Consider the following 82,330-nt stretch of genomic DNA (forward strand, 5'->3'; position numbering starts at 1 on the left):
TGACCGCCAGCTTGTCATACTGGCTCTCGACCGAGACGATCAGCTGGGGCAGCAGGTTGACCGGCAGGTTATCTACGCAGTAGTAGCCCAGATCTTCCAGCACCCGCAGGGCTACCGTCTTGCCGGAGCCCGAACGTCCACTCACCACGATTAACTGCATCTTGTTCCCTCACGCCAAAACGGGTATGTCATCAGGGCCTGCACATCAGGCCGAAGTCATGATCTGATAGAGCTCTTCGTCACTGGTAGCCTGACGCAACTGGCGGCAGACCGCCTTGTCGCCCAGCTTGGAAGCCATCAGAGAGAGGGTCTTGAGATGCTGTTTGCACTCGCTCTCCGGTACCAGCAGGGCAAAGAGCAGGTCAACCGGTTGATTGTCGATGGAGTCGAAAGGGATGGGTTCGGCAAAGGTCATCAGGATCGCGGTTGGCGGAAACTCATCGTCAATTCGACCGTGGGGGATCGCAATACCGGCACCGATCCCGGTACTGCCCATTTTTTCGCGGGCCAGCAAGCATTCAAACAGCGCCTGGCGGGAGGTACCGAGGCGTTCGGCGGCCAGCTCGCTGATGATTTCAAGGGCGCGTTTCTTGCTGGTACATGGGACTGCACCCTTGGTGCAGTCCCGACTCAGTATGTGTTCAAGTTGCATAGTTATTTTTTATTTAACTTATCTTTGTGCTTGATGATCTGCCTGTCCAGCTTGTCGAGCAAGGTATCAATCGCGGCATACATATCGGCATGCTCGGAGTTAGCGAATACCTCGCCACCGCTGACGTGCAGTTTGGCTTCGGCAATCTGGTTCAGTTTCTCTACGCTAAGCACCACATGCACGTTGTTGATGTGGTCAAAATGACGCTCGAGTTTGGCAAATTTGTTATTCACATAATCACGCAGAGCTTCGGTGATCTCGACATGGTGTCCGGTCAGGTTAATTTGCATAACATCATCCTTTTGTTTTGCCTAAACCAGGCGTTTGCGCTGATTGGAAGGTGGGATAAACAAGGATTCGCGATACTTAGCGATCGTGCGTCTAGCCACCATAATACCCTGTTCGGCCAGCAAATCCGCGATCTTGCTATCACTTAACGGCTTGGCAGGATTCTCTGCCGTCACCAGCTTTTTGATGAGCGCGCGAATTGCGGTCGATGAGCACTCTCCTCCTCCTTCGGTGTTCACATGGCTGGAGAAAAAAAACTTCAATTCGAAGATACCGCGGGGGGTATGCATGTACTTCTGGGTCGTCACCCGGGAGATGGTCGACTCATGCATCTCCACCGCTTCGGCAATGTCGTTGAGCACCATTGGCTTCATCGCCTCTTCACCATACTCGAAAAAGCCCTGCTGCTGCTCGACAATACAGCTGGCTACTTTCAGCAGGGTATCGTTGCGGCTCTCAAGGCTCTTGATGAACCACTTGGCCTCCTGCAGGTGGGAGCGGATGAATTGGGTATCCGTGCTGCTGCGGGCGTTGCGGGCCATGGCGGCATAGGTCTCGTTGACCCGGATGCGCGGGGCGGAATCGGGGTTGAGCTCCACCACCCAGCGGTTCTGGCGCTTTACCACCGAAACATCGGGGATCACATACTGGGAGTCGCTCTGGATAATGCCATTGCCGGGGCGCGGCTCCAGCAGCTGGATCAGATCCAGCACCTCCTTGAGGTCGCTCTCCTTGAGGCGGGTTTTGCGGGCCAGAGCGCGATAATCGCGGTTGCCGAGCAGATCCATGTGCTCGAGGATCACCTCTTTGGCTTCGTTGAGCCAGGGTGTTTCAGGGGCATACTGCTCCAGCTGGATAAGCATACACTCCTGCACCGAGCGAGCGGCGATACCGACCGGATCGAAGTGCTGCACCCGCTTGAGGACAGCCTCCACTTCATCGAGTTCGACCTCCAACTCGTCACTGCTGACGGCGGTCTGGATATCCTCCAGTGCAACAGTCAGATACCCGGATTCGTCGATGGCATCGATGATGGCAAGCGCGATGGCGGCATCGACGTCGCTAAACGGAGTGAGCCGCATCTGCCACAGCAGATAGTCCTGCAGGTTTTCGGTGGTCTCACCCTGATAGACGCTGTCTTCACCGTCGTGGATCGGGCCTGCACTCTGGGCGGTACCGGCGGAGTAAACCTCATCCCAAGTGGTATCTACCGGCAACTCGTCCGGCATCTGTTCCTGAGCCATGGCATCGCTGGAGTCGAGCTGGCTGGCATCGACAGTCTCTTGCGGGGCAGTCTCCTGCACTTCGCTCTCTTCCTGCTCCAGCAGAGGATTGCTTTCGAGCGCTTGCTGAATTTCCTGCTGGAGTTCCAGAGAGGAGAGCTGGAGCAGACGAATCGCTTGTTGTAATTGCGGCGTCATGGTCAGGGACTGACCGAGACGCAACTGTAATGTCGGCTTCATCTACGTCGGGATATCCTTATGTTCAGCGAGGCACTGTCACAGAGAATGAAGGCTGCCCCCTTACTATAGACTGAATTGATCGCCCAAATAGACGCGCTTGACCTGTTCGTCGGCGAGGATATCGGCCGGGGCACCCTCGGCAATCATCTGGCCGTGGCTGACGATATAGGCCTTCTCGCATACGTCCAGAGTCTCTCTGACGTTGTGGTCGGTAATCAAGACGCCGAGCCCCCTATCTTTCAGGTGCTGGATGATCTTCTTGATGTCTATCACAGAAATCGGGTCAACCCCTGCGAAGGGTTCATCCAGCAGGATAAAGCGCGGTTCTGCTGCCAGCGCCCGGGCAATCTCGACCCGCCGCCGCTCACCACCGGAGAGGCTCTGCCCCAGGTTGTCGCGGATATGGGTGATATTGAACTCTTCCAGCAGTTGCTGAACCTTGTCCTCCCGCTCTTCGCGACTCAACTCCTTGCGCGTCTGCATCACCCCCATCAGGTTTTCATACACCGTGAGGCGGCGGAAAATTGAGGCTTCCTGCGGCAGGTAACCTATGCCGTTGCGGGCACGCACATGCATGGGCTGCAGGCTGATGTCCTGATCGTCGATGGTGATGAGACCGGCATCGCGCTGCACCAGCCCGACAATCATGTAAAACGACGTGGTCTTGCCGGCGCCGTTGGGACCGAGTAAGCCGACGATCTGGCCGGTTCCCACCTCAAGGCTCACATCGCTAACCACCATGCGACGTTTGTAACTCTTCTGCAGGCCGACTGCTTTCAATACTGCCATAGCTTATTTTCCCTGCTTCTTCTGGTCGGCGGGCTTGTCGAAATTCTCGACCTGATCCGGCAGGAAGACCGTCTTGACCCGCTGGTTCGGGGTCTTGCTCTCGGCAATCATCTTCTGTTTGACGATGTCGTAACGGATCAGGTCACCGTTGACCTGACTATCTTCCTGCTTGAGCTGACCGTTGCCGGTGATAGTCACCAAGCGCTTCTTCAGCTCATAACGAATGCTGTCACCATGGGCGTTAACCGGCTTGCCGTTATCCAGGATCTGGAAGAAGGTGGCGGGTTTACCATAGGCAGTCATCACCTCGGCACCTTTCTCGCCGGAACGGGTTACCACAACCTTGTCAGCCTTGATCCTGATGGTGCCCTGATTGATGGTCACATCCTGCTCGAAGGTGATGCGGTTGTCCTGCATCTCGGCCACCTGCTTGATGGCGTCGACATAGACCTTCTCGGTGAAGTCGGACTCCTTGGCGTTGACTGTGCCGCAGAGCATCAGGGCGGCGAGAGCCAGATTAACGTTTTTCATTGAAATAGATGGCATGACCTTGATCCAGTAGCTCAAAATATTTGCGGTCCAGATGGCCCTTGAGGCCAACCCCTTCGGTCTGGAAATCCTGACCCAAAATGTTCACTTGCCGATTGCTGCGTACGTCCTGTGTCACCAGATCCAGCTCCATATAGGGCGTATCCAGCTTGGAGATAAAGGAGTCCGGCAGCAACCCGTCCAGATGCACCTTGTCCCGCAGGATCACGTTGTCATCGGTATTGAGTACGCCGGTCTCGGCCGTCACCTTCCACTCGGCCTGTCCCTGCTCGTCAAACATGTAGACCACCGGTTTTTCGAAGGTCGCCTGCTCGAGGATCTGGAAATACTCAGCATATTCGGATTCCAGCCGCTCGGTACGCTTGCCGTTGACATCGAACCGGGTGGTCACCAGATCTCTGGCGACAAAATCCGGCTGATAGTGCTCGGTTTTTACCTTGGCCTCGGGCACCAGCTCCACCTTGCCAAGCTGCCAGGCCACCAGAGCGACCAGAAACAGCAGGCCAAACAACAGGGTTTGTCTGCTCATGCCGATACCTCGGGCTGATAATCGTCATGACCCTGCGCCTGCAGGATGAGATCGCACACTTCGCGTACCGCCCCCATACCACCGCCAAGCCGGGTCACCATATCGGCACGGCTCAATACCAGCGGATGGGCATCGGCAACGGCAATGCCGAGACCACAGGCCTCCATCACCGGCAGGTCGATGGTGTCATCTCCCATATAGGCTGCCTGTTCCGGTGTTAGTCCCAGCTTGGTCAGCAGGGCTTCAAAATGAGGCAACTTCTTGTCTGCCCCCTGCACCACATGAGCCACACCCAGGCTCTTCATCCGATCGCTGACGATACGGGAGTTGCGCCCGGTAATGATGGCGATCTCGATCCCGGCATTGAGCAGTGCCCGCATGCCGGCGCCGTCGCGGGTACAGAAGGTTTTCAGCTCTTCGCCGTTGTTTCCCATGTAGATGAGGCCATTGGAGAGCACCCCGTCCACATCGCACACCAGCAGGCGAATCTGCGCCGCCTTGTCGAACTGGCTGCGCGTCACCGGACCATAGAGGGTCGGTACGTTTTGCATCAAATAACTCCGGCTTTCAGCAGGTCATGCATGTTGAAGGCTCCCAGCGGGCGCTTGTCGCCATCCACAACCAGTAATCCGTTGATTTTTCTCGTTTCCATCAGCTTGACGGCTTCTGCCGCCATCATCTCCGGCCCTACGGTAACACAGTTGGCCGTCATGACGCGGCTGATGGGGGTGCGATGAATATCGACCTGCTGGTCGAGAATGCGGCGCAGGTCACCATCAGTGAAGAGTCCCGCCAGCAGCCCGCGCTGGTCGACCACTGCGGTCATACCGAGCCCTTTGCGGCTAACTTCCAGCAGCGCTTCGCTGATGGTGGCATCGATCCCCACTCGGGGCAACAGCTCGCCACTGTGCATCAGATCGCCCACTCGCAACAGCAACCGCTTGCCGAGCGAACCACCCGGGTGAGAGAGGGCGAAATCATCGGCGGTAAAGCCGCGCGCTTCCAGCAGGGCGACTGCCAGCGCATCGCCCATCACCAGCGTTGCCGTGGTGCTGGAGGTTGGTGCCAACCCGAGCGGACACGCCTCTTTCTCCACCTTGATGCACAGATGCACGTTGGCCTCTTTGGCCATGGTGGAGGCCGGGTTGCCGGTCATACAGATGAGCGGGATACCACGACGCTTGAGCACCGGCAGCAGGGCCAGGATCTCGTCGCTCTCACCGGAATTGGAGATGGCGATGATGAGATCCCCTGCCGAAATCATCCCCAGATCGCCGTGGCTGGCCTCACCCGGATGAAGGAAAAAGGCTGGCGTACCGGTACTGGCCAGGGTGGCGGCAATCTTGCTGCCGATATGGCCCGACTTGCCCATTCCGGTGACCACTATCTTGCCACCACAACGGAGCACCATCTCGCACGCCTTGTCGAAGGCGTCATTCAGATACTGATAGAGTCCATCAATCGCTTGCTTTTCTGTGTCCAGCACCGCACGGGCACTGCGACGGAAATCGAACAGTTCAGACACTTTCTCGGGGGTTGCAGACATAAAGAGACAGCTCCGGGGCGAATTTAGCTGCGGGATTATAAAAAAGTCTGCTCTGATAAGCGAATCGGATGGCAAATCCCGTAACACATGACGCAGTTTGTTACATAAAACTGTCGCGCAAACCGCGCTGAAGGCTGCTCAATAGTTGTTCCTTGCTGTTGCTTAGACCTAGACTAGCCCATAAAATTCGCACCTCATTTACACCGAATGGACAATTGTTTGAACAATGACCTGATCACCATCTCCGATCTGACCTTCAGTCACGGAGATAGGCTGCTATATGACGGGATAAACCTGACCATTCCCCGTGGCAAGGTCACCGCCGTCATGGGCCCGAGCGGCATCGGCAAAACGACCCTGCTGCGGCTGATCGGTGGCCAGCTCAAACCCGAGTCCGGTCATATCCTGTTTGACGGGGAAGATATCCCCGCCCTCTCCCGCTCGCGCCTCTACGAGGTGCGCAAGCGGATGAGCATGCTGTTCCAGAGCGGCGCCCTCTTTACCGGCATGACGGTCTACGACAACGTGGCCTTCCCGTTGCGGGAGCACTCCGGTCTGCCGGAAGAGCTGATCCACACCATTGTCATGATGAAGCTGCAGGCTGTAGGTCTGCGCGGCGCGGCAAAATTGATGCCTTCCGAGCTCTCCGGCGGTATGGCCCGCCGGGCGGCACTGGCTCGCGCCATCGCGCTGGATCCGGATCTCATCATGTATGACGAGCCGTTTGTCGGCCAGGATCCCATCACCATGGCGGTGCTGGTCAAGCTGATAAAGGATTTGAACGATGCCCTTGGTATCACCTCCGTCATCGTCACCCACGACGTGAAAGAGGTGCTGAGCATCGCCGATTACGCCTACATCATCGCTAACCGCAAGGTGGTGGCGCACGGTACGCCGGAACAGCTGCGCGAGGAGCACAATCCCGAAGTCGAGCAGTTCCTTAAAGGATTGCCCGATGGTCCTGTTCCGTTTCACTTTCCGGCAGGCGACCTGCTACAGGATCTCTGATGTTGATAAGTCAAATAAGCAAGCTGGGGCGGGTCGGCATTCGCGCCATCACCTCTCTGGGTCGGGCAGCCATCATGCTGTTCCATGCGCTGGCGGGCAAACCCGAACCACGCAAGCACTTCCCGTTGCTGGTGCAGCAGCTCTATGTAGTCGGGGTGCAGTCCGTCGCCATCATTCTGGTGTCAGGGCTCTTCATCGGCATGGTGCTGTCGCTGCAGGGCTACAACGTATTGAAGGATTTTGGTGCCGAGCAGAGTCTGGGCCCGCTGGTCTCCCTCTCCCTGTTGCGGGAATTGGGCCCGGTCGTGACGGCGCTGCTGTTTGCCGGTCGCGCCGGTTCGGCTCTCACTGCCGAGATCGGCCTGATGAAGGCGACCGAGCAGCTTTCAAGCCTCGAAATGATGGCAGTCGATCCGCTGCGCCGCGTGGTGGCTCCCCGCTTCTGGGCCGGGGTCATCAGCATGCCGCTGCTGGCCTTCATGTTCAGCCTGATCGGTATCTTTGGCGGCAAGCTGGTCGGGGTTGACTGGCTTGGCGTCGACGAAGGGGGCTTCTGGTCTGCCATGCAGGCCTCGGTCGACTGGCATGAAGATATCATGCAGGGTGCCATCAAGAGCCTGATCTTCGCTCTGGTGGTCACCTGGATAGCCCTCTTCAATGGCTATGATGCCAAGCCGACCTCGGCCGGGATCAGTCAGGCCACGACTCGTACCGTGGTTCACTCGTCCCTCGCCGTACTCGGCCTGGATTTTATTCTCACTGCAGTCATGTTTGGATAAGGTAAAGATGAAGTTCAGCAAAGTAGAATTCCTGGTTGGCACCTTCATGCTGGCCGGCATCGGTGCCATTCTGGCGTTGGCACTGCAAGTGGCCGGTTTGAGCTTCAAACCGGAAGGAGAAACCTATACCCTGCGCGCGCATTTCGATAATATCGGCGGCCTGAAAGTCCGTTCGCCGGTCAAGGTCGGCGGCGTGGTGGTTGGCCGGGTCAGCGACATCGTGCTCGACCCGAAAACCCAGGTTCCCGAGGTCACCCTGCAGATGGAAAAGAGTGCCGGCGAGTTCTCCGAGACCAGCACCCTCTCCATCCTCACTTCCGGTCTGCTCGGCGAGCAGTACATCGGTCTGGCCCCCGGCTTTACCGATGAGGAGATGGGGACCAGCATGCTCAAGGATGGCGACCTGATTGAAGACACCAAATCCGCCATCGTGCTGGAAGATCTGATTGGCAAGTTCCTCTATAGCAGCCAGTCCTCCGACAGCAAGTCAGACAGCAAGAAGGAGTAACCATGTTCAAGAAAATTGCCCTGCTGCTGGGTCTGATGACCAGCATGTTCTTTTCCCTGTCCGCTCAGGCGGTTGATGCCACCGATCCCTACGCGCTGGTGGATCAGGCGGCCAAACAGACCTTTGCCCGCCTGAAAGCCGATCAGGCTGAGGTCAAAAGCAATCCGGACCACCTGCGGGTGATCATCCGCGAAGAGCTGCTGCCCTATGTGGACAACCGCTTCGCCGCCTACAAGGTGCTGGGCAACCAGATCAAGGAGACCACCCCGGCCCAGCGTGACGCCTTCGTCGCCGCCTTTACCGAGTACATGGTGAGCTCCTACGCCGACGCGCTGGCCCACTTCGACAAGCAGACCGTCAAGGTCGAGCCGGGCAAGGCGCCGGGTACCAGCAACATCACCGCCGTCAATGTCAGCGTGAAAGAGGCTGGCAAGCCGGATATCTTCCTCGAGTTCAAGCTGCGCAAGAACAACAAGACCGGCGAGTGGAAAGCCTTCGACATGGTGGCCGAGGGGATCAGCCTGCTCTCCGCCAAGCAGAGCGAGCTGGGCGGCCTCATCCGCCAGAATGGCATCGACGCCGTGATCAAGCAGCTAAACGAGCACAATGCCAAACCGCTGGTACTCAAGAAATGATCCTGAGCGGTGATCTGCAAGCGCCACAGGTCAAGGACCTGTGGCAACGCCGCGACGAGTGGTGGCAGGATGACCGGCTCGAGCTGGGGGGGGTTACCACCCTCGACTCCGCCGGGCTGGCACTGCTGGTCAAATGGGCTAAAGCCGCTTTCGCACGAGGCGCCACACCGCAACTGGTGGGCGCCTCCAGTGATTTCTATACCCTGGCCAACCTCTACGGGGTGGCCGGTTTGTTTCAGTCAACTCCGCTCACAACTGAGGACGCATAATGCAAGTCTCTGAAATTGAAGCGATACTCCTCGAGGCTCTGCCATTGTCCGAAGTCCATGTCAAAGGGGACGGTAGTCACTATCAGGTGATCGCCGTTGGTGACATGTTTGACGGCATGAGCCGGGTCAAGAAACAGCAGGCCATCTATGCCCCGCTGATGGACAAGATCGCCAGCAACGCCATTCACGCCCTCTCCATCAAGGCGTTCACCGACGCCGAGTGGAAACGCGAACGTAAATTCCTAATGCCCTCCTGATTTGGTAACCAAGTAGAAAATGGACAAATTCAAAATCGATGGTCGTTGTACTCTCAACGGCGAAGTGACCATCTCCGGTGCTAAAAACGCCGCGCTGCCGATCCTGTTCGCAACCCTGCTCTGTGATGAAGAGGTTCACCTCTCCAACGTACCGCGCCTGAAAGACGTGGGCACCACCATCAAGCTGCTGGAGATGCTGGGTGCCACCACCAAGGTTAACGGCAATGTGACCGTGCTGACCGGTGCCGTGAACAACCACGTTGCCCCCTACGAGCTGGTGAAGACCATGCGCGCCTCAATTCTGGCGCTGGGCCCGCTGGCCGCGCGTTTCGGTGCTGCCGACGTCTCCCTGCCCGGCGGCTGCGCCATCGGTGCCCGTCCGGTCAACCTGCACGTCCACGGTCTGGAACTGATGGGCGCCAAGATCACCATCGAGGATGGCTACATCAAGGCCCGCGTTGACGGTCGCCTGAAGGGTGCCCACATCCTGATGGATATGGTCTCCGTCACCGGTACCGAAAACCTGATGATGGCCGCCACCCTGGCAGAAGGCCGTACCGTGATCGAAAACGCCGCGCGCGAGCCGGAAGTGGTCGATCTGGCCCACTTCCTCAACGCGCTGGGCGCCAAGATCCAGGGCGCAGGCACCGATACCCTGACCATCGACGGCGTCAAGCGTCTGCACGGCGGCAGCTACAGCGTCCAGCCTGACCGTATCGAAACCGGTACCTTCCTGGTGGGCGCAGCGGTTACCGGCGGCAAGATCACCTGTCGCAACACCGACCCGACCCTGCTGGAAGCGGTTCTGGTCAAGCTGGAAGAGGCTGGCGCCCTGATTGAGAAGGGTGAAGACTGGATCACCCTCGACATGACTGGCCGCACCCTCAAGCCGGTCACCATCAAGACTGCCCCCTACCCGGCATTCCCGACCGACATGCAAGCCCAGTTCACCGTGCTGAATGCGGTGGCCCAAGGCACCGGCATGATCACCGAGACCATCTTCGAGAACCGCTTCATGCACGTTCCCGAGCTGGTACGGATGGGCGCCGACATCGAGTTGCAGGGCAACGTGGCCATCTGCCGCGACACCGCTCAGCTCAAGGGTGCCCAGGTGATGGCAACCGATCTGCGCGCCTCTGCCAGCCTGGTTCTGGCCGGCTTCGTGGCTGAAGGTTCCACCATCGTCGACCGCATCTACCACATCGACCGTGGCTACGAGAACATCGAGCAGAAGCTGCAAGGTCTGGGTGGTCGCATCGAGCGCATCAAGGGCTGATTACCGTCCCTGAGCACTGGCTAACAAAAAGGCCCCTCGCATTGCGAGGGGCCTTTTTCATTGTTTCAGCTCGGCAGAAATCGGGGATCAGTGACCCGCCAGCTTCATCCTCTCCACCAGCACCGAGCCGGTCTTGAGGCTGGAGCGCTCATCTTCATCGCTACCCACAGCCACTATGTGACTGAACATATCTGCCAGATTGCCGGCAATGGTGATCTCCTCGACCGGATAGACGATCTCGCCATTCTCAACCCAGAAACCGGCGGCACCGCGGGAGTAGTCGCCATTGACGATGTTGACCCCCTGCCCCATCAGCTCGGTCACCAGCAAGCCGGTGCCCATCTCCTTGAGCATGCCATTGAAGTCCTGACCTGTGCTGGAGACCTGCCAGTTATGGATGCCACCGGCGTGGCCGGTACTGGTCAGCCCCAGTTTGCGGGCGGAGTAGGAGGTGAGCAGCCAGCTCATCAGCTCGCCGTTGCGCACTATGTCCATGTCGCGAGTGCGCACCCCTTCGCCATCAAACGGGGTACTGGCCAGGCCGCCCAGCAGGTGGGGGAACTCCTGGATAGTCAGCCACTCGGGCAGGATCTGCTTGCCCAGCTTGTCCAGCAGGAAACTCGACTTGCGATAGAGGTTGCCCCCACTGATTGCCATCACCAGATGACCCCACAGACCGGAGGCGGTATCGGGATGGAACATGACCGGAGCCTGGCAGGTCGCAATCTTGCGGGCGCCAAGGCGGGAGAGGGTACGCTCCACCGCCTCGTCGGCGATACGCTGCGGGCTCCAGAGCCCGTCGAGGGTTCGGCTGGAGGAGTAGCCATAATCGCGCTGCATGTCGCCATCCTGCTCGCCGATCAGCACGCAGCTCAGGGAGTTGCGCGAGGCTGCATAGCCTTTGACGAAACCGTGGCTGTTGCCATAGACCTTGATGCCTAGGTGGCTGGAGAAACCGGCCCCGTCGGAGTGCTTGATGCGGGCATCGCGACCCAGCGCCAAGCGCTCGCACTCGGTAGCCAGCTCGATACCGTATTGGGGATCCAGCGCCACCGGGTGGCACAGCTGCAGATCGGGCGCATCCCAGGCCAACAGTTCGGCATCTGCCAGACCGGCACAGGCATCGGGTGATGTATGGCGGGCAATCTCCATCGCCGCTTCAACGGCGGCACGGATGGCGGGACGGCTCAGGTCTGTGGTGGAAGAGGAGCCTTTGCAGCCATCGCGATAGACGGCGATACCGAGCGCGCCGTCCTTGTTGAATTCAATGCTTTCCAGTTCACAACCGCGGGTGTTGACCGACAGTCCGGTCTGCTTGCTGATGGAGACTTCGGCCAGCGAAGCGCCCAGTCCTTTGGCAATATCCAGAGCCTCGGCAACCACGGCCTCGAGATGGGCTTGATCCTGGCGGATTTGGTCTTGCTGATCCATAACTCACATCTGTATGAAGGAAGGAAAGGGGCTAAGCATATCAGACCCCTGCGCCCAGCGGGAGAAGCTGGTAACATATCCACCAAACGTGAATGACAGGAATCAAGAGACCGATGAGTCACCATCAAGACGACAACGAGTGGGAAGATTGGGGCCCCAGCAAGAGCCAGCTCAAGCGCGATGCCGAAGCCCTGCAGAAGATGGGGGAAGAGATTGTCTCCCTCAGCCACAGCGAGCTGGAGAAGATCCCGCTGGATGAAGAGCTGGCAGAAGCGGTCGAGCTGGGCCGCAAGCTCAAGCCGAAGAAGGATGAGTCCTTCCGCCGTCACCTGCAGTTCATCGGCCGCCTGATGCGCAGCCGGGATGTAGAGCCGATCGCCGAAGCGCTCTCCATCATCAAGAACCGCCACTCCACCGTGAATGCCCGCCTGCACCGGCTGGAGCAGTGGCGCGAGCGCCTGATCACCGAAGGTGACAGCGCCCTCAACGAGCTGATGTCCCAGTTCCACGAGCTGGATCGCCAGAAACTGCGCCAGCTGATCCGTTCCGCCAACAAGGAGCGGGAGCTGAACAAGCCGCCGGTCGCCTACCGCGAAATGTACCAGTATCTGCGCGGCGAGATCGAAGACCTGCTGTGATCCCCGAAAAACGCCTCCCCTTGCGGAGGCGTTTTTTTATGCACGCCCCGCTACTCCCGCCCACATCACAACACACACCTCGTTTAATATATCCACCACAATGCAGCAGTTTTATGCAAAGCGATGGCTTGGAATGGCCAAAAATAGGCTACTTGGCGAAGATGCAAGTCACAACCATTAACATTTTTGCATCATTTTGTTTGACATATTGAACGGCCTTGGCAGACTGGAAGCAGGATCCAGGCTGTCGTTGCCGAGGCTGACCGACGATTCTGCCCCCGGGCCGACACGGGATCCCTTGACCATGCTTTGAGGCATGCCCTTGTCCGGTTTATGTGCAAGGGTCTGCCCAAGGCGCAGGATGCGAATTCAACGCCAAGGATAACTCAGGTGCCCTATGCCAACGCCTTCACTCCCTCCCAACCGTAAACCCGTCGTATTGATGACCATGGGCGCCCAGCCCCGCAACGGCCACGCCTATCAGGTGATGACCCACAAATACATCACGCCGCTGGTCGAACTCAGCCACTGTGTCCCACTGCTGGTGCCCACCTGCTGCGGCACCGCCGATCTGGAGCAGTATCTGGATCTGGCCGATGGCGTCTACCTGAGCGGGGCAGGTTCCAACATAGACCCCACCCTCTATGGCCAGGAGAACCTCACTCCGGAAAAACAGCAGGACAGGGATCGCGATCTGTTCGATCTGCCGCTCATCAAGGGGGCGCTGGAGCGCGGACTGCCGATCCTCGGCATCTGCCGCGGCATGCAGGAGATCAACGTGGCGCTGGGTGGAGATATCCACCAGAAGGTCTATAGCGAGCCGGGATACGACGATCATCGGGAAGATTCGGACGATCCGGTAGACGAGCAGTATGGAGAGAGCCACCAGATCAATCTGGTCTCTGGCAGCTGGTTTGCCGACCTGATGGGCGAAGAGAGCATTGCGGTCAACTCGTTGCACGGACAGGGGATCAAGACACTGGGCAGCGGGCTGGAACCGCTGGCCCATGCCGAGGATGGTCTGATCGAGGCTATCCACGCCCCTGTCATCTCCCCCTTCCTGCTGGCTGTGCAGTGGCATCCGGAGTGGAAAGCGAGGGAAAATCCCTACTCCATCAAGATCTTCGAGGCTTTTGGCGATGCCTGCCGCAAGCGCCAGGCGGTCACCAGCAAGACGTAATCACTCGCCAAACCCGCGCGCCTTGAGCTTGGGCATCCCCCCTCGTTCGAGGCGCAGGCCACGACAGGCATCCAGCCCTTTCAGGCCGCGCTGGATATGGTCCGGCGACTGGCCGAATACCATGCCATTGCTGCGATAGAGATTGCTGTCATCCAGCTCGAATTTCTCCCCTCCAATCAACAGCTGCTCACGACCATTCACCTTGTCGCCACGCTTGATGGGTACCGTCATGTCGCTCAGCACCTCGCCAGTCGCACATCCCTCGCGCCAGCGCGCCTCGCTGGAGAAGGGGGTAATAGCAATCTCGCGCCAGGATCCATCCCTGAACTCAACCCGATAGCGATCCACCAGCAGGTCACAGCCTGCCAACGGCAAGAGCGCCATCAAGCAGATGATTTTCTTTGAAAATTGCACTGGAAGACCTCCCTGAAGCAATTGAGTGCAGCATAAATAAAATGGCGCATCGGCGCACCATTTCTCCGCCATGGAACAGCTATGCTGGAGGTAAACAATGCCAAGGGGCTGCTATGTTTGGCGATAATCTCACTGCGCTACCGACCCTGCTCTGGATCGGTGAACACCCGTTTTGGACCCTGCTCACCCTGTCGCTCATGCTGGTGCACTTCTGGCGCCGCCCCGGCGAACGACGGGAGCTGCTCTCCGAGCTTGGTTTCGTGATGATGAGCATTGTGGTCATCGTCCTGATCCAGCTGGAAGGAGGCTGGTTCAAGCTGCCGCTCCCCCACCATCTGCTGGTTGAAATCTCCACCCTGCTGGCAGGGCTGGTGATGGTGAAGATATGGGGGATCCTGCTGTTCGAATTCCTGCTGCCGCTCTGTCACGTGAAGATCCCGCGGATCATCGCCGACATCGTCATCACCATCGGCTACATCGGCTGGGGGCTGTTTCGCCTCTACGCTTCCGGCATGGCGCTGGGAGAGATAGTCACCACCTCGGCGGTGATCACCGCCGTCATCGCCTTTGCCATGCAGGACACCCTTGGCAACCTGCTGGCTGGGGTCTCGATCCAGCTCGACAGCTCCATCTCCATCGGTGACTGGCTGCAGGTGGACACCACCCAGGGGCGCGTCGTCGAGATCAATTGGCGCGCCACCACCATCGAGACCCGCAACTGGGAGACAGTGGTCATCCCCAACAGTCACCTGCTCAAGCAGCGTTTCACTGTGCTCGGCCGTCGCCGTGGCGAACCGCTCCAGTGGCGACGCTGGGTCTGGTTCGATCTGACGCTGGATACCCTGCCGACCCAGATCATCGCCCTTATCGAGAAGTCCCTGCGGGAGACCAAGCTGCCCTGCGTCGCCAAGCATCCCCAACCGGACTGCCTGCTGATGAACGTCGAAGGGGGGATCGCCCGCTATGCGGTGCGCTACTGGCTGACCGACCTGGCCCGCGATGATCCCACCGACTCCATGGTACGCAGCCTCATCGATGCAGCCTTGCGTCGCAATGACAGGCGCCTCACTCCGCCGATCTTCAACGTCTTTATGGCCAAGGAGAAGCAACATCTGGATGCGCGCCACAAACGCCATACCGCCGAGCGTACCGATACGTTGCGCAAGCTGCCGCTGTTTGCCATGTTGCAGGAGAACGAGCTGCTTCAGCTGGCCGATCAGGTGAAATTCGCCCCCTTCGTCAGCGGTGACGTCATGCTGGAGCAGGGAGAGGTGTCAAGCTGGCTCTTCGTGCTGGTCAAGGGTGAGGCCGAGATGCTGGTCAATGCGGAGGGAAAAGAGTTGAAACTCGGCACGCTCGGGGCGGGTGACTTCTTTGGCGAGCTGAGCCTGCTCACCGGCGAGCCCAGCACCTTTACGGTACGGGCGCTCGCCACGGTGGAGACCTATCGCATCAATCAGGCGATGTTCCAGGCGCTGGTTGCTCAACGCGAATCGCTGGTCGAGCCCCTTTATCGGGTGCTGAGCGATCGTCAGCAGGAGCAGCAGGCGCTGCTGGATCGCGAGGCAGAGTCCATGAAGCATCCACCGCAACAGCTGGATCTCCTCGACAAGCTGATGAAGCTGTTTGGCGGCAGATAAGGCAACCTCTGGCGGAGTTGTGACGACAGCTCCGCCATACTACTCCCCCTCATTCCCTCACCAGCCCGGCAACCTTCACAACAGCAGCTCGGCCAGCTCTCCCAGCGCGCTCAGCTCTACATCCGGCAGTTGCTGCAACTGCTGCCATGGCTGCTGCCGCTCGTTGAGCCAGGCGGCGCGAAAACCGTGCAGGCGAGCCCCAAGTACATCGGTCTCGGGATGATCCCCCACATGGAGGATCCGCTCCACAGGCAGCTTGAGGGCGCTGCGGGTCTGCTCAAACATATCCGGTGCCGGCTTCATTCTGGCATTTATCCCCGCCTTGCAGACCAGAGTGAAATAGGGCTCAAGCCCTGCCTGAGCCAGATCCAGATTGCCATTGGTGATGACCACCAGCGGATAGCGTGCCGCCAGCCGGGCCAGCAGCTCATGAGTCGCATCGCTCACCTCGATTTTCGAGCGCTCGGCCAGAAAGGCGGCAAATACCTCTTCGGCGGCGCGTCCAGCCTGCGCCGCCGGCATCCCCCCCTCCATCATGGCGGTACAGATGGTCTGCTGGCGCGCCAGACTGACATCGTGGCGCAGCTCGGGCCGAGCCAGCAGCACCGCGCGTTTGAGCTCCAGCCAACGCGGCTTGTCGAGCATGGCGGTGGCCAGATATTCGCTGCGCAGGTAGCTCAGCATCCACTGCTCGGCCCGCTCGATGGCAGGGCCGTTGTCATAGAGGGTATCGTCGAGATCAAACGAGATGGCGGCAACCGGCTGCCAGCGGCGATAGAAGTGCATGGACTCTCCTCTGCAACGGGGGCGCACAGCCCGTTATTCATCTTCCTGCGATTCGGGATCCCGCTTGGCCCTCGGGTGAGCGCTGTCGTAGACCTTGGCCAGATGCTGGAAGTCGAGGTGGGTGTAGATCTGGGTAGTTGAGAGATCAGCGTGACCCAGCAGCTCCTGCACCGCCCGCAGATCGCCGGAGGACTCCAGCATGTGGGTGGCAAAGCTGTGGCGCAGCTTGTGGGGATGGACATGGGCATTAAGCGCCTGCTTGTTGCCCCAGCCATCGAGGCGGGCCTGTACCGAGCGGGCCGACAGCCGCTGCTGGCGGCTGGATACAAACAGCGCCTCACTCTCGGTGCCCGCCAGCAGGGGTCGCACCTTGAGCCACTTGTGCAGCCACTCCACCGCCATCCGGCCGATAGGCAGCACCCGCTCGCGGGAGCCTTTACCGGTCACCCTGAGCTGACGGTCGTCGAGTTTCACATCCACCAGATTGAGCCCGACCAGCTCGGCGAGGCGCAAGCCGGAGGAGTACATCAGCTCCATGATGGCGCGATCCCGTACCGCCAGCGGATCCTGCTCGTCGGTAATGTTGAGCAGCTGGTGCATCTCGTCCACATCGAGGTTTTTCGGCAGTGGCCGACCCTGCTTGGGGGTCACAATGCCGCGGGCCGGATTGGCCACCAGCCGCCCCTGCCGCACCTGCCAGTCACAGAAGCTGCGCAGAGCGGAGACCTTGGTGGCAAGCGAACGGGGCGCCAGCCCCTCTTTGTGCATCCGGGTCACCAGAGTCCGAACCTGACTCGCCTCAAGACGGCTCCACGTTTCGAGCCCCAGCTTCACCAGCGCGGCGGTCATCGCCTCCAGATGGGCCTGATAGTTGCTGCGGGTGTGAGGGCTGAGCTGGCGCTCGACCCTCAGATATTCGATGAATGCCGCCAGATCGTCAGCCAATCCGGACGGCAGTGGTTCGGCAACAGTAGGCGCCTTGGCGGGCGCCCTAGCCATGCGCCAGCTCTGGCAGCCGCAGTTGCAGCAGTCGGCCCAGCTGGCCCAGCAACAGGGTGTCGTTGTGCGGAGTGAAGTGGCTGGGATCCGAGCTGGCAAAGGCCAACACACCGAGATCGCCGAGCCGCATCAGAGCGACCGAGTTGACCAGCACGTCGTGACCAAACAGCGCCTGCTTCTCGCTCTGGTTCAGACGGCCGAAGTAGTAATCCTGCCCCGGCAAACGTTGACCCAGCAGCTGTTCCAGCTGTTTGCCCTCGGCCAGAAAGCGCGCCTCAGGGCCGCTTAACTGAAACTTTTTCGGGTTGAGCCAGAGCCGCAGACCGGTCAGCCGCAGCCGCTGGACGAAGGCCTTGCCCATCACGGCACTCACCTCGAACAGGGTCTGGCAGCCATAGAGCTCGCCATAGAGATCGGCATAGACCCGGAAGATCCGCTCGTTCTCGCTGGCGATCCCCATCAGTTCGGTGATCTCCTGCTCCAGCTGTTCGATCCGCTCGCGCTGGCGATCCAGCTGGCGTTCGACCAGCGAGACCGAGCCTTTGCGCTCGTGGGGAATGCGGATCCTGTCCAGCACGGCACCGTGGCGCTGGAAAAACTCGGGGTAACGGGCCAGGTACTCCAGCACGGCGGCTTCGTCCACCAGTTGCTCCTGCCGTTTGAGTTCACTCATAACTTGGTTGATCCATCAGAGAAAGGGGACTGGCCCCGACATCATGGGCAGCGGGAGTATGGCTCCTGCCGCCTGAACCGCTATCAATCGGAATAACTGCTTTATACGTCGATCTGGCCATCAAAGACATGTTCGGCCGGCCCGGTCATATAGACCGGCTGGCCCGGCCCTTTCCAGGCGATGGTCAGTTTGCCGCCCGGCAGGCTGACAGTGACCCGCTCCTTGAGCTTGCCTTGGCTCATGCCGATGACTGCGGCCGCACAGGCGCCGGTACCGCAGGCGAGGGTCTCCCCCACCCCGCGTTCGAACACCCGCAGCTTGATCTCGGTGGCGTTGACCATCTCCATGAAGCCGACGTTGACCCGCTCGGGAAAACGCTCGTGACGCTCCATGATAGGCCCCAGTGTCGCCACCGGCGCATCGGCCACCGACGGCACCTCGATGACGCAGTGGGGGTTGCCCATGGAGACGGCGCCGCACATCACGGTATGTTCCTGCGCCCGCAGCAGATAGGTTTTCTCTGCCTTCTGGGCCCGGAACGGGATCTTGCCCGGCTCGAACTGGGGCACTCCCATGTTGACCGTGACCTGATTCTCCCCCTCCAGCTGCAACACGATGCGACCGCGCGCCGTGCTGACCGCGATGCGATCGCGGTTGATCAACCCCTTGAGACGCACGAAGCGGGCGAAACAGCGGGCGCCATTGCCGCACTGCTCCACCTCGCTGCCATCGGCATTGAAGATACGGTAGTGAAAATCGAGCTCGGGGTCATAGGGGGGCTCCACCAGCAGCAGCTGGTCAAAACCGACCCCGAAGTGGCGATCCGCCAGCTTCTTGATGACGTCGTTGCTGAAAAAGATCTTCTGGGTGACACCGTCCACCACCATGAAGTCGTTTCCCAGCCCGTGCATCTTGGAAAAATCTATCAACATCGTGCGTTCCTGTTTTTGGGCGCGCGCTCAAGGCACTTTTTAAAGGCAGCTTAAGGCAGCAAGTGCTCACCGCGCCAGAGATCGGTCAACTGCTCGCGCTCTCTGATGAGGAACGATTGCGTACCGTCCACCAGCACTTCGGCGGCACGAGGACGGGTGTTGTAGTTGGATGACATGGTAAAGCCGTAGGCACCGGCCGAGCGCACCGCCAGCAGCGAACCCTCGGCGATGGCCAAGGTGCGCTCCTTGCCAAGGAAGTCACCGGTCTCGCACACCGGCCCCACCACGTCATAGAGCGCAGGGGGATGGCCGGCACGACTATCCACCTCGATGATGTTCATCCAGGCGCCATAGAGCGAGGGACGCAGCATGTCGTTCATGCCGGCATCAATCAGCGCGAAGTTGCGGGTCTCGCCCGGTTTCAGATACTCAACCCGGGTCAGCAATACGCCGGCATTGGCGACGATGGCGCGGCCCGGCTCGAACAGCAGGGTCAGCTCCCGCCCTGCCAGCTTCTGCTTGAGCGCTTCGGCATACTCGGTCGGGTGCGGTGGCTGCTCGGAACCGTAGTTGACTCCAAGGCCGCCACCCACATCCAGATGGTGGATATGAATACCTTCCGCCGCCAGACCGTCGATGAGCCGCAGCAGCTTGTCCGCTGCTTCCATAAAGGGATTCAATTCAGTGAGTTGCGAGCCGATATGGCAATCCACCCCGACGATCTCGATATGTTCCATCGCCGCCGCCTTGCGATAGATGGCAGGGGCGAGCTCGATGGGGATGCCGAACTTGTTCTGCTTGAGGCCGGTCGAGATATAGGGGTGGGTACCGGCATCGATATCCGGATTGACCCGCACCGATACTGGCGCCTTTTTGCCCATGCTGCCCGCCACCCGGTTGAGGCGCTCCAGCTCCGCTTCCGACTCCAGATTGAAGCAGAGGATCTCTTTTTCCAGCGCGAGGCGCATTTCGGCCTCGCTCTTGGCCACCCCGGAGAAGACTACTTTGCGCGGATCGCCGCCCGCCGCCAGCACCCGTGACAACTCGCCACCGGAGACGATGTCAAACCCTGACCCCAGTCGAGCCAGCAGGTTGAGCAACGCCAGGTTGGAGTTGGCCTTGACTGCATAGCAGATCAGGTGGGGAATATCGCCCGCGGCCTTGTCAAAAGCGTGCCAGTGACGTTCAAGGGTGGCGCGGGAGTAGACATAAAGCGGGGTACCGTACTGCTCGGCAAGCTGTTGCAGCGAGGTTTGCTCGGCCTGAAGCTGGCCATCGGCATCGTAGTTAAAGTGATCCAAGGGGGCGGTTCCTTCCTAGAATGGGTGCGGCATTATTGCGGCGCGGCCTCGTTGGTTGCCGCAGGGGTCGCAGGCTGTGCCGCTTGCGGTGTACTCTGGCTCTGGGGTTGCTCGGGAGGCGGCATGTAGAGCGGCCCCTTCAGACCGCAGGCGGCCAACCCGAGGGAAAGAAGAGTAGCAAGCAGACACTTGGTGAACTGGGTAATCATAATGGTTCGCTGCGAAAAAAATTTTGGCCCTCTATAATCGCACTCACATTGTTAAAAGCAACAGGATAAACCGATGAAGGATCACGAGTATCACGCCCTGACCGACGCCTTTTTCCAGTATGTGGAGGACACGCTCGACGAGGGGTATCCGGATATCGACTGCGAGCGCAACGGGGGTGTCCTGACCCTCGTGTTCGAGAACAAGACCAAGGTCATCATCAACAAGCAGGAGCCGCTGCACCAGATTTGGGTCGCCACCCGCGAGAACGGCTTCCACTTCGAACTGCAGGGGGAAACCTGGATCGACAACCGTTTCGGCCATGAGCTCAAGGCACTGCTGAGCAAATCCTGCACCGCTCAGGCTGGTGAACCCGTGGTGTTCCCATGATTGACATCCATCCACAGGGCGCCCGTCACGCGGTGATCTGGCTGCACGGGCTGGGTGATTCCGGTGCCGGCCTCGCCCCGCTGGTGGATGCGCTGGATCTGCCCGCCAGCTTACCGGTGCGTCACCTGCTGCCGGATGCGCCGGAGCGCCCAATCACCATCAACATGGGCTACAAGATGCGCGGCTGGTACGACATCAAAAGCTTCGAGGAGCCCGCTGAGCGGGCCGTGGAGTCCCATGTCCGTGAATCAGCCAGTCAGATCAGCGCTCTGCTGGATCAGCTGGTCGCCGAAGGGTTTGCCCCCGAGCATATCGTGCTGGCGGGCTTCTCTCAGGGCGGGGTGATTGCCTCCTTCACCGCGCTGCGCTATCAGGCAACGCTGGCGGGTCTGCTCTGCATGTCCACCTATCTGGCCGCCCCCGACAAGCTGGCAGATGAGATGAGCGAGGCCGCTCGCACCCTGCCCATCTGCTACATGCACGGCATCTACGACGATGTGGTGAGCCTGTCGCTAGGTTGGGATGCCAAGAACCGGCTGGAAGAGATAGGGCTCGCCCCCGAGTGGCACGAGTACCCGATGCGCCACGAGATCTGCCGCCCGCAGCTGGGCGACATTCGCAGCTGGCTGCTGGCCCGCCTCGGCGCCTGAGCAACCGCAAAAGCAAACGGCCTGCAACTGCAGGCCGTTTTTATTGCTGGGCTCTCAATCCGCAGCGGCTAACCCACATCGCGGGTCGGCGGTATCTGTTCACGCCCCGCCCCCTGGCTGCGGTAGGGAATAACCGCCAGCTCGCCATTGTGCTGCACTATCTCGTAGTACTGGGGCAGGTTGAAGTTGATGAACTGACCGTCGTCGCTGAAGCGCTCGTGATTGGAGGTGTAGAAGCGGTTTACGCCGGAGACCAGCTCATCCTTGTTGCCGGCAAAGTGCTGGTAGATCTCGACCCGGTTCGCCTCATCGAGGATATAGATGTTGGTGCCCGCATCCCGGGTATCGAAGAAGAACTGCACCAACCCCTCGCTGGCATAGGCATCGACGATACTCGGCAAATGCTGGCTGTGGGTCTTGTCGAGCCGCAGCGGCAGGTGATCCAGCTTGTTGTGGGAGATGTGGCGGTAGAAGTCGATGGCGTTCTCCAGCTTCTTCACCGACACCCCGCGCCGTTCGAAGAAGATGCCGTACTTCTCGCGGCCGAGCGCCATGGTCTTGACCAACTGCTGCTTGTCGCGGGCCAGGCGCAGGTCGATACACTCCGCCACCAGGGTCTGGAAGCGGGAGCGCACCAGAGAGCGGAAGTGCTGGCTGTAGCAGAACACCTCGATCATCTCGGGGGCGGCGGCATCCTGATGCATCTTGCCGAGGATGGTGGTAAGGGCATCGACCACCGCCTCGTCCCCCTGAAAATGGAGGGTACGGATCTCGCTCCAGGAGTTGCGATAGACCAGATCCACCGAACCGACCAGACACTCCTGATTGCGACCAAACGAGAAGACATCCACTGTGTTGGCGTCGAACTCGATCACCTGCCCGACCCAGTGGCTGGTCGGGTCCATCTCCAGGTTGAGGAAGATGGAGAGCTGACGGATCTCGCACGGCCGACTGAGCGCCAGGTTGGTGGCGAGCGGGTACTTCTCGGGGAAGCAGCCGGAGAGATCGCGACAGAACTGGTGCAGATTGTCGATGTGCAGATCCGACCCCTGATTGAACAGGTGAACCCGCGACTGGGGCGTCAGCAGATCGTTGAAATAGGCCCAGGAGACCAACTTGCTGATGTAACCGTTGAACTCGAGCGGCGCGCGGCCAATGATGTCCACCGGCTCCAGCGAATGCTTGTAGAGATACCAGCCAGCGCGGTTGAGCCGACCGTGCGGCACCTGCACGAAGCTGAGATCCGGCTCACTCAGATCCGGCGCTATCTTGAGGTTAACCCGCTGCACCTTGCCCGGCAGGCTCTCGAAAGCGGCATAGAGCTTGCGCGACAGGATGCCTATATCTTCCGGGTTGATCGACTCGCTGATGTTGTTGCGACGGGCGAACTGGATCAGGTTGCGGTAGCTCTGCATCAGGGCTTCCAGCAACTCGGCATGGGCGATCTTCACCTCCTCGACCTTCCACTCGTGGCGGTGATCGAGGTGGTACAGCTTCTCCTGACTCCAGCCCCAGTAAGAGACCAGCTGGCTCATCTGCTCGCGACGCCACTCGGGAGAGTGCTCGTCCTTGGGATGGCTGAGGCCATCACACACCTTGAGGTAGAAACAGCGACGCACCAGATCGAGCCGCGCCATGTCACCGATGGACTTGAGGTAGTTGGTCACCTTGTCCAGCATCAGGCAGTAGTTGTCGAGCCGGTAGTGCATCCCCTCGTTGTGCTGGAACCAGTCGCGGCCAATCATCGAGAGCAGGCGGGTATTGGGGTACTCATGGGAGTAGGCTTCCATCAGTACCGACTTGAGCACGGCTTTATAGGGAGAGTCGATCCCCTTGTAGAGCTGCCACAGGGCCGAGCCGAAATACTCCTCGGCCGGGATCCGGTTAAAACTGCCCAGATCGAGCCAGTCATCCTGATCGAGCTGCCCGCTCTCGAACAGCCCGTTCACATATTCGTCGTAGTGGTCGTCATATTCGACGGGCACCAGATACCAGATAAGCCGCTTGCCGGCGATGTGCATGGCGCTGCGGTAGAACTCGTCGAGCAGCAGCAGGTGCTGGGCGCTGCCACAGCTCTCCCCCTGCATCTCGGCATCATTGGTCTGGCGGAACTTGTCTTCCGGGATCAGGAAGAAGTTGAGATCGACCCCGCGCTGTTCCGCCCACTTGGAGAGTTGCTGGCACCTCTGCTCCAGCAGATCGAGCCGCGTCTGCGACAAACCGGCTACGTGGCAGACCCAGATATCGAGGTCCGAGTGACAGCACTGACCGATGGAGGAGGTACTGCCCATGGAGTAGAGCCCTTGAATGGCTCGGTCATGGGTCGCAAGCCCGTTCAGGCAATTGGCATTCTGGCAGAGGTCATCGATGAAGGCTTGCTGTTCCGGGGTGGTGCTGAAACTCCAGATGCCATGAGGGACATCACCGGAAACATAGCCAGGCAACAGGGGATGATTGAAGTGCAGCATGACCGGCAGCAGTTGAAATACCTGCTGCCCGTAGCGACTCATGAGGCCCAGCGCCCGTTGCGTCTTGAGACGGGTAATACCGTCATAACGCGCAACCAGCGTGTCGAGTTTTTCCAGCAATGCCCTGCCTATCACCAAGGTGAAAATGACGCACCAAAAGCGGGATACGTCAAAAAAGTGTGATCATGTTAACAATGCAAACAGCAGTGGTAAACAAGCCGACAGCGAATCACCGGATTATTTCTGGTACGACCACAGGTGGTATCAGGGGAAACGGTTAAATTTCAATTATTTCAATGAATTAATCAATCGCTTCAACTTAATGAAAATCATTTTCAGCCTCCATTTTTGAGCTTGAGCCCGCTTTTGCCGGCTCCGCCATGAAAGCCCGGGCAAAGGGTGGTAATATCGATTTCCTTCTAAAAATGAAACAACTGATTGATATGGCAGCCCGAACCCTGAAAATTGCCACTCGCAAGAGCCCGCTGGCCCTGTGGCAGGCCAACTTTGTAAAAGACCAGCTTGAAGCCCTGCATCCAGAGTTGCAGGTCGAACTGGTACCGATGAGCACTCAGGGTGACAAGATCCTCGATACTCCGCTGGCCAAAGTGGGCGGCAAGGGGTTGTTCGTCAAGGAGCTGGAGACCGCCATGCTGGAAGGACGTGCCGACATCGCCGTCCACTCCATGAAAGACGTGCCGGTGGAGTTCCCCGAGGGGCTCGGTCTGCACACCATCTGCGTGCGGGAAGATCCGCGCGATGCCTTTGTCTCCAACCGCTTCAAGGCCATTACCGAGCTGCCGCAAGGAGCCGTGGTCGGCACCTCCAGCCTGCGCCGCCAGTGCCAGCTGCGTGCAGCCCGCCCCGACCTGGTGATCCGGGATCTGCGCGGCAACGTCAACACCCGCCTCGCCAAGCTGGATGCCGGTGAATACGACGCCATCATTCTGGCGGCCGCCGGTCTGAAACGACTGGAGATGGCGCACCGCATCACCGCCTTTATCGAGCCGGAGCAGAGCCTGCCGGCCAACGGTCAGGGGGCTGTCGGCATCGAATGCCGCCTCGACGATCACGAGCTGCACGCACTGCTGGCGCCGCTGGAGCACGCCGAGACCCGGGCCCGGGTGCTGACCGAGCGAGCCATGAACCGCGCCCTGCAAGGGGGATGTCAGGTGCCTATCGGTGCCTATGCACTGGTCGACGGCGAGCAGATCTGGCTACGCGGTCTGGTGGGCAGCCCGGATGGCACCCGCGTCATCCGCGACGAAATCCGCGGCCCGGTGAGCGAAGGCGAAGCGCTGGGAGAGACGCTGGCACAGCGCCTGCTGGCGGCTGGCGCCGACGAGATCCTGGCCGAGGTCTACCGCGCATGATCCCGCTGGTGGTGCGTCCGGCCGCTCAGGCCACCGAGCTGGCGCAGTTGCTGCGCCAGCTCGGTCATGCACCACTCTGCTGCCCGTTGCTGGAAACGGTCGCGGGCAGCGACCTCCCCCGCTTGGCCGACATGCTGCAAGACGCTGACATCGTTATCGCCGTCAGCATCCATGCCGTTCATTTTGCACACGATTTTCTGTTGCAAACTGGTCTGACCTGGCCACATATTGAGTACTTCGCAGTGGGTCAGGCGAGTGCCGATGCCTTTGCCGAGGTGGGCGTGCAGGCGATCTGTCCGGACGACCCGCGCAGCGAGGGACTGCTGGCCTTGCCCGAACTACAACAGGTGAGCGGTAAGCGGGTAGTGATCCTGCGCGGCAATGGCGGGCGGGATCTCATCGCCAGCACGCTGGCCTCACGCGGTGCTCTGGTGCACTATTGTGCCGCCTACGAGCGCCACTACCCCGAGTTTGACGGGGAAGCATTGACCAGCCACTGGCAGGCAGCCGGGCTCGACAGCCTGCTTGTAACCAGTGGTGAACTGTTGCAACGCCTGCTGGAGCTGGTTCCCACCAGCCAGCAGCCCTGGCTTTTTGACCGCCTGCTGGTGGTCCCCAGTCCGCGCGTGGCCGAGATGGCCAGCGCTGCGGGCTTTATCCATATCACGATTGCCCAAGGTGCATCCAACCAGGCCCTGATGGCCGCACTGGAACTGAGGAAGATGGAATGACAGCACAACAAGAATCCCAGGTCACACCCCAGCCGACCACGGTGGTCAATGGCAGCAAGAGCCGCTCCGGTGCCGTTCTGGGAGGGGTCGCCATCCTGCTGGCCCTTGGCCTGACCGGTGGTCTCTATCTGCACGGTCACAAGAATGCGGTGGCCCAGCAGGCCGAACTGGCCCAGCTCAAACAGCAGCTGGCCAGCGCCATGAGCAAGATTGACCAAAGCAACAGCAAGGATGCCGAACAACTGGCCGCGCTGGGCCAGACCCAGCAACGGCTGCAGGGCGAGATGCAGGGGCTGCAGAACCGGGTACTGGATCTCAACGACAAGCGCCCCAACGACTGGATGCTGGCCGAATCCGAGTATCTGGTGCGCATGGCGGGCCGCAAGCTCTGGCTGGAACATGACCTTGTCTCTGCCATCACCCTGCTCGGCAACGCCGACGAGCGTATTGCCGCCCTCAACGACCCCAGCCTGATGCCGATCCGCAAGGCACTGGCCGAAGATATCACCAAGCTCAAGGGGATGCCGCGCATCGACCGTGAAGGGCTTACTCTCAAGCTTGCCGCCCTCGAAGACCAGATCGAGCTGCTCCCGCTCTCCGCCGTCAACATGCCGGAAGCCAAACAAGAGCAGGATCAGGCGGTCAGCACCAATCCTGACGAGTGGGAGAGCAACCTGAAGAAGAACTGGGTCAAGTTCACCGAAAACTTCATCACCATCCGTCGCCGCGATGGCGCCGTGGAAGCCCTGCTCTCGCCACAGCAGGAATTTTTCCTGCGCGAGAACCTCAAGACCAAGCTGCTGCAGGCGCAACTCGCCGTCTACCGCGAACAGCAGTCCCTCTATGAGGACAGCATCGACAAGGCTCAGCGCTGGCTGACCCAGTACTTCGATACCGACAACAGCGCCACTCACTACATGCAGGGTGAGCTCGACAAGCTCAAGGGCGAGCAGATCCAGATCAGCTATCCGGAGCAGTTCAAGACCCAGGCGATGCTGGAGCAGGTGCTGACCGAACGCCTGCAACGCATTCTGGCCAGCAGCTAAGGGGGCCCCATGATCCGCATTATCATTCTGGTTGCCGTCATGGTCGCAGGGCTGATCTTCGGCCCACAGGCGTCAGGCAACAAGGGCTATGTCCTGATTGCGCTCGGCAACTACACCATCGAATCTTCCGTCACCAGCGCGGTGATCCTGGCTGTACTGTTCTACGGCGCGCTGCTTATCGTCGAGTGGCTGCTGGGCCGGGTGTTCGGCCTGCGCCGCAAGACCCTCGGCTGGTACGGCTCCCGTCGTCGTCGCAAGGCCAATCAGCAGACCGTGGCCGCCACCCTGGCCATGGCCGAAGGTCACTACAGCCAGGCCGAAAAGCTGATGCTCAAGGGCGCCAGCAACAGCGACACCCCGCTGCTCAACTATCTGAGCGCCGCCAAGGCGGCCCAGGCCCGTGGTGACGATGTCCGCCGGGATCAATATCTGCAAAAAGCTCAGGAGGAGAACCCCAAGGCCGAGCTGGCGCTCACCCTGACCCAGACCCAGCTGCAGATCGAGCAGGGCCAGTACGATACCGCGCTGGCGATGCTGGAGTCGGTCTACGCCCTCAACCCGCGCCATCCCATGGTGCTGGATCAGCTGCGTCAGGTGCATCTGGCCCGCCACGACTGGGCGGCCCTGTGCGACCTTATCCCCACCCTGCACAAGGTGGGCAAGCTGACCCCGAAACAGGAAGAGGAGCTGCTGCAACAGGCGTGGAATGGCCGTCTGCAGCAGGCAGCGAGCAATCTGGAGACCCTCAAGGCGGTGTGGCAGGAGCTGCCGCGCAAGCTGCGCCTCGAACCTGAGCTGCTGGCCAGCTACGGCGATCTGCTGCGCGGGCTGGGTGCCGACAGCGAAGCGGCCAGCCTCTGGCAGGAGGCGCTGCGCAAGCAGGTCATGCCGCAGCTGCTGAGCCGTCTGCCCAAGCTGAAACTCGACAACTACCAGCCGCTGCTGGCACTGCTGCAAAAACAGCAGGGGCAGCCGGAGGTCGACAACGCGCTGGCCCAACTCTATCTGCTGGCCGGCCAGCTGGACGAGGCCCAGAAGCTGCTGGAACAGCAGGTGGAGAAGGCGCCCAGTGCCGCCGTCTACCACGCGCTCGGTCAGGTGATGGACAAGCGCCGCCTTACCAACAAGGCCAACGAGTACTACCGTCAGGCGCTGGATCTGGCGGGGCTCTGATCCTCTGACTGCAAACACCAAAAAGACAAAGAGGCCGCACAATGCGGCCTCTTTTTTTATCTCTTTGTTCTGCTCTCGTCAGGTGGTGAGCCGCTCCAGCTCACCAATCAGCCAGATTGCCTCGGCGCGGTGGCTACCGCACACATCTGCCATCGGACGAAAGCCGCCACATACCGCCGGCCGCTCTGGCTGGCCGAAGATCTTGCAGCCAAGGCGCGCATCAAGCTGGATGCAGGGGACGCCAGCCGGTTTGCCATCGGGCATGCCGGGGATGGCACTGCTGATACTGGGAGCGATGCAACAGGCACCGCAACCGGAACGACACTCCATACAACCCACTCCTGTCACAGGATCAACCTGCACTGTCGGACTCTCTGCCACCATAGCCCAGGCCAGATGACAAACGTAGAGGGCAGGCAGCAAAAAGCCCGACCGCGAGGCGATCGGGCTTGATTCACTACCGCATGGCGGGCAGAGCCATCATCACAGGATGATGTCGCGAACCACGCTGTCTTTGCGTTCCAGATAATGGATCGACTTGATGCGACGGCACATAGTACGGGACTTGCCGCCGACCAGTATTCACTACATCACAGAATAATGTCGCGCACTACGCTGTCTTTGCGCTCAAGGTAATGGATCGACTTGATACGGCGGATGGTGCGCGACTTGCCACGGATCAGCAGGGTCTCGGTGGTCGCCATCACGCCATCGCTGGTGATGCCGTCCAGCAGATCACCCTTGGTGATGCCGGTGGCGGAGAAGATGACGTTGTCATTCTTCGCCATGTCTTCCAGCTTGAGCACCTTGTTGACGTCGATGCCGAGCGCTTCGCAGCGAGCAATCTCCTGCTCGCCCAGCGCGATCACCTCGGGGCTGTCGCCCTTGACCCGGTGACGCGGGATCAGACGGGCCTGCATGTCGCCATCCAGCGCGCGGATCACCGCAGCGGAGATCACTCCTTCTGGCGCGCCGCCGATGCCGTACAGCATGTCCACTTCGCTGTCCGGCAGACAGGTCAGGATGGAGGCTGCGACGTCACCATCGGGAATGGCGAACACCCGCACACCCAGCCCCTGCATCTCCTTGATCGCCTTGTCATGACGCGGCTTGGCCAAGGTAATGACAGTCAGACGGGAGAGCGGCTTGCCCAGCGCCTTGGCCACAGCCTTGAGGTTCAGCTCGAGAGCCTGATTCAGGTCGATGGCGCCTTTGGCTTTGGGGCCGACGATCAGCTTTTCCATGTACATGTCGGGCGCTTTCAGGAAGGAGCCCTTGTCGCCCACCGCCAGCACGGCCAGTGCATTGGCCTGACCCATGGCGGTCATGCGGGTACCCTCGATGGGATCGACCGCGATATCCACCGCGTCGCCATGCCCGGTACCGACCTTCTCGCCGATGTAGAGCATCGGCGCTTCATCAATTTCACCTTCGCCGATCACAATCTCACCATCGATCTCGATCTGGTTGAGAATGTGGCGCATGGCCGCAACGGCCGCCCCATCGGCGATATTCTTGTCACCACGTCCGAGCCACTTGTAGCCAGCCAGTGCAGCCGCTTCCGTCACTCGGGAAAACTCGATTGCCAGTTCACGTCTCATCGCATATCCAACCTATGGAGCTCGAAAACGGGCGGCATTCTACCACAAGGGCAAACCTTTGCGCACAAAAGTAGCTGACAGGCGCATAAATGTAGCCAATTCATCCAATTGCAACCCAACTGCCATCGACTCTTCATACAACTGTCACCCCGCTGTCATCCCCCCTCCCTAGGATGGCCCCGTCTTCCAAACAAAAGCTTGCAACACAAGGGATTAAGATGAAAAAGCTGACTGTAGTGGCACTGGCGCTGACTGCCGCCTTCCAGGCTCAAGCCGTTGAAGTGTATAAAAACGACACCTCTTTGCTGGATCTCTATGGCCGCATCTATGCCGGTCAGTTCTTCGGTGACAAGAAAGAAGGCGTCGATGCCACCCACCCTAACGGCACTCAGGATTACAGTGCCAAGCAGGGCGCCAACCAGTTTGTCCGCTTCGGAGCCAAAGCCGAGACCCAGATCCAGAGCGGTCTGAAAGCGCTGGCCCAGTACGAAGTGCAGATGTATATCAACGACAGCGAGAAGACCATCAGCGAGAACTCCGACAACCTGCGTACCCGTCTGGCCTTTGCCGGCGTAGGCGCAGACTGGGGTAGCGTCACCTTCGGCCGTCAGAAAGGGGCTCCCGGCTTCCTGGCTGACTGGACCGACGTATCCCTCTCCGATGGCTACGGCAACGATGCGCTGGGTGCCAAGACCGACACCTTCGCCACCAACCGTGCCGGTTCCGTGCTGAAATACTCTGGCCTGTTCAACGGCTTCCAGCTCGATACCAGCTACAAGTTCGACGGCGGCGACACCGAGCAGACTACCAGCAAGGATAGCGATGCCGCCTACGGTGCTGCCGTGGCCTATACCTTCCCGTTCAATCTGTCGCTGGGTACTGCCTACAACGTCGGCATTCGCGACAAGAGCGGCGAGAGTGATGCCAAGCTGTTTATCATCTCTGCCAAGTACGACAACAAGGCTGCCTACGCCGCCCTCAGTTATGCCGACGGCAGCGACTTCCTGGCCACCGGCACCGACCACACCGGCTGGGAAGCCGCGCTGGGCTACAACTTCGAGAACGGCTTCGGTCTAATGGCACTGTGGAACAAGCAGGAGCAGGACAAGGCGGGCGTCAAGAAGGACAACGTGGACTACTACACCCTGGGCGCCCAGTACAAGTTCAACAAGAACCTGCGCGTTATCGGCGAGTACCGCATCAACAATCTGGACAGCGTGGCCGGTACTGCGACTGCCAACAAGGATGACTTCCAGCTGGCTGCCCGTTACGACTTCTAATCGGGTCAGGATGGATACCAAAAGCGCGATGGCATGCCATCGCGCTTTTTGCTTTGTTCACGCAGCGACAAACTGGCCTAGGCTCAACAGGTGATGTTTGTACGACACGAGGCTGGATGATGTTGAAACAGCTTGCTGCACTCCTGCTTTTGCTGGCTCTGCCGGCCCATGCACTCTCGATCGCCATGGTGCTCTGGCGCGGCGAGACTGCGGCCGAAGCCGGTTTTCGCGAAGAGCTGCTGCGCCTTGGCTATCAGCCCACCTTCACTACCTTCGATGCGGCGCAGGATCGCGCCACGCTGGCGGCCATGCTGCGCCAGCAAATTGAGCCCAAGCTGGCCAGCTACGACTACATCTACACCTTCGGCACCACTGCTACCGCCATGACCAAGAGCCTGCTGGCCGATCGCAAGCCCCTCATCTTCAGCGTGGTCTCGGATCCGGCAGGTGCCGGTTTTCTGGCAAAGGACAAAAATCGGAACAAGATGGTGGCAGGCACCAGCAACATGGTGCCGATGGCGCTGCAGCTGGCCAATGCCAGCAAGTACCTGCCCGCCGGTAAACGGCTCCTCGTCCCCTTCAACCCGCGGGAGCAGAACACCCGCCTCATCACCGACATGCTCATCTCCGAGGCCAGACGCTACGACTGGCAGGTGGTCCCCTGGCGGATTGCCCCGGATCCCAAGCGGCTCGACAGTGAGCTGAAGCGACTGCAGCAAGACGCCAGCAACGACATCGTCTTTCTGGCTGCGGACAGCTACCTGCTCTCCATCGCTCCCCGTCTACTGAGCGTCCTGAACGAAGCGGGCATCCCCACCATCTGCAGCGCCGAGCTCTTCGTCCAGCACGGCTGCACAGTCGGTACCATCAGCAGCTACAAACTGCTGGGCAAGATGGCCGCCGACATCATCCACCTCAACCAGCAGGGCATCCCGCTGCAGGATATCGCCCTGAAGTTCGATGCCAACCCCAAGCTGGTGCTGGGTCCCCTCGGTAAACTGCGCCAAAGTGGGCAATAAGAGCGATCGCCCAACCAATCCCTTGATGGAGATCCCGGCGCGGCAGGTGCCGTTCGGGTATGATATCGGCTCCCGGATTCGAGGCGCCACCCATGAGTACCATCGTCTTCTTTGCCGTGCTGCTGGCAGCCCTGCTCCATGCCAGCTGGAATGCCCTTGTCAAAATCGGTGAGGAGCGACTGGTCGGCATTTCGCTGGTCGCCCTCTTCTCCGGGTTGATTGCCGCAGTCGCCCTGCTGCCAATGGGGTTGCCATCACAGGCTGAACTGCCCTGGCTAGGCCTCTCGATTTTGCTCCACACCGGTTACTGCCTCTTTCTCAGTCATGCCTACAATCAGGGCGACTTTGGCCAGATCTATCCGCTCGCCCGCGGCAGCGCCCCGCTGCTCGCCATGGTGTTAAGTGCCATGCTGCTCGGCGACTATCCGGGCTACGGCGGTATCGTCGGCGCCTGCGTGCTGATCATGGGAGTCTTGCTGATGGCCTGGCGAGGGGGACAGCAACGCCTTGGCAGCAAAGCGGTTCGGGCGGCACTGATCACCGCCATGTTCACGGCGACTTATACCCTCTCGGATGGCGCCGGCGCACGTGCTGGTGGCGAACCGGTACGCTATACCCTCTGGTTGTTCGCCTGTACAGGTCTGGTGATGTTGCTGGTACTGATCGTCCACCAGAAGCGCAACACCTGGCGCCAAATCCGCCGGCATGCAGCAGCAGGCGCGACAGGAGGAGCCATGTCCCTGATCGCCTACGGTATCGTCATCTGGGCCATGACCCAGGCTCCCATCGGCGTGGTTGCCGCCCTGCGCGAAAGCAGCGTGTTGTTTGCCATGCTGCTCTCGGTCTGGCTGCTGAAAGAACCGCTGGGGCGAGCCCGCCTGACTGCAGCCGCCATTATTACCGGTGGCGTGCTGCTGACTCGCCTCGGATAAGAGAATCAATTTTCATTTGCTTTTAAATCTGTCGACAAACTATGCGTTTATCTATTCGCGGATATCGAGCAAAAAATAGATGTGCCACAATCGTAAATTATTACATCCGCAACGTATTAATTAACTGGCATTGCTATTTCGATATGATTGAGAACCATATGGCTAACTTACCAATTCGATGCCGTTAATGATAAAATTGCGTCCATTCAATGCTTGGCAGCACCACCCCTTCTCTCCATGGCATTCACCATGCAGGTTCGTCAAACAGTGATTTGCGGCCACCAACCGATCTGTGGCTGAACGTTTGTGCCTGTCGCACCGCGACAGGCTGATGCACTCCGGATAATTAATTTATCCAGCTTGATATGTTTAATTTTTGATTATTTAAAATGCTGCACCAGCAGGGAGTTTTATATGTCAGCAAAAAAGCTGAAATTGGGTGCCTTTATATTGATGATACTCACATCGGTATTTGGCGTTACTAATATCGGGATCGGTTTCTACCGCATGGGATATGCCGCCATTCCGATGTTCGTGGTCGGCGGTCTGTTCTTTTTCATCCCCTTTATCTTGATGATGATTGAGTTCGGTACCGGTTTTCGCAAAGAGGCTGGCGGCATCTTTACCTGGATGCGCCACTCGGTCTCGACCCGTTACGCCTTTATCGGGCTGACCATGTGGTTCGCCTCCTACGTCATCTGGATGTTCGGCAAGGCACTCTCCATGTGGGTGCCCCTCTCCTTCATGCTGTTTGGCCGCGATATCACCGTTATCCCGGTCACTCTGGGCACCGGCATCGACTTTGGCCCCTTCATTCTGGGCGTCGTTGCCATTGCGCTGGTGGCCATCGTGACCAAGCTCATCACCTTTGGTAGCGCCCGTTTTGCCAAGGTAGCAGCCATCGGCGGCCTCTCAGTCGTAGCCCTCAACGTGCTGTTGCTGGTTGGCGGCGTCCTGACCTTCACCGTGAGCGGCATGACCCTGCAGGAGCCCTTCACCGAGGCATCGCTGACCTCTTCCCCCAATGCCGCCTTCAACGACATCATCCCCTTCCTCGGCTTCATGGTATTCGCCATCTTTGCCTACGGTGGCGTCGAGGCGATGGCCGGTGTGGCTGACGAGCTGGAAGATCCCGAGCGCGATCTCAAGCGTGGCATCTTCCTCTCCGGCGCCTTCATCGTGCTCTGCTACATCATCGGCTTTCTGGCGGTCGGCTCCATCATGCGCTGGAGCGATTTCCCGGCCGAGGGGATCACCTCCCTCTCAGCCCTCTTCATCATCATGCTGGAGCTGGGTCGTCATCTGGGTGGCGAGTGGCTGGGCCAGCTCTTCATGCGCTTTGCCGGCCTTGGCATGTTCCTGAGCTATCTGGGCGCCTTTATCGCCCTCTCCTACGCGCCGCTGCGTCAGTTCATCACCGGCACCCCGAGCTACTTCTGGCCGGAGCGCTTCCAGCGTGAAAACCAGAATGGCGTTCGCGTCGAGGCCCTCAAGGTTCAGGCCTGGGTGGTCTGCATCTTCATCGCTGCCAAATCCATCTTCACCCTGATCAATCCGGAAGGGGCCGCCGCCCTCTATGAACTGATCATCACCATGACCAACGTCGGCATGACCCTGCCCTACATGTTCCTCATCTACGCCTGGTATCGCTATCGTCACAACCCGGCACTGGAGAAGGATCTGATCTTCTTCAAGAGCTCGCGCTCGGTACTGCTGGCTACCATTGTCAGCCTGATCCTGGTGGCATTCGGCAACGTCTTTACCGTGGTCGCCCCCTTTATCTCCGGCGATATCTCGACCGGCGTCTGGACCATCATAGGCCCGGTGCTGTTCGTCATCATCTCCATGCGATTCAAAATCAAGCAGGAAGATGCCCACTGATCGGCCATTTCATCCTGATACCCAGCGGGGCCTTCGGGCCCCGTTTTTTCCTTCAACATCAGCTAAAACAGCCTGTAAAAGACGCAAAAGAGACCTTTTTGGATACTCAAATCATGGTCTAAACAGCTACAACGCAGCAAATTATCAATATCAAGGTGAGAATCATTGTGAAGCGCCAATTCACGACATATAACTTACCGAGATATCCCTGTTTTTTGTCCGGTAGAGCAGATCATGATGATGCGTTCCCTTCTTCCCCTGTTGCTTGGCGCAGTAATGCTGCCGGCCGCTATGGACAGTGCCCACGCCAACCCCTTTTCCGCCAGCAGCAATCACAGCTTTCTGGAGCGAAGGGATATTCCCAACCTCAATTCGGCCGCTTTCGTGGTCGCCAACCACAGAACAGGTGAAGTGCTCTCCGAGCACAACGGCAATCGGGTGATGCCCATCGCCTCTCTCACCAAGCTGATGACCGCGCTGGTGGTGCTGGATGCCAACCAGCGCCTCAATGAAACCCTCACCGTCACCAATGCGGATGTTGATCGTATCAAAGGCACAGGTTCACGGTTGGCCATCGGTTCGAAACTGAGCCGGGCCGAGATGCTCCATATCGCCCTGATGTCGTCGGAGAACCGTGCCGCCTCAGCGCTGGGACGCAACTACCCGGGCGGTCTGCGCGCCTTCGTCGAGGCGATGAATGCCAAGGCTCGCATGCTGGGGATGTGGAACACCCACTATGCAGACAGCACCGGTCTCACCCCGCGCAATGTCTCTACCGCCCAGGACTTGGCCAAGCTTGCGGCAGCCGCCGCTGCCTATCCGCTGATCCGCCAATACTCCACCGACGATCAGAGCTATGTGCGAACCAACAAGAGCCAGCTCCACTATCGCAACTCCAACCGGCTGGTACGCGAGGGGCAGTGGGAGTTTACCCTCTCCAAAACCGGCTATATCCGCGAAGCGGGTCGTTGTCTGGTGCTGGGCACCAGGGTGAACAGCGAGCCGGTGATCATGGTGCTGCTAAACGCCGAAACCACCAACGACCGGGTGGCCGATGCCAAGCGGATCAGGACATGGCTGGAGAGCTCTGGCAGAACAACCCTGGCAGCCAACCAGAGCGCCATGTTGCGCGAGTAATCCATCCTGCAAACTCAAAAAGCGAGGCTACTGCCTCGCTTTTTTCATGCCGGCTATGGCCATCGTAAACGGGGGCCAGATCACACCCCAAGTAACCCTCTCCGCCACCCCGTTACGAAATGTAACCGCTCAATAGTGTGATTCACATTAACGGAATCAATGAGTTGTAAATCAAACACCACACTCTTAGCGTGCGGGCTCACCCCTGTAACCTCGAGCAAGCAATATGCGCATATCCAGTATCGAGTGTGGGCGGGTAATCGCCATATTGGCCGTGATGACCATTCACGTATCCCCTTTCGCTCACCCCTTCGACCCCACGCTGTGGAGTAGCGAGAGCTACCTCTGGCTCAGCGGCATCATCAACCAGCTCTGCCGCTTTGCCGTACCGCTATTTTTTCTCTGTGCCGGCTACTTTCTGCAACCCAAGCTGAGTGCTGGAGCACCGATGAGCGTGGCATGGCGTTACTGCCTCCCCCTGCTCCAGCTCTGGCTGGTCTGGAGCCTCGTCTACCTGCTGGTGCCCTTCAACCCGCTGAGTGCCATCGAGCAGGGTTATCTGAACTCCCTCAACGCACAGTGGCAGTTCCAGCTCGGAGATACAGTCAATCGCTGGCTGGTCGGCGGCATGATCCACCTCTGGTTCCTGCCGGCACTGATCCTGGCGGTCACCCTGCTGGCGTTTTGCCAGTGGCTTGGCAAACCGGGACTCGCCCTCATGCTGGGTGCCGGGCTCTACCTGCTGGCACTGCTCGGTGGTTCCTATGCCAAACCATTACTGGGGGAGGAGTGGGTATTGCTCACCCGCAACGGCCCCTTCTTCTCCCTGCTGTTTGTGGCACTGGGGGCCCGATTGCGCCAGCAGCAGTGGCAACCGTCGGCCCGCAGCGGATGGTGGCTACTGCTGGGAGGACTCGCGCTCTATGGGCTGGAAGCCTGCGTTCTGCGCGCTTTTTCCGGTATCCCGCTGACTCGCCACGATTTTCTGCTCGGTTCCGTACCCTGGGCTGTCGGCCTCTTTGGCCTGTTGCTGGCCCATCCTGACTGGGGCAAGGGGAGCTGGCTCGCCCGTCAATCCCCCAAGGTGCTGGGCCTTTATTGTCTGCACATGATGCTGGTGGTATGGATCTTCACCTTTGGCCCGCAGAACGCTTCCATTTTATGGGAGTTGGTCAAGGTGCCACTGCTGCTGGTCATCTCCCTGCTTGTCTATCGCCTGCTGGCTACCTTGCCTGCGACCCGCTGGTTGCTGCGTACCCAGTAATTTCGTTCTCCGGCCCGCCCCTTGCGGGCCAGTCTCCTCGCACAGCTCGCCATCCCATCACCCGCGTTTATCTTCCACTACACACCTCCATTTTCACCTTGCCATACAAATGAAAATCAATATCATTGGCATCCCGATTTTTCGGGCAAGATACTAATTACAATTAAATCAACAAGTTCAGGCCGTCAGGTCGCACCTTCACGAGTCAAATTGAATATGCAGCACCCTCACTTTCGCAGAACCCTCATCTCGCTGGCACTGTTCGGTACAGCCCTTCATGCCCTGGCTGCCGATGAAACCATGACGGTCGTCGGCAAGCGCAGCCAGCACGAGGAGGTCGCGACGGCGACCCGCACCAGCACGCCGGCAAAACTGGTTCCGCAAGCCATCGACAGCGTCAAGGCAAGCGAGCTGACTGCCTTCGGCCAGCCCACCCTGAGCGAAGCTCTGGCCGGCATTCCCGGGGTCAACGCCAGCGGTGACACCCGCTTCGACGGGGTCAATATCCGTGGCTTCAGCGCCAGCAACGACTTCTATCTCGACGGATTTCGCGATGACATGCAGTACACCCGCGATCTCGGCAATATCGAACGGGTCGAAGTATTGAAAGGGCCGGCAGCCGTGCTCTACGGCCGTGGCAGCACGGGTGGCATAGTGAACCGGGTCAGCAAGACACCGCAAAAGGGACAGGCCTCCAGCGTCACAGCCCGGGTCGGCAGTTTCGACACTCAGCGGCTGGCCGCAGACCTCAATGGTGAAGCGAGCGAGCAGCTGCAACTGCGCCTCAACATGGCGCAGGAGGACAAAGAAAGTTTCCGCAACGGAGTAACCGGCAAACGCACCCTGCTGGCACCGTCAGCCAACTGGGAGATCAGCGACAACCTCAACTGGCTGGTACAGTTCGAGCGCAACGAGCACAACCGCATGCCGGATCGCGGTATCCCCGGCGCCAATGGCCGACCGGCAGATGTGCCACGAGAGTATGTTTACAGCGACACCAGCCGCGACTTCATCAACGATGTGGTGCAGTCGACCCGCTCCCGCCTCTCCTGGGATATCAACGATCAGTGGCAACTGCGCCAGCAGCTCGCTTACACCACCCTCGACAGCCAGTTCGACAACACCTATGTCACCAGCGTGAAAGGGGACAAGGTGACCCGCTCCCGCTGGCAGCAGGATTTGAAGGCCAAAAACCTGATCAGCAACACCGAGGTAGAAGGTCAGCTGCAGAGCGGCCCCGTCGAGCATCGTCTGCTGATCGGTTTGGAGCAGGATTGGCAGGCACGCACGCCCAAGCTCTATCAGAATGCCGCCACCATTGCGCCCGGCAGCCTCTATGACCCGGGCTCGCTGCCCAGCTACAACGGCCCGATGAAGCTCTCCAGCGATGCCAACCACAAGGTGCGTGGCAACGGTATCTATCTGCAGGATCAGCTCAGCTTGGGCGACTGGCATCTGGTGGGCGGGCTGCGTCGCGACGACTTCACCGTCACCAGCCGCCGCAACGACCTCAACAAGGAGGAGACCCTCTCGGTCACCAGCCTGAGTCCGCGCCTCGGCCTGGTATGGAATCCCCTTGAGGAGCATGCGTTCTATGTCTCCTACAGCAAGACCTTTACCCCGGTGGGCGGCGAGCTGATCGGGTTCACTCCGGGAGATCCCAACAATCATCTGGAGCCGCAGCACACCCGTCTCTACGAAGGGGGCGTCAAGAGCGACTGGCTGAATGGCCGGCTGGCGACAACTCTCTCTGTCTACCGGCTGGAGATGTACAACAAACGCAGCAAGGATCCGCTGGATCCCACCAAGGTGATCCTGACCGGATTGCAGCGTACCGACGGTGTCGAGCTGAGCGCCCGCGCCCAGCTGACCGACGAGCTCTATCTGCGTGGCGGTATCGCCATTCAGGATGCCGAGCAGGTCAAGGCGGATGCCGATCTGCAGGGCAAACGGCCGATGAACGTATCCCGCCAGAATGGCCAACTGTTCGCCGGCTACCAGAGCGGCAAACAGGGCTGGTTTGGCGAGGCAGGGATGACAGCGGTGGGCGATCGCTTTGCCGACAACGCCAACACCACAGTGTTGCCCGGCTACGCTCGCTTCGATGCCCGTGCCGGTTACCGCTGGCAGCAGTGGGAAGCCGAGCTGAGCGCGGAGAACCTGACCGACCACGAGTACTTCGTCAGCGCCACCGGCGCCACCCAGATCATGCCGGGAACGCCCCGTCAGCTGATGCTGACCGGCAGCTACCGTTTCTGATCCCTCTAACCGACCATCCTCACTGGCCAGCCCTTGCTGGCCAGTTTTTTTATGAAACACACATGATGAAACGCAAAAGAATTCCCCTTCACAACAACAAATGGGTGCGTCGCCTCCACGCCTGGGCCGGATTTTTCACCCTTACCCTGATGCTGCTCTATGGCATTACCGGGCTCTGGTTGCAGCACAGGGCCGTATTGCCGCTACCCGGCCCCCATACCGTCAAGTCGAGCGAAGAGATAGGGCTGGCCGCACCGCTGGCCAGCCCCGATGAGCTGAAGAGTCTGCTGCAGCAACGCTACGCGGACGGATTCAAGGATGGGCGCGCCATGATCACCCCAGCCCAGCGACTGCCGACACCATCCGGCGAACTGATCCTGCCCGCCCGCTGGGAGATGCGTGGCGTCACCCTCACCCACAGCGTAGCCGCCAGCTATGTCGAGGGCACCCTGCTGGTACGCACTGACCTGCAGCAGGCCAACTTTGCCGCCACCCTCAACCGACTGCATCGCGGCATGGGGACTGGCCTTGGCTGGCAACTGTTTGGCGATCTCGCCGCGCTGGCGCTGCTGCTGCTCGCCCTCACCAGCCTCTTTATGTGGACCAAGCTGCACGGTTCACCCAAAGCCGTCGCCCTGATGCTCTTTGGCGGCGCTTTTGGCACATTGCTATTTGCCCTGTGGGGATAAATATCTTTGCCAGAACAATTTATTACGTTCGAACTGGCAAAATACAGACAGAAAAAAGAAGCTTTCTGGCGGCAAGAAAAGAGAGGGACAAGCGGGCGAGTTAAAAGAGGGGAAAAAAGCTGCTCCCGCCATGCAGAGCGTCGAGAAATAAAAAGCGGAAAAAACAAAAGGCCATCATTGCTGATGGCCTTTTGTCATGAATTTGATGGTGCCCGGGGTCGGACTCGAACCGACACGGTTATTCACCGGCGGATTTTGAATCCGCTGCGTCTACCGATTTCGCCACCCGGGCAACTGCGAGGGATTATACGAATGGCTGGATGCCATGCAAGGTGTTTTTCGATTGAACACTCCTGTTTGTTCATTTATTCAACGCCTTGCCGACACCAGATCAGTTACATAGAATGCCGCCATCCTTTTAATGGAATAAAAACGATGGCCAAGCATAAAAAAGTCCAACAAACCCCCTCCAAGCCTGCGGCAATGCAGTACCCGTCAGCAGGTCTGCTGCGTCGCCTGGGAGCCCTCATCTACGACTATCTGGTCGTCACTTCGCTGCTCGTCATTGCCGGTTTCATCGGTATGGGAGTCGCCAAACTGCTGCTGGTCACCGGCATGGCCAGCGTGCCGGCAGGTGAAGATACTGTCTGGTTGCTGACCCGCCACCCCCTGAGCCTGATCTATACCCTGTGGCTCGCCTTCGTCATCTGCGGTTTCTACACCTGGTTCTGGACTCGCGCCGGCCAGACCATCGGCATGCGGGCCTGGCGGCTGCGCATCCAGAACGAAGATGGCAGCAATATCCGCATCACTCAGGCGCTGATCCGGCTCGCCACCGCCGCCTTCGGCCTTGGCAATCTAATGTGCCTCTTCAACCGCAAAGAGCCGCGTGCTTTCCAGGATATCTGGGCAGAGTGCCGAGTCGTGGTATTGAGCAAACAGGAAAATCTGGAACTGCTGAACAAGTAAACCTTGCTCGACAGGAACGAAAAAGGGCACCGAAAGGTGCCCTTTTTACATTCCAGAACCGCTACTGTTTGCGGCCGAGGATGTAGAGCGATATGCCGCCAAAAAGCAGGCTGGGGGCAATCGCCGCCAGGATCGGAGGAACCGAGTAGACCAGAGTAACAGGGCCAAATACCCGATCACTCACGTAGACCGCAAAGCCGGTCATGATCCCCATCAGCATCCGCGCGCCCATGCTCACCGAGCGCAGCGGGCCAAAGATAAAAGAGGAGGCCAGCAGGATCATCGCCACCACCGAGAGGGGTGCCAGCAACTTGCGCCACATCTCCAGCTTGTAGCGGCCGGCATCTTGCTTGTTGGCATCCAGATAGCCGATGTAGTCGCGCAGGCCAGAGATCGAAAGGTTCTCCGGATCGATACTCACCACCCCAAGCTGCTTGGGCGTCAGTTCTGAGCTCCATTCCATCTGGGCATGCTGTTCGCTCTGCACCCGCGTCGGATCATCAAAGCGGGTAACCTGCACCTGTTTGAGCAGCCAGTGGTGCTGTTCAAACGTCCCCTCCTGCGCCTGAACCACATCGATCATCTTGCGCTCGGGGGTAAAGCGGTAGAGGGTAATACCGGTCAGTGCGCCATCGTTGCGCACCCCGTTGATATTGACGAAGTTGTTGCCATCGCGAGCCCACACCCCGTAGGCAGATACAGTCAACCGCCCTTCGGAGATGGCGCCGGCACGGATATCATCAGCCATTCGCTTGGCGACGGGGGCCACATACTCCCCCATCAGCAACACCAGGATCATCAGCGGGATCGCGGTCTTGAGCGCCGCCATCACGATACTGATCTTGGAGCGACCAGCCGCCTGCATCACCACCAGCTCGGAGCTGGTCGCCAGCTGACCCAGACCGATCAGACCGCCCAACAGAGCAGCCAGCGGGAAGAACAGCACCGCCTCTTTCGGCATGGAGAGCAGCACATAGTAGAGGGCATTGATCATGTCGTAGTTGCCCTCACCGACCGAGCGCAGCTGCTCCACGTACTTAATCAGGCCCGCAAGGCCAACCAACGTGATCTCACACAGCAGGATCGACATGAAGATGACCCGGCCGATATATCTGTCGAGAATGCCAAACATCAGCAGAAGTTCCTATGTTGCAGCATCATGCTGATTTTCTGTTGAAATAACGCCCTTTCACCCCGTTCCACCAGCTGGTGCCCTGCAGGTTGAGGGGCAAACCGATGAAAAGCAGGTAACCGAGCGGAACCAGGAACATCCCTGGCCAGTAGGGTAACCGGCCGCTGTCGATGGCCGAGCGGGCGGCACTGAGCAGCAGGAAGTAAGAGAGATAGAGCATGATGGCCGGCAACAACTTGGCATAACGGCCCTGACGGGGATTGACCCGCGCCAGCGGTACCACCAGCAGGGTCAGCACCGGAATGGAAAGCGGTAAAGAGAGGCGCCACTGCAGCTCCGCCATCATGGAGTTGTCCTGAGTGCCGAACAGTTCCATGGTCGGTTTGGCTGCCGCCTTGCGGTTGGAGCGCTCCATCTCCTGCTGGCGAATGATCAGGCCGTACTCGCGAAAATCGGAGACCTGGAACTGCTTGCCGGAGAAGTTGCCCTCGTAGCGGGAACCATCGGTCAGGGTCAGCCACTGCAAACCGTTGGCATCAACCGTCACCACCCCTTCGGATGCCACCACCACAGAGGGAGGATTGTTCCCTTCGGGTCGCTGCAGCACGAAGATTTTGTGCAGTTTGGAGCCGTTATCATTCAAATCCTGGATGTAGGCAACCAGGCGCCCCTTGTCGAGCTCCATGAAACGGCCTGCCTGCAGGAAGGAGATCCCGGGGTCAGCCTTGAACTCGTCGATCACCTGATACTCGCGCTCCTTCGCCTGCGGGGCGATCCAGCCGGTATTGAAGGCGGCGACAGCGGCTGTCAGCAGCGCCAGAAACATGGCATTGCGCATCACGAAACGGTGGCTGAAACCCACCGCATGCATCACCGTCATCTCGCTTTCGGCATAGAGGCGCCCGTGAGCGAACAAGATGGCCAAAAACAGGCTGATTGGCAGCATCAACAGCGCCATGTTGGGCAGGTTGAGCAGCAGCAGGGTGGAGACCAGACGTGTCGGCACCTCGCCCTCGGCAGCGTCGCCAATAATCTGGATAAATTGCTGGCTGACAAAGATAAGCAGCAACACGAATAACACTGCCAGCTGGGTTTTCAGGGTTTCCCTGAACAAATATCGGAAAACGATCACAGTCATTCCCAAGTAAACTTGTGTTTTTAGTCGAATGCCTGAAAAATAGGGCCGTATATTGGATTTTTACCAGTTTAAACTGCGGAGCCAGTGGCTGTTCGCTCCGCCTCTGATACCCCAACAAGCACCGCATTATTCAATAAAAGGTGCCTTTTGTCTTTAGGATGTAGGAGATTCCATGGAGTTCAGTGTAAAGAGTGGCAGTCCAGAGAAGCAACGGAGCGCCTGCGTCGTAGTCGGCGTATTTGAGCCTCGTCGCCTCTCTCCGGTTGCCGAACAACTGGACAAGATCAGCGATGGCTATATCAGTTCGCTGCTGCGCCGTGGCGACCTGGAAGGGAAACCAGGCCAGATGCTGCTGCTGCATCAAGTACCGGGCGTGCTCAGCGAGCGCGTACTGCTGGTCGGATGCGGCAAGGAGCGGGAACTCGACGAACGCCAGTACAAGCAGATCATCAACAAGACCATCACCACCCTGAACGAAACCGGCTCCATGGAAGCGGTCTGCTTCCTGACCGAGCTGCACGTCAAGGGTCGGGATACCTATTGGAAGGTGCGCCAGGCGGTAGAAACCACCAAGGCGGGCCTCTACAGCTTTGATCAGTTCAAGACCAACAAGGCCGAGCCACGTCGCCCGCTGCGCAAGCTGGTATTCAACGTGCCGACGCGTCGGGAACTGACCATTGGTGAAAAAGCCATCGCTCACGGTCTGGCCGTGGCCAAGGGTGTGCGGGTCTGCCGCGACGTGGCGAACATGCCGCCCAACGTCTGCAATCCGGCCTATCTCGCCTCCCAGGCCCGTCGTCTGGCCGATGCCTACGACAACATCACCACCAAGGTGGTGGGTGAGCAGGAGATGGCCGAGCTTGGCATGAACTCCTATCTGGCGGTGGCCCGCGGCTCCGACAACGAAGCCATGATGGCCATCATCGAATACAAGGGTCATCCGGATGCCAAGCCCATCGTGCTGGTCGGCAAGGGGCTGACCTTCGACTCCGGCGGCATCTCCATCAAGCCGGCCGACGGCATGGACGAGATGAAGTACGACATGGGTGGCGCCGCCTCCGTGCTCGGTACCATGCATGCGCTGGCGCTGCTGCAGTTGCCGATCAACGTGGTCGGCGTGCTGGCAGGCTGCGAGAACATGCCGGGTGGCAACGCCTATCGTCCGGGTGACATCCTCACCTCCATGTCCGGCCAGACCATCGAAGTGCTCAACACCGATGCGGAAGGCCGTCTGGTACTGTGCGATGCCCTCACCTATGTGGATCGCTTCGAGCCGGATACCGTGATCGACGTGGCGACCCTGACCGGCGCCTGCGTCATCGCGCTGGGTCACCACACCTCGGGTCTGCTGGCCAACCACAACCCGCTGGCCCATGAGCTGCTCAACGCCTCCGAACAGGCGGGTGATCGCGCCTGGCGTCTGCCGCTGTTTGACGAGTATCAGGAGCAGATCGACAGCCCGTTTGCCGACATGGCCAACATCGGCGGTCGTCCGGCCGGTACCATCACCGCGGCCGCCTTCCTGTCACGCTTCACCAAGAAGTACAACTGGGCCCACCTGGATATCGCCGGGACCGCCTGGAAGAGTGGCAAGGACAAAGGCTCCACCGGTCGTCCGGTGCCACTGCTGACCCAGTTCCTGCTGAACCGGGCTGGCGTGGATATCGAAGAGAAAGAGTAACTCTCCGACCCCTGCCGATGGCTGCATCGGAAGGGTTGGCGTTACCCTGAACCACAAGGAAGAGGCCCGCCTCTTCCTTGTTTCATTCTTGAATCAGTGAGTTGCGAGTGGGGAAACACCCCGCAAGCCTCATGAGGCGGTCAACAGTCCGTCACCGCAAAACGGGATCAACCTGATGAGCCAAGTGACCTTTTACCTGATGAGCGAACAGGATGACGCGCAGGCCTCTGCGGTCGAGCGACTGGCCTGCACTCTGGCTGCCGAGTCGTGGGGCGCGGGCCATATCTACCTGTTGTGCGATGATGAAGCGCAAGCCCTGCGTCTGGACGAGCTGTTGTGGCAACTGCCGCCGGAGCGCTTCGTGCCGCACCAGCTGCAAGGCGAAAGCGGCATGGCCCCGGTGGAGATCGGCTATCAGCCACCGAAACGGCGCTACGCCCGCCTCATCAATCTGGCCACAGCGACACCTTTGTTTGCAGGACACTTCGCTCAAGTGGTAGATTTTGTCCCCACTGATGAAACACAAAAGCAGCAAGCCCGCGAGCGCTACAAGCACTATCGCCAGGCAGGCCATGCCCTCGAGATGAGGGATCAGCCCGTCCTTGCCGCACCGGATCCGGCGCAGCCCTGACTGTGCCGCCTGTGATCCACGACGAATCAACACCAGACTCCATCCATCCAGATTACGGCGAGACCATGGAAAAGACTTTTAATCACAACGCCATCGAACAGGCGCTCTATCAGCACTGGGAAGCCCAGGGTTACTTCAAGCCCCACGGCGACACCAGCAAAGACTCCTTCTGCATCATGATCCCGCCGCCGAACGTCACCGGCAGCCTGCACATGGGTCACGCCTTCCAGCAAACCCTGATGGATACCCTGATCCGCTACAACCGCATGCAGGGCAAGAACACCCTGTGGCAGGCAGGTACCGACCACGCCGGTATCGCCACCCAGATGGTGGTTGAGCGCAAGATCGCGGCAGAAGAGGGCAAGACTCGCCACGATTACGGCCGTGATGCCTTCATCGACAAGATTTGGCAGTGGAAGGAAGAGTCCGGTGGCACCATCACCCGCCAGATGCGCCGTCTGGGCGACTCCGTGGATTGGGAGCGCGAGCGCTTCACCATGGATGAGGGTCTCTCCGCCGCCGTGCAGGAAGTGTTTGTCCGTCTTTACGAAGATGGCCTGATGTACCGCGGCAAGCGTCTGGTGAACTGGGATCCGAAACTCAACACCGCCATCTCAGATCTGGAAGTGGAGAACCGCGAAATCAAGGGTCACATGTGGCACCTGCGTTATCCGCTGGCCAATGGAGCCAAGACCGCCGAAGGCAAGGATTACCTGATCGTCGCCACCACCCGTCCGGAGACCATGCTGGGTGATACCGCCGTGGCAGTGAACCCGGAAGATCCGCGCTACAAGGCGCTGATCGGCCAGCACATCCTGCTGCCGCTGGTGAACCGTCTGATCCCCATCGTTGCCGACGAACACGCCGACATGGAGAAAGGCACCGGTTGCGTGAAGATCACCCCGGCCCACGACTTCAACGATAACGAAGTGGGCAAGCGCCACAGCCTGCCGATGATCAACATCTTCACTCTGGACGCCCATGTGCGTGCCGAGGCCGAAGTGGTCGACACCAACGGCAACCCCTGCAACGCCTACGATGCCGCCCTGCCGGCCGAGTTCGCCGGTCTGGAGCGCTTCGCTGCCCGTAAAGCGATTCTGGCCAAGCTGGAAGAGCTGGGTCTGCTGGACGAGATCAAGGATCACGTACTGCAACAGCCTTACGGCGATCGCGGTGGCGTGCCCATCGAGCCGATGCTGACCGACCAGTGGTACGTGCGCGTGGCGCCCATGGCCAAGACCGCCATCGAGGCGGTGGAAGATGGCCGCATCCAGTTCGTGCCGAAACAGTACGAAAACATGTATTTCTCCTGGATGCGCGACATTCAGGACTGGTGCGTCTCCCGTCAGCTGTGGTGGGGTCACCGCATCCCGGCATGGTATGACGACGCCGGCAATGTCTACGTGGGCCGTGACGAGGCGGAAGTGCGTGCCAAGCACAGCATCCCGTCTGTGACCACCCTGCGTCAGGACGAAGACGTGCTCGACACCTGGTTCAGCTCCGCCCTGTGGACCTTCTCCACCCTGGGCTGGCCGAACAACACCGAAGCGCTCAAGACCTTCCACCCGACCGACGTGCTGATGAGCGGTTTCGACATCATCTTCTTCTGGATTGCCCGGATGATCATGATGACCATGCACTTCATCAAGGACGAAAACGGCCAGCCGCAAGTCCCGTTCAAGACCGTCTACATCACTGGTCTGATCCGTGACGAAGAAGGCCAGAAGATGTCCAAGTCCAAGGGCAACGTGCTGGACCCCCTCGACATGATCGACGGTATCTCGCTGGAAGATCTGCTGGAGAAGCGCACCGGCAACATGATGCAACCGCAGATGGCCGAGAAGATCGCCAAGCGTACCGCCAAGCAGTTCCCGGAAGGGATCGATGCCCACGGCACCGACGCCCTGCGCTTCACTCTGGCAGCGCTGGCCTCTACCGGTCGTGACATCAACTGGGACATGAAGCGCCTGGATGGCTACAACAACTTCTGCAACAAGTTGTGGAACGCCTCCCGCTATGTGCTGATGAACACCGAAGATCAGGATTGTGGCTTCAACGGCGGCGAGATGCAGTTCAGTCTGGCGGATCGCTGGATCCAGTCCCAGCTGCAAGTGGCCATCCGTGACTTCCGTACCGCCCTCGATACCTACCGCTTCGACATCGCCGCTGGCGTGCTGTACGAGTTTATCTGGAACCAGTTCTGTGACTGGTATCTGGAGCTGACCAAGCCGGTACTGACCAAGGGTTCCGAGGCCGAGCAGCGCGCTGCCCGCCATACCCTGGTGACCGTGCTGGAAACCCTGCTGCGTCTGGCACACCCGATCATCCCGTTCATCACCGAGACCATCTGGAAATCGGTGGCTCCGCTGGCTGGCGTACACGCCGACACCATCATGATTCAGGCCTTCCCGGAGTTCGACGCCGCCAAGGTGGACGAAGCCGCGATGGCGGATCAGGAGTGGGTGAAGGAGTTTATCGTCAGCATCCGCAACATCCGCGCCGAGATGAACGTGGCACCGAGCGTGCCCCTCAACGTGCTGCTCCAGTGCGATGCCAAGGATGCCCAGCGCGCCGCTGACAACGAGGCCTTCCTCAAGTCGCTGGCCCGTCTGGAATCCATCCGCGTACTTAGCGAAGGTGAAGTGGCGCCCCTGTCAGTGAAAAAGCTGATCGGTGCGACCGAGCTGATGATCCCGATGGCCGGTCTCATCGACAAGGATGCCGAACTGGCCCGTCTGGCCAAAGAGGTTGCCCGTCTGGTCGGCGAGTGTGGTCGCATCGAAGGCAAGCTCGGCAACGAAGCCTTCGTCGCCAAGGCGCCGGAAGCGGTCATCGCCAAAGAGCGCGAGAAGCTGGAAGATTACCGTCTCCAGCTGACCAAGCTGGAAGCCCAGCAGGCCGAAATCGCCGCGCTGTAAGCACCGCCCCAACCGATACAACAAAGCCCCCCTGCCAAGGGGGCTTTTTCATATCCGCGCTTTCCGCTTCAGCTCACCAGCAGCCAGCCGCAAAAACCGAGATAGAGCAGACCGACCAGCGCCAGCCGTCCGGCGGTCATGGTTCCCTTTCTGAACCCCCACCAGAGCAACCCCACCGCCAGCAACGTCACCAGCGAGGAGGCCATCATGGCGCCATCCAGCAACCAGGGGGTAAAGAGCAAGCAGAACGCCTTGGGGATAGTGCCCTGGATCATCATGGCCCCGGAGATATTGGCCAGCGCCAGCCGGTTCTTGCCCTGCCGCACCCAGATCAGCACGTTCATCAGCTCCGGCATCTCGGTCGCCACCGGACTCAACAGCAGGGCCGCCAGCACCGGCGAGAGGCCAAACAGCTCGCCCATGCTCTCCAGCTGATGGACAAACAGCTGGGCCGCCAGCGCCACCACCACCAACGCAGCCAGCGTCTGCAGCAACACCTTGCCAAGAGGCGGGATCCCGGCATTTGGAGCCAGCTTGAGGGGCTCCGGCAATTCGACTTCGTGGCTGTCAGCCTGTTTCAGCTCGCGCCTTACATAGACGAGGTAGACCAGCAGGAAGAGCGGGGCCAGCCAGCTCTTGCCGGTGAAAGCGACCAGCCCCAGCGCGGTTGCCACCAGAAAGATGCCGATAAACCAGCGCTGATCCCGGCCAATCTCGCGCTGCACCTCGCCATCGATGGCCCGTTCGGTACGCCCCATGCAAAGCAGCAGGGTGAGGCCAACCGCCGCATAGCCGATGGTCGCCAGCACCAGCGGCCCGCCAAGGGCGGCACCGATGCCGATCTCTTGCTGGGCGGTCGTGTTGCCCATCAACAGGGCGGTGAGGGTGACAATGCACTCGGGCAGCGCCGTACCCAGTGCCGCCAGCAGGGAACCGGTGGCGCTTTGCGAGAGTTTGAAGTGGTGGCCGGTCCACTCGATGCCGTTGACGAAGTATTCGCAAGCAAGGTAGATGGTGACCGCAGAGACGAGAAATAACAGCAGGGTAATCAACATAATAGATACCGCCAGGCGAGCAGAATAACCGATGGACCCGACATGGCTCGCCCGGCTGGCGTGCATATCGAGGCCAAAGGTCTTGCAGAGCGATAGTGCCTATCGCCGCCCATGCCATGGATACGAGGATCCAAGAGTGTTGACATGGGCCCGGCCCGGAATGCGGGCGGGTTGCTACTCCCCAATGACTGAGGGGACGTTTTACCAACTCGACCGCCGCCTCACAAGACAAATTAATGATAACTCATTCAATAATTTGTAAGGGAATGTAACCTCGCCAGCCCCCCTCCCCGCCGTCATTGCGCTGTTGGCACACCGATTGCTGTAGGTAGTTCACTATCCACAACAGTTTGGGAAGGATGAACAATGAAACGGTGGATCCAACATTTCTATCAACTGAACCGCCTCAACTGGATGATGGTCTGGTTGTTGCTCTGTTGCAGCATCATTTTGCTGTTTCCGGCCGGACTGATGAAGGGTGCCGTCAGCCAGTGGGCCACGACCCACGCGGCCTGGCTGGGAGTCGGTATGCTGATCGCCATCTCCTACTTCTGCAGTCAGGGCTTCCTGATCGCCTGGGAGTGGGCCTGTGACGAGTGGCAAGCACGCCGCCAGCAGGATCAATTGGCCCAGATGATCAGCTTCCTCGATTTCAACGAGAAGGCAGTGCTGCGCGAGTTCGTGCTGCAGCGCAAAAGCGTCATAAACCTGCCGATCACCGAGCCCGCCGTCAAAAACCTGATGGATGCCGGCGTCCTCACTTACGCCTACGGCAAACCGACGCGCGAGAAAGAGGACGAGAACCAGATCCGCGCCCTGATGATTGCCCTGCCCGCCAGACCGCTGCTCACCTACAAGGTGCTGGGGCTGTCGCGTGGCAAGATGAGCGACGAACAGGTGGAGCAGATCATGAACGCCCGACCCAAGTTCGCCCAGAAGGGGTTCCAGCGCTAAGTGCTACCCCAACCGCCAGATACACAAGAGCCGGGCAGTGTCCGGCTCTTGTGTATCTGCACAAACCCGTTTTGCTCTCTCGCCCTTACCCCTTGAGGCTGGAGCAGAAGCTCACATCCGCGACCTTGGTCACCGGATCGAAGCTGTGATAGAGCTCGAAACAGGGTCGATCATCAAATTCGAAACCGGCCGCCACCACCTCACCGATATGCTGCTGCCAGAGCACGGAATATTGGGCCGGGTCGGTCACGGTGAAACGTGACTGGCCATAACGGCCACCCGCCAGCTGCTGGATCTCCACATTGCCACTGCCTTTGGTACCCGCCGGAACGGTGACGCAGATATCGGTGCGGCACTGCTGGGGTGCGGTGATTTCGGGGTTGTCGTGGTAGATAAAGATCCACTCCCCCTCGGCCAGCCCCTGCTCGGCCGACCACTGGTAGAGCTGATCACATACCGGCTCATAACCAGTGCCATAAGGGCCGGTCACCCGGATATAGGCCAGGGTGCGCGGTGCCATCTGTTCGGTTTTCATCGGTTGCCTCCTTTCATGGGAACGGCTTTCAGCATAACCAGCCTCGCGGGCGGCCGCGTGTCCATTCTTGCTCAGTTGCAGCAGTGAGGGTTGCTGGCGCAGCGCCCCCGGCGTCATGGCAAACTGCTTGCGAAACGCCTTGGCAAAGGCCTGCGAGCTGGCAAAACCGGCCGAGAAGGCAATCTCGGTCACCGGGTCGCGGCTGTAGCAAAGAGAGCGAGCCGCCCGCTCCAGCCGCAGGCGGCGCTGCATCTCGGCAGGCGTCTCGCCGGTGACGGCGGTAAAGACCCGATGAAAGTGATAGCTGGAGAGTGAGGCGAGACTGGCCGCCTCACTGAGGCAGAGCTCGGGATTCTGCTCCAGCGCCCGGATCACCGGGCGCAATCTGGCCTGATAATCGACCATGCTGTTAGCGACTGGCGCCCCCCGCGACTCTGGCCATATAGAACACATCCACATAGCGCCCTTGGCGGAAGGCATAGTCGTGGGCCCGCCCCTCCTCCACAAAGCCGAACTTACGATAGAGCGCCAGCGCCGCTTCGTTATCGACGAAAACCGTCAATTCAATCCGGTGCAGGTTGAGCCAGTTATCTGCCAGATCCAGCGCCGCAGCCATCAGGGCAGAACCAACCCCCTTGCCAGCCCAGTCATCACGCACTCCCATTCCAATACTGGCCACATGCTTGCGTCTGGGTTTGGGCTCGGTCAATAACCCGATAGAGCCTACCAGCAGACCCTCTACCTCGGCAACAAGCGCTACCGCACCGCTCTGCTCCAGCCGCTGTTGCCACACACCCAGCGCGGGATAGGGCAGTTGCAAGGTGCCCGCCTGGGCATTGGGCATGGCGTGAAGATCCCGCAAGGCGGGGGCATCGGCGGGTTCGGCATGACGGATGGTAATCGGCATATGAGGCTCCTTCTCGAAACGTCAATCATGCAATATCCGGCTGATTTGCACATCCCCCAAGCCCACTTATTCGCCGGGCCGTGGCTGAGGTACGACACCAGTTTTTTATCGCCTGCTGGCCAGCCAGCTCAGCGCTTTCGCCTCGTGCTCTTTCACAAAGTCGTTCTTGCCCTCGCAATAGCGCTCGATCCGGTTCTCACACTGCGCTGCAACCGTCTCTTTCAGGGCGGCATACTCCCGGCAGATGGCAGGATGAGCCCTGAGATAATCACGAAAGGCCAGATGACGAACGACATGGGGATCCCCCTGCAAGAAGGCATGGATCTGATGTGTCCTCTCATCGCCGCCCTTGCGAAAATAGCGACGCCGCGAGATGCCGCACTCCCCCATCGCTTCATACCCCATTACTTCCAACAGACCGTTTTGCAGGTCTAGCCGCTCCAGCGAGGAGACCTCCAGCAGGATATCTATGATGGGCTTGGCCGCCAGTCCGCTGACCGAGGTGCTGCCGATATGGTGCACTGCGAGCAGAAAGTCATCCAGCAGGCTGCGCAGTTGTTCTGCTTCTGTCTGGAAGAGGGCTGGCCATTGGGGACGGTAGGGAACAACTTCGACTTTCACGGCATCAGCTCCTTGGGGATACGTGGCATCAAGCCATTGGCAATGGGGCAAACTGGCTGGATTTGACGGCAACACATAACAAAAACGGAGCCGAGGCTCCGTTTTTCACTTCTGTATCAATCACGGACAGAACGCGCTTCGCGCTCTTGCCGCTCCCTTGCCAACAGGCGTTTGTACCACCAGCTACTGCGACGACGTTGTGCATTGGAAGAGCGACGAGCCATTTCTTAGGTTCCAGCCATGAGAAGAAGGAGCAGCATTATGCGACAGGGATCACGCCCTTGTCTTTAGCTGGATCAAGAAAAGGGTCACTGACCAACCGAAATCGTTTTTTGTTGTCGATCATCGCGGGTCGCCGGCAATACGGTCACCGCCGAACGCCAGACCAGCGGGCCATTGCTCTCCAGATCGTTCTGCGGGCCACACTCCAGCCAGATATCCCCCTGCAGAATACGGGCGCCCTGCGAGTACTTCTGATCCTGAAACCAGCAGACCCGCTCCGGCAGGGAGCCGAGCGGCAATACCAGCTGGGTACTGCTCCCCTCGCCAGCAACCTTGGTATCGGTAGCTGCATGAACGGGTAACAACCAGCAGGATGCCAGCAGCCAAAGAACTCGATTTTTCATGGACTCTTCCTTTACTTCGGTGAGCTCAGCCAATAGGGAGCGACCATACCGCGTGTTTACTTTACCGGCAAATGCAAGGCCGACTGGTATTCCGGAACCAATATGGTAGCCTGCCTGCGCCCGCTGACTATCTCTTGTCGTCAGCCGTCAAATTCCGGTGACTTTGTCCGTTCAAGACAAAATATAACCTTATTTATCAAATCGTTATTTGGATATTATCCCAATGCGTATCATGCCGTTGCTCAAGGCGGCCTGCCTGAGCCTGATGTTGTCCGCCTGTGTTGCCCCTCTGCTGATGATGAGCCCCACCAGCCAGTTGATGTGGGCCCTGCTCAAGCCACTGGTCGGCTTCGATCCCAATGAGGCGAACCTGTTCGAACAGCCTCTCGTCAAGGATCGGATGACTGCCATCCTTGGCCCCAACTACGACACCACCATGCAGCTGCTCAAAACTGCCAACAAGCTGCAGCAGGAGGGGCCGCTCTTCTACGTGCTCTCCGAGTATGCCCCGGTGCCCGACATCGCCAAACAGGCGGGTATGGTCTGGAACTCGCAGACCAACCAGATGTCCGTGCTGCTGCAAAAAGGGGATGGCACCACCCAGACCTTCGGCGAGAATCTGGCGGGCACCACTCCAGTCTGGCCAACCGCCATGCAGAGCTGGCAGGCTGCGGCTACCCCCCTTGCCACCACCGGCAACGCGCTGACGGGTAACAGTGCCAGCTCGAGTGCCGCCGCCCCTTTCTCGCTGGGCGGTGCGATCGGCAACGCCACCCGCAGCGTCACCGACTCCCTGACCAATAGCGCCACGCAGGCGATCAGCGGCACCACCAGCAAGCTGACCGGACAAGCCACCCAGGCCGCTACCACTGGCGTAACCGGTGCAGCCAAGAGTGCCACGACCGCGGTCGCTCCGGCCAAACAAGCTGTCGCCAGCACCACCGCGACCGTTCAGGAAACCAAAGCTGCGCTAGCCCAAACCAGTCAGGCTGCGAGCAGTACAGCGGCCACCACAGCACCAGCAGCCACCAAAGCCGCGGTCGAGCCCGCCAAACAGGCGGTCAGCAGCGCTGTCGCTACCGCAGCACCAGCAGCAACCAAGGCCGCCGTTGAACCCGCCAAACAGGCAGTCAGCAACGCAGTCGCGACCGCAGCACCGGCAGCAACCAAGGCCGCCGTTGAACCCGCCAAACAGGCAGTCAGCAGCGCTGTCGCGACCGCAGCACCAGCAGCAACCAAGGCCGCCGTGGAGGCCCTCAGCAGCGCTGTCGCGACCACAGCACCAGCAGCAACCAAGGCCGCCGTGGAGCCCGTCAAACAGGCCGTCAGCAGCGCAGCTGCTACCGCCACGCAGCAGGTGAGTGCCGCCAGCCATACGGCGGGCGAGAGCGTAGCCGATGCCGCCAAAGAGGCAGAGGCCAAAGCCCGCGCCAAGGCAGAAGCCGAAATGGAAGCCCTGCTCAAGTAATGCCACAGGCCACCGCAAGGTGGCCTGTTACTTTCCGCCATACCGGGTGGCAATATCGTGCAATCTGATCATGAAGTTGTGGCAAAGGCCACATAGACTGTTAGTTAATCACGGTCTTATCCGCACAAGGAGTGTGTCATGCGTCGTCTGCTCTCTGCTCTGCTCGGTTTTGCCCTGCTTGTCGCGCTCCCTGCCCATGCCTTCATCTACTACTCGGAGCAGAACATGCCCCTCAACGGGCAGGACAAAAATGGCCAACCGGTGGGGATGGCTGTCGAACTCCTTCGTCTCATCTGGCGCGAGCTGGGCGAACCTGTTCAGCCGATCCATTTTCTGCCCTGGGCACGGGGCTGGTATCTGCTGACCCAGCAGCCGGAGGCCGTTCTTTTCACCACGGCTCACACCAAAGAACGGGCTCCCCACTTTCTCTGGGTCTGCCCCATCAGCTACTCCCGGGTGGCGCTGATCGGCCGCAAGAAGGATACCCCCAAAGTGACCGGCAAGGCGGATCTCGCCAAGCTACAGATCGGGGTGATGCAGGCAGATGTAGGTGAGCAGCTGCTGCTCAACCGGGGAGTCAGCCCGCTCAATCTGATGTCAGTGGAACGGATGGATCAGGTGGTGCGCCAGCTCATCATGGCCCGCACCGATCTGGTGGCCGGCAACGAGGTGATGCTGTTTCACCAGCTGCAAGAGCTGGGCTTCAAACCCGATGATTTCGTTACCGTGGCGGTACTGGAAGAGCAGGACAACTGCTTTGCCTTCAACCCGCAAGCGGACAAAAACGAGGTTGCCAGAATCCAGCAGGCGCTCGACAAGGTCAGGCAAGGGGACGAGTTCAAGCGGCTGATCGCCCGCTATGAACACCTTAACCCCCCGCACAGCGCCGACAGCCAGCCTACCCACATCGAATAGCCCCGCAGCCCGCCACCTGGCGGGCTCTTTATTTCCTGTTACCCCCCTTCGCTGACAGCCACCGGCGCCGTAATGAGGTGATTGAGGAAGAAGCGGAACAACTCGGCCCGCGAGCGCAGATGCAGCTTGGCATAGAGGTGCTTGCGATGATTCTTCACCGTGCCGCTGCCGATGCCGAGCGCACCGGCAATGGCCTCGGTATCCAGCCCCTGCAACAGCAATCCCGCCACCTGACGCTCGCGGCGGGTGAGGCTTGCGCCCCCCACGCTGGCGATGGCCTGCTTCACCGTCGCCTTGAGATCGGCGCCACCCGGCAGTGCCGGACTCTGTGCCAGCAGCGAGCCCTCTTCCCGCCAGTGCTGGCGGCACAGCGAATGCACCAGTGGAAACAGCGCTGCCAGCCGGGCCAGCTCATCACGGCTGAGGGTGCTGCGCTTGTCGAGCCGCCCCAAAAACAGCATCAGGGTGAGGCCGTCGCGTACCGGCAGGATCAGCCCCACCTCCTCCTGCCAGCCGGTGGCCTGATAGAAGTGGTGGCGATACTCGGGATCTAGCCGCCCTTGGGAGACCTGCGCCAGAGTCCAGACCCCGGCCTCCAGACCCTGTTCCAGCGCCTGCATAAAGGGATCCTGGCTGAAGTGGCGGGTGAGGTAGCGATCGAACAGCAGCGCCCGCTGGTGGTGCAGGTTGTCGTAGAGGTAGACGGGGCGCTGTCCCACCCCGAGCAGCAGGGCACAGTCAAACGCCACCTGCTGCTGGATGAGGCGCACCAGCGCCGCCGGAAAGGCACTGCCGTGCAGGGCATCGACCACCTCGGTCATGCTGCGGGTCATGGCATCTGTGGCAAGAGTCTGGATCATGGGTGCTGGTTCATGGCGATGGCTTCCGGATGGCGGGCTGGCTCCCCGCAATGATCGTGCGATGGTCACACGATGGCCGGATGCTAGCACGAGAGTGGCAAAACTGTCCCCTGGGGGACATATTCGGCGCAGGCCAGAGCGGCGAGGATGTGGGCTTTTCCCCTTGCTGTTGGAGAACCCATGATCAACCCCCACCTGCTCGATGAGCTGACCCGACGCGGCCTGGTGGCCCAGAATTCCGACCCGGCGGCGCTGGCCGACCATCTTGCCACCCCGCGCACAGTCTACTGCGGGTTCGATCCCACTGCCGGCAGCCTGCATATCGGCCATCTGGTGCCGCTGCTGATGCTGCGCCGTTTTCAGCTGGCGGGCCACACCCCGGTGGCGCTGGTGGGCGGTGCCACCGGCCTTATCGGCGATCCCAGCTTCAAGGCGACCGAGCGCAACCTCAACAGCACCGAGACGGTGCAGGGCTGGGTAGCCAGCCTGTCGGCCCAGATAAGAGCGCTGCTGCCAGCGAGCGAAGGGCTGGCGGCACCGCAACTGGTCAACAACGCCGACTGGATGGGGCAGATGTCCGCTCTCGATTTTCTGCGCGACATCGGCAAGCACTTCTCGGTCAACGCCATGCTGGCGCGGGAGTCGGTGCGCCAGCGGCTGGCTCGTCCGGATCAGGGCATCTCGTTCACCGAGTTCTCCTACGCCCTGCTGCAATCCTACGACTTTGCGGTGCTGCACCAGCGACTCGGCTGCACCCTGCAGATTGGCGGCAACGACCAGTGGGGCAATATCACCAGTGGCATGGATCTCACCCGCCGCCTTCATCAGGCGCAGGTGCACGGCATGACCCTGCCCCTTATCACCAAGGCGGACGGCACCAAGTTCGGCAAGACCGAAGGGGGCGCAATCTGGCTGGATCCTGCGCTCACCTCACCCTACGCCTTCTACCAGTTCTGGCTCGGCACCGCGGATGAGGATGTCTACCGCTTCCTGCGCTACTACAGCTTTATGCCACTGGCCGAGATTGATGCGCTGGAGGCAGAGGATGCCACGCGGCAAGGACGCAAACTGGCCCAGCAGGTGCTGGCCGACGAGCTGACCGAGCTGGTGCACGGCAAGGGGGCGCTGGCGGCGGTGCAGCGCATCAGCGAATTGCTGTTCAGCGGCGAGGTGGCCCGCCTCGGCGAGAGCGATCTCGCCCAGCTGGCGCAGGATGGCATGCCGAGCTGCCGTATCGAGGGGGAAACAGATCTGGTAACCCTGCTGGTGGAGAGCGGTCTGGCCAACTCGAAGCGCATCGCCCGCGAGCTGCTGTCGGCGGGGGCCATCAGCCTCAACGGCGAGATCCGTCAGGATGAGCAACTGACGGCGGCCGACCGGCTGTTCGGCCGCTACCTGCTGCTGCGCCGGGGTAAGAAACAGTACCGGCTGGTGATGTGGCAGTGATCCCCGTTTGGCCGGGGAGGCATCACAAGGGCGCCTCCCCGCCTCAACCGCTGGCCAGGGATGGCCACAATCTCTTTTGAATCCCAACTTGCGATCCCCCTCACAGCCCGTTTCTCAATCAGCCACCATACTGGCACCGGCGAACATGGAGTCCGCCCCACCTCACAACCCCTTACAAATAGACAAGGATGCTGATGATGAAGAGATGGCTTCTGGTGCTGCTCTGCACCCTGCCCATGCTGGCGCACGCCAGCGGATATACCCAGACCCGCTACCCCATAGTGCTGGTGCACGGCCTGTTCGGCTTCGACAAGCTGCTCGGGGTCGACTACTTCTACGGCATTCCGCAAGCCCTCAGCCGCGATGGCGCCAAGGTCTACGTGGCTCAGGTATCGGCTACCGCCAGCTCCGAGCAGCGGGGGGAGCAGCTGCTCGCCCAGATCGAACTGCTGCTGGCCGCCACCGGCGCCGAGAAGGTCAATCTGATCGGCCACTCCCACGGCGGCCCCACCATTCGTTATGTCGCCTCGGTCGCCCCCGAGCTGGTCGCTTCGGCCACCAGCGTGGGCGGGGTGAACTACGGCTCTGACATCGCCGATCTGGTGCGCGCCAATGCGGCGCCCGACTCAGCCGCCGAGAAGCTGGCGGCCGCAGCTGCCCATGCGCTCTCCGGTGTCATCTCTCTCCTCTCGGGGGGAAGTCAGCTGCCGCAGGATCCGGTCGCCGCGCTCGATGCCCTCACCAGCAAGGGAGCCAACCAGTTCAACCAGCGCTATCCGGAAGGGCTGCCCAGCCAGTATTGCGGCGAGGGCCCGATGCAGGCGGCCAACGGCGTCTACTACTTCTCCTGGAGCGGGCGCGGCAACATGACCAATATTCTGGACCCGGTGGATCCGGCGCTGGCGCTGACCGGCACCTTCTTCAAGGAGCCCAATGACGGGCTGGTTGGCGTCTGCAGCAGCCACCTCGGCAAGGTGATCGGCACCGACTACCGGATGAACCATCTGGATGAGGTGAACCAGTCCTTCGGCATCCACCACCTGTTTGAAACCGACCCGGTCACCCTCTATCGCGACCATGCCCACCGCCTCAAGGAGCTGGGACTATGAGGGTCGTCACCCTGCTCGCCGTCCTCTGCGCCATCGCCCTGCTGATCGGCGGCGTGCTGCTCTGGTCGGCGGCACCGACTGCGCAGGTGGCTCGCCAGCAAGGCGTACCTGCCGCCAGCAACCATCACCACGATCCCGTGCAAGAGGCTGCCGATGAGCTGCAGGAGCGCTATCGCACCTTTATCTCGGCCCAGAGCAGCCTGACTGTGCCCACCGATATCACCCTCGCCAGCCTGCAAATCCTCTTCGACGAGCGGGAGCAACTGCGCCAGCAGAGCTTCACCCCGACTGAACAGGAGCTGCTGTTTGCCGAAGATAGGTTAATGGAGCAGTGGACCCTGCGCCGCAAGGCGCTGGCGGAGGCAAAGGATGGCGACAAGCAGATGCTGGCCAACGAGCTGGAGCTCTGGCTGGCGGCGCAGCCCCAGTGGTTTCAGGAGGCCGAAGCCAACGGCCGCCTGCTGGGCGAGCTGCAGGCGCTGGAGCAGATGGAGCCAGCCAGACGGGATGCCCTGTTGCTTGAGAAGGCGGGGCCGGAAGCGGTGGATAGGATGCATCAGCTCGAACAGGATCGGCAGGGATTCAAGGAGCAGCTCAATGGCTATCTGGCCGAGCTGGGGCAGTTACCCGCCACCGCCAGAACCGAACAGCAGCAGGAGCTGCTGGCCCGCTGGTTCGAGCCACAGCAGTGGCGCCGGGTCGAAGCGCTCACCCGGATGAAGCTGGGGGAACAGTAAACCAATGACAAGGGGCCCGCGATGGGCCCCTTGTTGTGGTGCGCTTATTGCGGCTTGTTGGTCGCCGGCAGCGGCTGCCAGGTGAGGCGAGTCACCTGATTGCCCTGCACCTCGCACTTGAGGCTCAGCTCCTGCCAACCCTTCTCCTGACGCAAGGAGACATCGCCCGCGATCCCCTGTTCGCCAATCTTCAGCTTCTCCTGCTCGAAGATCACCTTGTCGCCACCAGCCAGCTCCATCAGCTTGCCGTTGCAGAGCCAGTGGGCGAGCTCCGCCCCCTTGAGCTTGACGCTGCCCTTGGCGGCCTTCTGTTCGACAGCACCGGGGGCAAAGAGCTTGCTCAGCTCGGCGGCCCGTTTGGTGAGCCACTCCTGACGCTGCTGCATGCTCATCTTGCTGACGAACTCGGCAGGTTGCCCCTTTTCGTCCAGCCACCGGGTCAGCTTGCCACTGTCGTCAAAGGCGAACTGGGCAGCGGGCTCTTTCACCCCGAACAGCTTGCCGCCCTTGAAGTAGTAGCGGCTCTCCCCCTCCAGCTTGCCCAGCTCATTCATAATGGGCACGGCGATGATGACGGGGGTGCCATCGACCCAGGCCTTGATGTCGACGCCGTCGTGGCTGAAGAGACGGGTATCGAGGGCACTGGCGGCCCCCTTTTCCATCAGGGAGAACTGTTCGGCAAGAGTTGCCGCCAGAGACGGCAGGGAGCAGAGCCCCAGCCCCAAGCCGAGGCTCAGAGCGATCACGGTATTGCGCATATGTGTCCTGTGTGTTGGCCGAAAGGCCCGGGTTAACTCTCTATCAACCAGGCCCGCAGCCCCTCCCGGTGAGTCTCGCTCAGAGGGATGGATTGCCGTGCCCGATAGTCAAAATGGATCAGGGTCGTCTCGCCGGTGACGGCCAGCTCCCCCTGCTGCCAGGCTTCCTGCCAGATGGTGAAGGAGCTGCTGCCGATGCGGCGCACACCGGTCTTGATGGTGACCGGCTGGCCGTAGAACAGCTCCCGTTTGAACTGCACCGTATAGCCCGCGATGATCAGGTGCCAGTCATGCACATCCAGCTCGGGCGAAAAGATCCGGAACAGGGGATCCCGCGCTGACTCAAACCAGACCGCCGGCACCGTATTGTTGATGTGACCGAGGGCATCAGTCTCCTGAAAGCGGGGTTGGATCTGCATTTCCAGCATGGCGGGTGACTCCTTGTCGTTGAACCGCGCTCAGGCTAACGCGCCCCGCATCAGGACTCAAGCTCCCCGCCATCGCCCTGTGCCTGACCAACCAGCTCGGGTCGCAGCCAGGCGCTGCGAAAATCGAACCAGCCGAGCGCCGTCATCCGCACCCCGTGCACGCCGGTACGGCTCTCCAGCTCAAGCCAGTGGTGAAACAGCGGCACAAACCAGCCCTGCTGCTGCACCCGGGCCATCAGGGCACGCGGGCCGGGTTCGGAGCTGCTGGCGCGCCACTGCGTCAACCCCTGCCACAACGGCAGCTGACTGGCCCACACCCGGCGCAGCAGCGGAGTGCCCAGCAACCAGCCGTAGGGGGCAAAGGGCCCCTCATGCTCAAGGTTGAGAGTACCAAGCCAGAGATCCACATCCTCATCCTCACCACTCACCCAGCGGCCGTAATCAAGGGTGCGCACCTCCAGCTCAATTCCCTGCGACCCTAGCAGATCGGCCATGGCGCCGGCACACTCGTTGAACTCGATATGCTGGTTGAAGCAGGCGAGCACCAGCCGCTGTGGCAGGCTCTGTGGCCGGGGCTGCGGCGGTGGCAGCGTCTCACGCCAGTGGGGCAGCATGCCGAGGGCGCTGGTCCAGCCCCGTTGCAGCTCGGGGGCAACCCGTCCCATCAGGGCTACCGGACTGAGCAGCTGAATGATCCAGTAGCGCAGCGCAGGATCCTGCAAGGCGCAGGAGCGCTCATCCTGCAGCAGGAAGTAGCAACCCGATTCGAGCTCCGACTCGCCGCGCATGGAGCCAAGCTCCGGGCTGTCGCGACCCAGCTGCAGGTGGCTCTCCAACCGCTCCGCCAGCTCCGGCAGCATCCAGATGTCGATCTCGTCGAGCAGAGCGCGCAGACCGAAGTAGTCGTCAAAAGCGGCGAGGCGCAGTTGAAGCGGGTCGTTGGCGATCACCCGATAGGGGCCGGTGCCCACCGGTTGCAGGGCAAAGCCCGCCTCCCCCTTGAGCTCACGCGGCAAAATGGCCGCCACCGGCTCGGCCAGCAGGTCGGGCAGCAGAGGATCCGGGCTGTCGAGATAGAGATCCAGGGTACGCGGCCAGGGGCTCTCCAGACGTGCCAGATGGGCGAACAGCGGGCGATCCCGCAAGGCCAGCAGACTCTCCATCACATCCTCCACCACCAGCTCGCGACCGTGGTGAAAGCGCACCGCCGGGCGCAGGTAGAAACGCCAGTGGCAGAGGCCGACCTGCTCCCAGTGGTGAGCCAGATCGCCCTCGATTTCCCCATTTTCCTCATTTCGCCGGGTGAGGCCGTTGAAGATCTGGCGACTGAGATGCACTTCAGAGCGACGCATCGGGCCGGTGGGCAGCAACTGCGGCAGTGGCCGGTAGTAGGGCACTCGCAGGATCTGGCGTCCCTCGCGGGTGGCCTGACCCAGCTGCTCGATCAGCAGCGGGGTGAGCAGATCGAGGCGATCCTCCGCCAGCCGCACCGCCTGCGCCAGCTGGCCCTGACTGAGCAGATCCCGCAAGCGGCGCCGGGTCAGGCTCTCCTGACTGTCGAGCAGGGTGAGCCTGGAACGCCGACCCCGCCCAGCTTCCGCCGTCCAGTTGAGCCAGCCCTGATCCTGCATACGGCGCAACAACAGGCGAGCATTGCGCGGGGTGCAGCAGAGCAGCTCCGCCACCTCGGCGAGACTGATCTCCCGCTCGTCGCTGCCAAGCAGCTGGGCGAGTCGTTGAAATTGCTGATAGAGGCGACCGGTCGGCATAAAAGAGGAAATCCTGTTGCTGTAAGTCATCAGTTTTTACTTCCGCATTTTAACTCAATACTGACGATGACGCTGAGCAACATCATAAGGAGTCTCATCATGAGCCATCACATCGAGCCAAAACCGAACCGGATCCAGCAGATCCTGCGCCGTTACTTCAAGCGGATCCTGCCACGCCCGCTGCCGTTTATCGAAGATCCCATGCAGCAGCTCAACCGCCTGATGCAGTGGGATATGAACCAGATCGATGACAAGGAGTATCGCCGCCGCCTCTGAGTGCGAGCCGTGCCAGCCACTCGGGACGGGCATCCCCTGCGGGAGCAATTGCTTTGCCGGATCTTGCTGTTTACATCGGCCACGGGCCTGATAGATTGGACGTCTATCCATCTATAAATGCCATAAGCAACATCCAACAAGGAGTGTGTGATGAAAGATGCGACCCTGGCCCTGCACCACGGCTTTTCCAACGACCCCACCACCAAGGCGGTCGCCGTGCCCATCTACCAGACGGTGGCCTACGAGTTCGACAGCGCCCAACACGGGGCGGATCTGTTCAATCTGGCGGTGCCGGGCAACATCTACACCCGCATCATGAACCCCACCAACGATGTGCTGGAGCAGCGGATGGCCGCGCTGGAAGGGGGGATCGCCGCGCTGGTGGTCTCGGCAGGTTCCGCCGCCATAACCTACGCCATTCAGGCGCTGACCGCCGCCGGTGACAACATCGTCTCCACGCCCCAGCTCTATGGTGGCACCTACACCCTGTTCGCCCACATGCTGCCGAGTTTCGGGGTCGAGGTGCGCTTCGCCAGGGATGACAGCGCCGAGGCCATCGCCGCCCTGATCGACGACAAGACCAAGGCGGTCTACTGCGAGAGCATCGGCAACCCGGCGGGCAACATCGTCGATCTGGCCGCGCTGGCCAAGGCGGCCCATGCCCGTGGCGTGCCGCTGATTGTCGACAACACGGTCGCCACCCCGGTGCTGTGCAAACCGATCGAGCACGGCGCCGACATCGTCGTCCACAGCCTCACCAAATATGTCGGCGGCCACGGCAACTCGCTGGGTGGCGTCATCGTCGATTCGGGCAAGTTCCCCTGGGCGGATCACGCCGAGCGCTTCCCCCAACTGACCAAACCCGAGCCCTCCTACCACGGGGTGGTCTATACCGAGGCCTTTGGCCCGGCCGCCTTTATCGGGCGGGTACGCACCGTGCCGCTGCGCAATACCGGCGCGGCGCTGGCGCCGATGAACGCCTTCCTGCTGTTGCAGGGGCTGGAGACCCTGAGCCTGCGCATGGAGCGCCACGTCGACAACGCCCTGCGGGTCGCCAACCACCTCAAGCATCACCCCAAGGTGGCCTGGGTCAGCTATGCCGGTCTGCCGGGTCACCCCCACTATCTGCTGGCAGAGAAGTACATGACCGGTCGCCCCTCGGCCATCCTCTCGTTCGGTCTGAAGGATGGTTATGAAGCGGGCGTGCGATTCTACGATGCGCTCAAGATCTTCAAGCGGCTGGTCAATATCGGCGATGCCAAGTCGCTGGCCTGCCACCCCGCCTCCACCACTCATCGCCAGCTGAGCGAGGAGGAGCAGGCCAAGGCTGGCGTAAAACCCGAGATGATCCGGCTGTCGGTCGGGATCGAGGCGATCGAGGACATTCTGGCGGATCTGGATCAGGCGCTGGAGGCCTGAGTCAGTCAACGAGGGAGCGGGCATCAGCCCGCTCTCTTTTTACTGCCGGTGAACCGCCCCCCTCGCCCATTCGTACACCCCATCCTGCCACCGAATCGAGGTCGTTATGATAGTCCTGCACCACCTGAACAAATCCCGCTCCCAACGCATCATCTGGCTGCTTGAAGAGCTGGGCCAGCCCTATGAGATCAAGACGTATCAGCGCGATGCCACCACCTTTCTGGCACCGCCCGAGCTCAAGGCCATCCACCCCCTCGGCAAATCGCCGGTCATCGAGTTTGACGGTCGGGTATTGGCGGAATCGGGCGCCATCACCGAGTACCTGATTGCCCGCTACGCCCCAGATCGGCTGGCACCGGCACCAGATAGCCCGGAGTATCCCGAATACCTGCAGTGGCTTCACTTTGCCGAGAGCTCGGGCATTCTGCCACTGCTGCTCGACATGTTCGTGCGCAAGGATGGCAGCCCGATGCGCTTCCTGCCGGACTACGCCAAGGCGGAGTGTGCCAAGGTGCTGGGCTACCTCAATGAGGTACTGGCGAATCGCCACTATCTGGTGGGGGAGCGCCTCTCCGGCGCCGACATCATGAACTCCTTTCTGGTGGATCTGCTGGCGCAAAGCGGCCAGCTGGCCAACTTCCCGCACCTGCAAGCCTACTGGCAGCGCCTCAATACCCATCCAGCCCGTCAAAAGGCGGTAGAGCTGGAGCGCGAGCTGGATCAGCACCCTTGACCCGAACTACCACCATGCAAAACGCCCCGACTGTCGGGGCGTTTTGTTATGCAGCGAGCGCGGTCTACTTGGTCGCAGGCACCTTGTCCCGACGCGACTTCCACCACCAGCGCAGCCGGATCTGAGAAATGAGCATCCCCGCCAGCATCAGGGCGCAACCGGCAATGGCGCGCTCATCCAGCGTTTCATCCAGCAACAATACGCCACCCACGGCGGCAAAGACAGTCTCCAGACTGAGGATGATGGCGGCGTGGGCCGGATGAGCGCCGCGCTGCCCCACCACCTGCAGGGTATAACCGACCCCGACCGACACCAGCCCGGCATAGAGCAGCGCCTGCCAACCGGCCACTGCGCCGCTTAACGTCGGGGTTTCGATAACAAAAGCAGTGGCGAGGCTGAGCAGGCCGCAGACCACGAACTGCACCCCGGCGAGCTTGATGGGGGCAACCCGGTTGGAGTAGTGATCCACCAGCAGCAGGTGCACGGCCCAGAACAGGGCACCGACCACCTGCAGCAGATCGCCAAAGCCGATGGTGAACTCGTCGGTGACGCTCAACACATAGAGACCGGCCAGCGCGATGATGGCGCCGATCCAGGTATTGAGGCCACTCTTGTGGCGCAGCAGTAGCCCCAGTACTGGCACCAGAATGATGTAGAGCCCGGTGATGAAACCGGCCTTGGCTGCCGTAGTGTAGAGCAGCCCCACCTGTTGCAGGGAGGCGGCACAGAACAGCACCAGCCCGGCCAGCACACCACCGGTCAGCAGCTGGCGATGGTCGCCCGTGACGGCAACAGGTTGTCGGGATTTGAGCCACCAGAGCAGCGGCAGCAGAGAGAGGGCGCCGAGCAGAAAGCGCAGGCCGTTGAAGGTGTATGGCCCCATATGATCCATCCCGAGACGCTGGGCGACAAAGCCCATGCCCCAGATGGTGGCAGCCATCAGCAACATCAGATTGGAACGCATGATGATTCATCCTTAAATCAGCGTTTTGCGGGTTATCTGATCCAAGATACCCGTCTCACCACCCTCTTGTCTTTATGGCAGTGGATGTTTTACCAGCAGGGCGAAGAGCAGTACCAGCAGCATGTTGCCACGCAGGATCCAGATCACCCGGAATTGCTGCTGGATGGAGATCATCGGCGCCCGCCCCAGGCGCAGGGAGCGGCGCCAACGGTAGAAGAGGCGGCTGGGGTAATCGAGCGATCCCACGATCACCAGAAAGAGCAGGGTCTGCATGCCGTGAGCCGGGTGGGCAAAGAGAGCCGCCAGCGAGCCGGCATGTTCGAGCGCCAGCAGACAACCGGTGGCAAAGATGCCGAACAGGGCCAGTGCCGAGACCCCGTCCACCACCAACAGACGGCGCACCCGCACCATGTTGAGCCCGCGGCGGAAAATGAGGTATTCGATGCACAGGGCGAGCAGCAGCAGAATAATGCTGCCGTCATGGAGATGGCAGAGCAGAGAATGATTGAGCATCAGCAAATTCTCACATCCTGCCTTTAGACGAGCCGAACGCCATCATATATGCTGGTCTCACTCGAGCTGAAAAGGATCTCTTCATGCCCCGCGGTACGTCCAGGAATACGTGGTCATTAATCTCCCGCATGCGGTTGGGCCTCCTCCTGCTCTTTATCCCTGTTTTGCTGCTGGGCAGCATCTACTACCTGCATATGGAGCGCACCCTGCGCAACGAGCAGGAACAAAACCTGGTAGCCCGCAATACCCAATATCTGCACACCCTGCTCGAACCCTATCTGGAGACGCTCAAACGCCAGTTTACGCTGATTTACCAGCAGGTAAATTATCAGGACTTCATTGAGCCGACCATTCGCAATGGCGAGCACTATCTGCAGTCGTGGCGGGCCTATCACAAGGTGATGGAGCTCGACTATGTCTATGTCGGCACCGAGTATCGCAAGATGCTGATCCACCCGGCATGGCAGGCTGACGAAAGGTTCGATCCCCGGGTTCGCCCCTGGTACAAACTGGCGGCCAGCCATCCCGGCCAGATTGTCTTTACCGATCCCTACTACGACTACGCCCTCGGCACCCTCACCATGGCGCTGGCCCGGGTCATCCTGACCCCAGACGGCAAACGGGTCGGTGTGCTCTCCCTCGACACCCAGCTAACCCCCCTTGCCAGCTGGCTCAACAACAAACGCGGTGCGGATTATCATGACGGGCGGGGTTACCAGATGCTGGTCAACCACGAAGGTCTGGTGCTGGCCCACCCGGACCGCGCCCGCGTCTTCAAGCCGCTGGCCGACCCCACATGGCTGGCACGGATGAAGGGCGATCAGGGCTTCTTCCTCGATGAGGCAAACGGCCAGATGGTCGCCTACAACCGCATTCCCGAGCAGCGCTGGATCCTGCTCAGCGTCGAGCCTACCGCCAGCATGGAACGGGTGATCGACAGCGTCTCCGTCAACGTGCAGCTGATGATTGGCGTTGCCTGCGTACTCTATCTGCTGCTCGCCATGCTCTGGTCACGCTACTTCCGCCGCATGCTGGGCGAGATCACCCTGCTGATCCGGGCCAGCCGCTCCGGCGGTATCGCCTACAACGGCCGCCGCATGCTGGAGCTGGCCAAGGTCTACGAAGAGATGGATGCCGCCAGCCAGGACTTCGCCCAGATCCGGCTGCAAGCCAATCAGGACAAGCTCACCGGCCTCTACAACCGCCGCTTCTTTGACGAGTGCCTGCAACAGCAGATCAAGCAGGGCCAACCCTTCGGGCTGGTGATGTTCGATCTCGACAACTTCAAGCGGGTCAACGACACCTTCGGCCACCAGACCGGTGACGTGGTGCTCAAGCGGGTGGGTAAACTCGGCATGCGGCTGTTCCACGACTGGGGCTGGTTCTGCCGCTACGGTGGCGAGGAGCTGGTGCTCATCTTCCGCTACGGCGAGGATCAACCCATGCTCCCCTCCCTGCTGGAGACCTTCCGGATCGGGGTGGAGCAGCTGGAGTGGCGCGAGGTGGATCTCACCATCACCATCAGTGGTGGCGTCGCCTTCAGCAAACAAGGCATGTCGGGCAAAGACCTGATTGAGCTGGCAGACAACGCCGTTTATCGCGCCAAGCGGGAGGGGAAAAACCGCATCTGTTTCCCGCAAAACGGCGAGCAGACAGCGCTACCGGATGAACCGCGTCCCGCGGACAAGGCATCTGACGAGGAGCCGCTACGCGCCAACGAGGCATGACAGCCATCAGCAGCACTCAGATAAAAAGAGAGAGGCCTTCCGGCCTCTCTCTTTTTCATCGCCACTTTTTCATCGCCACCATCCGGTGTTCAAAGCTGCCACTCCAGCACGGGCCAGCCCAGCTCTTCGGCCTGCTGACGCAGTGCAGGCGCTGGATTGACCCCGTGGGGATGGGTTACCGCCCGCAGCATGGGCAGATCGTTGTGGGAGTCGCTGTAACCAAAGCTCCCCTGCCAGAGCTGCTCTCGCCCGGCAAAGAGCTGGTTGATGCGGGCCACCTTGCCCTCGCGAAAACTGAGGGTGCCGCGGGTATGGCCGGTCAGCATGCCGGACTCTTCATCGAGCAGGATGGCGACGCAGTGATCCATCCCCAGCATCCGCGCCATGGGGGCCACCAGATGTTCGCCGGAGGCGGAGATAAGCACCAGCTCGTCGCCACGCTGGCGGTGCCACTCGATACGTGCCAACCCCTCGGGATAGATGCGCTCGCGCAGCACCTGCTCGGCAAAGCGGCTACAGAGCGAGTCGAGCCACTGGCGCGTCTTGCCTGCCAGCGGTTGCAGGGTGAAGGCCATGTACTGGTGCATGTCCATCTTGCCCTGATGGTAGAGGGACATCATCCCCTGCTCCTCGGCGATCATGCTGGCGGGGGCCAGCTCCTCGGCCACCATGTACTCCAGCCAGAGGCTGGCGGAATCCCCGGCAATCAGGGTTTCGTCCAGATCAAACAGTGCCAGTGCCATGGGCGCTCCTCGCAGTGAAAATGGAAATGAAATGCAGCCTCATGCTACCTCACAGAGTTGATCCCGGGCCACCACCAGCGTCACGGCGCGCCCTACCGGCAGCAGCTCGCGGGCCGAGCGGTTGAGACAATCCACCGTCAGCACGCCTGCCTCGCAGGTCACCTGATAGCGGATGACGTTGCCGAGCAGCTGTTGCCCGCTGATCACCCCCGGCAGGTTCGGTTCCTCGCTGTGAGCGCCAGCGGGCAGCAGAGAGAGGGACTCGGGTCGCAGCGCCAGCTTGCCCTGAAAACGGGGGCCAAACAGCGACTTGCCCTGCTCTGCGCCAAGCAGGTTGTAGTTGCCGATAAAGCTCGCCACAAACTCGCTGGCGGGACGGGTATAGATCTCCTCCGGCGTGCCGCTCTGGACGATGGATCCCTTGTTCATCAGGAAGATCCGATCCGACATGGTAAGCGCCTCCTCCTGATCGTGGGTCACGAAGATGGTGGTGAGCTCAAGGCGCTGCTGGATCTCGCGGATCTGCTGGCGCAGGCTGCGGCGGATGCGGGCATCCAGCGCCGAGAGCGGCTCATCCAGCAGCAGGATCCTCGGCTGCACCACCAGAGCTCGGGCCAGCGCCACCCGCTGACGCTGGCCACCGGAGAGCTCGGCCGGATAGCGGCGCTCGAAGCCGGTCAGCTCCACCAGCTCCAGCGCCTCCTGCACGCTGGCGGCGAGATCCCGTCCCGGCTGGGGCTTCATCTTGAGGCCGAAGGCAACGTTGTCCCACACCGTCATGTTGGGGAACAGCGCATAGCTCTGGAACACCATGCCGATGCCCCGCTTCTGGGGCGCCTGCCAGGTAATGTCCTCACCGGCCACCCGCACCTGACCGCCATCCACCGGGGTGAGCCCCGCCAGCGCCCGCAGCAGGGTGGACTTGCCACAGCCGGAGGGGCCGAGCAGGGTCACCAGCTCCCCCTTGCGGATACCGAATTCGATCCCCTCGAACACTTTGGTGTCGCCGTAGGATTTGTGCAGTTGATTCACTTCTAGATGGAACATGTTGATTCACCGATGAAATCTGTTCGCCGCCCAGGTGAGCAGCAGGGTCAGCAGGAAATAGCTCATCACCAGCGCGCTGGTGAAGTGGCCCGAGGTGGCGCGCATGTTGTAGAGGTAGACCTGCAGGGTCTCGTAACGGGTGCCCACCAGCATGTTGGCAAACACGAACTCGCCGAGCAGGAAGGAGAGCGAGAGAAACAGCGCCGCCAGCAGCCCCTTGCGCAGACAGGGGATCACCACCAGCAGGAAGGCACGACGACTACTTGCCCCCAGCAGGTGGGCGGCATCCATCAGATCTTTCAGCGGTACCCCTTGCAGGCTGTTGGCCAACGCCCGGTACATGAAGGGGAGCACCACGGTGAACCAGGTGCCGATCAGGATCCACGGCGTGCCGATAATAGGCAGAACGCCGTCGGCGTAGATCTGCAGCAGCCCCACCGAGGAGACAACTGGTGGCACCGCGAAGGGGAGCAGGATCAGCAGGTTCATCCAGGGATCCAGCTTGGGGAAGTAGTAGGCTACCACCAGCACGGTGGGTACCAGCACCAGAGTGCCCAGCAGCAGGGTGGCGAAGCAGACCAGGAGGCTGCGGCCAAACGCCGCGAGAAAGCGCGGATCGCCCCACAGCTTGAGATACCAGTCGAGAGTGAAACCGTCCGGCAGCAGGGTGGCTCCCCAGCGGGTGGAAATGGAGTAGAGAAAGGTAGCCAGCAGCGGCAGCAACAGGGTGGCGACCAGCCCACCCAACATCCACTTGGGCCAGCGCGGCGTCAAATCATGCATGGGATTGCCCCTTGTTCACATAGCTCTTTTTCAGCAGCCACTGGTTGGCGGCCGTCACTACCCCCAGCAGCACCATCAGGATCACCGCCAGCGCCGCCGCCATATTGGGCTCGAGGAAGATGTCGCCAGAGACCAGACTGGCCACCCGGATGGTCACCAGATTGAAGTTGCCGGTAGTGAGGGCGTAGGCGGAGGCATAGGCCCCCACCGCGTTGGCAAAAAGGATGATCAGGGTGCCGAGCAGCGCAGGCGTCAGCACCGGCAGCGCCACGTGCCACACATACTGCCCCTTGCTCGCCCCCAGCAGCGCGGCCGCTTGCGGCCACTCATCCTGCAGCGCATCGAACGCCGGATAGAGCAGCAGCAGGGCGAGCGGGATCTGGAAGTAGGTGTAGATGAGGATAAGGCCGCTGCCCGAGTAGAGGTTGAAACCGTCGATCAATCCCCAGGATTTCAGCAGCAGGGTCACCGCACCATTGATGCCGAGAATGATGATGAAGGCGAACGCCAGCGGCACCCCGCTGAAGTTGCCGGTCATGGTGACAAAGGCCAGCAGCACCCGCTTGACCCGCTCACCGCTGTGGCGCAGCGCGGCTGCCCCGAGGGTGCCGATGGCAAGGCCAGCCAGACTGGCGATACCGGCGATGCGCAACGAGTTGGCGAACGATTGCAGGTAGAAGGGGGAGCTCAGGATCTCCCGGTAGTAGTCGAGGCCCCAGCCATCGGGGGTCTGAAAACTGCCCACCAGCACCCACACCATGGGGGCGAGCTGGAACAGGATCATCAGCAGGATAAACGGCAGCAGCACCAGCGCGGGCAGCCAGTGGTGGCGCACCTTCTGCTTGGTTGCCACGGGTTGATCCTCGAGGATCTCGGTGGTTGCAGGCATCATCAGTGCACCTCGCGCATAAAGGCGGCCTTGAGCAGCGGTGGCGCTGCCGGCTTGTCGTGGGAAACCCCCAGCAGATCTGCCATCAGGGCACAAAGCTGGGTCTGGGCGATCACCACCCCATCCGGCCAGCGCTCGACGAAGGCATCGCCAAACAGCCAGAGCGGCACGGTGCGCTCTTCCGGCAGGGTGCCACCGTGGCTCAGATCGTTATTCATGCCGTGATCCGAGGTGATCACCACCTGATACCCCTCCGCCAGCCACTGGGGCAGCAGGTCGGCCAACAGGCTATCCATCCGGCGCGCCTGATTGCGGTACTGGCGCGAATCGAGGCCAAACTTGTGGCCCGCATCGTCCACCCCCATCGGGTGGATCAGCAGAAAATCGGGATCGTACTGGCTGCGCAGCCACTCGCCATCCATCAGCAGATGGCTGTCGGGGTAGTTGTCATCCCAGTAGAAGCAGCCGTGCTGGATAGGCAGCTGCTCATCGTGGGTAAAGCGATCGCGGGCCGCCAGCCAGGGGCTCTTGTTGTAGAGCTCGCTCACCCAGTAGTAGGCCGCCGCTGCGGTGCGTTTACCCGCGGCGCGGGCCAGATGGAAAATGGAGTCATGCAGACTGAGACGACTCACCCCGTTGTGGGTGATGCCGCTCGCCACCGGCGGTACGCCGGTCAGGATGCACTCGTAGAGAGGCCGGGAGAGGGATGGCAGGGCGCAGCTGAGGGTCGTATAGAGGCCGCGCTCCGCCTCCACCATGCCTGCGAGGTAGCCCATCCCATGGGCTACCCCGGCAGAGAGGCCATCCACAAGTACCACTATCACCTTGTGTTGCACTGGCCGCTCCTTACTGCATGTAGATCATGACGTTCTCTTGCCACTGACGCGGCAGGGCCTTGGAGCTTTGCTCCCAGGCGGCGTGATCCTGCACCGGCTTGGCCTTGGCATACTGCTCGGCCGGCAACAGCTTGGCCTTCACATCATCCGGCAGCGCAACGTTGCTGCGGATCGGGCGGGCATAGCCGCGCGCCAGGTTGATCTGACCGGCGTCGGAGAGGATGTATTCCCGCGCCAGCTTGGCGGCGTTGGGGTTCTTGGCCCACTTGTTGATGATGGTGGTGTAACCGGCGATGACGGAGCCGTCGCTCGGGATCACGACCTCAAACTTCTTGGGGTCGATCTGGTCGCGGTAGTTGAGGGCGTTGAAGTCCCACAGCACACCCACTTCCACCTCGCCCTTCTCGATGTTGGCGATGGTCGGGTCGTTCAGCGACAGGCGACCCTGCTGGGCCAGCTTGCCGAACAGCTCCAGCGCAGGCTTGAGATTCTTCTCGCTGCCACCGGTGGCATAGGCTGCCGCCAGCACGCCGTTGTTGGCCTGAGAGGCAACGCCCACATCACCCAGGGTCACCTTGTAGTTGCCGCCCAGCAGGGATTGCCAGCTGGTGGGAGCGGCCTTGACCAGATCCTTGTTGATCAGGAAGGCGATGGTGCCGGTATAAGCCAGCATCCAGTGACCGTCGGCGTCCTTGGCCCAGTTGGGGATGTCGGCCCAGGTGGAGGGCTTGTAGGGCTGGGTGACTCCCTGCTTGACCGCCACCGGACCGAAGGCGCCGCCCACGTCGCCGATATCGGCGGTGGCGTTGGCCTTCTCGGCGGCGAACTTGGCGATCTCCTGCGCCGAGCTCATGTCGGTATCCTGATGCTTGATGCCGTAGATGTTGCCCAGCTGCTGCCAGGTATCCTTCCAGTTGGCCCAGCTGTCGGGCATGCCGATACTGCTGAGTTGCCCTTCGCCGCGAGCGGCCTTCTCAAGATCCGCGATATTCTCGGCGGCAAACAGCGGTTGGCTGATGGCCACCAGAGCCAGTGCACTTGCGATCACGCTTTTCATCATCCCATCCCTCTGGACTAGGTCAGTTAAGGTTCGAGAGGGATGCTAGAGGGGAAATATGACGGTCGCGGGGCGCTTTGATGGCAGTTTGATGACAATTGCCCTGTCATGTCGCTGTCATCCACAGCGGTTACAACTCTGAACCCAAGTGAAGCTGGACTACTCCAGCAAGGGCTGAACCAACAAGGGCTAAGCCAGCCCGCGCAGCCAGAATGAGCGACAGGGACATGAGCGTGATTGAACCGAGATTGAGCGAACGGGTAGCGGCAGATGGCCGCGCCTCCAAGTGTGAACAGATTTGCCAGACCCTGCGCCGCTATATCGGCAGCGGCCAGCTGGCGGCGGGGCAGCAGCTGCCCGCCGAGCGGGCCCTGAGCGAGCGCTTCGCCACCACCCGCATCACCATCAAGGAGGCGCTCTCCAGCCTCGAAGCGGATGGCCTTATCTACCGGGCCGAGCGGCGCGGCTGGTTCGTGGCGCCGCCCCGCCTCACCTACGATCCCGCCATCCACACCCACTTTCACCAGTGGATCGGCGAGCAGCAGCGCACCGCCGAGACCCGGGTGCTGGCCCACGGTAGCGAACTTGCCAGCAGCGAGCTGTGCCGCTGGATGGGGCTGGATCCCTTCACTCCACTTTATGAAATTCGCCGCCTGCGCCTGATCGACGGCCGCCCGGTGCTCCACGTCAGCCACCATCTGCTGGCCAGCCGCTTTCCCGATATCGCCAGCGCACCGCTGGCCAGCTCCCTCACCGAGCTCTATCAGCAGCGCTATGGCATAGGCCAGGGCGGCGCGAGTCTCGAGATCACCCCCTCGGCGGCGCGCGGCGCCATCGCCCGCGCCCTCAATCTGGCGGAGGGGAGCGCGGTGCTGCGGCTGGTGCGGGTCAACTATGACGAGCGGGGCGCTCTGGTGGATTGCGATATCGAACACTGGCGACCCGATGCCATCCGCATCTGCCTCGATACCCGGGCGTTGCAACCCATCATCGCCAAAGCGCAGCCCGTTCAACTGGCAGAGTAGCCACGCTCAGGCTCACGAGCAGACGCTGATCCCGCAGGATCCACCGGGATCAGTTGTCGATATTGGGGATCATGTCGTCAAAGCTCTGATAGCCGCAGTCGGCCAGTTGTAGCGACATGGTGTAGGTCTTGCGGTGCTCCTGCGGGCCGATGGCGGGGCGGTTGAGCTTGAGCTCCTGATGCCAGTACTCCTTCATCCGTTCGATCAGCCCCATCGCCTCGCTCTCGTTGAGATGGAGCTGGCAGAGCGCCAGATAGTTGTTCGACTTGTGCATGTTCTCCACCAGATACTCCCCCAGCATCGACATCGCCTGCCGCGCCTGCTGGCGGGCGAAGCGGCTGTGCTGCTCGAAGCTGATCCGCTCGCTGATCAGGAAGTGGTAGCTGTTGTCGATACCGAGCTGCAAAATGCCGAGCTTCTCCAGCTTGCGCAGATAGAGGTAGCAGGAGGCATCGGTCAGGCCGTACTCCCGCTTCAGGTCGATCAGCGTCTTGTCGCGCCAAAAGATATTGGCGAGAAAGGCGTAGAGCCCCGGCTCGTGGTGAAACGCCTCGTCCTGCTCCTGGGTGAAGACGGCGCGGCGGCTCTGGGCGTCCTGAGTGCGATCCAGCAGCTCCTCGAACGAGAGCCCCACCAGATGGCAGATCTCCAGCAGGGTATCGAACGGCAGGGAAGGCTTGTTCATCATCCGTTTCACGGTCGCGATGGAGACGCCCATCGCCTCCGCCAGCGTCTGATAACGGATCCCCTTGTCGGTCAGGGTCTTCTTCAGGGTGTCGAGGATCTGGGTGGCCAGGGTCTGGCTGTAGCTCACGGGACTCATCCTTGTAGTTGCATCGTGACTGCATGGTTATGCCGCAGCGGGGTCGCCTCTATTTTTACCGTCAAGGCTCAGATATTGACACCAAAAAGATCGTGGTCGCTCGTAAACGGCTGAAATGGCGCCGAAGCCTGACCAGTTCCGGCCAACGGTCGCAAAATCTGATACCTGCCAGCGCATATCCTTGAACCGGAAAACATTTTGCTAGTGCTGCATAGCTCATCACGCATACTTTTGTCGTATCGAATTCAAGACCCTTCCTGGTTTAGAAATCGATTGTTTGCTTCCAAATTTGTATCTTTAAACCGCAAGGTTTTTCCTTTTTCCTGATCTTGAGCGGCGCTTGCAAAAGCACCGCTCTACTCTTTTTTGCGCCATGAAAAACGCCTGCCACAGGGCAGGCGTCAGCGCAATGCAACCCAATCAGATATAGCGAATGGCCGTCAGCGCCATCACCACCGCCATACTCGCCATCATGGGCACGAAGGTGCGCTTCACCACATCCACCGGGCTCAGGTTGGCGATGCCGGAAACCGTGATGATCACCCCCGCCACCGGCGAGATGGTGCGGCCAATGCCGGCGGCGAACAGGATCGGCACCAGCAGCAACAGCGGGTTGATGTCGAACTGGCTGGAGACCAGCGGCACGATGGGAATAAACGCCATCACCGGGGCGTTGCCCGAGCCGGTGATAAAGGCGGTCAGCAGGATAAAGAGCGAGAAGACCAGCGACAGCCCGAGCGGGTTGAGCTCGAACGACTTGGCCAGATCGATCAGCTGGGTGATGGCGCCGATATTGGTGAGACCGGCGGAGAAGAACTCGGCGGCCAGCATCAGAGTCAGCACGCTGCCGAAGATCATCCCGGTACCGGTCAGCCAGGCCTCGAAGTTGGCGAACGCCTTGTTGAGGGAGCGGTAGCGCAGCGCCTCGATGATGATGCAGAGGGTCATGGTGGACATCATGGCCACCGGAATGGTCATCTTGATGGCGCTGACAAACAGCTCGGAGAAGCCGAACAGAAAGACGAAGGGGATCACCGGCAGCAGGGCGTAGTAGCCCGGGGTGTTCTCGTGTTTTGCCTCCAGCTCGTGCAGATACTTGCCCCGCTCGGCGGCGGTGTCATGGCCATCCTTACGGTCACAGTAGCGCTGCCACGCGATATTGACGAAGGGGATGATCACCAGCAGCGCGATCTGGAACAACAGCTGATGGTTCACCACAAACGGCATCACCTCGATATTGATCGCCTTGGCCCCAATCACCGCATTGATCTGGCCGGGGCCAAATTCCCACGCAGTGGGGATGACGATGGTAGCCACCGCCGTCTTGGCGCTGATCCCGGCGTTGCGCAGCAGCGGATAGAGGGTGCCCATCAACAGCAGGGAGAGCGAGGTCGCCCCGGTGATAAAGACATAGAGGATGGAGACCAGCAGCAGGATGATCGCCAGCAGTACATAGGGGTTCTTCAGCGCCATGATGGGGCGGGAAGTGGCCTTCACCAGCGCCGCCGAGGCGCCGATCTGGTTGAGGTAAGTGGCCACCCCGGCAATCGCCACCAGGGTCAGACCGGTGGAAGCGAGGCGGGAGTTGGTCACCATGGCGAACTTCTCCCACAGATCGAAGAACCAGAAGCCCTGACTGTTCTCGGCGGGCAGGATCGGGTTGATCCCCGCCCACTGGGCATACGCCAGCAGCACCAGACCCGCGGTCAGCAAGGTCGCCTGCGGATTGAACCGCTTGAGCATGGCGTAGGCGACCAGCCCCACCACCACCAGAATCAATATTGTCGACATATTCCTTATCCTTGTTGCAGCACCCGTGACGGCCCAATTACATCTGTTTGTAATTTCTCATAATCGGGATTCGGCAGCGTATCAGCCGCACCCGGCAAATAGAATTTGTCGATGTGACCAGCGCCGCAATAATAAAGATTTAATCAATAACGGATGGCTCGGAAAAATATTTCCCTAACACACTCCGGATAATCAGAATGTGGAGCCCTTCAAACTTGTCGTCTGGCCACTGTGCGCCCCCTCATAAAATAGCGACTCACCCTGCCCGCCCCCTTTTTCGTCTCACCCATCGGCAAACGGCGCCGTGGCCAACCGGCCGGTCGGGTTCCGCCCGGTCGGCCCTCTTCCCTCCCGGGACAACCAGAGCGTAGATGAACGGCATACAGCAAAAGCGACCATTGGCGAGCAAAAAGGCAGCAACAAAGAGAGTCAAATATCGCCTTTTGCAGATAAAAAACGCAGCCAGCCAAAAAATTTTGGCCACCAGCGACGAGATCCGACCGGTCAAAATAACAACAAAAAGTTGGCAATCGATGACATTTACAACTGATTAATCATCATTCAGTTTGCAATCTGGAACCCCTTGCGGAGCGAAAAAGAAACCCAAGGGATATCAACCCCCTCCGGCCGATCGGCCAGGAAATAGCCCGGTCACGGTTATTTCGCTTATTTTGGTAATTTATAAATAAAGTGATAACTCTAAATTAATCATTAATTACCCAGTTATTGTTTATGCCGATTTTTATTTGTAAGAAATCACAACCGGCACACGGGTTGTTATTGAAAAACGAGCTGACTATACTGCGCCGCCTCGAATACAGGAGTGCAGGAAATATTAATAACTTTCATGGATGAAAGAGTTCAATCACACGCAGTTCACACATCAGGACAGATAATCCATGAACAAGTTTAACAGTGCAGTTGCCCTCTCCCTGCTCGGTCTCACCCTCAGCGGCGCCGCGTGTGCCGAGGGCTGGTATCTCGGTCTGGATCTCACCACCTCCAAAATGGATCTGGATGGCGTGGCCCAGCGAGCGCACGACGCCAACATCATCGACGACCAGCTCGACGGTGGCAGCCTGATCGTCGGCTACCACCTCAACGACTGGCTGGCCATCGAAAGCGGTCTGCATGCCCAGCGCATGAGCCAGCTGATGTGGGTCACCAGCCCGGGCCTGACCGGTTTCACCGACACCACCATCGACACCCGCAGCATCAGCCTGGCCGCCAAGCTGAGCCAGCCGCTAGCCTGGGGCTTCAGCGCCTACGCCAAGCCGGGCGTGGCCTACACCAGCACCGAAGTCGAGATGATCGGCAACGCCACCATCCTCGGCATGAGTGGCCAAATGCGTCGCAGCGAGACCAAGGGTACCGTTCACCCCAATCTGGAAGTGGGCATCGACTACGCCTTCAACGACCACATCTCCGCCGGGATCGGTTACGAGCGCCAGTTCAACGCCATGACTCTGGGTGACGATCACTACTCCCTCGACACCCTCAAGCTGGGCATTCGCTACCACTTCTAAGGCGGCCGCGTTCCCATGCAAAAGGGCCGCAGGTTTCACGCCTGCGGCCCTTTCCATTTGCCGTCCCGCGCTCAGCAGATCCGGTTCTTGCCCTGCAGCTTGGCCTGATAAAGCGCCCGATCGGCACGAACCATCAGGCTCTCCTTCTGCTCATCCGACTCATACTCCGCCAGCCCGAAACTCAGGGTCGCCGAGCCGTGAGGGCAGATCGTCTCACGCTGCAACAACAGCTGGAACTTGCTCGCCACCAGTTGCGCCTCGGCATGACGGGTATTGGGCAGCACCACCATAAATTCGTCACCGCCCCAGCGGGCCAGCAGATCGATCTCGCGAATATGGCGGCGGATCAGCGCCACTATGTTGATCAGGGTCTGATCCCCGGCGTAGTGGCCATAGCTGTCGTTGATCTGCTTGAAGTTGTCCACATCCATGGCGATCACCGTGAAGGGCTGATGGAAGCGCCGTGCCCGCTCGCACTCCAGCTGCAACGCCCGCTCCAGCCGATAACGGCTGGCGGCGCCGATCAGCGCATCGGTCTCTGCCAGCAGGCGATTCTCGTCCACTTTGCGTTGCAACTCATCGTTGAGGCGCGCCAGCTCGGCGGTGCGCTCGGCGATCAACTGCTCCAGCGAGTGGTTGCGCAGCTCCAACTGCTCTTGCAGCAGCTTGCTGGCGTGGATATTGCGATGGGCGCCTATCATCCTTGCCACCGAGCCATCGGGATTGCGGGCAATAATGTGGCCGCAATCCTCAATCCAGAGGTAGCTACCATCGCGGGTGCGGCAACGATACTCGGCGTGATACTCATGGGCACTGCCATTGAGGCAGAGATCGAACTTCGCCATCACCGCCGCCATATCGTCGGGATGGATCACGCTCTCCCAGGTAAAGACGGTATTGCCAAGGGAGTGCGGTTCATAGCCCAGCATCTGATACCAGCCAGGATTGCGATAGACAAAGCCGGTATTGGCATGCCAATCCCAGATGCCATCGCTGATCACCTCCAGAATCCCGTGCACCACAGACTCGCTGAGGTCGGAGATCCTGACCGGATCACTCTCTTTGCCCATATGAACTCATCCTCTCTTCTTGCCTGCGTCACTCTTGCCTGCCCACCAAACGGCCTTGTCGAGTCGGCGTGAAGCGCTACCTTGGCACACGGCGAAAATCCTGTCAGCCAGAATGCCACTCTCCCCCTGCTATCCGGTTATCGGCTGCTCGCACTGCATGATAAATGGGCCGTTCAGGGCGTCAGCGACGCGTGACTCAAGTGCAACCCATTTGCTGACCGATGCGCAGTGGCCGCCGTGATGGGGAATAGACAGGAGGCAAATAGGCAGAGCGTCTATGTAGGGTGTAATAAGTGAAGCGCATTACACCTTTTGCCAGCTCAATATCAGCGGTGCAATTCACTTCGTTCTTTGCACCCTACTCGCCCTCGCCCTCACCCTCCCCTCTCCCACAGGGAGAGGGGATAAAGCGGCATCGGAAATATGATCGCCAACCACACCAGTTCGATTAGAGAAACTTAATCTGGGCGCGGGAACGAGATTACCCTCTTATTTAGTTGCTGGAGAGCGGTTGGCGGTGAGGGGATAGAAAAATAAGATTTTTCTGGATATACCTTGTAGCTCTCCAGGTATGACCCAGCCTCATTAACCCGAGTTTTCACCCATACCTCACCATAATCCCGAATCCGTTCCTTTCCAAGCTTATTATTACTGTAACAAATATTGAACCAATACCCAGTATGTTTATCTTTTATCTTTAATCCTGCCTCACAATGCCCGTATTTACCTTTGGATGGTCCGGGGTGAACCACTTTATATTCCGTGTCATAACTAATTATTTTATCTGGATAAAAATAGACGTACATATCATAGCCATTCCATGACGTTATAAACATCATAAAAAAACAATTACCAAAGGCTTTCATGATATATTTTAATGCGTCGCGCCCGGGACATCGAAAAGCAGTGAATATCGCACCAACCAATCCAAGCAGCGCACTTATAGTAATATAGGTGAGCAACTCTGGAACTGAGTCAGTAATCACTGTTTTATGTGACAATCTGAATGAGAATAGTAAGGTTGAAAACCATAGAACCAGCAGCAATAAAAAACTCCCCCCAAGCAGCATGTTCTTGCGCCGTTCGCTTTTAAAACTATGAATTGTCATTTTACTGCCTGATTTATCATTAAAAACGAAAAGTATCCCACCATTTTGCAAGATAAATATGGGCGGTGCAATTCACTTCGTTCATTGCACCCTACCCGATTTTACGAAGTGGGCATTGTGGCAACCCGCCCCCTCACCCTAGCCCTCTCCCGGAGGGAGAGGGGATCATCCAGCATCAGGGATATGGCGTTGGCAATGGCGTGTGAAGCGACGGAACTAAATCTCCCTTCTCCCCTTGCGGGAGAAGGGTCGGGGATGAGGGGAAGGAAAAAATAGATTACGCGGTAAACGTTGGGCTTCGCTGCGCTCAGCCACAACCTACACAATCGGTAAGTTGGTGCTGAGCCTGCGAAGCCCAACATGCGAGTTCAGCTTATAAGCATGTAAATAGTTCCATTGAGGTCATATTTGAAGGTAAACTGACGACAATTACAAAATACAATTTACATTACTTCATGGTTTTATTAAATGAATAGCATTATTAATGACTTACTCTCAAAAGGTAAAGAAGGTCTCTGGTGGGACTTCAAGCAAAAATTCCACAACAATATGGCTGCAATGGTCCATGACATTCTATGTATGGCTAATGTAATTCACAATGGGAATAGATACATAGCTTTCGGAATATCTGATTCATTAGAAGTAGTTGGATTAAACGACAGTGATAAAAAATATACTCAAGCAGATATTATTACTGCGC

Annotated in this window: 85 protein-coding genes, 1 tRNA gene and 1 riboswitch (1 of these 87 running past the window's edge); of the genes, 42 read left to right on the forward strand and 44 right to left on the reverse strand. The window is 60.0% G+C overall.

Going from position 1 to position 82,330, the window contains the following annotated elements; translation table 11 throughout:
- The 9 genes from rapZ to LG31_RS0116195 form a co-directional block, all read right to left on the reverse strand.
- Positions 1 to 160, reverse strand: partial view of an RNase adapter RapZ gene (gene rapZ, locus LG31_RS0116155; protein WP_033115455.1) — the 5' portion only. 707 nt of this gene lie to the left of the window's left edge; only the first 160 of its 867 coding nucleotides appear in the window; its start codon is at positions 158 to 160; the stop codon falls past the left edge of the window.
- Positions 161 to 205: 45 nt separating this feature from the next.
- Complete coding sequence (ptsN, locus tag LG31_RS0116160; protein ID WP_033115456.1) at positions 206 to 652, reverse strand: PTS IIA-like nitrogen regulatory protein PtsN; 447 nt, start codon at positions 650 to 652, stop codon at positions 206 to 208.
- A gap of 2 nt (positions 653 to 654) precedes the next feature.
- Complete coding sequence (gene hpf, locus LG31_RS0116165) at positions 655 to 942, reverse strand: ribosome hibernation promoting factor (RefSeq protein WP_005336323.1); 288 nt, start codon at positions 940 to 942, stop codon at positions 655 to 657.
- Between the two features lie 21 nt (positions 943 to 963).
- Positions 964 to 2,403, reverse strand: coding sequence for an RNA polymerase factor sigma-54 (locus LG31_RS0116170; protein ID WP_033115457.1), 1,440 nt, complete (start codon positions 2,401 to 2,403; stop codon positions 964 to 966).
- 63 nt (positions 2,404 to 2,466) lie between these two features.
- Positions 2,467 to 3,192 (reverse strand): LPS export ABC transporter ATP-binding protein, encoded by a 726-nt coding sequence (gene lptB, locus LG31_RS0116175; RefSeq protein WP_033115458.1) that lies wholly within the window; start codon positions 3,190 to 3,192, stop codon positions 2,467 to 2,469.
- A 3-nt stretch (positions 3,193 to 3,195) separates the two neighbouring features.
- Positions 3,196 to 3,723 carry a lipopolysaccharide transport periplasmic protein LptA gene (gene lptA / locus LG31_RS0116180; protein WP_033115459.1) on the reverse strand — a complete coding sequence of 176 codons (528 nt, stop codon included), beginning with the start codon at positions 3,721 to 3,723 and terminating at the stop codon, positions 3,196 to 3,198.
- Complete coding sequence (gene lptC / locus LG31_RS0116185) at positions 3,710 to 4,270, reverse strand: LPS export ABC transporter periplasmic protein LptC (RefSeq protein WP_033115460.1); 561 nt, start codon at positions 4,268 to 4,270, stop codon at positions 3,710 to 3,712. The genes lptA and lptC overlap by 14 nt, the downstream gene beginning before the upstream one ends.
- Positions 4,267 to 4,821, reverse strand: a complete 555-nt coding sequence (gene kdsC, locus LG31_RS0116190) for a 3-deoxy-manno-octulosonate-8-phosphatase KdsC (RefSeq protein WP_033115461.1) — start codon at positions 4,819 to 4,821, stop codon at positions 4,267 to 4,269. The genes lptC and kdsC overlap by 4 nt, the downstream gene beginning before the upstream one ends.
- Positions 4,821 to 5,816 (reverse strand): KpsF/GutQ family sugar-phosphate isomerase, encoded by a 996-nt coding sequence (locus LG31_RS0116195; RefSeq protein WP_033115462.1) that lies wholly within the window; start codon positions 5,814 to 5,816, stop codon positions 4,821 to 4,823. Before LG31_RS0116195 ends, kdsC begins: the two co-directional genes overlap by 1 nt.
- A gap of 207 nt (positions 5,817 to 6,023) precedes the next feature.
- On the opposite strand from LG31_RS0116195, the gene mlaF reads away from it, so the two are divergent.
- From mlaF to murA, 7 genes are read left to right on the forward strand one after another with little or no spacing between them, the layout of a single operon-like run.
- Positions 6,024 to 6,824, forward strand: coding sequence for a phospholipid ABC transporter ATP-binding protein MlaF (gene mlaF / locus LG31_RS0116200; protein WP_033115463.1), 801 nt, complete (start codon positions 6,024 to 6,026; stop codon positions 6,822 to 6,824).
- The gene (gene mlaE, locus LG31_RS0116205) at positions 6,824 to 7,603 is read left to right on the forward strand and encodes a lipid asymmetry maintenance ABC transporter permease subunit MlaE (protein WP_033115464.1); all 780 of its coding nucleotides are present in this window, start codon (positions 6,824 to 6,826) and stop codon (positions 7,601 to 7,603) included. Before mlaF ends, mlaE begins: the two co-directional genes overlap by 1 nt.
- A gap of 7 nt (positions 7,604 to 7,610) precedes the next feature.
- On the forward strand, positions 7,611 to 8,111 hold the full coding sequence (mlaD, locus tag LG31_RS0116210) for an outer membrane lipid asymmetry maintenance protein MlaD (protein ID WP_033115465.1): 501 nt from the start codon (positions 7,611 to 7,613) through the stop codon (positions 8,109 to 8,111).
- Between the two features lie 2 nt (positions 8,112 to 8,113).
- The gene (mlaC, locus tag LG31_RS0116215; RefSeq protein ID WP_033115466.1) at positions 8,114 to 8,746 is read left to right on the forward strand and encodes a phospholipid-binding protein MlaC; all 633 of its coding nucleotides are present in this window, start codon (positions 8,114 to 8,116) and stop codon (positions 8,744 to 8,746) included.
- The gene (locus LG31_RS0116220; protein ID WP_033115467.1) at positions 8,743 to 9,015 is read left to right on the forward strand and encodes an STAS domain-containing protein; all 273 of its coding nucleotides are present in this window, start codon (positions 8,743 to 8,745) and stop codon (positions 9,013 to 9,015) included. The genes mlaC and LG31_RS0116220 overlap by 4 nt, the downstream gene beginning before the upstream one ends.
- Positions 9,015 to 9,272 (forward strand): BolA family iron metabolism protein IbaG, encoded by a 258-nt coding sequence (gene ibaG / locus LG31_RS0116225; protein ID WP_033115468.1) that lies wholly within the window; start codon positions 9,015 to 9,017, stop codon positions 9,270 to 9,272. The genes LG31_RS0116220 and ibaG overlap by 1 nt, the downstream gene beginning before the upstream one ends.
- 19 nt (positions 9,273 to 9,291) lie before the next feature.
- The gene (gene murA, locus LG31_RS0116230; RefSeq protein ID WP_033115469.1) at positions 9,292 to 10,548 is read left to right on the forward strand and encodes a UDP-N-acetylglucosamine 1-carboxyvinyltransferase; all 1,257 of its coding nucleotides are present in this window, start codon (positions 9,292 to 9,294) and stop codon (positions 10,546 to 10,548) included.
- A gap of 87 nt (positions 10,549 to 10,635) precedes the next feature.
- On the opposite strand, the gene pmbA is transcribed toward murA, so the two are convergent.
- Positions 10,636 to 11,979: a metalloprotease PmbA gene (pmbA, locus tag LG31_RS0116235; protein ID WP_033115470.1), complete on the reverse strand. Its 1,344-nt coding sequence runs from the start codon at positions 11,977 to 11,979 to the stop codon at positions 10,636 to 10,638.
- A gap of 113 nt (positions 11,980 to 12,092) precedes the next feature.
- Here pmbA and yjgA point away from each other — a divergent pair, with 113 nt between their 5' ends.
- The gene (gene yjgA, locus LG31_RS0116240) at positions 12,093 to 12,617 is read left to right on the forward strand and encodes a ribosome biogenesis factor YjgA (RefSeq protein WP_033115471.1); all 525 of its coding nucleotides are present in this window, start codon (positions 12,093 to 12,095) and stop codon (positions 12,615 to 12,617) included.
- A 397-nt stretch (positions 12,618 to 13,014) separates the two neighbouring features.
- Complete coding sequence (locus LG31_RS0116245; protein ID WP_033115472.1) at positions 13,015 to 13,797, forward strand: gamma-glutamyl-gamma-aminobutyrate hydrolase family protein; 783 nt, start codon at positions 13,015 to 13,017, stop codon at positions 13,795 to 13,797.
- On the opposite strand, the gene LG31_RS0116250 is transcribed toward LG31_RS0116245, so the two are convergent.
- Positions 13,798 to 14,181: a hypothetical protein gene (locus tag LG31_RS0116250; protein WP_033115473.1), complete on the reverse strand. Its 384-nt coding sequence runs from the start codon at positions 14,179 to 14,181 to the stop codon at positions 13,798 to 13,800. It lies immediately after the preceding gene.
- 143 nt (positions 14,182 to 14,324) lie between these two features.
- On the opposite strand from LG31_RS0116250, the gene LG31_RS0116255 reads away from it, so the two are divergent.
- Positions 14,325 to 15,851 carry a cyclic nucleotide-binding domain-containing protein gene (locus LG31_RS0116255; protein WP_033115474.1) on the forward strand — a complete coding sequence of 509 codons (1,527 nt, stop codon included), beginning with the start codon at positions 14,325 to 14,327 and terminating at the stop codon, positions 15,849 to 15,851.
- A gap of 75 nt (positions 15,852 to 15,926) precedes the next feature.
- Here the strand turns inward: LG31_RS0116255 and LG31_RS0116260 are convergent, their stop codons facing one another.
- The 6 genes from LG31_RS0116260 to lptM all read right to left on the reverse strand — a co-directional run bounded on the left by LG31_RS0116260 (position 15,927) and on the right by lptM (position 20,751).
- Positions 15,927 to 16,637 (reverse strand): HAD-IA family hydrolase, encoded by a 711-nt coding sequence (locus LG31_RS0116260; protein ID WP_033115475.1) that lies wholly within the window; start codon positions 16,635 to 16,637, stop codon positions 15,927 to 15,929.
- A 33-nt stretch (positions 16,638 to 16,670) separates the two neighbouring features.
- Positions 16,671 to 17,636, reverse strand: a complete 966-nt coding sequence (gene xerC, locus LG31_RS0116265; protein WP_033115476.1) for a tyrosine recombinase XerC — start codon at positions 17,634 to 17,636, stop codon at positions 16,671 to 16,673.
- A complete protein-coding gene (locus tag LG31_RS0116270) occupies positions 17,629 to 18,309 on the reverse strand; it encodes a DUF484 family protein (protein ID WP_033115477.1) in 681 nt (226 codons plus the stop codon). The genes xerC and LG31_RS0116270 overlap by 8 nt, the downstream gene beginning before the upstream one ends.
- A 101-nt stretch (positions 18,310 to 18,410) precedes the next feature.
- On the reverse strand, positions 18,411 to 19,241 hold the full coding sequence (gene dapF, locus LG31_RS0116275; protein WP_033115478.1) for a diaminopimelate epimerase: 831 nt from the start codon (positions 19,239 to 19,241) through the stop codon (positions 18,411 to 18,413).
- 50 nt (positions 19,242 to 19,291) lie between these two features.
- Positions 19,292 to 20,542, reverse strand: coding sequence for a diaminopimelate decarboxylase (gene lysA / locus LG31_RS0116280; protein WP_033115479.1), 1,251 nt, complete (start codon positions 20,540 to 20,542; stop codon positions 19,292 to 19,294).
- A 32-nt stretch (positions 20,543 to 20,574) separates the two neighbouring features.
- On the reverse strand, positions 20,575 to 20,751 hold the full coding sequence (gene lptM, locus LG31_RS20580) for an LPS translocon maturation chaperone LptM (protein WP_082035419.1): 177 nt from the start codon (positions 20,749 to 20,751) through the stop codon (positions 20,575 to 20,577).
- Between the two features lie 73 nt (positions 20,752 to 20,824).
- Between lptM and cyaY the strand changes: the two genes are divergently transcribed.
- Both cyaY and LG31_RS0116290 read left to right on the forward strand, forming a co-directional pair.
- Positions 20,825 to 21,139 carry an iron donor protein CyaY gene (gene cyaY, locus LG31_RS0116285; protein WP_033115480.1) on the forward strand — a complete coding sequence of 105 codons (315 nt, stop codon included), beginning with the start codon at positions 20,825 to 20,827 and terminating at the stop codon, positions 21,137 to 21,139.
- Positions 21,136 to 21,789 (forward strand): alpha/beta hydrolase, encoded by a 654-nt coding sequence (locus tag LG31_RS0116290; RefSeq protein WP_033115481.1) that lies wholly within the window; start codon positions 21,136 to 21,138, stop codon positions 21,787 to 21,789. Before cyaY ends, LG31_RS0116290 begins: the two co-directional genes overlap by 4 nt.
- 68 nt (positions 21,790 to 21,857) lie before the next feature.
- Here the strand turns inward: LG31_RS0116290 and LG31_RS0116295 are convergent, their stop codons facing one another.
- Entirely contained in the window at positions 21,858 to 24,377 is a 2,520-nt protein-coding gene (locus LG31_RS0116295; protein WP_033115482.1) for a class I adenylate cyclase, read from the reverse strand.
- 323 nt (positions 24,378 to 24,700) lie between these two features.
- Here LG31_RS0116295 and hemC point away from each other — a divergent pair, with 323 nt between their 5' ends.
- From hemC to LG31_RS0116315, 4 genes are read left to right on the forward strand one after another with little or no spacing between them, the layout of a single operon-like run.
- Positions 24,701 to 25,630: a hydroxymethylbilane synthase gene (hemC, locus tag LG31_RS0116300; RefSeq protein WP_152598419.1), complete on the forward strand. Its 930-nt coding sequence runs from the start codon at positions 24,701 to 24,703 to the stop codon at positions 25,628 to 25,630.
- On the forward strand, positions 25,627 to 26,361 hold the full coding sequence (locus LG31_RS0116305; protein ID WP_033115484.1) for a uroporphyrinogen-III synthase: 735 nt from the start codon (positions 25,627 to 25,629) through the stop codon (positions 26,359 to 26,361). Before hemC ends, LG31_RS0116305 begins: the two co-directional genes overlap by 4 nt.
- Positions 26,358 to 27,407 carry a uroporphyrinogen-III C-methyltransferase gene (locus LG31_RS0116310; RefSeq protein ID WP_033115485.1) on the forward strand — a complete coding sequence of 350 codons (1,050 nt, stop codon included), beginning with the start codon at positions 26,358 to 26,360 and terminating at the stop codon, positions 27,405 to 27,407. The genes LG31_RS0116305 and LG31_RS0116310 overlap by 4 nt, the downstream gene beginning before the upstream one ends.
- Positions 27,408 to 27,416: 9 nt before the next feature.
- Complete coding sequence (locus LG31_RS0116315; protein WP_033115486.1) at positions 27,417 to 28,580, forward strand: heme biosynthesis HemY N-terminal domain-containing protein; 1,164 nt, start codon at positions 27,417 to 27,419, stop codon at positions 28,578 to 28,580.
- Between the two features lie 78 nt (positions 28,581 to 28,658).
- Here LG31_RS0116315 and LG31_RS0116320 read toward each other — a convergent pair whose 3' ends face one another.
- Both LG31_RS0116320 and glpX read right to left on the reverse strand, forming a co-directional pair.
- Positions 28,659 to 28,910, reverse strand: a complete 252-nt coding sequence (locus tag LG31_RS0116320; protein ID WP_033115487.1) for a YkgJ family cysteine cluster protein — start codon at positions 28,908 to 28,910, stop codon at positions 28,659 to 28,661.
- 260 nt (positions 28,911 to 29,170) lie between these two features.
- Positions 29,171 to 30,181 (reverse strand): class II fructose-bisphosphatase, encoded by a 1,011-nt coding sequence (gene glpX, locus LG31_RS0116325; protein ID WP_033115488.1) that lies wholly within the window; start codon positions 30,179 to 30,181, stop codon positions 29,171 to 29,173.
- Between the two features lie 218 nt (positions 30,182 to 30,399).
- Here glpX and LG31_RS0116330 point away from each other — a divergent pair, with 218 nt between their 5' ends.
- The 8 genes from LG31_RS0116330 to LG31_RS0116365 all read left to right on the forward strand — a co-directional run bounded on the left by LG31_RS0116330 (position 30,400) and on the right by LG31_RS0116365 (position 40,642).
- Positions 30,400 to 31,461: a porin gene (locus tag LG31_RS0116330; RefSeq protein ID WP_033115489.1), complete on the forward strand. Its 1,062-nt coding sequence runs from the start codon at positions 30,400 to 30,402 to the stop codon at positions 31,459 to 31,461.
- Positions 31,462 to 31,577: 116 nt separating this feature from the next.
- The gene (locus tag LG31_RS0116335) at positions 31,578 to 32,480 is read left to right on the forward strand and encodes an ABC transporter substrate-binding protein (RefSeq protein ID WP_033115490.1); all 903 of its coding nucleotides are present in this window, start codon (positions 31,578 to 31,580) and stop codon (positions 32,478 to 32,480) included.
- 92 nt (positions 32,481 to 32,572) lie between these two features.
- Complete coding sequence (locus LG31_RS0116340) at positions 32,573 to 33,412, forward strand: DMT family transporter (RefSeq protein ID WP_033115491.1); 840 nt, start codon at positions 32,573 to 32,575, stop codon at positions 33,410 to 33,412.
- A gap of 414 nt (positions 33,413 to 33,826) precedes the next feature.
- Positions 33,827 to 35,293, forward strand: a complete 1,467-nt coding sequence (gene yjeM, locus LG31_RS0116345) for a glutamate/gamma-aminobutyrate family transporter YjeM (protein WP_033115492.1) — start codon at positions 33,827 to 33,829, stop codon at positions 35,291 to 35,293.
- 234 nt (positions 35,294 to 35,527) lie between these two features.
- Positions 35,528 to 36,430, forward strand: a complete 903-nt coding sequence (locus LG31_RS0116350) for a serine hydrolase (protein WP_033115493.1) — start codon at positions 35,528 to 35,530, stop codon at positions 36,428 to 36,430.
- 226 nt (positions 36,431 to 36,656) lie between these two features.
- Positions 36,657 to 37,694, forward strand: a complete 1,038-nt coding sequence (locus LG31_RS0116355; protein ID WP_033115494.1) for an acyltransferase — start codon at positions 36,657 to 36,659, stop codon at positions 37,692 to 37,694.
- A gap of 216 nt (positions 37,695 to 37,910) precedes the next feature.
- The gene (locus LG31_RS0116360; RefSeq protein ID WP_033115495.1) at positions 37,911 to 39,953 is read left to right on the forward strand and encodes a TonB-dependent receptor; all 2,043 of its coding nucleotides are present in this window, start codon (positions 37,911 to 37,913) and stop codon (positions 39,951 to 39,953) included.
- Between the two features lie 65 nt (positions 39,954 to 40,018).
- Positions 40,019 to 40,642, forward strand: a complete 624-nt coding sequence (locus LG31_RS0116365; RefSeq protein ID WP_033115538.1) for a PepSY-associated TM helix domain-containing protein — start codon at positions 40,019 to 40,021, stop codon at positions 40,640 to 40,642.
- Positions 40,643 to 40,848: 206 nt separating this feature from the next.
- Here LG31_RS0116365 and LG31_RS0116370 read toward each other — a convergent pair.
- Positions 40,849 to 40,934, reverse strand: a tRNA-Leu gene (locus LG31_RS0116370).
- 143 nt (positions 40,935 to 41,077) lie between these two features.
- Between LG31_RS0116370 and LG31_RS0116375 the strand changes: the two genes are divergently transcribed.
- The gene (locus LG31_RS0116375; protein ID WP_033115496.1) at positions 41,078 to 41,611 is read left to right on the forward strand and encodes an RDD family protein; all 534 of its coding nucleotides are present in this window, start codon (positions 41,078 to 41,080) and stop codon (positions 41,609 to 41,611) included.
- Between the two features lie 61 nt (positions 41,612 to 41,672).
- Here the strand turns inward: LG31_RS0116375 and lptG are convergent, their stop codons facing one another.
- Together lptG and lptF are read right to left on the reverse strand one after the other, a co-directional pair.
- Complete coding sequence (gene lptG / locus LG31_RS0116380) at positions 41,673 to 42,743, reverse strand: LPS export ABC transporter permease LptG (protein ID WP_033115497.1); 1,071 nt, start codon at positions 42,741 to 42,743, stop codon at positions 41,673 to 41,675.
- Positions 42,744 to 42,768: 25 nt separating this feature from the next.
- Entirely contained in the window at positions 42,769 to 43,881 is a 1,113-nt protein-coding gene (gene lptF, locus LG31_RS0116385; protein WP_033115498.1) for an LPS export ABC transporter permease LptF, read from the reverse strand.
- A gap of 172 nt (positions 43,882 to 44,053) precedes the next feature.
- On the opposite strand from lptF, the gene pepA reads away from it, so the two are divergent.
- The 3 genes from pepA (at position 44,054) to LG31_RS0116400 (ending at position 49,111) form a co-directional block, all read left to right on the forward strand.
- Positions 44,054 to 45,562, forward strand: a complete 1,509-nt coding sequence (gene pepA / locus LG31_RS0116390; protein WP_033115499.1) for a leucyl aminopeptidase — start codon at positions 44,054 to 44,056, stop codon at positions 45,560 to 45,562.
- Positions 45,563 to 45,737: 175 nt separating this feature from the next.
- On the forward strand, positions 45,738 to 46,193 hold the full coding sequence (locus LG31_RS0116395) for a DNA polymerase III subunit chi (protein ID WP_033115500.1): 456 nt from the start codon (positions 45,738 to 45,740) through the stop codon (positions 46,191 to 46,193).
- Positions 46,194 to 46,258: 65 nt separating this feature from the next.
- Complete coding sequence (locus tag LG31_RS0116400) at positions 46,259 to 49,111, forward strand: valine--tRNA ligase (RefSeq protein ID WP_033115501.1); 2,853 nt, start codon at positions 46,259 to 46,261, stop codon at positions 49,109 to 49,111.
- Positions 49,112 to 49,179: 68 nt separating this feature from the next.
- On the opposite strand, the gene LG31_RS0116405 is transcribed toward LG31_RS0116400, so the two are convergent.
- A complete protein-coding gene (locus tag LG31_RS0116405; protein WP_033115502.1) occupies positions 49,180 to 50,166 on the reverse strand; it encodes a sodium:calcium antiporter in 987 nt (328 codons plus the stop codon).
- A gap of 87 nt (positions 50,167 to 50,253) precedes the next feature.
- Positions 50,254 to 50,361: riboswitch (yybP-ykoY riboswitch) on the reverse strand.
- A gap of 171 nt (positions 50,362 to 50,532) precedes the next feature.
- Between LG31_RS0116405 and LG31_RS0116410 the strand changes: the two genes are divergently transcribed.
- A complete protein-coding gene (locus tag LG31_RS0116410; RefSeq protein ID WP_033115503.1) occupies positions 50,533 to 51,120 on the forward strand; it encodes a superinfection exclusion B family protein in 588 nt (195 codons plus the stop codon).
- 85 nt (positions 51,121 to 51,205) lie between these two features.
- Here LG31_RS0116410 and LG31_RS0116415 read toward each other — a convergent pair whose 3' ends face one another.
- The 4 genes from LG31_RS0116415 to LG31_RS0116430 form a co-directional block, all read right to left on the reverse strand.
- Positions 51,206 to 52,060, reverse strand: coding sequence for an AraC family transcriptional regulator (locus LG31_RS0116415; protein ID WP_033115504.1), 855 nt, complete (start codon positions 52,058 to 52,060; stop codon positions 51,206 to 51,208).
- A gap of 4 nt (positions 52,061 to 52,064) precedes the next feature.
- Positions 52,065 to 52,562, reverse strand: a complete 498-nt coding sequence (locus tag LG31_RS0116420; RefSeq protein WP_033115505.1) for a GNAT family N-acetyltransferase — start codon at positions 52,560 to 52,562, stop codon at positions 52,065 to 52,067.
- Positions 52,563 to 52,667: 105 nt separating this feature from the next.
- On the reverse strand, positions 52,668 to 53,183 hold the full coding sequence (locus LG31_RS0116425; protein WP_033115506.1) for a GrpB family protein: 516 nt from the start codon (positions 53,181 to 53,183) through the stop codon (positions 52,668 to 52,670).
- A 308-nt stretch (positions 53,184 to 53,491) separates the two neighbouring features.
- Entirely contained in the window at positions 53,492 to 53,809 is a 318-nt protein-coding gene (locus tag LG31_RS0116430; RefSeq protein ID WP_033115507.1) for a DUF1496 domain-containing protein, read from the reverse strand.
- A 223-nt stretch (positions 53,810 to 54,032) separates the two neighbouring features.
- Between LG31_RS0116430 and LG31_RS0116435 the strand changes: the two genes are divergently transcribed.
- Complete coding sequence (locus LG31_RS0116435) at positions 54,033 to 55,277, forward strand: hypothetical protein (protein ID WP_033115508.1); 1,245 nt, start codon at positions 54,033 to 54,035, stop codon at positions 55,275 to 55,277.
- Positions 55,278 to 55,415: 138 nt separating this feature from the next.
- Complete coding sequence (locus tag LG31_RS0116440; protein ID WP_033115509.1) at positions 55,416 to 56,192, forward strand: substrate-binding periplasmic protein; 777 nt, start codon at positions 55,416 to 55,418, stop codon at positions 56,190 to 56,192.
- A 38-nt stretch (positions 56,193 to 56,230) separates the two neighbouring features.
- Here LG31_RS0116440 and LG31_RS0116445 read toward each other — a convergent pair whose 3' ends face one another.
- On the reverse strand, positions 56,231 to 57,052 hold the full coding sequence (locus tag LG31_RS0116445; RefSeq protein WP_033115510.1) for a helix-turn-helix transcriptional regulator: 822 nt from the start codon (positions 57,050 to 57,052) through the stop codon (positions 56,231 to 56,233).
- 180 nt (positions 57,053 to 57,232) lie between these two features.
- Between LG31_RS0116445 and tyrS the strand changes: the two genes are divergently transcribed.
- From tyrS to LG31_RS0116460, 3 genes are all read left to right on the forward strand, one after another.
- On the forward strand, positions 57,233 to 58,498 hold the full coding sequence (tyrS, locus tag LG31_RS0116450) for a tyrosine--tRNA ligase (protein WP_033115511.1): 1,266 nt from the start codon (positions 57,233 to 57,235) through the stop codon (positions 58,496 to 58,498).
- Positions 58,499 to 58,695: 197 nt separating this feature from the next.
- The gene (locus LG31_RS0116455; protein WP_033115512.1) at positions 58,696 to 59,607 is read left to right on the forward strand and encodes a lipase family alpha/beta hydrolase; all 912 of its coding nucleotides are present in this window, start codon (positions 58,696 to 58,698) and stop codon (positions 59,605 to 59,607) included.
- On the forward strand, positions 59,604 to 60,344 hold the full coding sequence (locus LG31_RS0116460; protein ID WP_033115513.1) for a lipase secretion chaperone: 741 nt from the start codon (positions 59,604 to 59,606) through the stop codon (positions 60,342 to 60,344). Before LG31_RS0116455 ends, LG31_RS0116460 begins: the two co-directional genes overlap by 4 nt.
- A 44-nt stretch (positions 60,345 to 60,388) precedes the next feature.
- Here the strand turns inward: LG31_RS0116460 and LG31_RS0116465 are convergent, their stop codons facing one another.
- The 3 genes from LG31_RS0116465 to sgrR are packed head-to-tail and all read right to left on the reverse strand — an operon-like array spanning position 60,389 to position 63,299.
- Positions 60,389 to 61,102 carry a hypothetical protein gene (locus tag LG31_RS0116465; RefSeq protein ID WP_033115514.1) on the reverse strand — a complete coding sequence of 238 codons (714 nt, stop codon included), beginning with the start codon at positions 61,100 to 61,102 and terminating at the stop codon, positions 60,389 to 60,391.
- Positions 61,103 to 61,134: 32 nt separating this feature from the next.
- Positions 61,135 to 61,530: an acyl-CoA thioesterase gene (locus LG31_RS0116470; protein WP_033115515.1), complete on the reverse strand. Its 396-nt coding sequence runs from the start codon at positions 61,528 to 61,530 to the stop codon at positions 61,135 to 61,137.
- Positions 61,531 to 61,580: 50 nt separating this feature from the next.
- Complete coding sequence (gene sgrR, locus LG31_RS0116475) at positions 61,581 to 63,299, reverse strand: HTH-type transcriptional regulator SgrR (RefSeq protein ID WP_033115516.1); 1,719 nt, start codon at positions 63,297 to 63,299, stop codon at positions 61,581 to 61,583.
- A gap of 99 nt (positions 63,300 to 63,398) precedes the next feature.
- Between sgrR and LG31_RS21470 the strand changes: the two genes are divergently transcribed.
- From LG31_RS21470 to LG31_RS0116485, 3 genes are all read left to right on the forward strand, one after another.
- Complete coding sequence (locus LG31_RS21470; RefSeq protein ID WP_108573182.1) at positions 63,399 to 63,575, forward strand: hypothetical protein; 177 nt, start codon at positions 63,399 to 63,401, stop codon at positions 63,573 to 63,575.
- 150 nt (positions 63,576 to 63,725) lie between these two features.
- Positions 63,726 to 64,994: an O-acetylhomoserine aminocarboxypropyltransferase/cysteine synthase family protein gene (locus LG31_RS0116480; RefSeq protein WP_033115517.1), complete on the forward strand. Its 1,269-nt coding sequence runs from the start codon at positions 63,726 to 63,728 to the stop codon at positions 64,992 to 64,994.
- A 106-nt stretch (positions 64,995 to 65,100) separates the two neighbouring features.
- Positions 65,101 to 65,727 carry a glutathione S-transferase family protein gene (locus tag LG31_RS0116485; protein ID WP_033115518.1) on the forward strand — a complete coding sequence of 209 codons (627 nt, stop codon included), beginning with the start codon at positions 65,101 to 65,103 and terminating at the stop codon, positions 65,725 to 65,727.
- A 64-nt stretch (positions 65,728 to 65,791) separates the two neighbouring features.
- On the opposite strand, the gene LG31_RS0116490 is transcribed toward LG31_RS0116485, so the two are convergent.
- Both LG31_RS0116490 and LG31_RS0116495 read right to left on the reverse strand, forming a co-directional pair.
- Positions 65,792 to 66,691 (reverse strand): DMT family transporter, encoded by a 900-nt coding sequence (locus tag LG31_RS0116490; RefSeq protein ID WP_033115519.1) that lies wholly within the window; start codon positions 66,689 to 66,691, stop codon positions 65,792 to 65,794.
- A 72-nt stretch (positions 66,692 to 66,763) separates the two neighbouring features.
- Positions 66,764 to 67,204: a DUF2214 family protein gene (locus LG31_RS0116495; protein WP_033115539.1), complete on the reverse strand. Its 441-nt coding sequence runs from the start codon at positions 67,202 to 67,204 to the stop codon at positions 66,764 to 66,766.
- Between the two features lie 83 nt (positions 67,205 to 67,287).
- Between LG31_RS0116495 and LG31_RS0116500 the strand changes: the two genes are divergently transcribed.
- On the forward strand, positions 67,288 to 68,931 hold the full coding sequence (locus LG31_RS0116500; protein WP_033115520.1) for a diguanylate cyclase: 1,644 nt from the start codon (positions 67,288 to 67,290) through the stop codon (positions 68,929 to 68,931).
- A gap of 89 nt (positions 68,932 to 69,020) precedes the next feature.
- On the opposite strand, the gene LG31_RS0116505 is transcribed toward LG31_RS0116500, so the two are convergent.
- From LG31_RS0116505 to LG31_RS0116530, 6 genes are read right to left on the reverse strand one after another with little or no spacing between them, the layout of a single operon-like run.
- Positions 69,021 to 69,674 carry an HAD family hydrolase gene (locus LG31_RS0116505; RefSeq protein ID WP_033115521.1) on the reverse strand — a complete coding sequence of 218 codons (654 nt, stop codon included), beginning with the start codon at positions 69,672 to 69,674 and terminating at the stop codon, positions 69,021 to 69,023.
- A 39-nt stretch (positions 69,675 to 69,713) separates the two neighbouring features.
- On the reverse strand, positions 69,714 to 70,721 hold the full coding sequence (locus tag LG31_RS0116510; RefSeq protein WP_033115522.1) for an ABC transporter ATP-binding protein: 1,008 nt from the start codon (positions 70,719 to 70,721) through the stop codon (positions 69,714 to 69,716).
- A 6-nt stretch (positions 70,722 to 70,727) separates the two neighbouring features.
- Complete coding sequence (locus LG31_RS0116515; protein ID WP_033115523.1) at positions 70,728 to 71,504, reverse strand: ABC transporter permease; 777 nt, start codon at positions 71,502 to 71,504, stop codon at positions 70,728 to 70,730.
- A complete protein-coding gene (locus tag LG31_RS0116520) occupies positions 71,497 to 72,396 on the reverse strand; it encodes an ABC transporter permease (protein ID WP_033115524.1) in 900 nt (299 codons plus the stop codon). The genes LG31_RS0116515 and LG31_RS0116520 overlap by 8 nt, the downstream gene beginning before the upstream one ends.
- Positions 72,396 to 73,229, reverse strand: coding sequence for an alkaline phosphatase family protein (locus tag LG31_RS0116525; protein WP_033115525.1), 834 nt, complete (start codon positions 73,227 to 73,229; stop codon positions 72,396 to 72,398). The genes LG31_RS0116520 and LG31_RS0116525 overlap by 1 nt, the downstream gene beginning before the upstream one ends.
- 10 nt (positions 73,230 to 73,239) lie before the next feature.
- Positions 73,240 to 74,286: an ABC transporter substrate-binding protein gene (locus LG31_RS0116530; RefSeq protein ID WP_033115526.1), complete on the reverse strand. Its 1,047-nt coding sequence runs from the start codon at positions 74,284 to 74,286 to the stop codon at positions 73,240 to 73,242.
- A gap of 212 nt (positions 74,287 to 74,498) precedes the next feature.
- Between LG31_RS0116530 and LG31_RS0116535 the strand changes: the two genes are divergently transcribed.
- The gene (locus LG31_RS0116535) at positions 74,499 to 75,311 is read left to right on the forward strand and encodes a UTRA domain-containing protein (protein WP_050513477.1); all 813 of its coding nucleotides are present in this window, start codon (positions 74,499 to 74,501) and stop codon (positions 75,309 to 75,311) included.
- A gap of 49 nt (positions 75,312 to 75,360) precedes the next feature.
- Here the strand turns inward: LG31_RS0116535 and LG31_RS0116540 are convergent, their stop codons facing one another.
- Both LG31_RS0116540 and dcuC read right to left on the reverse strand, forming a co-directional pair.
- Positions 75,361 to 76,125 (reverse strand): helix-turn-helix domain-containing protein, encoded by a 765-nt coding sequence (locus LG31_RS0116540; protein WP_033115528.1) that lies wholly within the window; start codon positions 76,123 to 76,125, stop codon positions 75,361 to 75,363.
- Positions 76,126 to 76,554: 429 nt separating this feature from the next.
- Entirely contained in the window at positions 76,555 to 77,925 is a 1,371-nt protein-coding gene (gene dcuC, locus LG31_RS0116545) for a C4-dicarboxylate transporter DcuC (protein ID WP_033115529.1), read from the reverse strand.
- A gap of 304 nt (positions 77,926 to 78,229) precedes the next feature.
- Here dcuC and LG31_RS21035 point away from each other — a divergent pair, with 304 nt between their 5' ends.
- Positions 78,230 to 78,475, forward strand: a complete 246-nt coding sequence (locus tag LG31_RS21035; RefSeq protein WP_152598416.1) for a hypothetical protein — start codon at positions 78,230 to 78,232, stop codon at positions 78,473 to 78,475.
- Positions 78,476 to 78,824: 349 nt separating this feature from the next.
- Positions 78,825 to 79,451 (forward strand): porin family protein, encoded by a 627-nt coding sequence (locus LG31_RS0116550; protein WP_033115530.1) that lies wholly within the window; start codon positions 78,825 to 78,827, stop codon positions 79,449 to 79,451.
- A 71-nt stretch (positions 79,452 to 79,522) separates the two neighbouring features.
- Here the strand turns inward: LG31_RS0116550 and LG31_RS0116555 are convergent, their stop codons facing one another.
- Positions 79,523 to 80,521 (reverse strand): sensor domain-containing diguanylate cyclase, encoded by a 999-nt coding sequence (locus tag LG31_RS0116555; RefSeq protein ID WP_033115531.1) that lies wholly within the window; start codon positions 80,519 to 80,521, stop codon positions 79,523 to 79,525.
- A 458-nt stretch (positions 80,522 to 80,979) separates the two neighbouring features.
- Positions 80,980 to 81,630: a hypothetical protein gene (locus LG31_RS21040; RefSeq protein WP_152598417.1), complete on the reverse strand. Its 651-nt coding sequence runs from the start codon at positions 81,628 to 81,630 to the stop codon at positions 80,980 to 80,982.
- Positions 81,631 to 82,098: 468 nt separating this feature from the next.
- On the opposite strand from LG31_RS21040, the gene LG31_RS20585 reads away from it, so the two are divergent.
- Positions 82,099 to 82,330, forward strand: a 232-nt coding sequence (locus LG31_RS20585) for an AlbA family DNA-binding domain-containing protein (protein WP_193354234.1), incomplete at its 3' end; no start/stop codon positions are given.

Source organism: Aeromonas lacus (assembly GCF_000764665.1).
Taxonomy (GTDB): Bacteria; Pseudomonadota; Gammaproteobacteria; order Enterobacterales; family Aeromonadaceae; genus Aeromonas; species Aeromonas lacus.

Coding starts and splice junctions, on each gene's coding strand:
- tyrS (WP_033115511.1), top strand. CDS start 57,233: ATGATCAACCCCCACCTGCTCGATGAGCTGACCCGACGCGGCCTGGTG.
- cyaY (WP_033115480.1), top strand. CDS start 20,825: ATGAAGGATCACGAGTATCACGCCCTGACCGACGCCTTTTTCCAGTAT.
- LG31_RS0116460 (WP_033115513.1), top strand. CDS start 59,604: ATGAGGGTCGTCACCCTGCTCGCCGTCCTCTGCGCCATCGCCCTGCTG.
- lptF (WP_033115498.1), bottom strand. CDS start 43,881: ATGACTGTGATCGTTTTCCGATATTTGTTCAGGGAAACCCTGAAAACC.
- LG31_RS0116195 (WP_033115462.1), bottom strand. CDS start 5,816: ATGTCTGCAACCCCCGAGAAAGTGTCTGAACTGTTCGATTTCCGTCGC.
- LG31_RS0116400 (WP_033115501.1), top strand. CDS start 46,259: ATGGAAAAGACTTTTAATCACAACGCCATCGAACAGGCGCTCTATCAG.
- LG31_RS0116445 (WP_033115510.1), bottom strand. CDS start 57,052: ATGATCCAGACTCTTGCCACAGATGCCATGACCCGCAGCATGACCGAG.
- LG31_RS0116530 (WP_033115526.1), bottom strand. CDS start 74,286: ATGAAAAGCGTGATCGCAAGTGCACTGGCTCTGGTGGCCATCAGCCAA.
- pepA (WP_033115499.1), top strand. CDS start 44,054: ATGGAGTTCAGTGTAAAGAGTGGCAGTCCAGAGAAGCAACGGAGCGCC.
- LG31_RS0116440 (WP_033115509.1), top strand. CDS start 55,416: ATGCGTCGTCTGCTCTCTGCTCTGCTCGGTTTTGCCCTGCTTGTCGCG.
- LG31_RS0116435 (WP_033115508.1), top strand. CDS start 54,033: ATGCGTATCATGCCGTTGCTCAAGGCGGCCTGCCTGAGCCTGATGTTG.
- LG31_RS0116365 (WP_033115538.1), top strand. CDS start 40,019: ATGAAACGCAAAAGAATTCCCCTTCACAACAACAAATGGGTGCGTCGC.
- LG31_RS0116555 (WP_033115531.1), bottom strand. CDS start 80,521: ATGGGCAAAGAGAGTGATCCGGTCAGGATCTCCGACCTCAGCGAGTCT.
- LG31_RS0116350 (WP_033115493.1), top strand. CDS start 35,528: ATGATGATGCGTTCCCTTCTTCCCCTGTTGCTTGGCGCAGTAATGCTG.
- hemC (WP_152598419.1), top strand. CDS start 24,701: ATGGCAGCCCGAACCCTGAAAATTGCCACTCGCAAGAGCCCGCTGGCC.
- LG31_RS0116250 (WP_033115473.1), bottom strand. CDS start 14,181: ATGGCGCTCTTGCCGTTGGCAGGCTGTGACCTGCTGGTGGATCGCTAT.
- LG31_RS0116245 (WP_033115472.1), top strand. CDS start 13,015: ATGCCAACGCCTTCACTCCCTCCCAACCGTAAACCCGTCGTATTGATG.
- hpf (WP_005336323.1), bottom strand. CDS start 942: ATGCAAATTAACCTGACCGGACACCATGTCGAGATCACCGAAGCTCTG.
- LG31_RS0116260 (WP_033115475.1), bottom strand. CDS start 16,637: ATGCACTTCTATCGCCGCTGGCAGCCGGTTGCCGCCATCTCGTTTGAT.
- mlaF (WP_033115463.1), top strand. CDS start 6,024: ATGGACAATTGTTTGAACAATGACCTGATCACCATCTCCGATCTGACC.
- lptA (WP_033115459.1), bottom strand. CDS start 3,723: ATGAAAAACGTTAATCTGGCTCTCGCCGCCCTGATGCTCTGCGGCACA.
- mlaD (WP_033115465.1), top strand. CDS start 7,611: ATGAAGTTCAGCAAAGTAGAATTCCTGGTTGGCACCTTCATGCTGGCC.
- sgrR (WP_033115516.1), bottom strand. CDS start 63,299: ATGCCGACCGGTCGCCTCTATCAGCAATTTCAACGACTCGCCCAGCTG.
- LG31_RS0116290 (WP_033115481.1), top strand. CDS start 21,136: ATGATTGACATCCATCCACAGGGCGCCCGTCACGCGGTGATCTGGCTG.
- LG31_RS0116310 (WP_033115485.1), top strand. CDS start 26,358: ATGACAGCACAACAAGAATCCCAGGTCACACCCCAGCCGACCACGGTG.
- LG31_RS0116550 (WP_033115530.1), top strand. CDS start 78,825: ATGAACAAGTTTAACAGTGCAGTTGCCCTCTCCCTGCTCGGTCTCACC.
- lptG (WP_033115497.1), bottom strand. CDS start 42,743: ATGTTTGGCATTCTCGACAGATATATCGGCCGGGTCATCTTCATGTCG.
- LG31_RS0116305 (WP_033115484.1), top strand. CDS start 25,627: ATGATCCCGCTGGTGGTGCGTCCGGCCGCTCAGGCCACCGAGCTGGCG.
- lptB (WP_033115458.1), bottom strand. CDS start 3,192: ATGGCAGTATTGAAAGCAGTCGGCCTGCAGAAGAGTTACAAACGTCGC.
- LG31_RS0116395 (WP_033115500.1), top strand. CDS start 45,738: ATGAGCCAAGTGACCTTTTACCTGATGAGCGAACAGGATGACGCGCAG.
- LG31_RS0116420 (WP_033115505.1), bottom strand. CDS start 52,562: ATGCCGATTACCATCCGTCATGCCGAACCCGCCGATGCCCCCGCCTTG.
- murA (WP_033115469.1), top strand. CDS start 9,292: ATGGACAAATTCAAAATCGATGGTCGTTGTACTCTCAACGGCGAAGTG.
- glpX (WP_033115488.1), bottom strand. CDS start 30,181: ATGAGACGTGAACTGGCAATCGAGTTTTCCCGAGTGACGGAAGCGGCT.
- LG31_RS0116330 (WP_033115489.1), top strand. CDS start 30,400: ATGAAAAAGCTGACTGTAGTGGCACTGGCGCTGACTGCCGCCTTCCAG.
- mlaC (WP_033115466.1), top strand. CDS start 8,114: ATGTTCAAGAAAATTGCCCTGCTGCTGGGTCTGATGACCAGCATGTTC.
- LG31_RS0116535 (WP_050513477.1), top strand. CDS start 74,499: ATGAGCGACAGGGACATGAGCGTGATTGAACCGAGATTGAGCGAACGG.
- LG31_RS0116255 (WP_033115474.1), top strand. CDS start 14,325: ATGTTTGGCGATAATCTCACTGCGCTACCGACCCTGCTCTGGATCGGT.
- yjeM (WP_033115492.1), top strand. CDS start 33,827: ATGTCAGCAAAAAAGCTGAAATTGGGTGCCTTTATATTGATGATACTC.
- lptC (WP_033115460.1), bottom strand. CDS start 4,270: ATGAGCAGACAAACCCTGTTGTTTGGCCTGCTGTTTCTGGTCGCTCTG.
- LG31_RS0116500 (WP_033115520.1), top strand. CDS start 67,288: ATGCCCCGCGGTACGTCCAGGAATACGTGGTCATTAATCTCCCGCATG.
- mlaE (WP_033115464.1), top strand. CDS start 6,824: ATGTTGATAAGTCAAATAAGCAAGCTGGGGCGGGTCGGCATTCGCGCC.
- LG31_RS0116405 (WP_033115502.1), bottom strand. CDS start 50,166: ATGTTGATTACCCTGCTGTTATTTCTCGTCTCTGCGGTCACCATCTAC.
- LG31_RS0116470 (WP_033115515.1), bottom strand. CDS start 61,530: ATGCTGGAAATGCAGATCCAACCCCGCTTTCAGGAGACTGATGCCCTC.
- LG31_RS0116315 (WP_033115486.1), top strand. CDS start 27,417: ATGATCCGCATTATCATTCTGGTTGCCGTCATGGTCGCAGGGCTGATC.
- LG31_RS0116515 (WP_033115523.1), bottom strand. CDS start 71,504: ATGCATGATTTGACGCCGCGCTGGCCCAAGTGGATGTTGGGTGGGCTG.
- LG31_RS0116430 (WP_033115507.1), bottom strand. CDS start 53,809: ATGAAAAATCGAGTTCTTTGGCTGCTGGCATCCTGCTGGTTGTTACCC.
- ptsN (WP_033115456.1), bottom strand. CDS start 652: ATGCAACTTGAACACATACTGAGTCGGGACTGCACCAAGGGTGCAGTC.
- dcuC (WP_033115529.1), bottom strand. CDS start 77,925: ATGTCGACAATATTGATTCTGGTGGTGGTGGGGCTGGTCGCCTACGCC.
- LG31_RS0116480 (WP_033115517.1), top strand. CDS start 63,726: ATGAAAGATGCGACCCTGGCCCTGCACCACGGCTTTTCCAACGACCCC.
- LG31_RS0116270 (WP_033115477.1), bottom strand. CDS start 18,309: ATGAGTGAACTCAAACGGCAGGAGCAACTGGTGGACGAAGCCGCCGTG.
- LG31_RS0116360 (WP_033115495.1), top strand. CDS start 37,911: ATGCAGCACCCTCACTTTCGCAGAACCCTCATCTCGCTGGCACTGTTC.
- lptM (WP_082035419.1), bottom strand. CDS start 20,751: ATGATTACCCAGTTCACCAAGTGTCTGCTTGCTACTCTTCTTTCCCTC.
- LG31_RS0116355 (WP_033115494.1), top strand. CDS start 36,657: ATGCGCATATCCAGTATCGAGTGTGGGCGGGTAATCGCCATATTGGCC.
- LG31_RS0116220 (WP_033115467.1), top strand. CDS start 8,743: ATGATCCTGAGCGGTGATCTGCAAGCGCCACAGGTCAAGGACCTGTGG.
- LG31_RS0116510 (WP_033115522.1), bottom strand. CDS start 70,721: ATGTTCCATCTAGAAGTGAATCAACTGCACAAATCCTACGGCGACACC.
- LG31_RS0116465 (WP_033115514.1), bottom strand. CDS start 61,102: ATGCGCAATACCGTGATCGCTCTGAGCCTCGGCTTGGGGCTGGGGCTC.
- LG31_RS0116485 (WP_033115518.1), top strand. CDS start 65,101: ATGATAGTCCTGCACCACCTGAACAAATCCCGCTCCCAACGCATCATC.
- LG31_RS0116375 (WP_033115496.1), top strand. CDS start 41,078: ATGGCCAAGCATAAAAAAGTCCAACAAACCCCCTCCAAGCCTGCGGCA.
- LG31_RS0116320 (WP_033115487.1), bottom strand. CDS start 28,910: ATGGAGTGTCGTTCCGGTTGCGGTGCCTGTTGCATCGCTCCCAGTATC.
- LG31_RS21040 (WP_152598417.1), bottom strand. CDS start 81,630: ATGACAATTCATAGTTTTAAAAGCGAACGGCGCAAGAACATGCTGCTT.
- kdsC (WP_033115461.1), bottom strand. CDS start 4,821: ATGCAAAACGTACCGACCCTCTATGGTCCGGTGACGCGCAGCCAGTTC.
- pmbA (WP_033115470.1), bottom strand. CDS start 11,979: ATGGATCAGCAAGACCAAATCCGCCAGGATCAAGCCCATCTCGAGGCC.
- LG31_RS0116170 (WP_033115457.1), bottom strand. CDS start 2,403: ATGAAGCCGACATTACAGTTGCGTCTCGGTCAGTCCCTGACCATGACG.
- LG31_RS0116520 (WP_033115524.1), bottom strand. CDS start 72,396: ATGATGCCTGCAACCACCGAGATCCTCGAGGATCAACCCGTGGCAACC.
- LG31_RS0116495 (WP_033115539.1), bottom strand. CDS start 67,204: ATGCTCAATCATTCTCTGCTCTGCCATCTCCATGACGGCAGCATTATT.
- LG31_RS0116335 (WP_033115490.1), top strand. CDS start 31,578: ATGATGTTGAAACAGCTTGCTGCACTCCTGCTTTTGCTGGCTCTGCCG.
- xerC (WP_033115476.1), bottom strand. CDS start 17,636: ATGGCTAGGGCGCCCGCCAAGGCGCCTACTGTTGCCGAACCACTGCCG.
- LG31_RS0116410 (WP_033115503.1), top strand. CDS start 50,533: ATGAAACGGTGGATCCAACATTTCTATCAACTGAACCGCCTCAACTGG.
- LG31_RS0116490 (WP_033115519.1), bottom strand. CDS start 66,691: ATGCGTTCCAATCTGATGTTGCTGATGGCTGCCACCATCTGGGGCATG.
- LG31_RS21470 (WP_108573182.1), top strand. CDS start 63,399: ATGAGCCATCACATCGAGCCAAAACCGAACCGGATCCAGCAGATCCTG.
- LG31_RS0116505 (WP_033115521.1), bottom strand. CDS start 69,674: ATGGCACTGGCACTGTTTGATCTGGACGAAACCCTGATTGCCGGGGAT.
- LG31_RS0116340 (WP_033115491.1), top strand. CDS start 32,573: ATGAGTACCATCGTCTTCTTTGCCGTGCTGCTGGCAGCCCTGCTCCAT.
- dapF (WP_033115478.1), bottom strand. CDS start 19,241: ATGTTGATAGATTTTTCCAAGATGCACGGGCTGGGAAACGACTTCATG.
- ibaG (WP_033115468.1), top strand. CDS start 9,015: ATGCAAGTCTCTGAAATTGAAGCGATACTCCTCGAGGCTCTGCCATTG.
- LG31_RS0116455 (WP_033115512.1), top strand. CDS start 58,696: ATGAAGAGATGGCTTCTGGTGCTGCTCTGCACCCTGCCCATGCTGGCG.
- yjgA (WP_033115471.1), top strand. CDS start 12,093: ATGAGTCACCATCAAGACGACAACGAGTGGGAAGATTGGGGCCCCAGC.
- LG31_RS0116415 (WP_033115504.1), bottom strand. CDS start 52,060: ATGGTCGATTATCAGGCCAGATTGCGCCCGGTGATCCGGGCGCTGGAG.